At 47.2% G+C, this 115343-nt stretch carries 103 protein-coding genes, 1 tRNA gene and 1 other RNA gene (2 of these 105 running past the window's edge); 44 read left to right on the forward strand and 61 right to left on the reverse strand.

Going from position 1 to position 115343, the window contains the following annotated elements:
- From ftsW to rsmI, 10 genes are all read right to left on the reverse strand, one after another.
- On the reverse strand, positions 1–997 hold the 5' portion of the coding sequence (gene ftsW, locus PQQ36_RS12030; protein ID WP_013572432.1) for a cell division protein FtsW. The gene continues 197 nt to the left of window position 1, outside the view; the window shows 997 of its 1194 coding nt (coding positions 1–997); its start codon is at positions 995–997; the stop codon falls past the left edge of the window.
- 50 nt (positions 998–1047) lie between these two features.
- Entirely contained in the window at positions 1048–2376 is a 1329-nt protein-coding gene (murD, locus tag PQQ36_RS12035) for a UDP-N-acetylmuramoyl-L-alanine--D-glutamate ligase (RefSeq protein ID WP_273661307.1), read from the reverse strand.
- A gap of 32 nt (positions 2377–2408) precedes the next feature.
- Positions 2409–3491: a phospho-N-acetylmuramoyl-pentapeptide-transferase gene (gene mraY / locus PQQ36_RS12040; RefSeq protein WP_011149501.1), complete on the reverse strand. Its 1083-nt coding sequence runs from the start codon at positions 3489–3491 to the stop codon at positions 2409–2411.
- Entirely contained in the window at positions 3488–4849 is a 1362-nt protein-coding gene (locus PQQ36_RS12045; RefSeq protein ID WP_273661311.1) for a UDP-N-acetylmuramoyl-tripeptide--D-alanyl-D-alanine ligase, read from the reverse strand. The genes mraY and PQQ36_RS12045 overlap by 4 nt, the downstream gene beginning before the upstream one ends.
- Positions 4846–6327: a UDP-N-acetylmuramoyl-L-alanyl-D-glutamate--2,6-diaminopimelate ligase gene (murE, locus tag PQQ36_RS12050; protein ID WP_072604324.1), complete on the reverse strand. Its 1482-nt coding sequence runs from the start codon at positions 6325–6327 to the stop codon at positions 4846–4848. The genes PQQ36_RS12045 and murE overlap by 4 nt, the downstream gene beginning before the upstream one ends.
- Positions 6328–6358: 31 nt before the next feature.
- The gene (locus tag PQQ36_RS12055; protein WP_273661315.1) at positions 6359–8089 is read right to left on the reverse strand and encodes a penicillin-binding transpeptidase domain-containing protein; all 1731 of its coding nucleotides are present in this window, start codon (positions 8087–8089) and stop codon (positions 6359–6361) included.
- Positions 8086–8403 (reverse strand): cell division protein FtsL, encoded by a 318-nt coding sequence (gene ftsL, locus PQQ36_RS12060; protein WP_011078670.1) that lies wholly within the window; start codon positions 8401–8403, stop codon positions 8086–8088. The genes PQQ36_RS12055 and ftsL overlap by 4 nt, the downstream gene beginning before the upstream one ends.
- A 9-nt stretch (positions 8404–8412) precedes the next feature.
- On the reverse strand, positions 8413–9363 hold the full coding sequence (gene rsmH / locus PQQ36_RS12065) for a 16S rRNA (cytosine(1402)-N(4))-methyltransferase RsmH (RefSeq protein WP_011078671.1): 951 nt from the start codon (positions 9361–9363) through the stop codon (positions 8413–8415).
- Positions 9364–9544: 181 nt separating this feature from the next.
- An RNA gene (gene rnpB / locus PQQ36_RS12070) (RNase P RNA component class A) lies at positions 9545–9986 on the reverse strand.
- Between the two features lie 99 nt (positions 9987–10085).
- Entirely contained in the window at positions 10086–10949 is an 864-nt protein-coding gene (gene rsmI, locus PQQ36_RS12075; protein ID WP_130267693.1) for a 16S rRNA (cytidine(1402)-2'-O)-methyltransferase, read from the reverse strand.
- Between the two features lie 68 nt (positions 10950–11017).
- Between rsmI and PQQ36_RS12080 the strand changes: the two genes are divergently transcribed.
- The 4 genes from PQQ36_RS12080 to PQQ36_RS12095 are packed head-to-tail and all read left to right on the forward strand — an operon-like array spanning position 11018 to position 14374.
- Positions 11018–12829 (forward strand): penicillin-binding protein activator, encoded by a 1812-nt coding sequence (locus PQQ36_RS12080; RefSeq protein ID WP_130267692.1) that lies wholly within the window; start codon positions 11018–11020, stop codon positions 12827–12829.
- Complete coding sequence (locus tag PQQ36_RS12085; protein ID WP_273661325.1) at positions 12816–13184, forward strand: YraN family protein; 369 nt, start codon at positions 12816–12818, stop codon at positions 13182–13184. Before PQQ36_RS12080 ends, PQQ36_RS12085 begins: the two co-directional genes overlap by 14 nt.
- A 3-nt stretch (positions 13185–13187) precedes the next feature.
- On the forward strand, positions 13188–13778 hold the full coding sequence (locus tag PQQ36_RS12090) for a phosphoheptose isomerase (protein WP_011078676.1): 591 nt from the start codon (positions 13188–13190) through the stop codon (positions 13776–13778).
- A 2-nt stretch (positions 13779–13780) separates the two neighbouring features.
- Positions 13781–14374: a BON domain-containing protein gene (locus PQQ36_RS12095; protein ID WP_263158585.1), complete on the forward strand. Its 594-nt coding sequence runs from the start codon at positions 13781–13783 to the stop codon at positions 14372–14374.
- A gap of 76 nt (positions 14375–14450) precedes the next feature.
- Here the strand turns inward: PQQ36_RS12095 and sspB are convergent, their stop codons facing one another.
- The 8 genes from sspB to zapE form a co-directional block, all read right to left on the reverse strand.
- Positions 14451–14927, reverse strand: coding sequence for a ClpXP protease specificity-enhancing factor (gene sspB, locus PQQ36_RS12100; protein WP_072604151.1), 477 nt, complete (start codon positions 14925–14927; stop codon positions 14451–14453).
- A gap of 3 nt (positions 14928–14930) precedes the next feature.
- Complete coding sequence (gene sspA, locus PQQ36_RS12105; protein WP_011078679.1) at positions 14931–15566, reverse strand: stringent starvation protein SspA; 636 nt, start codon at positions 15564–15566, stop codon at positions 14931–14933.
- A 97-nt stretch (positions 15567–15663) separates the two neighbouring features.
- Positions 15664–16401, reverse strand: coding sequence for a cytochrome c1 (locus PQQ36_RS12110; protein ID WP_039552659.1), 738 nt, complete (start codon positions 16399–16401; stop codon positions 15664–15666).
- Positions 16398–17663 (reverse strand): cytochrome b, encoded by a 1266-nt coding sequence (locus PQQ36_RS12115; protein WP_011078681.1) that lies wholly within the window; start codon positions 17661–17663, stop codon positions 16398–16400. The genes PQQ36_RS12110 and PQQ36_RS12115 overlap by 4 nt, the downstream gene beginning before the upstream one ends.
- Positions 17663–18253 (reverse strand): ubiquinol-cytochrome c reductase iron-sulfur subunit, encoded by a 591-nt coding sequence (gene petA, locus PQQ36_RS12120; protein ID WP_011078682.1) that lies wholly within the window; start codon positions 18251–18253, stop codon positions 17663–17665. The genes PQQ36_RS12115 and petA overlap by 1 nt, the downstream gene beginning before the upstream one ends.
- Before the next feature lie 330 nt (positions 18254–18583).
- Entirely contained in the window at positions 18584–18976 is a 393-nt protein-coding gene (gene rpsI / locus PQQ36_RS12125) for a 30S ribosomal protein S9 (RefSeq protein ID WP_011078683.1), read from the reverse strand.
- A gap of 15 nt (positions 18977–18991) precedes the next feature.
- Complete coding sequence (gene rplM / locus PQQ36_RS12130; protein WP_011078684.1) at positions 18992–19420, reverse strand: 50S ribosomal protein L13; 429 nt, start codon at positions 19418–19420, stop codon at positions 18992–18994.
- A 251-nt stretch (positions 19421–19671) separates the two neighbouring features.
- Complete coding sequence (gene zapE, locus PQQ36_RS12135; protein WP_225471575.1) at positions 19672–20775, reverse strand: cell division protein ZapE; 1104 nt, start codon at positions 20773–20775, stop codon at positions 19672–19674.
- A 159-nt stretch (positions 20776–20934) separates the two neighbouring features.
- Here zapE and zapG point away from each other — a divergent pair, with 159 nt between their 5' ends.
- The 3 genes from zapG (at position 20935) to degS (ending at position 24107) form a co-directional block, all read left to right on the forward strand.
- Entirely contained in the window at positions 20935–21384 is a 450-nt protein-coding gene (gene zapG, locus PQQ36_RS12140) for a Z-ring associated protein ZapG (RefSeq protein ID WP_011078686.1), read from the forward strand.
- A gap of 156 nt (positions 21385–21540) precedes the next feature.
- Positions 21541–22908: a DegQ family serine endoprotease gene (locus PQQ36_RS12145; RefSeq protein WP_045618417.1), complete on the forward strand. Its 1368-nt coding sequence runs from the start codon at positions 21541–21543 to the stop codon at positions 22906–22908.
- A 131-nt stretch (positions 22909–23039) separates the two neighbouring features.
- A complete protein-coding gene (degS, locus tag PQQ36_RS12150; RefSeq protein WP_011149493.1) occupies positions 23040–24107 on the forward strand; it encodes an outer membrane-stress sensor serine endopeptidase DegS in 1068 nt (355 codons plus the stop codon).
- A 76-nt stretch (positions 24108–24183) separates the two neighbouring features.
- On the opposite strand, the gene parC is transcribed toward degS, so the two are convergent.
- The 6 genes from parC to nudF all read right to left on the reverse strand — a co-directional run bounded on the left by parC (position 24184) and on the right by nudF (position 31109).
- A complete protein-coding gene (gene parC, locus PQQ36_RS12155; protein WP_011078689.1) occupies positions 24184–26469 on the reverse strand; it encodes a DNA topoisomerase IV subunit A in 2286 nt (761 codons plus the stop codon).
- Between the two features lie 3 nt (positions 26470–26472).
- The gene (gene parE / locus PQQ36_RS12160; protein ID WP_011078690.1) at positions 26473–28353 is read right to left on the reverse strand and encodes a DNA topoisomerase IV subunit B; all 1881 of its coding nucleotides are present in this window, start codon (positions 28351–28353) and stop codon (positions 26473–26475) included.
- Positions 28354–28589: 236 nt separating this feature from the next.
- Positions 28590–29180 (reverse strand): esterase YqiA, encoded by a 591-nt coding sequence (gene yqiA, locus PQQ36_RS12165; RefSeq protein WP_011078691.1) that lies wholly within the window; start codon positions 29178–29180, stop codon positions 28590–28592.
- 1 nt (position 29181) lies between these two features.
- Positions 29182–30006, reverse strand: coding sequence for a 3',5'-cyclic-AMP phosphodiesterase (gene cpdA, locus PQQ36_RS12170; protein ID WP_011149490.1), 825 nt, complete (start codon positions 30004–30006; stop codon positions 29182–29184).
- Between the two features lie 18 nt (positions 30007–30024).
- Positions 30025–30474: a DUF1249 family protein gene (locus tag PQQ36_RS12175; RefSeq protein WP_011078693.1), complete on the reverse strand. Its 450-nt coding sequence runs from the start codon at positions 30472–30474 to the stop codon at positions 30025–30027.
- Positions 30474–31109, reverse strand: coding sequence for an ADP-ribose diphosphatase (gene nudF / locus PQQ36_RS12180; RefSeq protein WP_011078694.1), 636 nt, complete (start codon positions 31107–31109; stop codon positions 30474–30476). Before nudF ends, PQQ36_RS12175 begins: the two co-directional genes overlap by 1 nt.
- A gap of 228 nt (positions 31110–31337) precedes the next feature.
- Between nudF and tolC the strand changes: the two genes are divergently transcribed.
- Positions 31338–32663, forward strand: coding sequence for an outer membrane channel protein TolC (gene tolC / locus PQQ36_RS12185; protein ID WP_011149488.1), 1326 nt, complete (start codon positions 31338–31340; stop codon positions 32661–32663).
- Positions 32664–32775: 112 nt separating this feature from the next.
- On the opposite strand, the gene hldE is transcribed toward tolC, so the two are convergent.
- The 3 genes from hldE to PQQ36_RS12200 form a co-directional block, all read right to left on the reverse strand.
- On the reverse strand, positions 32776–34206 hold the full coding sequence (gene hldE / locus PQQ36_RS12190) for a bifunctional D-glycero-beta-D-manno-heptose-7-phosphate kinase/D-glycero-beta-D-manno-heptose 1-phosphate adenylyltransferase HldE (RefSeq protein WP_045624156.1): 1431 nt from the start codon (positions 34204–34206) through the stop codon (positions 32776–32778).
- 53 nt (positions 34207–34259) lie between these two features.
- A complete protein-coding gene (gene glnE, locus PQQ36_RS12195; RefSeq protein WP_273661351.1) occupies positions 34260–37112 on the reverse strand; it encodes a bifunctional [glutamate--ammonia ligase]-adenylyl-L-tyrosine phosphorylase/[glutamate--ammonia-ligase] adenylyltransferase in 2853 nt (950 codons plus the stop codon).
- A gap of 105 nt (positions 37113–37217) precedes the next feature.
- Positions 37218–38474: a methyl-accepting chemotaxis protein gene (locus PQQ36_RS12200; RefSeq protein WP_011078698.1), complete on the reverse strand. Its 1257-nt coding sequence runs from the start codon at positions 38472–38474 to the stop codon at positions 37218–37220.
- A gap of 116 nt (positions 38475–38590) precedes the next feature.
- Between PQQ36_RS12200 and PQQ36_RS12205 the strand changes: the two genes are divergently transcribed.
- Entirely contained in the window at positions 38591–39343 is a 753-nt protein-coding gene (locus PQQ36_RS12205; RefSeq protein ID WP_085760728.1) for a potassium channel family protein, read from the forward strand.
- Between the two features lie 33 nt (positions 39344–39376).
- Here PQQ36_RS12205 and PQQ36_RS12210 read toward each other — a convergent pair whose 3' ends face one another.
- Positions 39377–40894 (reverse strand): CYTH and CHAD domain-containing protein, encoded by a 1518-nt coding sequence (locus tag PQQ36_RS12210; RefSeq protein ID WP_011078700.1) that lies wholly within the window; start codon positions 40892–40894, stop codon positions 39377–39379.
- Positions 40895–41099: 205 nt separating this feature from the next.
- On the opposite strand from PQQ36_RS12210, the gene PQQ36_RS12215 reads away from it, so the two are divergent.
- From PQQ36_RS12215 to PQQ36_RS12225, 3 genes are all read left to right on the forward strand, one after another.
- Positions 41100–41780 carry a TIGR00153 family protein gene (locus PQQ36_RS12215; RefSeq protein ID WP_026050476.1) on the forward strand — a complete coding sequence of 227 codons (681 nt, stop codon included), beginning with the start codon at positions 41100–41102 and terminating at the stop codon, positions 41778–41780.
- A 134-nt stretch (positions 41781–41914) separates the two neighbouring features.
- Positions 41915–43174, forward strand: a complete 1260-nt coding sequence (locus PQQ36_RS12220) for an inorganic phosphate transporter (protein ID WP_011078702.1) — start codon at positions 41915–41917, stop codon at positions 43172–43174.
- Between the two features lie 183 nt (positions 43175–43357).
- On the forward strand, positions 43358–43969 hold the full coding sequence (locus PQQ36_RS12225) for a TIGR04211 family SH3 domain-containing protein (protein ID WP_011078703.1): 612 nt from the start codon (positions 43358–43360) through the stop codon (positions 43967–43969).
- 73 nt (positions 43970–44042) lie between these two features.
- Here PQQ36_RS12225 and PQQ36_RS12230 read toward each other — a convergent pair whose 3' ends face one another.
- Complete coding sequence (locus PQQ36_RS12230) at positions 44043–46199, reverse strand: AAA family ATPase (RefSeq protein WP_045596237.1); 2157 nt, start codon at positions 46197–46199, stop codon at positions 44043–44045.
- A gap of 98 nt (positions 46200–46297) precedes the next feature.
- Here PQQ36_RS12230 and PQQ36_RS12235 point away from each other — a divergent pair, with 98 nt between their 5' ends.
- Positions 46298–47521: a multifunctional CCA addition/repair protein gene (locus PQQ36_RS12235; RefSeq protein ID WP_045623882.1), complete on the forward strand. Its 1224-nt coding sequence runs from the start codon at positions 46298–46300 to the stop codon at positions 47519–47521.
- Between the two features lie 63 nt (positions 47522–47584).
- On the opposite strand, the gene PQQ36_RS12240 is transcribed toward PQQ36_RS12235, so the two are convergent.
- Genes PQQ36_RS12240 through folB form a run of 3 tightly spaced genes read right to left on the reverse strand, consistent with a single transcriptional unit; the run spans position 47585 to position 49242 of the window.
- Positions 47585–48388 (reverse strand): undecaprenyl-diphosphate phosphatase, encoded by an 804-nt coding sequence (locus tag PQQ36_RS12240; protein ID WP_011078706.1) that lies wholly within the window; start codon positions 48386–48388, stop codon positions 47585–47587.
- 15 nt (positions 48389–48403) lie between these two features.
- A complete protein-coding gene (gene folK, locus PQQ36_RS12245; protein ID WP_011078707.1) occupies positions 48404–48886 on the reverse strand; it encodes a 2-amino-4-hydroxy-6-hydroxymethyldihydropteridine diphosphokinase in 483 nt (160 codons plus the stop codon).
- Entirely contained in the window at positions 48883–49242 is a 360-nt protein-coding gene (folB, locus tag PQQ36_RS12250; protein WP_017421271.1) for a bifunctional dihydroneopterin aldolase/7,8-dihydroneopterin epimerase, read from the reverse strand. Before folB ends, folK begins: the two co-directional genes overlap by 4 nt.
- Positions 49243–49365: 123 nt before the next feature.
- Here folB and plsY point away from each other — a divergent pair, with 123 nt between their 5' ends.
- Entirely contained in the window at positions 49366–49977 is a 612-nt protein-coding gene (gene plsY, locus PQQ36_RS12255; protein WP_017421270.1) for a glycerol-3-phosphate 1-O-acyltransferase PlsY, read from the forward strand.
- A 71-nt stretch (positions 49978–50048) separates the two neighbouring features.
- Here the strand turns inward: plsY and PQQ36_RS12260 are convergent, their stop codons facing one another.
- Together PQQ36_RS12260 and tsaD are read right to left on the reverse strand one after the other, a co-directional pair.
- On the reverse strand, positions 50049–50867 hold the full coding sequence (locus PQQ36_RS12260) for an alpha/beta fold hydrolase (RefSeq protein ID WP_045623878.1): 819 nt from the start codon (positions 50865–50867) through the stop codon (positions 50049–50051).
- Positions 50868–50988: 121 nt separating this feature from the next.
- Positions 50989–52008, reverse strand: coding sequence for a tRNA (adenosine(37)-N6)-threonylcarbamoyltransferase complex transferase subunit TsaD (tsaD, locus tag PQQ36_RS12265; RefSeq protein WP_011078711.1), 1020 nt, complete (start codon positions 52006–52008; stop codon positions 50989–50991).
- 228 nt (positions 52009–52236) lie between these two features.
- On the opposite strand from tsaD, the gene rpsU reads away from it, so the two are divergent.
- The 5 genes from rpsU (at position 52237) to PQQ36_RS12290 (ending at position 56969) form a co-directional block, all read left to right on the forward strand.
- The gene (gene rpsU / locus PQQ36_RS12270) at positions 52237–52452 is read left to right on the forward strand and encodes a 30S ribosomal protein S21 (RefSeq protein WP_001145625.1); all 216 of its coding nucleotides are present in this window, start codon (positions 52237–52239) and stop codon (positions 52450–52452) included.
- Between the two features lie 28 nt (positions 52453–52480).
- Positions 52481–52924, forward strand: coding sequence for a GatB/YqeY domain-containing protein (locus PQQ36_RS12275; RefSeq protein ID WP_011078712.1), 444 nt, complete (start codon positions 52481–52483; stop codon positions 52922–52924).
- 86 nt (positions 52925–53010) lie between these two features.
- Complete coding sequence (gene dnaG / locus PQQ36_RS12280) at positions 53011–54774, forward strand: DNA primase (RefSeq protein WP_039552634.1); 1764 nt, start codon at positions 53011–53013, stop codon at positions 54772–54774.
- Between the two features lie 99 nt (positions 54775–54873).
- On the forward strand, positions 54874–56748 hold the full coding sequence (rpoD, locus tag PQQ36_RS12285; RefSeq protein WP_011078714.1) for an RNA polymerase sigma factor RpoD: 1875 nt from the start codon (positions 54874–54876) through the stop codon (positions 56746–56748).
- 145 nt (positions 56749–56893) lie between these two features.
- Positions 56894–56969: transfer RNA gene (locus tag PQQ36_RS12290), tRNA-Ile, on the forward strand.
- A gap of 112 nt (positions 56970–57081) precedes the next feature.
- Here the strand turns inward: PQQ36_RS12290 and PQQ36_RS12295 are convergent.
- Positions 57082–57798, reverse strand: a complete 717-nt coding sequence (locus PQQ36_RS12295; protein WP_072604197.1) for an SIMPL domain-containing protein — start codon at positions 57796–57798, stop codon at positions 57082–57084.
- 400 nt (positions 57799–58198) lie between these two features.
- Here PQQ36_RS12295 and PQQ36_RS12300 point away from each other — a divergent pair, with 400 nt between their 5' ends.
- From PQQ36_RS12300 to PQQ36_RS12320, 5 genes are all read left to right on the forward strand, one after another.
- Positions 58199–59956, forward strand: coding sequence for a lysophospholipid acyltransferase family protein (locus PQQ36_RS12300; protein ID WP_273661577.1), 1758 nt, complete (start codon positions 58199–58201; stop codon positions 59954–59956).
- A gap of 262 nt (positions 59957–60218) precedes the next feature.
- A complete protein-coding gene (locus PQQ36_RS12305) occupies positions 60219–61301 on the forward strand; it encodes a TRAP transporter substrate-binding protein (RefSeq protein ID WP_273661578.1) in 1083 nt (360 codons plus the stop codon).
- Between the two features lie 478 nt (positions 61302–61779).
- Positions 61780–63732 carry a PTS mannitol transporter subunit IICBA gene (locus PQQ36_RS12310; RefSeq protein WP_273661579.1) on the forward strand — a complete coding sequence of 651 codons (1953 nt, stop codon included), beginning with the start codon at positions 61780–61782 and terminating at the stop codon, positions 63730–63732.
- A gap of 106 nt (positions 63733–63838) precedes the next feature.
- On the forward strand, positions 63839–64987 hold the full coding sequence (locus PQQ36_RS12315) for a mannitol-1-phosphate 5-dehydrogenase (protein WP_225470773.1): 1149 nt from the start codon (positions 63839–63841) through the stop codon (positions 64985–64987).
- A 55-nt stretch (positions 64988–65042) separates the two neighbouring features.
- A complete protein-coding gene (locus PQQ36_RS12320) occupies positions 65043–65573 on the forward strand; it encodes an MltR family transcriptional regulator (RefSeq protein WP_013572455.1) in 531 nt (176 codons plus the stop codon).
- A 102-nt stretch (positions 65574–65675) separates the two neighbouring features.
- Here the strand turns inward: PQQ36_RS12320 and glmS are convergent, their stop codons facing one another.
- Both glmS and PQQ36_RS12330 read right to left on the reverse strand, forming a co-directional pair.
- Positions 65676–67508, reverse strand: coding sequence for a glutamine--fructose-6-phosphate transaminase (isomerizing) (gene glmS, locus PQQ36_RS12325; protein WP_039552562.1), 1833 nt, complete (start codon positions 67506–67508; stop codon positions 65676–65678).
- 68 nt (positions 67509–67576) lie between these two features.
- Complete coding sequence (locus PQQ36_RS12330; RefSeq protein ID WP_011078722.1) at positions 67577–68338, reverse strand: DeoR/GlpR family DNA-binding transcription regulator; 762 nt, start codon at positions 68336–68338, stop codon at positions 67577–67579.
- A 430-nt stretch (positions 68339–68768) separates the two neighbouring features.
- Here PQQ36_RS12330 and pykF point away from each other — a divergent pair, with 430 nt between their 5' ends.
- Together pykF and PQQ36_RS12340 are read left to right on the forward strand one after the other, a co-directional pair.
- Positions 68769–70181: a pyruvate kinase PykF gene (pykF, locus tag PQQ36_RS12335; protein WP_039552559.1), complete on the forward strand. Its 1413-nt coding sequence runs from the start codon at positions 68769–68771 to the stop codon at positions 70179–70181.
- Positions 70182–70348: 167 nt separating this feature from the next.
- Complete coding sequence (locus PQQ36_RS12340) at positions 70349–71011, forward strand: GntR family transcriptional regulator (RefSeq protein ID WP_011149413.1); 663 nt, start codon at positions 70349–70351, stop codon at positions 71009–71011.
- A gap of 480 nt (positions 71012–71491) precedes the next feature.
- Here the strand turns inward: PQQ36_RS12340 and PQQ36_RS12345 are convergent, their stop codons facing one another.
- From PQQ36_RS12345 to PQQ36_RS12380, 8 genes are all read right to left on the reverse strand, one after another.
- Positions 71492–73372 carry a sensor domain-containing diguanylate cyclase gene (locus tag PQQ36_RS12345; RefSeq protein ID WP_039552556.1) on the reverse strand — a complete coding sequence of 627 codons (1881 nt, stop codon included), beginning with the start codon at positions 73370–73372 and terminating at the stop codon, positions 71492–71494.
- A 152-nt stretch (positions 73373–73524) separates the two neighbouring features.
- Positions 73525–74019 (reverse strand): acetolactate synthase small subunit, encoded by a 495-nt coding sequence (gene ilvN / locus PQQ36_RS12350; RefSeq protein ID WP_011078726.1) that lies wholly within the window; start codon positions 74017–74019, stop codon positions 73525–73527.
- Position 74020: 1 nt separating this feature from the next.
- The gene (locus PQQ36_RS12355; RefSeq protein WP_011078727.1) at positions 74021–75745 is read right to left on the reverse strand and encodes an acetolactate synthase 3 large subunit; all 1725 of its coding nucleotides are present in this window, start codon (positions 75743–75745) and stop codon (positions 74021–74023) included.
- A 458-nt stretch (positions 75746–76203) separates the two neighbouring features.
- On the reverse strand, positions 76204–78009 hold the full coding sequence (locus PQQ36_RS12360; RefSeq protein WP_039552554.1) for an AMP-dependent synthetase/ligase: 1806 nt from the start codon (positions 78007–78009) through the stop codon (positions 76204–76206).
- Positions 78010–78196: 187 nt separating this feature from the next.
- Positions 78197–79156: a transcriptional regulator LeuO gene (gene leuO, locus PQQ36_RS12365; RefSeq protein WP_103169987.1), complete on the reverse strand. Its 960-nt coding sequence runs from the start codon at positions 79154–79156 to the stop codon at positions 78197–78199.
- A 352-nt stretch (positions 79157–79508) separates the two neighbouring features.
- Positions 79509–80555 carry an MJ1255/VC2487 family glycosyltransferase gene (locus PQQ36_RS12370; protein ID WP_017421251.1) on the reverse strand — a complete coding sequence of 349 codons (1047 nt, stop codon included), beginning with the start codon at positions 80553–80555 and terminating at the stop codon, positions 79509–79511.
- A 4-nt stretch (positions 80556–80559) separates the two neighbouring features.
- Complete coding sequence (locus PQQ36_RS12375; RefSeq protein ID WP_170861649.1) at positions 80560–81108, reverse strand: phosphatase PAP2 family protein; 549 nt, start codon at positions 81106–81108, stop codon at positions 80560–80562.
- 225 nt (positions 81109–81333) lie between these two features.
- Positions 81334–82101 (reverse strand): SH3 domain-containing protein, encoded by a 768-nt coding sequence (locus PQQ36_RS12380; RefSeq protein ID WP_061059103.1) that lies wholly within the window; start codon positions 82099–82101, stop codon positions 81334–81336.
- Positions 82102–82701: 600 nt separating this feature from the next.
- Here PQQ36_RS12380 and leuA point away from each other — a divergent pair.
- The 5 genes from leuA (at position 82702) to PQQ36_RS12405 (ending at position 88377) form a co-directional block, all read left to right on the forward strand.
- Positions 82702–84249 (forward strand): 2-isopropylmalate synthase, encoded by a 1548-nt coding sequence (gene leuA / locus PQQ36_RS12385; protein ID WP_011078733.1) that lies wholly within the window; start codon positions 82702–82704, stop codon positions 84247–84249.
- Positions 84250–84335: 86 nt separating this feature from the next.
- Positions 84336–85427: a 3-isopropylmalate dehydrogenase gene (gene leuB, locus PQQ36_RS12390; RefSeq protein ID WP_011149404.1), complete on the forward strand. Its 1092-nt coding sequence runs from the start codon at positions 84336–84338 to the stop codon at positions 85425–85427.
- Positions 85428–85446: 19 nt separating this feature from the next.
- The gene (gene leuC / locus PQQ36_RS12395) at positions 85447–86847 is read left to right on the forward strand and encodes a 3-isopropylmalate dehydratase large subunit (protein ID WP_011078735.1); all 1401 of its coding nucleotides are present in this window, start codon (positions 85447–85449) and stop codon (positions 86845–86847) included.
- A gap of 11 nt (positions 86848–86858) precedes the next feature.
- Complete coding sequence (gene leuD / locus PQQ36_RS12400) at positions 86859–87461, forward strand: 3-isopropylmalate dehydratase small subunit (protein WP_011149402.1); 603 nt, start codon at positions 86859–86861, stop codon at positions 87459–87461.
- 133 nt (positions 87462–87594) lie between these two features.
- A complete protein-coding gene (locus PQQ36_RS12405) occupies positions 87595–88377 on the forward strand; it encodes a DUF547 domain-containing protein (RefSeq protein WP_273661580.1) in 783 nt (260 codons plus the stop codon).
- Between the two features lie 84 nt (positions 88378–88461).
- Here PQQ36_RS12405 and djlA read toward each other — a convergent pair whose 3' ends face one another.
- Positions 88462–89325 (reverse strand): co-chaperone DjlA, encoded by an 864-nt coding sequence (gene djlA / locus PQQ36_RS12410; RefSeq protein WP_011078738.1) that lies wholly within the window; start codon positions 89323–89325, stop codon positions 88462–88464.
- A 147-nt stretch (positions 89326–89472) separates the two neighbouring features.
- Between djlA and lptD the strand changes: the two genes are divergently transcribed.
- From lptD to apaH, 6 genes are read left to right on the forward strand one after another with little or no spacing between them, the layout of a single operon-like run.
- On the forward strand, positions 89473–91803 hold the full coding sequence (gene lptD / locus PQQ36_RS12415) for an LPS assembly protein LptD (RefSeq protein WP_011078739.1): 2331 nt from the start codon (positions 89473–89475) through the stop codon (positions 91801–91803).
- 50 nt (positions 91804–91853) lie between these two features.
- The gene (surA, locus tag PQQ36_RS12420) at positions 91854–93140 is read left to right on the forward strand and encodes a peptidylprolyl isomerase SurA (RefSeq protein WP_011078740.1); all 1287 of its coding nucleotides are present in this window, start codon (positions 91854–91856) and stop codon (positions 93138–93140) included.
- Positions 93133–94119: a 4-hydroxythreonine-4-phosphate dehydrogenase PdxA gene (gene pdxA / locus PQQ36_RS12425; RefSeq protein ID WP_072604211.1), complete on the forward strand. Its 987-nt coding sequence runs from the start codon at positions 93133–93135 to the stop codon at positions 94117–94119. Before surA ends, pdxA begins: the two co-directional genes overlap by 8 nt.
- The gene (gene rsmA, locus PQQ36_RS12430; RefSeq protein WP_011078742.1) at positions 94116–94922 is read left to right on the forward strand and encodes a 16S rRNA (adenine(1518)-N(6)/adenine(1519)-N(6))-dimethyltransferase RsmA; all 807 of its coding nucleotides are present in this window, start codon (positions 94116–94118) and stop codon (positions 94920–94922) included. Before pdxA ends, rsmA begins: the two co-directional genes overlap by 4 nt.
- Positions 94923–94982: 60 nt before the next feature.
- Positions 94983–95363, forward strand: a complete 381-nt coding sequence (apaG, locus tag PQQ36_RS12435; RefSeq protein WP_011078743.1) for a Co2+/Mg2+ efflux protein ApaG — start codon at positions 94983–94985, stop codon at positions 95361–95363.
- Between the two features lie 14 nt (positions 95364–95377).
- Positions 95378–96187, forward strand: coding sequence for a bis(5'-nucleosyl)-tetraphosphatase (symmetrical) ApaH (apaH, locus tag PQQ36_RS12440; protein ID WP_061059100.1), 810 nt, complete (start codon positions 95378–95380; stop codon positions 96185–96187).
- Here the strand turns inward: apaH and folA are convergent.
- From folA to rplU, 6 genes are all read right to left on the reverse strand, one after another.
- Positions 96184–96672 (reverse strand): type 3 dihydrofolate reductase, encoded by a 489-nt coding sequence (gene folA / locus PQQ36_RS12445; protein ID WP_072604214.1) that lies wholly within the window; start codon positions 96670–96672, stop codon positions 96184–96186. The genes apaH and folA overlap by 4 nt on opposite strands.
- Before the next feature lie 9 nt (positions 96673–96681).
- Complete coding sequence (locus PQQ36_RS12450; RefSeq protein WP_011149394.1) at positions 96682–97158, reverse strand: threonine/serine exporter family protein; 477 nt, start codon at positions 97156–97158, stop codon at positions 96682–96684.
- Entirely contained in the window at positions 97146–97913 is a 768-nt protein-coding gene (locus PQQ36_RS12455; protein WP_045618435.1) for a threonine/serine exporter family protein, read from the reverse strand. Before PQQ36_RS12455 ends, PQQ36_RS12450 begins: the two co-directional genes overlap by 13 nt.
- Positions 97914–98072: 159 nt before the next feature.
- Complete coding sequence (cgtA, locus tag PQQ36_RS12460; RefSeq protein ID WP_011149392.1) at positions 98073–99239, reverse strand: Obg family GTPase CgtA; 1167 nt, start codon at positions 99237–99239, stop codon at positions 98073–98075.
- Positions 99240–99394: 155 nt separating this feature from the next.
- Positions 99395–99652 (reverse strand): 50S ribosomal protein L27, encoded by a 258-nt coding sequence (gene rpmA / locus PQQ36_RS12465; protein ID WP_011078749.1) that lies wholly within the window; start codon positions 99650–99652, stop codon positions 99395–99397.
- A 20-nt stretch (positions 99653–99672) separates the two neighbouring features.
- Positions 99673–99984, reverse strand: coding sequence for a 50S ribosomal protein L21 (gene rplU / locus PQQ36_RS12470; RefSeq protein ID WP_000271393.1), 312 nt, complete (start codon positions 99982–99984; stop codon positions 99673–99675).
- Between the two features lie 271 nt (positions 99985–100255).
- Between rplU and ispB the strand changes: the two genes are divergently transcribed.
- Positions 100256–101227 (forward strand): octaprenyl diphosphate synthase, encoded by a 972-nt coding sequence (ispB, locus tag PQQ36_RS12475; protein WP_045618437.1) that lies wholly within the window; start codon positions 100256–100258, stop codon positions 101225–101227.
- Positions 101228–101349: 122 nt separating this feature from the next.
- On the opposite strand, the gene mdh is transcribed toward ispB, so the two are convergent.
- Positions 101350–102282, reverse strand: a complete 933-nt coding sequence (mdh, locus tag PQQ36_RS12480) for a malate dehydrogenase (RefSeq protein WP_011149389.1) — start codon at positions 102280–102282, stop codon at positions 101350–101352.
- Positions 102283–102654: 372 nt separating this feature from the next.
- Here mdh and argR point away from each other — a divergent pair, with 372 nt between their 5' ends.
- From argR to PQQ36_RS12500, 4 genes are all read left to right on the forward strand, one after another.
- Positions 102655–103125: a transcriptional regulator ArgR gene (argR, locus tag PQQ36_RS12485; RefSeq protein ID WP_011078752.1), complete on the forward strand. Its 471-nt coding sequence runs from the start codon at positions 102655–102657 to the stop codon at positions 103123–103125.
- A 365-nt stretch (positions 103126–103490) separates the two neighbouring features.
- Positions 103491–104459 (forward strand): TAXI family TRAP transporter solute-binding subunit, encoded by a 969-nt coding sequence (locus tag PQQ36_RS12490; RefSeq protein ID WP_011078753.1) that lies wholly within the window; start codon positions 103491–103493, stop codon positions 104457–104459.
- Between the two features lie 195 nt (positions 104460–104654).
- Positions 104655–107234 (forward strand): TRAP transporter permease, encoded by a 2580-nt coding sequence (locus tag PQQ36_RS12495; RefSeq protein ID WP_273661584.1) that lies wholly within the window; start codon positions 104655–104657, stop codon positions 107232–107234.
- A gap of 78 nt (positions 107235–107312) precedes the next feature.
- A complete protein-coding gene (locus PQQ36_RS12500; protein ID WP_011078755.1) occupies positions 107313–107750 on the forward strand; it encodes a universal stress protein in 438 nt (145 codons plus the stop codon).
- Between the two features lie 86 nt (positions 107751–107836).
- On the opposite strand, the gene PQQ36_RS12505 is transcribed toward PQQ36_RS12500, so the two are convergent.
- The 8 genes from PQQ36_RS12505 to mlaF form a co-directional block, all read right to left on the reverse strand.
- Positions 107837–108562 (reverse strand): 1-acylglycerol-3-phosphate O-acyltransferase, encoded by a 726-nt coding sequence (locus PQQ36_RS12505; RefSeq protein ID WP_011149387.1) that lies wholly within the window; start codon positions 108560–108562, stop codon positions 107837–107839.
- A 139-nt stretch (positions 108563–108701) separates the two neighbouring features.
- Positions 108702–109967 (reverse strand): UDP-N-acetylglucosamine 1-carboxyvinyltransferase, encoded by a 1266-nt coding sequence (gene murA, locus PQQ36_RS12510; protein WP_011149386.1) that lies wholly within the window; start codon positions 109965–109967, stop codon positions 108702–108704.
- A 9-nt stretch (positions 109968–109976) separates the two neighbouring features.
- Positions 109977–110231 (reverse strand): BolA family iron metabolism protein IbaG, encoded by a 255-nt coding sequence (gene ibaG / locus PQQ36_RS12515; RefSeq protein ID WP_011078758.1) that lies wholly within the window; start codon positions 110229–110231, stop codon positions 109977–109979.
- Between the two features lie 3 nt (positions 110232–110234).
- Positions 110235–110552, reverse strand: a complete 318-nt coding sequence (locus tag PQQ36_RS12520; RefSeq protein WP_011078759.1) for an STAS domain-containing protein — start codon at positions 110550–110552, stop codon at positions 110235–110237.
- On the reverse strand, positions 110552–111151 hold the full coding sequence (locus PQQ36_RS12525) for an ABC transporter substrate-binding protein (RefSeq protein ID WP_443098525.1): 600 nt from the start codon (positions 111149–111151) through the stop codon (positions 110552–110554). Before PQQ36_RS12525 ends, PQQ36_RS12520 begins: the two co-directional genes overlap by 1 nt.
- Positions 111152–111191: 40 nt before the next feature.
- On the reverse strand, positions 111192–111680 hold the full coding sequence (gene mlaD, locus PQQ36_RS12530) for an outer membrane lipid asymmetry maintenance protein MlaD (protein ID WP_011078761.1): 489 nt from the start codon (positions 111678–111680) through the stop codon (positions 111192–111194).
- Between the two features lie 2 nt (positions 111681–111682).
- Positions 111683–112471, reverse strand: coding sequence for a lipid asymmetry maintenance ABC transporter permease subunit MlaE (gene mlaE / locus PQQ36_RS12535; RefSeq protein ID WP_011078762.1), 789 nt, complete (start codon positions 112469–112471; stop codon positions 111683–111685).
- Positions 112464–113267 carry a phospholipid ABC transporter ATP-binding protein MlaF gene (gene mlaF, locus PQQ36_RS12540; RefSeq protein WP_011078763.1) on the reverse strand — a complete coding sequence of 268 codons (804 nt, stop codon included), beginning with the start codon at positions 113265–113267 and terminating at the stop codon, positions 112464–112466. The genes mlaE and mlaF overlap by 8 nt, the downstream gene beginning before the upstream one ends.
- 346 nt (positions 113268–113613) lie before the next feature.
- Between mlaF and PQQ36_RS12545 the strand changes: the two genes are divergently transcribed.
- A complete protein-coding gene (locus PQQ36_RS12545; RefSeq protein WP_013572480.1) occupies positions 113614–114579 on the forward strand; it encodes a calcium/sodium antiporter in 966 nt (321 codons plus the stop codon).
- 21 nt (positions 114580–114600) lie between these two features.
- Positions 114601–115343: the 5' portion of an arabinose-5-phosphate isomerase KdsD gene (gene kdsD / locus PQQ36_RS12550; protein ID WP_263130515.1), read on the forward strand. 229 nt of this gene lie beyond the right edge of the window; only the first 743 of its 972 coding nucleotides appear in the window; it begins with the start codon at positions 114601–114603; the stop codon falls past the right edge of the window.

Genomic DNA, 115343 nt, shown 5'->3' on the forward strand with positions numbered 1-115343 from the left:
AAGCGAACCAGATACCAATACCAAAAGCGAGATATCCACCAAATTGCAATTGATGTTCAAACGCCTTTTTACCGATAAACACCGCTTTGATCACTAGGCTAAAAATGAGTGCTAATATCAGCACCACACCAATGAAACCAAGCTCTTCTGCCATAACAGCAAACACGAAGTCGGTGTGAGCTTCCGGCAAATACTCTAATTTTTGAATCGAGTTACCCAAACCTTGGCCAAACCATTCACCGCGACCAAACGCCATTAATGATTGAGTCAACTGATAGCCGCTACCAAATGGGTCTTCCCAAGGATCTAAGAAAGACGTCACACGTCTTACACGATACGGTTCGATGAGAATCAATCCTACAACCGCGGTAATCCCAGCAACCATCAACGCCAGAAACTGGCTCAATTTGGCTCCGGCGATAAAAAGCATGCCAAACAAGGTGACCAGCATAACAACGACCGTCCCCAAGTCTGGTTGCCCAAGTAGCAATAGCGCTAACGCGCCAAAAACCATAATGGGTTTCATGAAGCCACCAAAAAAGGTCGCTCTTACTTCATCCTGTTTACGAACCAAATAACCGGACATGAAGATAAACAGTGCAAGCTTGGCCACTTCCGCTGGCTGTAGGTTAAAAAGCCCTAGAGGGATCCAGCGTGACGCGCCATTCACCGATTTACCCGCAATTAAAACCACGACGAGCAACGCAAATGCGATGCCCAACAAATAGTGGCTATGGCTTTGCCATTTCTGTAGTGGGATTTGCAACACTACTGCGGAGGTGCCCAACGCCAAGCACAAAAAAGTGGCATGGCGGAACATAAAGTGAAAAGGCTGATCCGTCAGACGAGAGCTGATAGGAAAGGACGCCGATGTCACCATCACCAGCCCCGTCAGCATTAAACACAATGCAATCCAAACCAACTGCCGATCAAACAAGGCGTCTGGTGGTGAGTGGCGAAACCAGCCGAACAAATTGTTTTTGATATTACCTACCATCACCAAACATCGTGCCTTGTTAAAAATACGCGTTAGAGGTTGCGCTAGCGCTATGCATACTGGCGAGCCAATTCGGCGAATCGATCGCCTCGCGCCATAAAATTACTGAATTGGTCAAAACTAGCACATGCAGGGGAAAGCATCACCATATCTCCGGATTGTAATTGTGGAGATATATGTTCAATCACATCTTCCATCCGCTCAAAACGCGTAGCCGATGCGTGCAATGGCATAAATTGATCACCATCAGCACCAAAACAACATAGTTGGAGGTTTAGCTGCGCCAAAATCGGCTTCAATGGCGAGAAGTCAGCCCCTTTGCCATCTCCACCCACCAGCAGGTAGAGTTTGCCAGCACAGTTAAGCCCCGATAAGGCAGCCTGTGTACTAGCAAGATTTGTCGCTTTTGAATCATTGACCCACTTGATGCCACGATTATCGGCGACAACCTGACATCGGTGTGTCAAACCGGTGTAAGACTTCAAAGCGCTCAAGCCTTTACGGTAATCAATACCAGCGCACGTCAGCAGCGCCAAAACCACCAATACGTTTGCCACGTTGTGCTGACCGACTAATTTGAGTTCTCGGCTTGCCAAAATAGGTTGCTGGTTATATGACAACCAAGATTCCCCCTGATGACTCATGACACCAAACTCTTTGTCATCGGAGCCAAAAGTCACCAAAGCAAGTGATTGCTGGCCATGGGAAGTTTCAGGATAAGTCTGACGATCATCGCGATTCACGACACCATGTTTTGCATGCTGAAAGATGCGCAGTTTAGCTTGGCGATAGTCATCCATGCCTTGGTAGCGATCCATGTGATCTTCAGAAAGGTTCAAAAATGCCGCTGCAACCAAATGGAGACTGGTAGTCGTCTCTAATTGAAAACTCGAGAGTTCAAGTACATAAAGCTCAACCTCTTGCTCCAACAAATCGAGTGCAGGAACACCAATGTTACCGCCAATCGCGCATTTCACCCCACAGGCGTTAGCCATCACTCCGGTTAAATCCGTGACGGTGCTTTTGCCATTTGAGCCAGTAATCGCGATGACGGGTTTATCTGCCGCCCAAGCGAACAACTCGATATCACCCACCACAGCAACGCCGCGTGCTAACACCGTTTGAATTTGAGGCGTCGCTAAGGCGATACCTGGGTTTGTGACGACCAAATCAGCCTCAGCTAACCAAGCGTCATTCCAACTGCCAACATGCAGCGCAATGTCTGGAGGCAATTGTTCCACACCAGGTGGGGTTGGACGCGTATCAATCACTTTCACTTGCAACTGCGGCTGTGTTTTTCGCAAATGTCTAACGACGGAGAGCCCAGTAATACCGAGCCCTACCACCACAACCTGTTTGATGTCTTGCCAACGATCCATATTCATTACACCGTAAAAAGAGTGTCCGTCGATTAACGCACTTTCAGTGTCGCTAGACCGATCAGAACCAACACCATAGAAATAATCCAGAAACGCACAATAACACGTGGCTCAGGCCAACCTTTCAACTCGTAGTGGTGGTGAATGGGTGCCATGCGGAAAATACGTTGGCCGCGCAACTTGTATGAACCGACCTGCAAAATCACTGACAAGGTTTCCATGACAAAGACGCCACCCATGATGACCAAAACCAACTCTTGGCGTACAAGTACGGCAATCGTCCCCAATGCGCCACCCAGCGCGAGAGAACCGACATCGCCCATAAAGACTTGTGCTGGGTAAGTGTTAAACCATAAGAAGCCCAAACCAGCACCGACGATGGCAGTACATACCACCACCAGTTCAGAGGCGTGAGGTAGATACGGGATGTGAAGATACTGAGAAAAATTGACGTTGCCGGTTGCCCAAGCAATCACGGCAAACCCTGCAGCCACCAAAACCGTCGGCATGATCGCCAAACCATCTAGACCATCGGTTAGGTTCACCGCATTACTGGTGCCGACAATCACAAAATAGGTCAGTACGATGTACATCAGACCAAGTTGTGGCATAACGTCTTTAAAGAAAGGCACAACCAACTGAGTCGCGGCAGTATCCTTGCCATATGCGTATAGAGCAAAAGCCACGACCAACGCAATGGCTGACTGCCAAAAGTACTTCCAACGTGCGATCAAACCATCGGTATTCTTGCGCACCACTTTGCGATAATCATCAACAAACCCGACCGCACCATAGCCCATCAAGACGGCCAGTACTGCCCAAACGTAAGGGTTGGATAAGTTGGCCCACAGCAAAATGGTAATGGAAATAGCCGCGAGGATCATGACGCCACCCATGGTTGGCGTGCCACGTTTACTAAAATGAGACTCCGGGCCTTCGTTACGCACCACTTGACCAATTTGCAGCAACTGTAAGCGCTTAATGAGGCGTGGCCCCATCCAAAGCGATAGCCCCAACGCGGTTAGCACACTTAAGATCGCGCGAAACGACAGGTATTCAAACAGTCGGAAAAAGGAAAAGTATGGCTGTAGCAGCTCGGCAAGCCAAATAATCATTGATAGTTCTCCTTCAAAGCAGCAGCCACTTTACTCATGCCAGCTGAGTTTGCGCCTTTGACCAACACGGTGTGACAGGCTTCATTTTCGTTGGCTAAATTCTGCTTGATGTATTCGATCAGTTCACCATGGTTTGAAAAATGTTTTCCACCACACAACTGGCTAATGATCCTTGTATCCTCGCCATAGGTAAGGACGTGTTCAAAATTTAATGGGGCAGCATGTTCACCGACTTGACGATGAAGTGCAAGACTTTCATTGCCCAATTCCGCCATATAACCTAAAACTAACCAACGCTGTCCGGTAAAACTACCTAATAGGTCCACCGCCGCCTTCATAGCTGGCACACTGGCATTATAACTGTCATCAATCAGTTTGATGTTGTCGGATAATTGTTGAACATCAACACGCCCTTTGACAGGCATCAAATTGAGCAATCCCGATTGGATTTGCGCTAAGCTGGCACCAAACTGCAAAGCAATGATGCTAGCGGCAATCGCATTGGCGACGTTATGTTGGCCAATGATACCAAGAGAAAGTGAAATGCGTTCTTCAGGCGTATGCAATACGAATGACGCTTTCCCTTGCGTATCCAGTACGATGTCTGTTGCGTAGAAATCGGCCTGCTCGGAGCTTGCCGAAAACGTCGTGACCTGTTTATCGGCCAGTACCTGTGTCCAGTACTCACCGCCATGACTGTCTAGATTGACGATGGCCACGCCACCAGCAGACAAACCTTGGTAGATCTCCCCTTTCGCTTGTTTCACGCCATCAATCGAGCCAAACCCTTCAAGATGCGCCGCAGCCACGTTGTTCACCAACGCCACATCAGGCCGAACAAGCTGGGTGGTATAGGCAATTTCACCAATATGATTGGCGCCCAGTTCAATCACCGCAAAATCATCTTCTGGCTCAGAGCGTAGCAACGTCAGAGGCGCGCCAATGTCATTGTTAAAATTACCTGCCGTGAACAGCACTTTGCCTTTTTGCTGCAGAATACTGGCCACCATCTCTTTCACCGTGGTTTTGCCGCAACTGCCCGTGATCGCCACAGTTGGAGTTTGGCAGCGCTGATGCACATTCGCTCCGAGCTGACCGAGTGCCATTTTCGTATCTTTGACCACTACTTGTGCAACGGGAAGATCCAGCGCTCGCTCCACCAACAATGCAATAGCACCTGCGTCCACCGCTTGCTGGCAAAAATCATGCGCATCAAAACGTTCACCGACGAGCGCAATAAACAACGATTGCTGAGGGATATGACGCGTATCCGTTGAAACGCTACAAAAGATGGCGTCATCGCCAATCAGTTGTCCTTGCGTCAATTGCGCCAAATGACTCAGAGAGGTCTCAATCATGATGAAATTCCTAGCAGTTGCTGCGCCGATTCACGATCCGAGTAGTGAACCGTCTGGTGCTTGAGTACTTGATAATCTTCGTGGCCTTTGCCTGCCAACAAAATGATGTCATCCGCTTGTGCATTGTCGAGCGCGTATTGAAGCGCACTGAAGCGATCGTGCTCAACCACCGCACTGTCCGCACGGGTTAAGCCCGCCAGCATATCTTGCACAATCATGGTGGGGTCTTCACTGCGTGGGTTGTCGTCGGTAAGCACGACGTGATCGGCCAGACGCTCTGCAATCTCAGCCATCATTGGTCGCTTGCCTTTATCGCGATCACCACCACAGCCGAAAATCGCCCACAAATGACCGGTACAGTGAACACGCAGTGCTTGCAGCGCTTTCTCCAGCGCATCTGGAGTATGGGCATAATCGACCACCACTTTTGCTTTGCTGTTCACTTGAAACAGTTCCATACGTCCAAGTACTGGGCGCAGGCTTGCGGCCGAATCCAATAAAGCTTGCTTATCAACGCCTAAGGCTAGCAGTGTTGCCAACGCGAGCAGTAAGTTGGTGGCATTAAATTCACCAATCAATGGCGCGTGCAGACGCCCTTGGCCAAAGCAGCCATCAAACTCAATCGTAATACCGCTTTCTGCGTAAGCTACCGAGCTGGCCCACAGTGCTTTTACACTTGCATCTTGTGGAAACAATGAAACGCCGACCCCTTGTTGTAGCTCTTGAAACCACTGCGCACCGACTTCGTCATCCAGATTGATGATTGCATGCTGGCACTGGTGTTCAGTAAACAGCGTCATTTTGGCTTTGGCATAGGCTTCCATCGTGCCGTGATAATCCAAATGATCACGACTCAGATTGGTAAACACGCCAGCAGCAAACTGCAGCGCCTTAACGCGCCCCTGAACTAAGCCATGAGAAGAGACTTCCAACGCAGTTGCTTTTGCCCCTTGCTGCTGTAAGTCTGCCAACGTTTTTTGAATCTCAACCGCATTGCCCGTGGTATTGGTCGCTGGCTGTAAGGCATTGAGAAAACCGTTGCCTGTGGTCCCCATCACCGCGGCTTTTTGCCCAGCTAACTCTAGCCATTGCGCAATCAATTGAGTGATGGTGGTTTTGCCATTGGTTCCTGTCACACCAATTAATGACATCTCAGGATGTTGGTACAGGCGTCCCGCTAATTGCGACAGTTTTTCGTCCAGCTTCTCAAGATAGACAATCACCACGTTTTGCTGATAGCGCACCAAGCCGGGAGGGTATTGCTGACAAGATTGAGCAATGACGGCATTTGCGCCCTGTTCTATTGCTTTCTCAATATACTGGCGGCCATCCACCACGTGACCAACGATAGCGACAAAAGTATCGCCTTGTTTCACCTGACGACTGTCTAACTCCAGCGATTGGACGGTAATGTCCGCAAGCTCAGGACAATCTAGCCACGGCGCTAATAAATTTGTCAGATTCATGGTATTTCGCATTTTGTTCTCCGAGCCACGCTCAGCCATAAAACTAGTTCTGGAATGCATTTTCATCGGGTGCCACATTCAAAATTTGCAGCGCACCTTTCATAATTTCTGAAAAAACAGGGGAAGCGACGGAACCGCCATAGTAATCATCCCCTTGTGGTTCATTGACCACCACGACCAAAGCAATTCTCGGATCGCTAACTGGCGCCACGCCCGCCGTGTAGGTGATGTATTCATCGCTATACCCACCAGCCGTTGCTTTACGTGATGTCCCCGTTTTCGCCCCAACCCGGTAACCCGGAACGGCCGCTCGTCTGGCTGAGCCGCCTTTTTGCGTCACGGTTTCAAGCATATTGAGCACTTCACGAGCGTGTTGTTTGGACACCACTTGCTTCGCCATATCACGATCGTTGCTTTTAATGATGTGGATCGGCTCGTACATACCTTCATTGCCTAAGGTTGCGTAGGCATGAGCCAATTGAATCGGAGTGATCGACAGACCGTACCCAAACGACAGCGTCGCTCTCTCAATCGGAGACCAACGCGAACGAGTAGGGAAAATACCGGTCACTTCGCCAACAAGATTTAACCCAGAAGGCTCTCCAAGCCCAACCGAGTTATACATGCCGAGAATCGCTTCCACGGGCATTTCCATCGACAGTTTTGTCACGCCGATATTACTGGATTTTTTGAGGATTTCGGTCAGATCCGCTTTACCGACCTTACTCGTATCTCGAACTCGACTGCCACCGACTTGGAGAATGCCGTTGCCCGTGTCAATCACCGTGTCTTTGGTGGCAACGCCGTTTTCCAGCGCGGCAAGAATCACAAAAGGCTTCACCGTAGAGCCTGGCTCCAACGAATCGGTGATGATACGGTTACGCATCTTGTAGCTTTGCCAATCACTGCGATTGTTTGGGTTGTAAGAAGGCGCGTTGACCATCGCCAACACGGCGCCGGTTTTCACATCCAACATCACTGCCGAACCAGAAGTCGCACGGTGATCGGCCACCGCCTGTTTGATGGCGCGATAAGCAATGGCTTGGAGACGCTGATCAATGGTGAGTTCAAGTGACTTGCCTTCTTGCCTGTCTTCATAGGCAATGTTTTCCACCACGCGGCCATAACGGTCTTTACGAATCGTCTGTTTACCCGCTTCACCAGTCAACCAGTTATCGTAACTGCGTTCCACCCCTTCAAGGCCGTGACCATCGATACCCGTTACGCCTACTAAATGAGCACTCACTTCACCAGCGGGATAATAGCGGCGCGATTCTGATTTCAGCCCCACGCCTGGAATTTTAAGCTCGCGTATGTAGTTCGCCATCGCGGGGCTCACTTGGCGCTGCAAGTAGATGAAGCGGCGGTTTTCATTGCGCTCGATACGTTCAATCAATTCTTCACGCTGCAACCCCAACACATCGGCTAACGCATACCAACGCTGTGTGTTATCCAGCGCCTTTTCTTTGAAAATCGTCACCGGATCGGCCCAGACCGCTTCAACAGGAACACTCACCGCTAAAGGTTCACCATTGCGATCGGAGATGATACCTCGCGCGGACGGAAGGGCTTTCACACGGATAGAACGCAGATCCCCTTCACGAATAAGGTTGTCAGGCTCAATGACTTGAATAAATGCAAGACGAACAACAAGCGCAGCAAACGCGAGGAAAACAAATCCTAGGACTAAATGGAAACGCCAGCGGATAAGCAAAGATGTCCCTTGCTCACTCTCTTTGGGTTTGACGGTGGTTTTGCTCTTTTTACCCATCATTTCAGATTAATCACCACTTCTTTGTCGCCATCTGGCCGTTTCATTTCGAGCTCTTTTTTCGCCATCTCTTGCACGCGACTGTGCTCAGCCAGTGCGGTCTCTTCCAACATCAGATTGCGCCACTCGTTATCCAAATGCTCACGCTCTTGCAGTGCTTCATCTTTTTGGGTGATCGCTTGACGGGTATGGTGGGTGGCAAAAACCACCGCCATCGCTGAGGCAAAGATCAGGACAAGCAAGATCAAAGGCGTTCGACCTACCGTCAGTAGGTCAAAGAAAATTTCTTTGGCGAGATTTGGCTTGGCTTGACGCATAGGTTTAAATTAAAGCTTTTCAGCAATTCTCAACACAGAGCTACGTGAACGAGGATTCAGTTCAATTTCTTGCGCTGTTGGCATGATCGCTTTACCCACCGTTTTCATATTAGCACTGCCTAACGCTTTGATTTGCGCCTCGGTCAGAGGGATACCGTGAGGCACTTCAGGCCCTTTACTTTCTTTGCGCATAAAGCGTTTCACCATGCGGTCTTCCAAAGAGTGGAAGCTGATCACCGATAAGCGCCCTTCTGGTGCCAGAATACTCGCCGCTCCTTTCAGTGCTGTATCGATCTCTTCAAGCTCACTGTTGATGTAGATACGAAATGCTTGAAACGCACGAGTCGCTGGGTGTTTTTTCTCTTTAAAGCTTTTTGGCGCCGCTTCCGAAATCAGTTTTGCCAGTTGACTCGTGCGAGTCAGTGGCTCTTTGGTTTCATCTTCGCGATGCGCAACAATCGCTTTGGCAATGCGGCGGGCATGTTTGTCTTCACCGAACTCACGAATCACCCACGTAATGTCGTCCAAATCCGCTTCCATCAGCCACTGAGAAACTGGAATACCCGAGGTTGGGTCCATACGCATGTCCAACGGGCCGTCTTTCATAAAGCTAAAGCCACGCTCAGCGTCATCGAGTTGTGGCGAGGAGACGCCGAGATCCAACAACACACCATCCACTTTACCGACTAAATCATATTGCTCGGCATAATTCGCCATTCCTGAAAAAGGACCATGAATGATAGTAAAACGTGGATCATCAATTTTACCCGCTTCCGCGATAGCTTGCGGATCTCGGTCAATACTGTACAGACGACCGTGTTCGCCAAGTTTAGAAAGAATCGTACGGCTGTGACCACCACGACCAAATGTTCCATCAATGTAAATACCATCCGGCTTGATGGCGAGACCATCAATAGATTCATGAAGTAGTACGGAAATGTGCTGGAATGTGTCGGTCATGGTTTTCTCGTTGAATATTCAAAGCCTGTGCGGCGAATCATTAGTGTACTGATTTCCTTGTTCAGTGCCACTATTTGACAAAGTTCAGGCGTGATATAGCGCCAAGTTTATTGGTTCACATAATCATTGCGTCAGTAAAATGCAAAAAACCCATCATTACTAGGTAATGATGGGCTTAAAAGGGTGGAGCCGACATATAAGCCGGGTTCTGTTCCGCTTGCGCGGCGGTAGCCATTCCTCTAGGCCAGCAATCGCTCACTGGCTCAAGCAACCTACCCGCCTCCTAACGCGAGCAACGCTATGTGGAGGCCTATTTGGTCTTGCTCCGGGTGGAGTTTACCCTGCTACGAACTGTTGCCAGTCGTCCGGTGCGCTCTTACCGCACCCTTTCACCCTTACCTGATCCTCTCATCTTGCGAATCAAGGCCATCGGCGGTCTTCTCTCTGTTGCACTTGTCGTAGGCTTGCGCCCCCCAGGCGTTACCTGGCACCCTGCTCTATGGAGCCCGGACTTTCCTCCCCTTTGTCAGTCTCCCGAAGGACGTCAACGTCAGTCTCCCAAAGGACTTCAACGTCAGTCTCCCGAAGGACATCAACAAAGCAGCGACTACCCAGTCAACTCCGAGGGCGGATTGTATAGACTTCTCCACTGAGTGTCTAGTGAGATCACATTATTGGCGCAAATAGAGACGATTTTGCAAACCAACCAAACCGGAGAACCGTTATTCGAGGTTCTCAAGGCCCCACTTGTAGAGCGCATTTTTCTTCAAGTTATAGATTTCCGCAGCTAACGCAGCGGCTTTTTTCAATGGTAATTCTTTGGTCAGAATGGCCAAACTCCGTAATGCCTCTTCCGGTAGCGACTCCTCCGAAGAATCACGGTAACCGTGGATCAACAGCACCATCTCACCTTTTTGCTGATTATCGTCCGACTGAACCCACTCAACCAACTCAGACAAACGCATGCCCTGAATCGTTTCAAAGGTCTTGGTGAGTTCACGCGCCAACACAACTTCGCGATCTGGACCGAGGATTTCAAGCATATCGTGCAAAGAATCGACAATTCGATGTGGTGACTCATAAAAAATACAGGTACGCTCTACCTTTGCAATTTCGAGGAACTTATCCTTACGACCTTTGCTTTTTGGCGGCAAGAAACCTTCGAAACTAAAGCGATCAGAGGGCAAACCTGACGCACTTAATGCAGTGATCACCGCACAAGCACCAGGAAGTGGCACAACTTTAACGCCCGCCTGACGACACTGTGTAACCAAGTGATACCCTGGATCACTGATAAGTGGCGTTCCCGCATCAGACACTAAAGCGATGTTCTGCCCGGAAAGCAATTTATCCACTAAAACTTGCGCTTTTTGCTGCTCATTGTGGTCATGCAAAGCAAAAGTTTTAGTTTGAATGTTGAAGTGAGACAATAACTTACCTGTATGTCGGGTATCTTCTGCAGCGATCATATCCACGCTGGATAGCACCTCAATGGCACGCTGGGTAATATCCCCTAAATTGCCAATCGGTGTCGGCACGATATAGAGGGTTGCGCCTTCTGTTGGGAAGTTATTTTTATCTGTCATTTGTTTAGCATCACTTCAACGATTAATATAGAGACAATTTTGTACGGACTTTAAGAGAACTCACGGCAATGATGAACCCTAAGAGACTCAGTGTACCACGCTTACTCACTCCAGTTGCACTGGCAATTACGCTAGCGGCTTGTTCTTCAGGCCCTAAAACGCCAACCAGTGTTGATATTACACTTGAGCCCACCCTGTCAGTTCAAAACTACATGATAAATGCAGACAGCAGTGAGGGTAGCCTACAAGCAGATTGGCTGATTATGGCAGCCAAAGCAGCGCTGCAAAATGGCGATCTTGCTCAAGCTGACTTACTGATCAAACGCTTAGCAAGAATGCCGCTCTCCGAAGTGCAGCAGGCGGAATGGCAGTTAACACGTGCTGCTTACCATCTCAAACTCAACCAAGCTGACAACGTGATCGAGCTATTGAATTTCAAAGCTTGGTGGAAACTACCAAACGAACAGTGGAAAGATTATTACACGTTGCGTGCCGAAGCTTACACCGCATTACAGCAGCCGCTTGAAGCCAACCGACAACTGGTCACTCTAAGCCAATACGTGGACGAATCTCAGCAAGCTGAAATCGCGCAGCAAATTTGGGCGAACTTTACCGGTTACTCTCAGTATGAGATCACGCAACTTCATCCCGATGCCAGCGAAGAAGTGCTCGATGGCTGGTTACAATTGGCGATATACATGAAAACCATGTCTGCCAATGTGCCACAGCTAAAAAACACGCTTGAACATTGGTTTGCAGAAAATACCGCGCACCCTGCTGCTTTGTATACCCCGGCTGAAATTCAAAGCATTCTCGACTTAGAGATTGTTCAACCGGTGCACACTGCGTTATTGCTCCCTCTCAGTGGCAAATATGCTAAGCAAGCACAATTGATTCGTGATGGTTTCATCTTTGCCATGATGAACGACAAAGATCGCGATCCTGAAGCGACCCTCAAGGTCATTGATACCAATCTCTATCAACCACATCAGTTGAAACAGCAACTGACCGATGAGCAAATTGATTTCATTGTCGGACCGCTACGTAAAGATGTCATCGAAGTGCTACAAGGCGAGTTAAGTGACGACAGCGGCCAAGTGTCCATCCCGTCACTGGCACTCAACATTCCCGATGAGCTACAAACAGGGACGGGGATCTGCTACCTGACCCTTTCTCCCGAACAAGAAGTCGCCCAAGCGGCGAAGCACTTGTTTGCTAATGGCTACAAGTATCCACTCATCTTCGCCCCTCAAGGTAACTTAGGGCAACGAGTGGTCAGCGCCTTTGAAGCCGAATGGAAGAAATACAGCACCAATAAAGTGGCCGTAAGCTACTTTGGTGATAAGCGTCAGCTACAACGTGATGTAAACTCGGTATTTGGCTTACAAGAAAGCCAGCAGCGAATCGCGCAAATGGAAGGGCTAATGAAGTTGCCAATGGAAACGCAGCCTCGCAGTCGTCGTGACATAGACTCCGTCTACATCGCTGCTCGCAGCTCAGAGCTCACTCTCATCAAGCCATTTATTGAAGTGGCTGTAAACCCAGATGCAAAACCACCGAAGCTCTTCTCCAACTCCATGAGCAATAGTGGTGAGAAGCAATACGAAGACCTCACAGGCATTGTTTACAGCGACATTCCAATGTTGCTTGAAGTGAACCCTGCACTGGATAGCCAAATGGAACAACTTTGGCCAGATCAGTCAAACTTCCAAAAGCGCTTACAAGCGTTGGGGATGGATGCCTACAAACTGATGGCGGAACTACCACAAATGAAAGTGGTCCCAAATCATGCCGTCAACGGTCAAACGGGCGTGCTGACGATTGATGATCAATGCGTCGTTCATCGCGAAATCAGCTGGAAAGAGCATGGGGCTCTTTAGCCGACGCGCCATTGGTAACCAATATGAGTCCTTGGCGAAGGAATACTTACAATGCCAAGGACTGAGGTTTATTGAAGCCAACTTTACGACCAAGGTTGGCGAAATCGACCTGATTTTCAAAGAAGCACAAACCATTGTGTTTGTTGAAGTTAAGTATCGAAAAAATAGCTGTTATGGCGACGCCGCAGAGATGGTGAATCCTGCCAAAGCCAACAAGCTTATTAAAACCGCTTATTTATGGTTAAACAAACACGGATATAATGCTTGTAACACTGCGATGCGGTTTGATGTTGTGGCCATTCACTCCAATGGCCATGATATTAACTGGATCGCCAATGCAATTACTCAAGGATAATCGATGCTCGACAGCATTAAAGACAGCTTTACCGAAAGTATTCAAATTCAAATCGCCGCTGCAGAAGCGCTGCCAGATGCCATCACCCATGCCGCACAGGCGATGGTGGCAACTCTGCTGAATGGTCACAAGATTCTGTGTTGTGGCAATGGCGGATCAGCTGCGAACGTTCAACAGTTTGTTTCATGTCTACTCAACCGTTTCGAGACTGAGCGACCAAGCTTACCAGCCATGGCGCTAACCGCCGACAACACCACCCTGACGGCAGTGGCAAATGACTACCACTATCAAGAGATTTTCTCGAAACAGGTGCGTGCCTTTGGTCAACCTGGCGATATTTTGTTGGCGATTTCCACCAGTGGCAATAGCAAAAACATCATAAAAGCGATGGAAGCGGCGGTAACTCGAGACATGACGATCATTGCTCTCACTGGCAAAGATGGTGGCGAGATGGCAGGCTTACTCGGTGAAAACGATGTTGAGATTCGAATTCCATCTCACCGCACCGCACGTATTCACGAAGTACACATGGTGACACTGCACTGTTTGTGCGATCTCATTGATCAAGTGCTTTTCCCTGCTCACGAGGAATAAAGATGCTACGTTACGTTTTGCTTTTCATCACAACTTGGGCCTTATCAGGTTGTGCCGGGCTTTTCATCGCTGGAGCAGCAACCACCGCAAATCTTGTGACGGATACACGAACAACCAAAGAGATCTGGCAAGATAACAATATCGAGTTTGAAATTGCGGCTATTGGCAATAAAGCACCTTATCGTGGCAAAGTGCGAATCGTCGCGAGCTCTTACAATGGCACGGTGGTGTTGATGGGACAAGCCTCCACTGCTGAGGAAAGGTCGGGATTTGAACAGCAAGCTCGTAGTGTTAAAGGTGTTCAAGTGCTTCACAATCAAGTTAAAGTGAAAGCCCCACTCAGCGTGTCACAAATCAGTAATGACAGTTGGATCACAACTAAAGTGAAATCTGCCTTGCTTACCGATGAATCCTTAAACAGCGTAAAAATCAAAGTCATCACCGAAGATGGTGATGTGTTTCTGTTTGGCTATGTAAACAGCGAACAAGCGGAGAAAGCGACTGAGATTGCACGCAATATATCTGGAGTTAAGCAGGTTGTTCGCGCATTCCAGTATGGCGAGAACGCAACACAAGTGAATAATGCCAGCCAATGATCAATATCGGCATGGCTCAACTCTCAGGCACAAAAAAAGCAGCTTTCGCTGCTTTTTTATTATTTGACGTTCATCGTTATTTAACGACTCTCAAGCTAGGTCGACCTTTGGGTCTCGGTGGCTCTGGTTCATCATCAAAATCGATGCTAGGTTGAGGCGCTGAATGCTCCTCTTCCAACCAAATACCATCGTCCTCTTCCTGCTCAGCCCCAGGGATACTGGTATACGCTTCTTCAGGTTCGAACATGGTGCCAGCACCATTTTCGCGAGCATAAATCGCCAGCACCGCGTACAACGGAACAATCACAGAATGTGGACGACCACCAAAACGAGCATTAAAGCTGATGATGTCGTTACCTAATTCAAGATTACCAACCGCACGCGGGGCAATGTTCAGAATAATCTGACCATCTTGAATAAACTCTTGAGGTACGCGTACTCCAGCCAATGTTGCTTGCACAACGAGGTGAGGAGTTAAATCATTATCCACTAGCCAATCGTAAAATGCTCTTAGCATGTACGGTCGGCGAGCGGTCATTTGAGCAATTTCCATATCTTAACGAACCAAACGCATCTCGCGTTCTGCTTCAGTTAAAGAAGCTAGGAATGAATCACGCTCAAACACTTTGTTCATGTAAGCTTTGATCTCTTTTGAACCAGGACCAATCAGATCGATACCCAGTAGAGGCAAACGCCACAATAAAGGCGCTAAGTAGCAGTCAATTAGGCTAAATTCTTCACTCATGAAGTATTCAAATTCAGCGAAGATTGGCGATAGAGTCAGCAAATCATTGCGCAGTTTGTTACGCGCTTTTTCTGATTCTTCTGCATTGCCTTTAACAATTTTCTCAGCCAATGAGTACCAGTTACGTTCGATACGGTACATCATTAGACGGCTATTACCACGGGCTACCGGATAAACAGGCATCAACGGCGGATGAGGAAAACGCTCATCTAGGTACTCCATGATGATCTTCGAGTCATAGAGTGCTAGCTCACGATCCACCAGTGTTGGTACTGATTTATAAGGATTTAGCTCGATCAGCTCTGCTGGTAGGTTAGTTTCATCAACCAACTCAACCTCAACACTTACACCCTTCTCTGCGAGAACGATACGCACTTGATGGCTGTACAAGTCTGATGCACTTGAGAATAGAGTCATTACAGAACGTTTATTGGCAGCTAAAGCCATGGGCCCTCCAGTACACTTACAATAATAAAAACAATGGAGGCTAAGCCTCCATTGTTTATTCAATAAAATTGGGAATTAGCGCGGTATGATAGCACAATTAATGCACATCACGCCAATACTCTTTCTTCAGCAGCACAACCACGATAGTGAATAGTACTAAGAAAGCCATGACCCACCAACCTAGAGCATGACGCTCAGCCTTGACTGGATCACCGGAGTAAACCAAGAAGCTGACTAAGTCGAGCACGGCTTTGTCGTACTCACCCTTGCTTAGTTCACCAGTGCCGTCGCTTTCAACACCAACCACAACTTGGATTTCCTTACCATCAACCACTTTCGTGCCGTAAACAGGGTTAGGAATACCTTGCAGCTCTTCCAATACATGTGGCATACCAACGCTTGGGAAAACTAAGTTGTTCACGCCAAATGGACGTGATGGATCAACATAGAAAGTACGCAAGTAAGTGTACAACCAATCAGCACCACGAACACGAGCAACAAGCGTCAAATCTGGTGGCGGTGCACCAAACCAAGCCGCAGCTTGTTTTGGTGGCATAGCGTTTACCATCAGATCGCCAATTTTGCTCTCTGGGTTAAACATCAGATTTTCTTTCATGAGATCGGCAGGGATACCAAGATCATCCGCCACACGCTCGTAACGTTGATACTGTGTCGAGTGACAAGCAAAACAGTAGTTCATGAACAACTTGGCACCATTTTGTAGTGATGCTTTGTCTGACAAATCAACATTTGCTTTGTCCAACGGAACACCCGCTCCCGCCGCCATCGCCAGTGATGGCAACATAGCAAATAGAATTACAATCCATTTCTTCATTTGAATGTCACCCTCTCTGGTAGTGGCTTCGTTGCTTCATTCTTGCTGTATACGTACAGAAGAATAAAGAACATGAAATAACCCAAGCTAAAGATCTGAGCTAGTAGCGTGTAAGTTGGTGTTGCTGGAAGCGCACCAAGAATACCCAATGCAATAAAGCTGATCGTAAACTGGATAATGTTAATCAAATGAATTTTGCTACGGTAACGGTAAGAGCGAACTTTACAACGGTCAAACCATGGCAGTAGGAATAGGAACACAATCGATAGTCCCATCGCTACAACACCCAACAGCTTATCTGGAACAGCACGCAAAATGGCATAGAAAGGCGTAAAGTACCAAACTGGTGCAATGTGCTCAGGCGTTTTCAGCGGGTTTGCAGCTTCAAAGTTAGGCGGCTCTAGGAAGTACCCACCCATCTCTGGGTTAAAGAACAAGACATAGCAGAACAAGAACAGGAAGCCCGCTACCCCCACCATATCTTTTACCGTTCCATAAGGGTGGAAAGGAATCGAATCAATGATGTCGTATTTGTTTGAGTAGTACTCGTGGAACTTAAACTGTGTCTTGTAATCTGGTCCCATTGAACCTTTCGGCAGCTTCGTTTCAATGCCGTCTGGGTTGTTAGAACCCACTTCATGCAACGCCAGAATGTGCAACACGATCAACAGCAGCAGCACGATAGGTAAGGCAATGACGTGCAGAGCAAAGAAACGGTTCAGCGTTGCACCCGAGATGATGTAGTCACCACGGATCCACAAGGTTAAATCATCACCGATGACCGGAATGGCACCAAACAAGGAAATGATGACCTGTGCACCCCAGTAAGACATCTGACCCCATGGAAGTAGATATCCCATGAACGCTTCTGCCATCAACACTAGGAAGATCAACATACCGAAGATCCACAGTAGCTCACGAGGCTTTTGGTAAGAACCGTAGATCAAACCACGGAACATATGCAAATAAACCACCACGAAGAATGCAGAAGCGCCTGTAGAGTGCATGTAACGCAACAACCAGCCATATTCCACATCACGCATGATGTATTCGATAGAAGCAAATGCACCTTCACCAGAAGGAACATAGTTCATGGTTAACCAAATACCCGTTAGGATCTGGTTTACCAGTACGAGCATTGCTAAAGAACCAAAAAGGTACCAAAAGTTGAAGTTCTTTGGCATTGGGTATTCGGACAAATGCTTTTTGTAAGCATTCATCGCAGGGATACGTTTTTCAACCCAGTCTAATAGTGCTTGCATTAGGCATCCCCCTCGTCAACACCGATAAGGATCGTGGTATCGCTTAAATACATGTGCTTAGGTACCACTAGGTTCAAAGGTGCAGGAACGCCTTGGAACACGCGGCCTGCCATATCAAACTTAGAGCCGTGACATGGGCAGAAGAAGCCCGATTTCACGCCTTGCACTTGTTCTGCGAAAGAATCTGGCAGATAGGTTGGCGAACAACCTAGGTGTGTACAGAAACCGACCGCAACAAAAAACTCAGGTTTAATTGAGCGAAACTCGTTTTGAGCATAAGTTGGCTGTTGTTCCATCTCAGATTGAGGATCGCGTAGCTGACCACCAATCGTTTTGAGGTTGTCGATAACTTCTTGGGTACGGCGTACAACCCATACAGGTTTACCTTGCCATTCCACACGAATCATCTGTCCGGCTTCAATTTTACTAACATCCACTTCCACCGGCGCACCTGCTGCTTTCGCTTTGGCACTCGGATTCCATGATTTGATAAAAGGAACGGCGACGGCAGCTGCCCCTAACCCACCTACAACTGCTGTTGTGGCGGTTAGAAAACGCCTGCGACCGTTATTTAAAGGCGCGTTGCTCATCCAAACATTCTCCCATTTGCTCCTTTTGGATCGTGATTATTCCGCTTATAGAGCATGGCTAACAAAATATGAATCTAGTTCTATTTATTGACGAGAAATGATAAATAAAACCCTACTTTTTGACAAGATAAAGCTACCTTTTTGTAACATTTGTGAGGTAAATCGCTCACGACGTCACAAAAGCGGCAAAATTCTAAATATTTGGTGTGAGATGTAACAAAGAAAGGAAATAAGTAGCTATAAATAAACAAAAAGCTCGGCATATAGCCGAGCTTTGAACCACAACTTCCAGAAATAATTCTGGAGCGTAAATTTTTCGAAAACGAAAAATTAACGCTTAGAGAATTGTGGACGACGACGTGCTTTACGTAGACCAACTTTCTTACGTTCAACGCAACGAGCGTCGCGAGTAACGTAGCCAGCTGCACGTAGAGCAGGACGTAGAGATTCATCGTATTCCATAAGAGCACGAGTGATGCCGTGACGGATTGCGCCAGCTTGACCAGAAATACCACCACCTTTAACAGTGATGTATAGGTCTAGCTTCTCAACCATGTCTACCAATTCAAGAGGTTGTTTAACAACCATGCAAGAAGTTGGACGACCGAAGTACTCTTCAAGCGCACGCTTGTTGATTACGATGTTGCCGCTGCCTGGTTTGATGAAAACACGAGCAGCTGAGCTTTTGCGACGGCCAGTGCCGTAGTATTGATTCTCTGCCATTTCCGATATCCCCAATTAGATGTCTAGTACTTTTGGTTGTTGAGCAACATGGTTGTGCTCAGCGCCAGCGTAAACTTTTAGCTTACGGTACATAGCACGGCCTAGAGGACCACGTGGTAGCATACCTTTAACCGCTAGCTCAATGACCATTTCTGGTTTACGAACAATCAGCTTGTCAAAAGTGATTGACTTAATACCACCAGGGAATTCAGTGTGACGGTAGTAAGTTTTTGCTGCAGCTTTGTTACCAGTTACAGTAACTTTCTCCGCGTTGATAACGATGATGTAATCACCAGTGTCAACGTGTGGAGTGTACTCAGCTTTGTGTTTGCCACGTAGGCGAGATGCAATTTCACTTGCTAGACGGCCAAGAGTTTTACCTTCAGCGTCTACAACGTACCAGTCGCGTTTTACAGTTTCTGGTTTAGCAACGAAAGTTTTCATGCTAATAATAACCCGTTAATTCAAATTTAAACTTTAAAGGAACACACCGCTGTGCTCCCACACTGTCTAAGAGCCCAGTCATCACCCCTTCGAGCGGTTGGCACTCTCGACCTTATATCTCGAATAACTTCGATAAATTAGGTCTGCAGTAACGGTGGGTCGCAGGATTATAGAGAAGAGCGAAGAAAAAATCACCTTTTTTTGCACTCAATCACTAATTTTTTCGTCACGTCTTTCTCCCAATAAACAATCTAAGCCAGATGTTCTCTCGCTAAGTACTCATGACTTTGCATTTCCACTAAACGAGATTGACAACGCTTAAACTCAAACTCCAATTGCCCTTGCCGATAGAGTTGTTCTAGTGCGACTTCCGCCGAAATAATCAATTTAACGTGTCGCTCGTAAAACTCATCCACGAGGGCGATAAATCGCCGCGCGGCATCATCGATCTTATTGTCCATTTGTGGCACATCCGCCAACAACACCGTGTGATAGATTTTGGACAGTTCAATATAGTCATTTTGACTGCGTGCGGTTTGGCATAGCTGGGCGAACGTAGCATGCAGTACCCCATCACTGGCCTCTATAACGGCTATTTGGCGATGATTGATGTCAACACTGTGTAATTTGGCTTTGCCCTCTCCAACTAACTGCTGATAGTAGAGATTTAGATTGAGATTTGCCTGCTCATCCAATGGATAATGATAGATCTCTGCTTGCTCTAACGTTCGTAGGCGATAGTCAATGCCACTATCCACATTGAGCACTTCACAGTGTTGCTCAATCAAAGCGATAGCAGGCAAAAAGCGCGCTCTCTGTAATCCATTACGATATAGCTCTTGAGGTACAATGTTCGACGTCGCCACCAGTATCATTTGACGCCTAAACATCGCCTGCATCAGCGTGCCGAGAATCATCGCATCGGTAATATCCGAAACAAAAAACTCATCAAAGCAGACAATATCCGCCTCTTTCTTAAACACATCAGCCACTTTTTCCAGTGGATTTTCTACATCACCTAACCGTTTCAGTTCATCGTGAACTCGATACATAAAGCGATGAAAATGGACGCGCATTTTGCGTTGAGTTGGCAAAGCCTCAAAAAAAGTATCCATGAGATACGTTTTTCCACGCCCAACACCACCCCAAAAATAGAGTCCTTGAGGTGGTAATTTGGCTGGCGGCTGTTTGCCTAATAATTTTTGCCAACGCGTTTGTTGCGGTTGAGGCTGGGCACAATAATCGAGATATTGATGAAAAAGCCTATCTAGTGCTCGCACTGCATTGTACTGAGCAGCGTCTTTCTGGAATCCGTTGTGCGCGAGGTCGTGTTCGTATTTTTCTAATGGGCTCATTGTTCTCATACCAAAACAGGGCATAAAATCCCGTTATCAAACTTGAGATTGTGTCGTTGCTATTTTGCTTTATTGACTACTGCTCCCATAGTAACATGGTGGCGCAATACGTGTAACTAAGCAGTAAATAACATGTTAAAACCATTATAAGGAGCTGTTATGCCTTGGATGTATGCCATTGTGGGCTTGCTTGTCGGAGCAATTGTTGGTGTTGTCGTATCACGACTTACCACGCCAGAATATAAAAAACAGAAGAACATCAAAAAAGAGCTCGATGTAGCAAAATATGAACTAGAGCAACAACGCCAAGAGCTGATTGATCACTTCTCCCAAACCGCTGAGCTACTCGAAACACTCGGTAAAGATTACAGCAAGCTATATCAGCATATGGCGAAGACTTCGGCAGAGCTTCTACCGAACCTGCCAGCGCAAGACAATCCATTTGATAAAGTGGCACTGTCGGCGAAAGAAGATAACACCGAAGAAAATGTAACGGATGAAGTCACTGAACAGCCAAAAGATTACGCAAACGGCGCAACTGGGCTATTCAATGATCAGAAAAAAGTCATCCTGGATGCACCAGAAGCCATCACTGCAAAAGCATCCTAATTTTTCTCATTGATGAACTTTTCAAAGGTTTTTGAGTCCTAACTCACATCACTGTCTATTGAAAACTGTTTAAGACGACAATATTGATAGGAAGTAAACCTATTTTGTTTGAGTCTCTGTCCTTTGCAATAGACTGGTATTTATAGGAGTTATTGGATGAAAAAACCTTTGCTTGTTTTGACTGCATTGTCTTTGAGCTTAAGCTCAGCCCTTGCCCCTCTTCCAGCAACCGCCGCACTGCCTTTTAGCGTCAGCGGACAGGAGTTGCCGAGCTTAGCGCCAATGCTCGAACGTGTTACCCCAGCGGTCGTCAGTATCGCGGTTGAAGGTAAACAGGTAGAACGCTCGCGTATTCCCGATCAATTTCAGTTCTTTTTTGGCCCTGATTTCCCAACAGAACAAGTTCGTGAACGTCCATTCCGTGGTTTAGGTTCTGGGGTCATCATTAATGCCAATAAAGGCTATATCGTGACGAACTACCACGTCATCAAAGGGGCGGATGAGATACGAATTCAGCTTCACGATGGTCGTGAATACGATGCCGAGTTAATTGGTGGCGATGAGATGTCCGATGTCGCTCTGCTCAAAGTCGATGGCGCTAAAGACTTAACCGAGATTAAGCTCGCCGATTCCGACAAGTTACGTGTGGGTGATTTCAGCGTCGCCATTGGTAACCCATTTGGTTTAGGACAGACAGTGACGTCCGGCATTGTTTCAGCCTTAGGTCGCAGTGGTTTGAACATTGAAAACTTCGAAAACTTTATTCAAACCGACGCGGCAATTAACAGCGGCAACTCCGGTGGTGCACTCGTCAACCTCAATGGCGAGCTCATCGGCATCAATACGGCGATTCTCGGCCCTAATGGCGGCAACGTCGGTATTGGCTTCGCCATTCCATCGAATATGATGAAGAACTTAACTGACCAAATTTTGGAATTTGGTGAAGTCAAACGTGGCATGTTAGGCGTTCAAGGTGGCGAAATCACCTCTGAGCTGGCTGAGGCGCTGGGCTATAACTCGAGCAAAGGTGCATTTGTCAGCCAAGTGGTTCCTGACTCCGCCGCAGATAAAGCTGGCATCAAGGCGGGCGACATCATTGTGTCTCTCAATGGTAAGAAAGTCGATACCTTCTCTGAGCTAAGAGCCAAAATTGCAACACTCGGAGCTGGCAAAGAAATCGAGCTTGGCGTGGTGCGTGATGGTAAGGATAAGCGCTTTGATGTCACTTTGGGTGAGTCGCAACAAACCAAGGCCAAAGCCGATAAAATGCACGAAGGCCTTGCTGGTGCTGAGTTGGCGAATACCACGTCAGACGATCGCATTGCTGGGGTTAAAGTGATCAACGTGGCAGATAACTCGCCAGCGGCACAATACCAGTTACAAAAAGACGACATCATTATCGGTGTCAACCGTCAGCGAGTGAAAAATCTCGCCGATTTCCGTGCCATTGTTGAAAAACAAACTGGTGTGCTTGCGCTCAATATCCAACGTGGTGAGCGCACTATCTATTTAGTCATTCGCTAAGTAAACATATCGCCTCAATGATGATCGAGCATACAAAGGGCAGTCCTAAAGTGGGCTGCCCTTTTATTATTCAATCAGGTAATGCTATTCTCTGCTTTCTGTTCTAACTTTGTGACTTCTGTGGAGAGGGCATGCTCAACTTTCTTATGCGTTCCGTCGTTTTAGGGCTGGTGACAGCTTTGCTGGTGTTACTCGCTGTTCCCTCTCTTCGTAGTAATGTGATTACAACCACGCTGGATGTATCACCACAAGATGCCAGTTCTCTGCAAATCTCATTTAATCAGGCGGTGAGAAATGCCGCGCCTGCGGTGGTCAACATTTACAGCCGAAAATACGTTGAAAACGACCGTAGTAAGCTGTCAACACAGGGGCTGGGTTCTGGTGTCATCGTCAGTGAAAAAGGCTATATCATCACCAACTACCATGTGGTCGCTCAAGCCGATCAAATCGTTGTGGCGTTGCAAGATGGCCGAGTCGCCGCCGCGCAATTGGTGGGCAAAGATCGTCGCACTGACATCGCCATTTTGCGCATCGAAGGCAGCAACTTACCTGTCATTCCATTAAATTCAAACTACAAAGCCAAAGTTGGCGATGTGGTGTTGGCGATAGGTAATCCCTATAACCTCGGGCAAACCACCACCTTTGGCATTATTTCGGCCACTGGCCGCTCTTCCATCAGTGCCGATGGCAGACAAGCTTTTATTCAGACCGATGCCGCGATCAACGAAGGCAACTCAGGTGGTGCTTTAGTCAATACCAAAGGCGAGCTGGTTGGTATCAACACCGCCTCTTTTCAGCAAGCCACCGATCTGGAAACTTATGGTATTTCTTTCGCCATCCCTTTCCCTCTGGCAAATAAAATCATGGAAAAGATCATTGCCGATGGCCGAGTGATCCGAGGTTATATTGGCATTGATGGGCAAGACATTAATGCGGTGACTGCACGTTTGCTTGGCAATGAACATATTGGTGGTATCGTCGTATTGGGCGTCGATCCCAACGGCCCGGCAGCAAACGCCGGTTTTGAAGCACAAGACATTATCTTAAGCATTGATGACAAGAAGATCCAAGGTCGTCAGAGTGTGATGGATATTGTGACCGACCTACGTCCGGGGACAACCGTCGATGTCGGTATCATCCGCAAAGGACAAGAGATGACTCTAAAAGTGACGATTGCGGAAGATAACCGAGAAATCTAATCTCAGTTCAAACAATCTAATCCAAGTGATAAAAAGAACCCCAAGCCTAGGCTTGGGGTTCTTTTTTCTGCTTCTATTACGCGTCGGTGGCCGTTTCTGAACCATCCGATGAGTCACTTTGCTCGAGCTCAATACGAGTGACTCGCTGCAAGCCACGTGGCAATAAACCACCTCGACGGCCTCGCTCTCCACGGAAGTTATCCAAATCGGCGGGCTTCAAGCCCAACTTACGTTTGCCTGCGTACAGCGTCAGTGAAGCGCCTTTTGGCAAAGCAATCAAATGCGACAGGATCTCTTCTTTCGCTTTGGCTTTCGCCGCTGGAATATTGATGATCTTATTACCTTTACCTTTACCAAGTTGCGGCAAGTCTTTAATTGGGAACATCAACATACGGCCTTGGTTGGTAATGGCAAGAATATCGTCATTGTCCAGATCCAATACCGCCGATGGTGTCATCACTTCTGCGTTTTCAGGCAACGACACCAGCGCTTTACCACTGCGGTTTTTCGACAACAAATCACTGCCTTTACACACGAAGCCGTAACCCGCATCAGAGCCAATCAGCCACAGCTGTTCTTCTTCACCCATGATCACTTGGCGAATACTGCTTCCTGGCGTGATGTTGAGGCGGCCAGTAATCGGCTCACCTTGACCGCGAGCCGAAGGCAGTGTGTGCGATTCTAATGAGTAACTGCGGCCATCTGAACCAAGCAGTACCGCTTGCTGGTTACTCTTACCACACGCATGCGCCAGATAGCTGTCACCCGCTTTGTAGCTCAGCCCCTGACAATCCACTTCATGACCTTTGGCGTGACGAATCCAACCTTTCTCTGACAAGACAACCGTAATAGCTTCATTCGGCATCAGGTCACGTTCAGTCAGTGCTTTCGCTTCTTCACGAACCACTAGCGGAGAACGGCGATCATCACCAAATTTCTCGGCATCGGCACGGATCTCTTTTTTCAGCAAGGTATTCAGACGACGCTCAGAACCCAGTAACTCTTCCAGTTTCTTACGTTCTTTTTCCAGCTCATCTTGTTCACCGCGGATCTTCATCTCTTCCAATTTGGCTAAGTGACGAAGTTTGGTATCCAGAATCGCATCGGCTTGAATATCGGTAATGCCAAATCTGGCCATCAATACCGCTTTAGGATCGTCTTCAGTACGAATGATCTCAATCACCTCATCGATGTTGAGATACGCGATCAACAAACCTTCCAAGATGTGCAAGCGAGCCAGCACTTTATCAAGACGGTATTGCAAGCGTGAACGTACCGTTTCGCGACGGAAAGTGATCCATTCCGTCAAAATCTGCACCAAGCCTTTCACTTGTGGGCGGTTGTCGAGACCAATCATGTTTAAGTTAACACGATAGCTCTTCTCCAAATCAGTGGACGCAAACAAGTGGTTCATTAACTGGTCGCAATCAACGCGATTTGAGCGCGGTACAATCACAATACGAGTTGGGTTTTCGTGGTCAGACTCATCACGCAAGTCTTCCACCATTGGCAATTTTTTCGCGCGCATTTGCGCCGCAATTTGCTCAAGCAGCTTGGCCCCTGAGACTTGATGCGGGAGTGCCGTGATAACGATGTCACTGCCCTCTTTGCACCAAACCGCGCGCATTTTTACGCTGCCACGGCCACTGCGGTACATTTTTTCCAGATCGCTACTTGGGGTAATGATCTCCGCTTCTGTCGGGAAATCAGGCCCTTTGACGTACTGCATTAAATCCATCAGCGGCGCAGCTGGATTATCAATCAAATGAATGGTGGCATCCGCAACTTCACGTACGTTATGAGGGGGAATATCGGTCGCCATACCCACCGCAATCCCTGTCACGCCATTGAGAAGAATGTGAGGCAAACGTGCGGGCAGCATTTTTGGCTCTTTCATCGTGCCATCAAAGTTAGGCTGCCACTCGACCGTGCCTTGACCAAGCTCTCCCAGAAGCACATCGGCAAATTTCGACAATTTGGCTTCGGTATAACGCATCGCAGCGAAGGATTTCGGATCATCCGGCGCACCCCAGTTACCTTGACCGTCCACCAACGGATAGCGGTATGAGAATGGCTGTGCCATCAGAACCATCGCTTCATAACACGCAGAGTCGCCATGCGGATGGTACTTACCCAACACGTCACCCACGGTACGCGCTGATTTTTTATATTTTGCCGCCGCCGAAAGCCCAAGCTCCGACATCGCGTAGATAATACGTCGTTGAACCGGTTTCAGACCGTCACCAATATAAGGCAACGCACGATCCATAATGACGTACATCGAATAGTTTAGATAAGCATCTTCGGTGAACTTGCGCATTGGCAATTGTTCGACGCCATCATAAGTAATTTCTGTAGACATCTATTAAACCTCTGCCATATCGCCGTTGTTTTGTAACCAGCTACGACGGTCATCTGCGCGTTTCTTACCCAGCAGCATGTCCATCATTTCCATGGTCGCATCGGAGTCATCAATGGTCAGTTGCACCAGACGACGCGTGTTCGGATCCATCGTGGTTTCACGCAACTGCAGTGGGTTCATCTCACCCAGACCTTTGAATCGTTGCACGTTGATTTTGGCGCGCTTCTGGCTTAGGCGCTCTAATACGCCATCTTTTTCTGCATCATCCAGCGCATAGAACACCTCTTTGCCACAGTCGATACGATACAGTGGTGGCATTGCTACGTAGATATGACCTGCTTCAACTAGCGCGCGGAAATGACGTGTGAATAGCGCACACAAGAGTGTCGCGATGTGCAGACCATCCGAGTCCGCATCGGCAAGGATACAGATTTTGCCGTAACGCAGCCCTTCAAGATTATCGCTATCTGGATCAATCCCTAGTGCAACAGAAATATCGTGCACTTCTTGAGACGCCAATACTTGATCGGCAGAGACTTCCCAAGTATTTAAGATTTTACCACGCAGAGGCATCACGGCTTGGAACTCACGATCACGCGCTTGCTTGGCACTGCCGCCTGCTGAATCCCCTTCCACGAAGAAGATTTCAGTACGAGCTAAGTCTTGCACGGAACAATCGGTCAACTTACCTGGCAAAGCAGGGCCTGATGCAATCTTTTTACGCACGACCTTCTTGCTCGCACGCATACGACGATGGGCGTTCGCAATACACACTTCTGCGAGTTGCTCAGCAAGTTGTGGCTTTTCATTTAACCACAAGCTAAAGGTGTCTTTTACCACCCCAGAGACAAACGCCGCGGTTTGACGAGAAGAAAGGCGCTCTTTGGTTTGGCCGGCAAACTGCGGATCTTGCATCTTCACCGACAGTACGTAAGAACAGCGGTCGAAAACGTCTTCGCCCGTTAACTTCACGCCACGGGGCAGTAAGTTGCGGAACTCACAAAACTCTCTCATCGCATCCAACAAACCTTGGCGCAAACCGTTCACATGCGTACCGCCTTGTGCGGTTGGGATCAGGTTAACATAGCTTTCGGTGATCATCTCACCGCCTTCTGGCTGCCAGATCACCGCCCAATCCGCAGCTTCTGTTTCTGCCGAGAATTGGCCTGTAAATGGTTCTTCAGGGAGTAAGGTGTAGCCCTTCACCCCTTCAATCAAATAGTCTTTCAAGCCATCTTGGTAGAGCCACTGATGCTCTTTACCATTCACACGGTCACTGAAAGTAATTTCCAAACCAGGGCAAAGAACCGCCTTCGCGCGCAAGTTATTCACTAAACGTGTGACCGAGAAATTTGGCGAATCAAAGTATTTGGTGTCTGGCCAGAAGTGCACGCTTGTACCGCGATTACGACGACCACACGTTCCCGTCACGGTGAGATCCGACACTTTGTCACCATGTTCAAAAGCGATTTCGTAAACCTGACCATCTCGACGTACTGTCACTTCAACCCTTTTAGACAGGGCGTTCACCACCGAAATACCCACCCCGTGCAAACCACCAGAAAACTGATAGTTTTTGTTGGAGAATTTACCACCAGCGTGCAGCTTACATAGGATCAGCTCAACGCCCGAGACTTTCTCTTCTGGGTGGATATCGACTGGCATGCCTCGACCATCATCGATCACTTCCAGTGATTGGTCTGCATGTAGGATGACTTGTACTTTGGAGGCATGTCCGGCCAGCGCTTCATCGACACTGTTATCGATAACTTCTTGGCCCAAATGGTTCGGGCGCGCTGTATCCGTATACATACCTGGTCGGCGACGTACTGGCTCTAAACCATTCAGTACTTCAATGGCACCAGCATTATATTGTTCAGTCATAATACGGAATCGTTCTCAATGTTTACCTGTTGTCTGAGCCTAGTTGGTCACACTTTTGCACCAACTGACGACAACGAAAAAGCTACCCTGTTACTCACAGAGCGTGACTCTGTGCGTTTCACGGTAGCTGTATTCGGAGAAACATAGTCGGAAAGCAGTGCGACTATGTCAAGAAACGGTTGGATATCAGAGGTAAAATTATGAGCCCCTCCTAATCCTGTCTCTGAGTGGTAGCGTTACAAACCAAGAAAGTGAATGATTCGCTCTGGATAGCGTTCAAAGCCAACAAAACTATGATCGCCTCCCTCTTCTACCGTTTGTGCAGAACCTGCGTACTTTTCCACTGCCTGACGGTAGTCCAGCACTTCATCTTCGGTTTGCTGCAATAGCCAGAAAGATTCTGGATTCGCGACCTCTTTTACCTCAAGCGCTTTCAATTCGTCAATATGACGCGCTTCGAGTGTATAGCTTTCATGCGTATATGGGTTAGTTTGTGGCCCTAGATAGTCAGCCAGCAGCTCATATGGCTTCACCGCTGGGTTGACAACCACAGCGCGAAAACCAAACTCGGCATTGAGCCAAGTCGACAAATAACCACCGAGCGAGCTCCCCACCAAACCAATACGATGAGTGGTTTTATGTTGCTGAACGATTTCTAGCAAACACTCTGCAGCCGCTTGCGGAAAACTCGGTAACTGTGGCACCACAACCTTGATGTCGGGTCGGTGTTGCTCACAATATTCACGCATCAGATTGGCTTTCATCGATAACGGCGAACTGTTAAAACCATGAATGTACAGCAGCAATGAAGGCTTAGGATGGCTCATATTAGTAACCACTTGAGGTAAAGTCAGGTAAAAAACTGCCTGAAGCTAGGCGTTGCACTTGAGTGGTGATCTCACCATTGGCATGCAGTGTTAATTCGCGCCATCCGGGTGAAACCGTGTCGAGCGCAAAATCGTCAGATTGCGGTTTGAACTGAACACATGTCGATGGGGTTGCCATCACACGGATGCCTTTATGCATCACATTCATATCCTGATGAACATGACCACACACAATGCCTTTCACCATAGGAAAACGTTCAACAATTTGCCAAAACGCCTCTGCATCTTTCAAGGTATGCTGATCTAACCAAGCACTGCCGACCAGCAGTGGATGGTGGTGAAGTAAAATTAAGGTGTTTTTCTCTGGCGACGCTTGCAAATGATGCTCCAGCATCGACAACTGTTGATCACTGAGGCGACCATGTGGCACACCCACGACTTGGGAATCCAGCAAAATCAGTTGCCAATGAGCATTGAGCTCCACCTGCTCCGGCGTAGTAATTTGGGGGGAAGGTAAAACACTCGACATATTGGGTTTATAGTCGTGGTTACCTGGCAACCAAAAACAGGCTTTCTCTAGTGGCGCAATTCCGTCAGCAAAACGCTGGTAGGAGGCCGCACTATGGTCTTGAGAAATGTCACCGGTTGCTAATAGATAGTCAAACTCAACATGGCGCGCCATCACTTGCTCGACAACGGCCTGAAAACTTTGGAGTGTTTTAACACTCAGCAAACTGCCCTCATCCGATGCAAAGAGATGAGTATCCGTAATCTGTAACAGCTTAATACTGTTCTCGCTGAGCGTATCACTGGATGTATGTTGCAAAATGAAAACCTGACTCTGTTATTCTTCTTTAAATGTTATTGGGGTTCGGCTAATACCGCTTTTTAAACAAAACGTCAGCCACTCGCCAAGAAACGCATTCAATTGATGCTTTTCATCTTTCTGCATCAACTTTTCATTTGGGTAGTCGTATTTCGCTTTGAATCGAACATGCTCACCACTCGAGAGCACTTCCGCGACTCTGGCATCGTGATAAAGCCTGACAGACATCGTAGGTAAAGGAAATAACGGTATGTCATCACTCTGACATATCTCCACTATGGTGGTGTATTTTGTGACCTCTTTCACTGTCATTTGGTAGATCATGTTTACAACTTGATAACAGCGAACATCACCCACTTCAGCGTTGAACGGCAGCAAAGCATTTAATTTGGCATAATTGGTTTCATAGGTTCTCATTAACCCTGCCAAATCAACATAATAAGGTTGTTTTGCTGCTGCTAAACCCATCACTCAATCTCCAACCACTGTGACTTTAACTGCAAGTGATTTAACTCTAACCATTGTAAGGCGATAATTGAGGCACCATTCTCGATTTTGCCTTGTTTGACCAAATCGTAGGCTTGCTCACGTGTCATCACATGCACACGGATATCTTCATCTTCATAGTCTAAACCATGAATGCCATGCGCTTTAGAGGCATCCACTTCACCGATAAAAACATCCAGCTTTTCTGAACACCCACCCGCTGAAGGATAATACGAAACCACCGAAACAAGTTGTCCGACTTCTAGGCCAGCTTCTTCTTGCGCCTCTCGACGCACGACATCATCCGCCGATTCATCACGATCGATCATGCCTGCGACAATTTCCAACTGCCAAGGATGCTGATGCTCCAGTGCTCCGACACGAATTTGTTCAATTAACACCACTTGATCACGAATAGGATCGTAAGGAAGCATTGCAGCAGCATGACCACGTTCAAACATTTCGCGTTCGATCACATTGCTCCACCCACCGGCAAATAACTTATGACGGAAGCGGTACTTGATCATCTTGAAGAATCCCTGAAAGAGTGGCTCTTTTGAGAGAACCTCTACATCTTCTGGAGTAAAAACAGCGTGTTGTTTGTCATCCTGTTGCATTTCGCACCTCACTGAGTGAATCTTGTAGTTTACTCACTGTTTAAACATGACTCAAAGGACATTGCTCAACTTTTTATATAATTGTTCTAAAAATTTTTAGGTTTAAACAATTCATTTATTGCACAACTGGACAGTTAAAAATAAAAAGTGCAGAATTTAGGGCAAATATCCAGCAACTTGAGTTAAACTCTTGAGAATTAATCAAACTATACATGGCGAGAATGGAAAATGAAAAAACTGCTTCCACTACTTATTGGTGCAGCGCTAGGTAGCCTGAGTTCTTCAGTGTGGGCTGATTCCTTGGCAGAAATCTATGATCTGGCAAAGCAAAACGATCCACAGTTATTGAGCGTACAAGCTAAACGTGACGCCGCATTTGAAGCGGTCACTTCTAGCCGTAGTACCTTATTACCGCAAATTAATTTAACCGCAGGTTATAACCTAAAACGCGGTGATACGGATCTTGATGCTGGGGCGACGATCGACAACGACCAAAATGCATTAACTGCTGGGATTAATTTCTCTCAGGAACTGTATCAGCGTTCGTCTTGGATCACGCTAGACAACGCAGAGAAAAGCGCTCGTCAAGCAGATGCAGCATACGCAGCGACGCAACAGGGTTTGATCTTAAGAACCGCGCAAGCGTACTTTGAGGTGCTAAAAGCGCAAGACAACTTAGAATTTGTCCGTGCAGAAAAAGCGGCGGTTGCTCGTCAGCTAGAGCAAACCAAACAACGTTTTGAAGTGGGTCTCTCGGCCATTACAGACGTGCATGACGCCCAAGCGCAATACGATGGCGTATTAGCTGACGAAGTTCTGGCCGAAAACAGCCTAACCAACAGTTATGAAGCGTTGCGTGAAATCACAGGTCAAGAGCATAAAAACCTGAACGTGTTAGATACCAAGCGTTTCTCAGCAAGCCGCTCAAATGCTTCAGCTGAAACCTTGATCGAAGAAGCGCAAGAGAAAAACTTAAGCTTACTGTCAGCGCGTATCACAAAAGACATCGCCAAAGACAATATTTCTCTAGCGAGCTCTGGCCACCTTCCATCTCTGACTCTAGACGGTGGCTACAACTACGCAGACGTTAGTAACAGTGCACAAAGTGATGGTACAACCAATAATTTCAATGTGGGTGTAAATCTCGTTGTTCCACTCTATACCGGTGGTAATACAACGTCGCAAACCAAACAAGCTGAGTTTAATTACGTCTCTGCGAGCCAAGATCTTGAAGCCACTTATCGCGGTGTCGTGAAAGAAGTGCGAGCGCAAAACAACAACATCAATGCCTCAATCGGTGCACTTCGTGCGTATGAGCAATCTGTTGTTTCTGCGCGTTCAGCATTAGAAGCAACCGAAGCGGGCTTTGATGTTGGTACTCGTACTATTGTGGATGTACTTGATGCCACTCGTCGCCTTTACGATGCCAACAAAAACCTATCGAATGCACGCTACAACTACATCTTGAGTGTACTGCAACTTCGTCAGGCGGTGGGTACACTGAGCGAGCAAGATGTACTGGATGTTGATGCTGGTTTGATTGCGAAAAAGTAATCGAAGCCACAAACGCATAAAGAGACACACGCATAAAGAAAAGGGTGACAGCAATGTCACCCTTTTTTGTCTCATATTGATGATGTGTACCGCTCATTGAAAAGCGATGTGGTTAGCCGCGTCCGCCTTTGATTGCATCAATGATCTCTGTGGTTGAACAGCCATCTTCAAAGTTCAGTACTTTAACTTCACCGCCCGCAGCAATCACTTCTTTGCCACCAGCGATATCTTCTGGCTTGTAATCGCCGCCTTTAACCAACAGATCCGGTAGCACTTCTGAAATCAAACGTTGTGGCGTGTCTTCACTAAACGGCACCACCCAATCAACAGCACCGAGCCCGGCGAGCACGGCCATACGACGATCGGTTGGATTCACAGGACGGCCAGGACCTTTCAGGCGTTTCACCGACTCATCGGTATTCACGGCAACAATCAGGCGGTCACCCAATTTTGCTGCGTTATTTAGGTAAGAAACATGGCCTGCATGAAGGATGTCGAAGCAGCCATTAGTCATGACCACTTTCTCGCCTTTAGCTTGCGCCGCTTTCACCGCATCAATCAGTGCCGCTTCGGCAATCACACCGAAATCGGTATCACGGCTGCCATGAATGGCTTCTGCTAATTCGATGGTCGATAACGTTGAAGTACCTAGCTTACCGACTACGACACCCGCCGCCGCATTAGCCAATGCACATGCTTCATCAAGCGGTTTACCTGCTGCAACTGAGGCCGCTAAGACAGAAATCACCGTATCGCCTGCACCTGTCACGTCGTACACTTCTTTGGCTTGGGTTGGCAAGTGGAATGGCTTCTGATCTGGACGAACCAATGTCATGCCATGCTCACTGCGCGTCACCAGCAGCGCTCCAAGTTCAAACTTTTCAATCAAGCCTAATGCTTTTTCCACCAAGTCATCGTCGGATGTCACTTTGCCGACCACCGCCTCAAACTCAGACATGTTTGGCGTTAGCAGAGTAGCGCCACGATAAGGTTCAAAGTTGGTGCCTTTCGGATCGATAAACACGGGAACATTGGCCGCACGGGCTTTCGCGATCAAAGCTTCAACGTGCTCTAACGCCCCTTTTGCATAATCAGACAGAATCACCGCCTGCACGTGAGGCAGAGCGCGCTCCATGCGTGTTAGGACCAGATCAGGATCGGTGCCTTCAAACTTGTCTTCAAAATCTAAGCGAATCAATTGCTGACCACGGCTCATCACACGCAGTTTGGTGATGGTTGGGTATTCAGGAAGCGCAACAAAATCGCATTTTACTTTTAACGAATTCAGGGTTTCGGTCAGCACTTTCGCTGGCTCATCCATCCCGGTTAAACCCACAATGCGCGCATGACCACCAAGCGAGGCAATGTTCATTGCGACGTTTGCCGCTCCGCCTGGGCGCTCTTCATTGTTCTCTACTTTTACAACAGGTACAGGGGCTTCTGGTGAAATACGACTTGTTGGGCCATACCAGTAACGGTCTAGCATCACATCGCCAATGATCAGTACACCTGCATTGTTGTAATCAGGTAGGATTGGTTTCATTCTCGGTCTCCAATTTTTTTGCTGTGCTGAGTGTAACACAGCCTTTATCGGGTCTAAATAGTTGAGGATTCAAGCCACTCTTGCCAAGCTTTGCTGACTCCTTGGCGCAACGCAACAAACTTATCGAGAGCGACATCGGCATCTAAGTTAAGCAAATTGCGTCGGTGAATCTCATCGCGCATCGTCGTGTAAGCTTGAGTGAGTAGCATCGCCTGCGCTTCTTCCATCACCCCTTGAGCAATCAAGGTTTCAAAGATGCGCACGTTATCGCACCAACGTGTCAACTTAGGCTTTTCAGCACTGTAGTTCAACACCATGTATTGAGCCAAAAACTCGATATCGGTGATCCCACCCTGATCTTGCTTCAACATAAAGCGATCGGATTTTTTCCCGCCCAGATGATCACGCATTTTCGCACGCATATCGGCGACCTCTTTTTGCAGCTTGGCTTGCTCACGCGGTTTGGCCAGCACTTGGTGGCGCACTCGGTGAAACTCACTGGCAAGGTGTTCATCGCCATAAATCATACGAGCGCGCACTAATGCTTGGTGCTCCCACGTCCAGGCATCATTATGCTGATATTCTTCAAAGGCATCGACAGGGCAAACCAACAAGCCAGAAGCGCCGGAAGGGCGTAAGCGCGTATCGACTTCATACAAAATGCCCGACGCCGTTCGCGTTGAGAAAATATGGATAATGCGCTGCGCTAAGCGCAGATAAAACTGACGCCCATCGATCTCTTTCTTACCATCGGTATAAACGTTCACCGGGCAATCATGCAGGAAAACAACATCGAGATCCGAATTGTAGCCTAACTCCCAACCACCCACTTTGCCGTAGCCGACGACCGCAAAGCCTTTACCCTCACGATCTTTAAGATGCGTTGGTTCGCCATATTTCTCCGCGACCTGTTGCCAAGCTTGATGTACCACCGCTTCAACAATCGCTTCTGCCAAGTAGGTTAAGTGATCACTCACTTTCATGACGGGCAAGACACCCGCAATGTCTGCCGCGGCAATGCGTAAGCTACAAATCTGTTTGAACTGACGCAGCGCGTCCATCTGCTGTTCAACGTCGTCCTCTGGGATTCGCGCCAGAAAATCACGCAGTTCGGTGCGATAGGCATCAAGTGCAATCGGGTTGTACAACTGCTGTGGGTCGATCAATTCATCCAACAAAATAGGGTAACGTGCGAGCTGCTCAGAAATCATCGGGCTGGCCGTACACAGACGCACCAACTGCGTTAATGCCGCAGGGTGCTCATCGAGCAGCTCAAGGTAAGTGGTACGAGTGGCGATGTTGTGCAGCAAATGCAAAACGCGTGGTAAGCCAAATTGCGCATCGGCATCGGCAAAGATGGCTGAAAAAAGTTTTGGCATCAGTCGATTGAGCACTTCTCGCCCGCGAGGCCCTAAGGTTTTCTTGGCCAAATCCGCCTTGAATTGAATGATTTGCTCTGACATCGTGGCGGCATTTTGGCAAGCCAAGTCATTTTGTAGAATCTGCTCAATCACCTCTGGGTTATGGGCCATATCCCACAACTCATTAAAATGACGTTCCACCGGGCTCACTTCATCTTCTTCATCACCGATCAGGGTAACAAACACAGCATGCACTTTTGCCATGTGTTGCTGCACATCATTTTGCAACGCTTGCCACTGCGAATAGCCCATCGCCACCGCTAAAGCGAGCTGTTCTAATTCGTTATCAGGTAAGGTTTGCGTCTGTTTGTCTGCCATCGCTTGCAATAAGTTTTCTAAGCGTCGTAAATACTTGTAAGCCTCAACCAGATGACACACTTGCGCCTCTTCCAGCAATTGCAGTTGCTTAATTGCCTCTAGTGTCACCAATAGGCCTCGCTGGCGCAAAGCAGGTTCACGCCCACCACGAATCAGTTGGAACACTTGGGCGATAAACTCAATTTCACGAATGCCCCCCGCTCCCAGTTTGATGTTGTTGCTTAAGCCGCGACGACGTACTTCACTGCTGATCATTGATTTCATCCGACGCAGCGATTGAATGGCACTGAAGTCGATATAGCGACGGAAAACAAACGGTCTGAGCATTTGGCGCAGCTCTTGGTATTCAGGGTACATTTCTCGCCCCATCACCCGCGCTTTGATCATCGCGTAGCGTTCCCAATCTCGCCCCTGCTCTTGGTAGTAATCTTCCAAAGCCGCATAACTCATCACTAATGGGCCACTTTCGCCAAACGGGCGTAAGCGCATGTCGACTCGATAACAGAAACCATCGAAGGTCTGCTGATCCAGCGCTTTAATGAGACGTTGCCCCAAACGAGTGAAAAACTGTGCGTTGGCGATGCTACGACGTGCACCTTGTGTTTCGCCATTTTCAGGGTAAGTAAAAATCAAATCGATGTCGGAGGAAAAGTTAAGTTCGCCGCCTCCCAGTTTCCCCATCCCAATGATCAGCATCGGTTGCGCTTCGCCTTGCGCATTGGTCGGGGTCCCCCACTCTTGGCAGCACAACTGATATTGCCACTGGTATGTTTCAAAGATCATCGCCTCGGCCAACTCCGAAAGATGACTTAAGGATGCCTCAAGACTCCAAGCCTGAGTAAAATCTTTCCAAGCGATGTAGACCATTTCTCGGTTACGAAATTGACGCAATACTCGGTGGCCCGCCACTTCATCGTGACACGCTTGTAACTGCTCAGCCAAACGAGTTCGATAAGCTTCTTGTCGGCTTTCTTGCGCCAACATCTCTGGAAGACTCTCGGCCAATTGAGCATCACGCTGAACCGTTTCCACCACAAACTTGCTCAGTCCTGAAATAAACTGAAACTGTGTGATGAGCGCTTGCGGCCAGTGTTCAAGATAACCAGACTGCTGGGCATTTTGCATTGCCAGTTCAGCGACGGGGAGCAAAGGGGATGGCAGCGACATTTTTCTTCCTTGTTCTTGTTGAGCGGTTGTTCTTATTTATATCAGACTTACTGCAATAAAAAACGCCCACATGAGTAATGTGGGCGTTTCATTGTGACTAAAAGCTTAGACTTTGAAAGATTTGATTTTCTTATCTAACTCTTCCGCGTTGCCTTGCATCATTTCCGAGGTTTCCAGCAGCTCACTGACCACCACAACCGATGCTTCCACTAGCTCACGCACATTGGAAAGATTTTGGTCCATTTCCGCGGCAACACTGCTCTGCTGGCCAGCTGCCGTCGCGATTTGTAAGTTCATGTCATTGATGCTGGTTACCTGACCAACAATGCCATCCAATTCCGTCCCGGCATTGGACACCAACTCAACGCCTTCCGCCGCTTGCACCACACTCTTCTCCATGAGGTCAACGGCACTGCTGGCACTGGTTTGCAGCTGAGTGATCATGTCTTGAATTTCTACCGTTGCCGTTTGAGTGCGCTGAGCTAGGTTGCGAACTTCGTCGGCAACAACGGCAAAGCCACGACCCGCTTCACCAGCACGAGCAGCTTCAATCGCGGCGTTCAGTGCCAACAAGTTGGTTTGTTCTGAAATGCCTTGAATGGTGCCAACCACACTACCAATGGCACCGACTCGCTCTTCCACTTGGTTCACGGCTTGAGCTGAAGAAGCAATGTCTGACGACAATTGACTCATTTTCGACACTGTGCCTTGCAAGAATTGCTGGCCCTTTTTCGCCTGTTGCGAGGCTTGCTCGGTCAAACTCGACGCATTGTTGGCGTGATCGGCCACAGTTTGTACCGTCGAGGTCATTTCGCTCATCGCGGTCGCCAGTTGATCAATTTCATTGAACTCTTCTTGTGCCGACTCTTTAGTTTCCGACATGCTCAGCGTCATCACTTCCGTCAAGCCAGCCAGCTCATCAGAGGCGTTGATCTGCATTTTGATCATGTCATGCAATTGCTGACGGGTTTTCTCCAGCTCACGCGCCACATCGCCATATTCATCTTTACAAGCCATGCCAAACGGAACCGAAAGGTTTCTTTGCGCCATTAATTTGATCGCATCATTTAAATAGCGAGTTTGACGCAGCATCACGCTGGCAGCCGCCATCAAAAGAACCACAAACACAACAATCAATAAGCCAGTTTGCCAAGCCACTTGAACCATGTATTCATCGTAATGTTGTTGCGCGAGTTGCTCATTTTGCGTTGCCGCCAACAAAGCTTGATAGAAGGTGCTTGCATCCCAAAGCTGTTTGCCAACAATCAAAACGGTACTGAACACCATCAGCAAAATCATTTTGGGAACGAGGCGAATGTCAGAGATCACCCTTTCCCAGGGCTTAAAAGCCAGCTTTTCCATTGTTGTTTCTCCACCAGTTCTTTTATAGTCGTATCAAGAAGATGTTGCCTTTGGGCACTTTGCTTAAATACTTTGCGCGTTAAAAACGCCACCTTGCTATTTATTTCGAGCCCCGTATGAAAAGTAATGATATCAAAGAGAACACCAAACCGATGAGTCTGTTATCACTAATCTTGTCTTTTATGGCGCTATTTGTGATCTCTGGCTTACTGTTTTTTCCTTTGGATGCAGAGACCCGACAAGTTCTTATCGGTCTCGATTTCATAATCTGTAGTATTTTTCTTCTTCAGCTCAGCGTAGATTTGATCCGCGCCGCAGATAAACGCCAATACCTCAAAACACACTGGATCGATATTCTTGCCAGTTTACCCATGATTGAGCCGCTGCGATTTGCCCGCTTGTTCCATATCTTGCGCGTCATCCTCGTACTGCGTTCTTCTCGCTTTATTCTCAATCAGCTCAAAGAAAATCGAAAAGAGACCACCATTGCGACGATTTTACTTTTACTTGTGGTCTTGGTGACCGTTGGCTCTGGCATGATGCTGTTTATTGAAGGGAAAAATCCGGCGTCGAATATTCAAACCGGAACGGATGCCCTTTGGTGGGCGTTTGTGACGATTTCGACCGTAGGTTACGGTGATCATTATCCAGTAACAGATGGGGGTAAATTGCTGGCGGTGGTGATCATCATGAGCGGCGTTGGCTTATTTGGTATGATTTCCGGTTTGATCACCTCGATACTGACCACTCCGAGCAAACAGCAAACCAATCGAGCCATCAACAAGGAGAAGATGCTAGAAACCCTCCTCGAGCAACAGCATGAAATTTTAGAGCGGCTGAAACGGCTCGAAGAGGAGCAAAAAAAATAGGGCGCATCGCCCTATTCTTATCTCGCTTCACCATTAATGACGCCAGTATGGCTCTGCTTCCACACCAATGGCGCGAGTTTGATCCATCGCATGCAGCATCGAGCGCTCCTGACGAACCAACCAGCGTTCCAGTTGCTCTTTCTCTTCGCCTTCGAGTTTCTCCACCAGTGGGAGTAAATGACGCAGCATTAAGAGATCATCAATACCATGGATCAAATCGGCCCAAGGCATACGGAAGCTATTACGCTCTTCTGCATCATACAAACTGGCAAAGCCCACACCAGTATAGAGATTGCGCATCAAACGATAACGTTGATCGATGTACTCTTGTGCCGACATACTTCTTTCCGCCGGAAACGCTTCCATCAACTCAGCCCAAGTGCGATCAAGTTGCTTAACTGAAAAGTCACGGATCGCGCTGGCCATCTTTTCTCTTGCTTTGTCATCAAGGAATGGCTGCCAACCACGCGTTAAAATCCAACGGCTCAAATCGAGCAGTAATCCGGTATAACGCGCACTGGTGAGCAAGGTCAACACCTCTTCTCGATCAGGCAACTCTTCAAATTGCTGGGTTAACTCCGCCACTAAGAACTTACGCGCATCCAATTTACGCAGCACATTGCCTTTGTCATCAAGAAGTTCCGTTAAATGTGCGTGCTCTGACAACCACGCTAGCTCTTCTTCTAGCCATTTAAGCTCTTGACGCAGAATCGCACTGGCGCGTCGTGGCACAACTCCGCCATAAATGGTCAAGGTTTGGCGAATAAAGCTGATGGCGTGGCTGATTTCATGTAACGCTTCCACCGATTCGCGTTCCACATAAATTTGCTCGTGATAGTGCCAATGGGAAAGAGCATGCTCGAGTGAGTTGATCAAACAATATTCCACATTGTCCATCTTGCCCGTATCCACTAGGCTCAATGGTTTCACTTCGTCGCCTTGGTAACCTAAAGCCAAGCGATAACCTTTCGCCGCTTTACTTAAATTGCCTAAACGCATACCGCCAGACTCACACAAATGGCGAGCAAGGGTAAATAAGGCTTCGGTTTGACCTGATTTCAGTTCTAACTCCACCTCACAGATGGGATCTTGCTTATCCTCTGCGCTCACCATTCCTTGGTCAAACGCCACTTCAACTTGGCTACCATCGGGCATACCAATCAGCCATTGTTCGCGGGTAAAGTTCGTAGAGAACAGCGCCATCAATTCCGATTGCAAGGTATCAACATCTTTACCTTGTGGCCAAATATCACCAGGATGTAAATGAAGATTTGGCGTATTGCAGGTATGTTCTGCGTTGTATTCAGGGCGTTGATGTAAGCCTGCAACAACGCGTCCTGCCGTCTTGACGGTTTGCACGAAAACATCATCAAAGCGGCGTATCCGTAAGCCTGTATCGTGTTGGCGAAGCCAGTTGTCTGGCGTATCAAAATAGGTGTTTCCTAAATCGCGACAACTGTGCTGAAGTACTTTGGTTTCGGCGATTTTCTCGCGCAAAGTTTCTGAAAATTCAGGAGAAACAAAAAACTTCAGTTCTATCTCGGTTTCCATAGTTATACCTTCTCAAGCAGACTGGGACAGGATATTGCCTAAATTCTCGAGGGGCAAGAAAGAAATATCGCACTAATGATGATCTAAAACAGTTTTAATGATGGATTTAATGCGTTAACATGCGCGCCTTTATAGCCATCGCTCAACATTTCACCACGAAATGGTGTATGTTCTTTTAAGGTTATATTTATTAGGTTGAATGACCATGCCAATGAATACAATTATGGGGTTATTTGCAAAGTCCCCTATCAAGCCTTTGCAGCGTCACGTAGTTTGTGTCAACGAATGTTGCGGACACCTAATCAATTTCTTTGAAGTTTGTTCAGAGGGTGATTGGGAAAAAGCAGCAGAAATCCGTGCTCAGATCTCACATCTAGAGAAAGAAGCGGATGTTCTAAAACGTGAAATTCGTCTGAAACTTCCTCGCGGTTTGTTCCTGCCAGTCGATCGTACTGACATGCTTGAGCTACTGACTCAGCAAGACAAACTCGCCAACTTAGCAAAGGACATTGCAGGCCGTGTTTACGGTCGTAAGCTGATGATTCCTGAAGCACTCCAACCAAATTTCATTGCTTATGTTCAACGTTGTCTTGATGCGGCTAACCAAGCGCAAAACGTGATCAATGAGCTTGATGAGCTTCTTGAAACTGGATTCAAAGGGCGTGAAGTCACGCTGGTTGCAGAAATGATTAATCAATTGGATGTCATTGAAGATGACACTGATGCGATGCAAATCGGCCTGCGTCAGCAACTGATGACCATTGAGTCAGAGATGAACCCTATCGATGTCATGTTCTTGTACAAGATTCTTGAATGGGTAGGCGGCATTGCAGACCAGGCTCAGCGTGTAGGCGCGCGTCTGGAATTGATGCTATCTCGATCTTAATTTTTTAAGTCAACGAAACATAACGAAGAGCATTATCGACCCATCCTGTTTTGGCCAATAACAGTTTTCTGGCTAAGGCAGGATAACGTCTGTTTGATATTGCTCCGCTTGTTATAAATCAACTAGGTATTACGATGGATATCCTTGCGAACTACGGCACTGTCCTGATTATTGTTGCAGCTGTTTTTGGTTTTATGATGGCAATTGGTATTGGCGCGAACGACGTTGCCAATGCGATGGGCACATCGGTAGGCTCAAAAGCACTTACCGTAAAACAAGCGATCATCATTGCGATGATCTTCGAATTTGCGGGGGCATATCTTGCAGGCGGTGAAGTAACCGACACTATCCGTAAAGGTGTTATCGAAACATCTCTCTTTGCTCACCAACCAGATGTTCTTGTCTTCGGTATGATGTCTGCGCTCCTAGCAGCAGGTACATGGCTACTGTTGGCTTCTTACATGGGTTGGCCAGTATCGACCACGCACTCTATTATCGGTGCGATCATCGGTTTCGCCTGCGTTTCAGTCGGCACTGAAGCGGTAGACTGGAGCAGCGTACAAGGCATCGTGGGAAGCTGGATCATTACACCACTTATCTCTGGTTTCTTCGCTTACGTCATTTTCGTCAGCGCACAACGCCTGATTTTCGATACAGAAAAACCATTGATGAACGCCAAGCGTTTCGTACCTGTGTACATGTTTATTACCACCATGGTGATTGCACTGGTTACCATCAAGAAAGGGCTAAAACACGTTGGTCTGCACCTGAGCAGCACCGAAGCGTGGTTCTGGTCTGCCGGTGTTTCTGGCCTTGTTATGCTAGGCGGCTACCTCTACATCCAGAAGAAATTCGCTAACCGCGAAGACGATCATGGTTTCGCTGGCGTAGAAAGCATCTTCAGCGTTCTTATGGTCATCACCGCTTGTGCAATGGCATTCGCACACGGCTCAAACGACGTAGCAAACGCGATCGGTCCACTGTCTGCCGTTGTATCAACCATTGAGCACATGGGCGAAGTAACCGCGAAAAGCACTATCGCTTGGTGGATTCTTCCTCTTGGTGGTTTTGGTATTGTTGTGGGTCTTGCGACCATGGGCCACAAAGTAATGGCAACGGTGGGTACAGGTATCACTGAACTGACTCCAAGCCGTGGTTTTGCTGCTCAGCTTGCCACTGCCTCAACCGTTGTACTGGCTTCTGGTACTGGTTTACCAATTTCGACCACACAAACACTTGTGGGTGCGGTATTGGGTGTTGGTTTTGCACGCGGTATCGCAGCACTCAACCTAGGCGTGGTTCGTAATATCGTTGCTTCTTGGGTTGTAACACTACCTGCAGGTGCACTGCTTGCCGTAGTGTTCTACTACGCAATGCAAGCGATCTTCGGTTAATTTTCTCGTCATGAGAATGTAAGGCGCGCCGCGATTGTGTAAGCGCCTTGTCATATTTGACTCAAACGCACATTAAGGGAGGCTTTGCCTCCCTTCTTTGTTGCATGCGTCAGGGAAAGTTTTTACTATTCGTTAATCCGAATTTTTATCGCCGACTCTGATTAAATCGTTAAGGGATTTATTGTGAAAAAACTCATCGTCACGGTGTTACTGACTATTCTGGCTGTACCATCCGTTTTCGCCCAAGACCGCTACATCGCAGATGAACTGTTTACCTACATGCACTCTGGCCCAAATAACACGTTTCGTATTATTGGTAGCGTTGATGCGGGTAGCAAAGTAAAACTCCTTCAAACCAACAGCGAAACTGGCTATAGCGAAGTGGTCGATGAGCGAGGCCGCAAGGGCTGGGTTCAAGCAAAATTCATCACACGCCAAGAAAGTATGGCTGTGCGCCTTCCTCGTCTTGAGAAAGAGCTGAAAGAAGTAAAATCTCAATTGGCGAATGCGCGCCAAAATGCCGATACCGAAAAGGCAGGCTTGGTGGACTCCCTTGACACTCGCAACCAACAAATTTCAGATCTAGAGAAGAAATACAGCGAAATCAGTGATCAACTTGCTTCTGTACAAACAGAAAATCGCCAACTGCGTGCAAAACTCGACACACAAAAAGACGACCTACTGTTGAAATACTTCATGTACGGTGGTGGTGTGGCTGGCATTGGTCTTCTGTTCGGCTTGATTCTGCCTTACATGATCCCACGTCGTAAGAAGTCAAACTCAGGCTGGGCATAAACATCAAAACGGGCCGCATTCGCGGCCCGATTTCTTTCTCACTCTTCGGCTGATGAACCCTTGCAGTTCCTCTTTAGCCTTTCCATTCATAGAGCGCTGGAATTTCGATCTGCTCTCCTTGGAACTCAACAATCACCGACTGCGCTGAAATCTCCACCAGTTGAATCTGGTTATCGATCCACTCACCTTGATGGAACTCCGCACCATTAATCTTCAACCAGCGACGTTTCGGATCGCTCGAATACATGTGTGTCTGCAAATTGAGTGGCGGCAAGCGCCCATGCCATTTTTCCGCGCTCAGATCGAGCCTTGAAACCGTTGACTCTGCTTGCGGAGAGTTGTCAGTTTGTGTCTCCACCAGCAAGGCATTTTCGACTTTTTGCGCCAGCTCTGGCGATAAGCCTGACAGGTCGAGGTTTTCAAACAGTCGCTCGTCCTCTGTTTTCTTTTCTTCACTCGGAATTGATGGGCTCGCCACCAAAGTGGGGCTTGTTTGATCGGCCACGTTGATAACGTCGCCAGTTTCCGCCAACGGATATGTTCTGAGAAGGGGCGCGAGCGAGGGAAACTCAGGATAGCGCATCACCTGCTCTTCGCCTTGTTTCTCAGCCTGAGAGAGTTCTCGCCACGGCTCGGACAATGAGACCATGTGCTGCAAACGCGCCAAGGTACGCTGACCGGCGATGCCATCCTCGGTCATCGCTTGCCAACGTTGAAACCATTCCACTCGCTGCATCAGCTCTGCATTAAACTGCGTCGTCATTAACGGTTCATCATTGAGTGCTTTAGCGAGCAATTGGTCCAAAACTTCAATGGCCTCACCGTGCATACCCAGGCGCAATGTCTCTCTCAGAGGCATAGGCCATAGATCGGTGACTTCGCCCCGCCATAATGACATCAACTGTGGAACCGTGAAGGTGAGGCGTTGCTCGCCTGTAAGCAGAACGACGCGCTCTGAGTTGACTTCCAGCAAGACAACGTAAGCCCGTTGCCCTTCATGCTGCAGTGTCAGCAACAAAGGGTGTGGCGTTTGCTGCAACTCTTGCCAATTAAGCTGCCGAACTTGGCACTGGAAAATCGACGTGGATGGCTGTTCACATAAGGTATCGATGCGCGTTGCTCGATATCCCCATAATTTGTAAAGCTCTTCTAATCCTTGCGCTCGAGTGGTCATCCGCGCGACAGCTGACTCGCCGAGCCATTGTTCATCATTCACCAAGATTGCTGGCACTGAAGCTGGTACAGGCAACTCGGTTGCAGGCCTGTCTAGCTCGACCTGAGGCGCAGTGGAAACGACATTGTCAGTGGGGATCAAAGGCCAATAAGCGGCCATGGCCAACACTCCGGCAACGCAAACGGCCACTACAGAGACTTTCCCCCAAGGGAAAGACAAACGGTTTGAGGTTTGCTGATAGATCTCAGCCTGAAATGCCATCACATTTTGGCAAGCACGCTCGACCGTCGCTTTAGTGATTTTTTTGTCGCCTTGGTGATAGCTCAATTGCAACGCTTTATCGCAAATCAAGTTAATCAGGCGGGGAATACCATGACTATACTGAGCAATCACTTTGGCGCTGGCGTGATCAAACAGGGTACGATTTCCCCCAGCGGTATGAATACGAAACGCAATGTAGTCTGCGGTTTCTTGAGGATTCAGTGGCAATAGGTGGTAACGGCCTGTAATGCGCTGAGCAAGTTGCCGCAATTGTGTGGTCTGCAGTAATTGTTGCAGTTCAGGTTGCCCCACCAACAACACTTTTAACAGCTTGCGTGTTTCCGTTTCCAGATTGGTCAATAAACGCAACTGCTCCAATACATCCGCCGCCAAATGTTGTGCTTCATCAATCACCAACAAAGTTTGGATATTTTGCTGATGATTTTCCAACAAAAACTGGTAAATGCGTTGGTTGAGCTGTTTAAGGGAAGCGTTGGCCGCGTAGCTCAAGCCAAACTCATCACAAATGGCTTCAAGCAGTTCGACACTGGAAAAGGTTGGGTTGAGCAGCAAAGCGGCACAGGTTTGGCCGTCAAGGTTGGCCAACATTGATTTTGCGACTGTGGTTTTCCCCGTCCCCACTTCCCCAGTCAGCATGGCAAAACCACCACCATCACCGAGGCCAGCCTGTAAATGTGTGATGGCTTCACGATGGCGCTGACTTAAATAGAGATAGCGGGAGTTGGGCACTATCGAGAAAGGCAGCTCAGAGAAACCAAAAAAATCCTTATACATACACAGACCAAATGCAAATACGTCAATTGAATAGAGAGCAAAGTACCATTGCTTGCTACAATGTCCAGTCAGATAAGCAAATATTCGAGGTCACACGCGTGGAAGTTTACTTAGTGGGTGGAGCGGTAAGAGACAAGTTATTGGGCATTCCCGTCTACGATCAAGATTGGGTTGTCGTCGGTGCAACTGCGGAACAAATGCTCAATGCTGGATACTCTCCTGTCGGGAAAGATTTTCCAGTTTTCTTACACCCCAAAACCAAACAAGAGTACGCGCTGGCTCGCACTGAGCGAAAAACAGGCCAAGGCTACAAAGGCTTTGAGTGCTTTTTCTCCCCAGATGTGACTTTAGAAGAGGATCTCCTCAGACGCGACCTGACCATCAACGCCATTGCCATGGATAGCCAGGGCGTGCTTTATGACCCGTATGGTGGACAGCAAGATATGCAGGATCGTATTTTACGCCATGTGTCAGAGGCCTTTGTCGAAGATCCTCTGCGCGTACTGCGAGTGGCTCGCTTTGCGGCCAAACTGGCACCACTCGGGTTTCGCGTGGCCGATGAAACCTTGCAGTTGATGCAATCCATTGCCGTTTCTGGCGAGCTGTCTGCACTGACCGCCGAGCGAGTTTGGCAAGAATGGCACAAATCGCTACTCACGCCTGCGCCACAGCAGTTTCTTGCTGTCTTGCGTCAGTGTGGCGCTCTGGCCGTGGTACTTCCCGAAATCGATGCTTTGTTTGGTGTCCCTCAGCCTGAAAAATGGCACCCAGAGATCGACACTGGCATACACACCTTGTTGGTCGCAGAACAAGCGGCGAAGCTGAGCTCATCTGCTGTGGTGCGCTTTGCAGCCCAATTGCACGACTTAGGCAAAGGCGTGACACCGCCAAGCGAATGGCCAAGCCACAAAATGCATTGCCACACCGGTCTCAAGTTGATTAAACAGTTGTGTGAACGCGTGCGCGTACCGAATGAGTTTCGCGATCTGGCTTTAATGGTGTGTGAGCAGCACTCCAACATCCATCGCGCAGCCGAGCTCAAGCCGCAAACCATGGTCAAAATCTTCAACAAACTGGATGTGTGGCGCAAAGCGGAGCGGTTAAACGATATCCTCCTTTGTTGCCAAGCCGATCATGCGGGTCGCCAAGGTCTGCAAGATCACCCTTACCCTCAAGCAGAACGGATCCAGTTAGCGTATCAAGCCGCGCTCTCTGTCGAGGTGCAATCGATCATTCAGGATGGGTTTAAAGGGCCTGCCATTCGTGATGAACAGGAAAGAAGGCGCACTGAAGCGGTAAAAGCAGTGCTGCTGAACGCTTAAAATACATAACGCCCACAATTTCTTGTGGGCGTTATAGTGATTGTGCGATCAAGCAACTCGAGATTAAGCCATTAACAGGTAAGCAAATAAGCCGACACCTAAGATCAATCGGTAGATCACAAACGGCGTCATTCCCATACGTGAAATCATCTTCAAGAACAGGTGAATACACAGATAGGCACTAATAAAGGAAGTGACAATACCGGTTAGCAAAAAGCCGACATGAACGGGCTCGCCACTGGTCACTAACTTCAAGCCAAGATAAGAACCCGCCAGCGTAATGATGGGAATCGACATCAAGAAAGAAAAGCGCGCGGCCGCTTCACGAGTAAAGCCCAAGTAAAGCGCAGCGGTAATGGTCGCCCCAGAGCGAGAAGTACCGGGAATCATCGCCAATGCTTGAGCAATACCAATAAACAGGGCTTTCTTCCAACCAGCTTGGTATTCATCATCCAGCAAAGAGGCATTCTTATCGACCCACCAAAGCAACAGACCAAAAATAATGGTCGTTGTGGCAATCACATAGGCACTACGCAGATAAACTTCGATGACATCTTTCATCACCAAGCCAAAGATACAGGCTGGGATCGTCGCAATCACAATCATCCACGCCAACTTGGCTTCTTTACTTCGTTCGCCTTTAAAAATCGACGCGAACAAAGCAGCGAAGAGCGTGATCACCTCTTTACGGAAATAGATCACCACGGCGGCTAAGGTACCGACATGCACCGCCACATCAAAAGCTAACCCTTGATCTTCCCAACCAAGAATGGCGGAAGGCAGGATCAAATGCGCCGAACTGGAAATCGGCAAAAACTCGGTCAGGCCTTGAATCAAAGCCAACACAAACGCTTCAAAATAACTCATGGTTTACTCAGTTTTTTATAATGAAAAATCAACCGCTTTCAATGTGTCGAGATCGCGTGCAGTTTGCCAAATCTCTTCCACGGTACGGCCATCTCCTGGAATCACCAGATCCGGCTGCAAATCATAAAGCGGTTGTATGACAAAGGGATATTTAAAGATATCACTGCGAGGCAGTTCAGGCTTTTGGCTCGAAATGCATTCGCCGAACAGCACAATATCAAGATCCAGTGTTCGATCCTGATACTTCGCTGCATTTTCTTCTCGGCCCCATCGCAGTTCGATTTGGCGGAGCTGAGAAGCCAGTTCCTCTAACGTCATAGACGTATTGAGACGAATGACAAAATTGAAAAAGGCATGGCTGTCGAAACCAACAGCGGCACATTCATATATCGGTGAGGCTTGTAAGGCTTCGCCAAGCAAAGTGAGCTCTTGCCAAGCGGCTCGTGCGTGCTTTTCTCGCTCAATATTACTGCCTACGCCGATATAGACGGTGTTCATGCTTGGCCTCGCTCAATCACCACACCCACAGCGCGAGCTTGTGGAACGGCTCCCGGCTTAGCCAAGCGAATGCGAATCCAAGGCACTGAGAATTGAGTCATGATGAGCTCAGCCACTTCTTCCGCGACGCGTTCCACCAGCAAGAAACGACCACTTTCAATGTGATTCAATACCGCCTCGCTCACTTGCGCATAATCCAACGCATCGGCCACATCATCACTTTTGCCTGCAGGACGATTGTCGTGCGCCATTTCGATATCCAACACCAATTTTTGCTTAATTTGCTGTTCCCAGTCGTAGACACCAATGGTGGTAATCACTTCCAACTGTTCAATAAACACTTTATCCAGCGCCATAATTTGTCCTTATAGAGGTCGGATACCCGAATGGGGTAAATTCATCGTATTATTTTTGCAATCGCGCTATGATAGCAACTACGCGAAAAATGAGCATTACTTTCCAATCATTTAGGGACTCACATGGACGCAATGGCAGTGACAATGACCATCATCGCCTACCTGCTGGGATCAATTTCCAGTGCGGTGCTGATTTGTCGTGTGCTGAGATTGCCCGATCCTCGAGGTGTGGGTTCAAACAACCCTGGTGCTACCAACGTGTTGCGCATCGGTGGCAAAGGTGCCGCCGCGGCCGTGCTGCTGTGCGATATGCTCAAAGGGACCATTCCGGTTTGGAGTGGTTACTACCTCGGCATTGAACCCGTACTGCTTGGCGTGATCGCCATTGCGGCCTGCCTTGGTCATATGTACCCATTGTTCTTTCATTTCCAAGGGGGTAAAGGGGTGGCAACAGCGCTGGGAGCCATAGCCCCTATCGGTTTGGATTTGACAGGGATGATCATGGTGACATGGCTGTTGGTCGCGATACTCTTCCGCTACTCTTCATTGGCCGCTTTGGTCACCGTTTTACTTGCCCCGATGTACACTTGGATGATCAAGCCCCAGTACACCTTGCCCGTAGGCATGCTCTGCTGCTTGATTGTGTTAAGACATCACCAAAATATCCGCCGTTTATTTACTGGTGAAGAACCCAAGATCGGTGAGAAAAAACTGCAAATGCCCAAGTCACAGTAAAGCGAAATAAGAGACGACGATAAACGTCAAAGGAATAGAAAATGGCCTCTCATGAGGCCATTTTCGTTCGCTTACTTGGCGTAAACTGCCGCGAGAAACGTCTCAAGCATTTGGTTAACAAACTCAACCTGCTCTAAGTTACTGATGTGGCCAGCGTTAGGAATTTCCACCAATTGACTGCCGGTGATCACATCGTGCATCAAGTAAGATTCAAACACTGGCCGAGGTTTGTCCTGCTGACCAACGGCGATCAAGGTTGGCAAAGCGAATTTTTCCGCATCCTCAATCACATCGCGACGACCAAACACCATACGTCCAACTCTCGCCACTTCCACCGCACGTTCACCGGAAAGTGACGCTAAGCGTTGTTCGAAATCCGAAACCAATTGCGGGGTTTGCTCTTTCGCATCGTTGGCAAAAAACAGCGGCACCACCGCTTCCACAATCGGTGCTGGCACCATTTGGCTTTGCGCAATAGCATCCAACATGGCGAAATATTTCTGATGGGTCACTTCCGGCTCTAGACCAATGAAGGTGTCCATCATGACTAAAGAAGTCACTCGTGCTGGTGCTTGTGAAACCAGTTCCGCTCCCCACATCCCACCAACGGATAAACCGACAATAGAAAACGTCTCAATTTGTAGATGATCCATCAACGCGAGCAGGTGTTGAGCGTAATCCACCAATGAATTGCAGTGAGTTGGTGCGGACTCAGATTCCCCATGCGCCCATAAATCCGGCACAATACAACGATAAGACTGACTTAAAAATTCAATTTGTGGCGCCCACATCTGGCTATCCCACAAATAGCTATGACCAAATAACAAGACCGGACCTTGACCCACATCTTGATAAGCCATGCTTTTGCCATCTATGACGAATGTTTTCATTATTTTTCCTAAAATCAGCAGAACCTAACATAGGCAACACAAGATGCCATCCAGTTCCATGTTGAATACAAAGCAGCAAATTAAAAAAACGGCCGCCTAAGCGACCGTGATTATACTGAGTTTATTTCATCACTGGCGTCAATTGATCAATTGGCCAGCGAGGTCGGGCCTCTACCGCAAGATCTGACACTTCATTATTCTTCAAACGTTGCATGCCCGCATACGCGATCATTGCACCATTATCAGTACAAAACTCGGTACGTGGATAATAGACATCCCCACCCACTTTGTGCGCCAGTTTTTCTAGCTCAGCACGAAGACGACGGTTGGCACTCACCCCACCCGCAATCACAATACGTTTCATGCCCGTTTGCTCTAGTGCGCGCTTGCATTTGATCGCCAATGTGGCACACACGGCCTCTTCAAAAGCGTACGCAATATCGGCACGTGTTTGTTCATCATCACCATTCGCCGCAATGGTATTCGCGGTAAAGGTTTTCAAACCAGAGAAGCTCATGTCCAAACCGGGTACATTGGTCATCGGACGCGGAAACTTAAAGCGACCCGGCGTCCCTTTTTCGGCCAATTTAGACAGCAATGGACCACCGGGATAATCTAGCCCCATGAGTTTCGCCGTCTTATCGAATGCTTCACCCGCCGCATCATCAATGGATTCGCCTAGAATTTTGTACTCACCAATGCCTTTCACTTCCACCATCATCGAGTGACCACCCGAGACCAACACCGCCACAAATGGAAACGGCGGTGGGTTGTCTTCAAGCATAGGTGCGAGCAAGTGACCTTCCATATGATGAACCGGAACGGCTGGCACTCCCCAAGCGTAAGCGAGGCTTCGACCGATCGTTGCCCCCACCAAAAGTGCCCCCACTAAACCTGGCCCTGCTGTGTAAGCAACACCATCAATATCTTTTGCTGTTAAATTGGCTTCTTTCAACGCCTCTTTAATAAGAGGAATGGTTTTCTTCACGTGGTCACGAGAAGCGAGCTCAGGCACGACACCGCCGTAATCGGCATGCAGTTTAATTTGGCTATATAATTTATGGGCCAGTAGGCCTTTTTCATCGTCATAAATGGCGATTCCTGTTTCATCACAGGAGGTTTCAATGCCGAGAATGCGCATAGTTTTCTCTGTATGCTCAGTGCTAATAGAAAATTTGCCGACATATTACCTCGCGCAGCCCAGACAAACAAATTTTGTACAGACAATAATCGACAAAAGGCTTTACAAAGGCGCAGGGATCGGATTAAAATTCCGCACCATTTTTGATCAAGCTGGTTAGAGACCAATCGCTAGTGATTTGTCTATTTATTGCCAGCGTTAACGAATAACCCCTGAGGTGAAAGGCATATGCCAGTAGTTAAAGTACGTGAAAACGAACCGTTCGACGTTGCTCTACGTCGTTTCAAGCGCTCTTGCGAAAAAGCAGGTATCCTTTCTGAAGTGCGTCGTCGTGAGCACTACGAAAAACCAACTACAGTTCGCAAACGCGCTAAAGCAGCAGCTCAAAAGCGTCACGCTAAGAAGCTAGCTCGCGAAAACGCTCGTCGCGTTCGCCTGTACTAATAACTGAGCTCCGGAAAGGAATTTAGTTATGGCTCTTATTGAACAACTCAAAGAAGAGCAAAAACTAGCGATGAAAGCCAAGGACAAACAGCGCCTTGGCACTATTCGTTTAGCCCTGTCTGCTATCAAGCAACGTGAAGTCGACGAACAGATCACTCTGAACGATGATGACATTCTTGCTGTGCTGACAAAAATGGTTAAACAACGTCGCGACTCTGTTACGCAATTTGAAGCAGCAGGTCGTCAAGACTTAGCTGATGCGGAAAAAGCAGAAATTACGGTGCTTGAAGAATTCATGCCTCAACCGCTGAATGAAGACGAAGTAGCCGCGCTGATCGACAGTGCGATTGCCGAATCTGGTGCAGCAGGCATGCAAGACATGGGCAAAGTAATGGCTGTACTGAAACCGCAAATTCAAGGCCGTGCAGATATGGGTAAAGTAAGTGGTTTAGTTCGCGCTAAACTGGCTTAGTTCCCGCACCTGTTTGCAGCAAGCCGTGCTATCCTCTGGAACGCACGGCTTGTTTGTATCTACCCTTCTCTTTTTTATTAGGTTTTATGGCAGGACACATCCCACGCAGTTTTATTGATGATCTCCTTGCTCGACTTGATATCGTCGACATCATCGACGCACGGGTGAAACTTAAGAAAAAAGGCAAGAACTATGGGGCTTGCTGCCCATTCCACAACGAAAAAACCCCCTCTTTCAGCGTTAGCCAAGAAAAACAGTTCTACCATTGTTTCGGTTGCGGTGCACACGGCAATGCCATCGATTTTATGATGGAATTTGAACGATTGGAGTTTGTGGAAGCCATTGAGGAACTTGCCTCTTATCTTGGTCTCGACGTTCCACGCGAACAACGCTCAACCAACACTAAGTTTAGCCAAGCACCTCAAGCCAGCAGTAGCCAAAAGCGCAGCCTCTACGATTTAATGGCCAGCATTAGCCAGTTCTATCGCAATCAACTGAAGCTGTCTTCAGGCAAAATCGCGATCGATTACCTAAAAAATCGCGGCCTATCAGGCGAGATCGTACAGAAATTTGGCATTGGTTATATTGCCGATGAATGGGATTTGGTGCGTAAAAACTTTGGTCAGCATCCTGAAGCACAAGAGATGCTGGTCGCCGGTGGTATGTTGATCGAGAACGAAAAAGGTAATCGCTACGATCGCTTCCGTGGCCGTGTGATGTTCCCTATTCGCGATCGCCGTGGGCGTGTTATCGGATTTGGTGGGCGAGTGCTTGGGGATGGCACCCCAAAATATCTCAACTCACCAGAGACCCCAATCTTCCACAAAGGCAAAGAGCTTTACGGCTTGTACGAAGTCCTACAGGCATATCGAGAGCCACCTCAAATTTTAGTGGTCGAAGGCTATATGGACGTTGTCGCTCTAGCCCAATATGGCGTAGATTATTCCGTCGCTTCACTAGGAACCTCCACCACGGGTGATCATCTACAAGTGCTGTTTCGTCAAACCAGCACCGTCGTCTGTTGTTACGATGGTGACCGAGCAGGAAGAGAAGCCGCTTGGCGAGCCATGGAAAACGCATTGCCTTACTTAAATGATGGCCGACAATTGAAGTTCATGTTTTTACCTGATGGCGAAGATCCCGATTCGTATATTCGTCAATTTGGTAAAGCGCAGTTTGAGCAACAAGTGGCCAATGCCATGCCCTTGTCAGAGTTCATGTTCAGCTCGCTTGCGCAACAAGTTGACATGAGCAGCAAAGAAGGTATGGCGAAGCTCACAACCTTAGCGGTTCCTTTGATCGATAAAGTGCCAGGCGGCACTTTGCGTCTATACTTGAGGGAATTACTTGGCCGCCGTTTAGGCTTGGTGGATGAACGACAGCTACAACAACTGATCGATCGCCAAGGCCAAACCGACAAAAAGCCACAGCCCCACCGTGAGCTAAAAAGAACACCCATGCGTGAAGTGGTCGCCCTATTAATTCAGCGTCCAAGCTTCTCGCAGCTGGTGCCGGATTTAACCCCGGTCAAACATTTAACCATACCCGGCTTGAGTTTATTGATAGAAGTGCTTGAAAGATGCCAAGCACGCCCCAATATAACCACAGGCCAATTGCTAGAAAGCTGGCGTGGCAGCCAGAATGAACAACTTCTGTCTCGTTTAGCAGGTTGGGAAATCCCCCTCGACGATGACAATGAAGAAGACATATTTTTAGACTCGCTGGACAAGATTCTTGCTCAGTGTGTTGAAAAGCAAATTGAGAACCTGCAGGCAAAAGATAGAAGCATCGGCTTATCAGCCGATGAAAGAAGGGAGCTTATGGCACTCATGCTAGATTTAAAAGCGTAACCCTGTTTAATTAGTCAGCAACAGTTTTATTTGCTATAGTTAGTGGTTTGCATTTCGCATACTAATTCCTTCACCAGATTACGAAGTTGGATACCGTCTATGGATCATAATCCGCAGTCACAGCTAAAACTACTTGTCATCCGTGGCAAAGAGCAAGGCTATCTGACCTACGCCGAAGTAAATGACCACCTACCTGCTGAAATCGTAGATTCAGAACAGGTGGAAGATATCATTCAGATGATTAACGACATGGGTATCAAGGTAGTAGAAACTGCTCCTGATGCCGATGACCTAGCACTGAGTGATGAAACAAACATTACCGACGAAGATGCTGCCGAAGCAGCCGCTGCTGCGCTTTCAAGCGTAGAAAGCGAAATTGGTCGCACTACAGACCCAGTGCGCATGTACATGCGTGAAATGGGGACCGTTGAACTTCTAACTCGTGAAGGCGAAATCGACATCGCTAAACGAATTGAAGATGGTATCAACCAAGTACAGTCGTCTGTTGCTGAATACCCAGGAACCATTCCTTATATTCTTGAACAGTTCGACAAAGTACAAGCGGAAGAACTTCGCCTCACTGATCTTATCAGTGGTTTTGTTGATCCAAATGCAGATGAAACGGCAGCTCCAACCGCAACACACATCGGTTCAGAGCTTGCAGAATCTGATTTGGAAGATGAAGACAACACCGACATCGACGATGAAGACGAAGATGAAGACGAAGATGGCGATTCAAGCAGTGATTCAGAGGAAGATGTCGGCATCGACCCTGAAATGGCGCTAGAGAAGTTCACTCAGCTTCGTAACAGCTACCAGAATCTGCAACTTGCCGTGAATGAACATGGTCGAGAGAGTGCTCAAACAGCTCAAGCCCATGAACTGATGCTCGATGTGTTTAAAGAGTTTCGTCTAACACCGAAGCAGTTTGACCATTTGGTTAACGAACTTCGCACCGCCATGGATCGCGTTCGTACGCAAGAGCGCTTGATCATGAAGTCTGCGGTAGAAATCGCGAAAATGCCGAAGAAGTCGTTCATTGCACTCTTTACTGGCAACGAATCTAACGAAGAATGGTTAGATCAGATCCTCGCTTCTGACAAGCCATACGTAGAAAAGATCAAGCTGCACGAAGAAGACATTCGTCGTTCAATCGCCAAGCTAAGAGCAATTGAAGAAGAAACGTCGCTTTCAGTAAACAACATCAAAGACATCAGCCGTCGTATGTCTATCGGTGAAGCAAAAGCTCGCCGTGCGAAGAAAGAGATGGTTGAGGCGAACTTACGTCTCGTTATCTCTATCGCGAAGAAGTACACAAACCGTGGTCTACAGTTCTTGGATCTAATCCAAGAAGGTAACATCGGTCTGATGAAAGCGGTTGATAAATTTGAATACCGTCGTGGTTACAAGTTTTCGACCTACGCAACTTGGTGGATTCGTCAGGCAATCACGCGTTCAATCGCAGACCAAGCACGTACGATTCGTATTCCGGTACACATGATCGAAACGATCAACAAGCTAAACCGTATCTCTCGTCAAATGCTACAAGAGATGGGTCGAGAGCCGTTACCGGAAGAACTGGCAGAGCGTATGCAAATGCCAGAAGATAAGATCCGTAAAGTACTGAAAATTGCTAAAGAGCCAATCTCAATGGAGACGCCAATCGGTGACGATGAAGATTCGCATCTAGGTGATTTCATCGAAGATACCACGCTAGAGCTACCTCTTGATTCTGCAACGGCGACCAGCCTAAAAGCAGCGACAAAAGATGTTCTTGCTGGCCTAACACCTCGTGAAGCAAAAGTACTGCGTATGCGTTTTGGTATCGACATGAACACCGACCACACTCTAGAAGAAGTGGGCAAACAGTTCGACGTAACGCGTGAGCGTATTCGTCAGATCGAAGCAAAAGCACTGCGTAAACTGCGTCATCCAAGCCGCTCAGAAACTCTGCGCAGCTTCCTTGACGAGTAACGCATACTCTTCTCAAGCAAAAAGGTGAGCCATGGCTCACCTTTTTTGTCGTTTCCTTCGCTAAGTGAATAAAAACTAAGCGCAATTAGCCGTAGCTACGTCTAGACACCCTGCGCGAGTTCTCCTATAATCTTGGCTCTGATTTGGCCCCTTAGCTCAGTGGTTAGAGCAGTCGACTCATAATCGATTGGTCCCCAGTTCAAGTCTGGGAGGGGCCACCAAATTCTAGAAGGTTCGTAGAGAAATCTACGAGCCTTTGTCTTTTCTAGTCAGCTCTATACCTGGTCTGTGAGTACTTCCAGTAAGCTTTGGTTCATTAGGCACTTCCCTTAATCAATCAGAAAGATAGTATTGAACCGTCGAAACAACACGAATGCGTTTAATATGTGGTGTGTTGTGATCTCTATCCATGATAGAAAACTGGCCTTGTGATGCTGTGCGGATTTTGCCAAGTGAACTATTGGAATCTTTGGCAAACTTCTCAGCCACCTCTCTCGCGTTGTGTGTGGCTTCTTCGATCATTTCCGGCTTGATTTCGTTTAAGCGAGTGAAGCTGTAGACAATCGGGTTGTCGTAAGAATCTTGGTTGAAAACAATCCCCTTCTTGCCCAGCTGTCCAATGAGACTGATGGCCTGTCGTACCGAATCAACTTTATTGCTGTACACCGTGATGGTTTGAATGGCGAGATAGCGATATTCCGCATTTGCTTCTCCCCCATATTGCTGAGCTTTCTTATCAATCACCGCAGGGGCAGACCATTGGACACTATCAGCAAGCTCACGTTCATTAAGAAAATCGGTGATTAACGTTGATTGCGTATCCACTTTGGTGAAAAGATCTTGGATGTCATTGCTGGCAACCGTAAAACGGATCGGCCAAATGACCGTATCAGCAGGATACTCTCTCTCCGATAACCCCTTAACCGTTACAATGCGATCCAGTGCTTTGTATTGAATGGCCGTTTGCTGAACTAGATAACCCAATACGCCTAAGCCGACAATTAGGGATACACCTAGAATCAACGCGGCTTTGGTTGTCATTTCTCTCATAACCTAACCTTTAAAAATTACCAAAACTTTCGAATCCTACAACATAGCGTAGTCAGTTCTTCAGTACTGAGACATGGCACTAATTAGATAAAGAAACGGGAACCGAATTCGGTTCCCGCTTTCCAGAGCAGCATAACAAAGGTTTATTGACGTTTGCGTTATATTATTTTGTCCCGCAGTTTCAACTTAACACCCAAACTTACATTTTGATGCAAAATTAGTATATTTTGTGAGCAGCAGATAATTTATTTCCATCATTTTACTTGTTGTTGCACGCACTTCTCGACTCATCTGTTAACCAAAGCGTCACAAAAGCGTCATTAAAGGCCAATCTTGCTGAAGCCTGACTGTCATCTCTTACGATTAGCATGAGGATCAGAAACCCAGATTCGAGGTCTTTATGGCAATCAACAGTCCTTTTCGTCTTCCACGTAAAACGCCTTTTGGCATTGGAGAAAATGTTGCTGAATGGATGACGGGGCTGAGCAAATTGGATAAGTTTTATGCTCAGCGTCCACCTAACTGTGACACTCAAGCCTTTCTACGCTTTACCCTTGAGGTTCTGGGTATTGATTATCAGCTCGTTAAAGGCTCGCTTGCGAACGTCCCACAGATTGGCCCAACGGTGGTGGTGGCTAATCATCCGTTAGGCTGCGTTGAAGGGGTGATTCTTGCTGAACTCTTGCTGATGATGCGGGAGGATGTTCAGATCCTTGCCAACCAATATCTCAAAACCGTTCCTGAGTTGGATACGCTCTTTATTGGCGTGGATGTATTTGATTCCCAGCAGGCAGCAAAGTCCAACATGAAGGCGCTACGCGATGCAAACAAGCATCTCGCTCAAGGAGGGTTACTCTTAGTTTTTCCTGCCGGTGAGGTATCACAACTTGTTGATAGAAAGCAAAAACGCTTAGAAGATAAAGAGTGGAGTCGTTCTGTCAGCGCTCTGATCCGCAGACATAAAGCGCGTGCTCTGCCTGTGTTTATCGACGGGCAGAACTCACAACGCTTTTATCTTGCAGGCAAGATTCACCCTCTCTTGCGCACGCTGATGTTAGGGCGTGAATTACTCAATAAGAAGCAGCAAGCGATTCCAATTGCCATTGGTCAGCCAATCAAATTCAAAGAAGTACAACATTTGACGGATGAGCAGCTAGTCAGTTATTTGCGTTTAAACACGTATTTACTCAGCGCTGAACCACCACTTCACCCCCCAATGGATCACGACACCAATCCCCCTCTAGCCCCGATTGCTGAGCCATTAGAAAAGCAAAAGTGGTTATTGGATCTGGCGATGCTCCCTGAAGATGCTTTATTGCTTCGCCAAGGTAATTTTAGTGTCTATTGCACCACTGCCAAATACATTCCTTCGATTCTGCATGAGATCGGCCGACAACGAGAGATCAATTTTCGCGCTGTAGGGGAAGGGACGGGTTATGCGATCGACATCGATCGTTTTGATCACCATTATCATCATCTGTTTGTCTGGGATGATGAAAACCAGCACCTGGTTGGGGCTTATCGCCTCGGTTTAGTGGACAAACTGCTGGAAAAATCTGGATTGGATGGGCTCTATTCGCGCACATTATTCGACTATGACGCACCCTTTCTTACCCAGTTAAGCCAGTCGATTGAGATGGGACGCTCTGTGATCACCTCCCCCTACCAGCGCAGCATGAATGCACTTTTGCTCCTGTGGAAGGGAATTGCGACCTTTGTCTCTCAACATCCGCAATACACGCATTTGTTTGGGCCGGTCAGCATCAGCAACGATTACAGCCCCACTGCAAGACAACTGCTCGCTCAATCCATGACGCTGCACCATTATGATGCTGCCAGCGCCGAGCTCGTCAAACCACTTAATCCCATTCCCGATCATCATCCCAAATGGAACACCAGCATGCTAACGGCACTTGGTGATTTGCAACTGCTGTCTCGAGTAATTTCTCGTATTGATGAAGGTAAAGGGGTGCCCGTTTTGCTAAGACAATACTTAGGGCTGAATGGCAAATTGGTGTGCTTTAATGTCGACCCTGCGTTTAACAATGCGTTGGATGGCATGATTGTGGTGGATCTGCGTGATGTGCCCGAAAAAACGCTAGGCAAATACATGACGCCAGCTAAAGCACGGCACTATCTCTCACTTCATCAAGCATGAATTGATGGCTTTTGGTCACGTATGCATTGCCATGTCGTGACCTAAGCAGCAGTTTTACAATCAGAGTAATCCTCTTAAAGCACGAGCGCCAGGCGGCCAAAGTACTGAGCAGGACCGTTAAATCACCGATACTCCGTGCATATTTTGTTCACTATGACAGATATTCGTCTTATCACAGTCCATTAGACTGTTTTTTATTCTATTGACGAAAAAATCATCTAATTTGAATCTGTTGGCAAACAACAACACAAACGAGGACGTCATGCCGACAATCAAGCCCAACCGCTCTTTTCTGAAACGTGCGATTATCGCTTCCACTGCCCTGCTCTCTTTTTCACTTTTTGCTGCAGAAGAAGTGTATCGCTTAAAACTGGCTGAAACTTGGGGCCCGAATACGCCGATACTCGGTGACGCATCAAAAAACATGGCTAAGCTCGCTGAAGAAATGTCAAACGGTCGTTTACAGATTCGCATCGATTCAGCCAACAAGCACAAAGCACCATTGGGTGTGTTTGATATGGTCAAGTCTGGTCAATATGATCTTGGCCACTCCAGCTCTTATTATTGGAAAGGGAAGGTCCCCAACACGCTCTATTTCTCTTCGATGCCCTTTGGCATGATCACCACGGAGCAGTACGCTTGGTTCTATTACGGTGGTGGTATGGAACTGATGCAAAAAGTTTATGCTCCGCACAATTTGCTCTCATTTCCTGGCGGAAACTCAGATATCCAAATGGGTGGCTGGTTTAAGAAAGAGATCAATTCCGTTGAAGATTTGAAAGGGTTGAAAATGCGTATCCCCGGTTTTGCGGGCGAAGTGCTGGCACGAGTTGGCGCTAAACCGACCAATATTGCGCCGGGAGAACTCTACACATCACTCGAACGTGGCACAATTGACGCATTGGAGTGGGTGGGTCCTGCGTTTGACTTGCGTATGGGTTTTCACAAAATCGCGCCCTACTACTATACCGCGTGGCATGAGCCGGGCTCAGAAACACAGTTTTTAGTGAATAAAAAAACCTGGGAGGCATTACCCAAAGATCTGCAAGTGATCTTAGAAACCGCCTTCCGTGTGGCGGCGTTTGATATGTACAACAAAGCGATCGATGCCAATGCCAATAGCTGGGCAACCATGCAAAGCGAATACCCAGACATCAAGGTGCGCGACTTTCCGCCTGTTGTGTTACAAGCTATGCGACAGGCAACCAATGAGTTGTTAGAGGAAGAAGCAGCCAAAGATCCGCTCGCGAAAGAGATCATCACTTCACAAGAAAACTACCTGAAGAAAGTGCGTGCTTGGACGGCGATCTCCGCCAAAGCGTATTTGGATACTAACCCGCAGTAGTTCACTCAACCTAGCCCAAAAGAAGCACCAAGCGTGCTTCTTTTCTTCACTGCATTCTGTCAAAAAATTACAGCCCAACAAAAACAGTGATCTTCATCACCACATTCGACAAAGCCACTCAAAATTCAATTGTGATAAAAGTCACTCAAAAATCTTAATTAGAGCTCAAAAAGAAGATTTTAATGATCAGCATCACAATTTATTTTTATTTCAAATTTAACAAAACGAGACAAGCATCAATAATAAAGGGTTTGACAAATAACCAAAGCGTAATTTGTTATTAACTTACAACTCAATAAAGTGAGAAAACTCACGTAAAAAACGCTTGCGAATGGAAAAATCAGGAGGGGGATCACGAAAAACCCGCTATCAGTTCTAATAGAAAAATATGTGGTAGATTGATTGAGAACTAAGCAATCAAACGGTTTTGGCGAACCGTTACTACAACATTCATCAGAACATCAAACGGGGAATTCGTATGATATCACCAGATGCAAAGATCAAGATACAAAATTTTGGTCGCTTCTTGTCTAACATGGTTATGCCCAACATCGGGGCATTTATTGCGTGGGGCTTTATTACCGCCCTATTTATTCCGACTGGCTGGCTGCCAAATGAAACGCTGGCTGCAATGGTTGGACCAATGATCACTTATCTACTGCCACTGCTCATCGGTTATACCGGTGGTAAGCTTGTCGGCGGAGACCGAGGGGCGGTTGTCGGTGCGATTACCACAATGGGTGTGATTGTCGGCACTGACATCCCGATGTTCATGGGAGCAATGATGGTTGGCCCTATGGGTGGTTGGGCGATCAAACGATTCGACAATTACATTGATGGCAAAGTCAAAAGTGGCTTTGAGATGTTGGTGAACAACTTCTCTGCCGGCATTATTGGCATGCTGTGTGCGATTCTCGCCTTCTTCTTTATCGGGCCATTTGTCAAAGTCCTATCTGGCGGGTTAGCGGCTGGCGTCAACTTCCTGGTCTCTGCGCACCTCCTTCCTTTGACCTCTGTTTTTGTTGAGCCTGCGAAGATCTTGTTCCTCAACAATGCCATTAACCACGGTATTTTTTCTCCACTGGGCATCCAACAGGCTTCAGAAGCTGGCCAATCGATTTTCTTCCTCATTGAAGCAAACCCTGGTCCTGGACTCGGTATTCTTCTCGCCTACATAGTGTTTGGTAAAGGTACAGCACGTCAGACGGCAGGTGGTGCTTCGATCATCCATTTCTTTGGTGGGATCCACGAAATCTATTTCCCTTATATTTTGATGAATCCACGCCTGATCCTTGCCGCAATCGCGGGTGGTATGACTGGGGTGTTTATCCTGACGGTATTCAATGCTGGGATTGTTTCACCTGCCTCTCCAGGTTCTATTTTCGCGATTCTCCTAATGACGCAAAAAGCCTCTATCCTCGGCGTATTAGCGTCCATTGCTTCAGCAACCGGTGTCTCTTTTGCTGTCGCTGCATTACTGATGAAAACACAAACATCGACAGAAGAGGAAGGCGACGAAGCTGCATTGGAAAAAGCCACTTCACAGATGAAGAACATGAAATCGGCGTCAAAAGGGCGTGCTAATGTCACTAACCAAAACAAAAGTGATGTAGACCTAGCAACCGTGCACAGCATTATTGTGGCGTGCGATGCAGGAATGGGCTCCAGTGCCATGGGGGCGAGCATGCTGCGTAAAAAAATTCAGGATGCGGGGCTCAACATCCATGTGACTAACCTTGCGATTAACAGCTTACCAGAGAGCGCCGACATTGTGATTACGCATAAAGATCTTACGGATCGTGCACGTAAGCACGCACCGAATGCTTACCACATTTCACTAACCAACTTCCTAGACAGTGAAATGTACAATCAACTCGTGACCAAGCTGTTTGCAGCGCAACAGCTGTCAGCAGCAAATGATGACAACGTCGTCAAAGTATCTGTATTAGCTGCCAACGACGATACATTTGAAGCGCAACCACCCTCAGTCTTTCAAATCCAGCGTGAAAACATTCACCTAGGCCTGAAAGCGAATAGCAAAGAAGAAGCCATTCGTTTCGCTGGCAACAAACTGGTTGAGCTTGGCTACGCAGAACCTGAGTATATAGAGGCGATGTTTGAACGCGAAGCCCTCGTCCCTACCTATCTTGGCGAATCCATTGCCGTGCCACATGGCACTGTGGAAGCGAAAGATCGCGTGAAAAAAACAGGCATTGTCATTTGCCAATACCCATCGGGTATCCAATTTACTGACGACAAAGACGATGTGGCCAAACTTGTGATTGGTATTGCAGCCAAGAACGATGAACACATCCAAGTGATTACCACTATTACCAGCGCCCTTGATGAACCAGAAGCGATTGAGAGGCTCACCAGCACTGATGATATCGAAGAAATTCTAGACATCCTCGGTGGAAAACAAGCCGCTTAATTCGTTCAACTTTTTTGCTCCTGAGCAAAATCGAGGTCAACTGCTCCCCTATACGGTTGGCCTCACCCTAAGTTCATCATGCATTTTAAATTGGTAGGTAAGTATTATGAAAAACGCAGTACATTTTGGTGCCGGTAACATTGGTCGTGGCTTTATTGGTAAATTGTTGGCTGATGCCAATGTTGCAGTGACGTTCGCTGATGTCGATGCTCCTTTGGTTGATCAGTTGAGCCACAGGCAAGAGTACAAAGTCAAAGTGGTCGGCAGTGAATGCCAAATTGATACCGTTACCCATGTCACCGCTGTTAATTCGGCCAGTGAAGAGGTGATTGATCGCATCGTCCAGACGGATTTAGTCACCACCGCAGTGGGACCGAATGTGTTGGATATCATAGCCAAAACCATTGCCCAAGGGATTGCAAAACGCTTTGCCGCTGGCAATCTGGCACCACTTAATATTATTGCTTGCGAGAATATGGTTCGTGGCACAACTCACTTAAAAGGGGAAGTGTACAAACATCTCGATGCATCCTTACACACCCAAGCTGACGAGCTTGTTGGCTTTGTTGACTCAGCAGTAGATCGCATTGTGCCCCCAGCAGAAGCCGCTAACGATGATCCTCTGGAAGTCACCGTTGAAAGCTTCAGTGAATGGATTGTCGATGAGCAGCAATTTAAAGGCGAAGTGCCTTCCATTGCCGGGATGGAAAAGACCCATAACCTCATGGCTTTTGTTGAACGCAAACTGTTTACCTTAAATACTGGCCATTGCATTACTGCGTACTTAGGTTGCTTACAAGGCCACCGAACTATTCGAGAAGCGATTGAAAACCCAGCCATTCGTGACCAAGTCAAACAGGCGATGATGGAAAGTGGTGAAGTGCTGATTCGTCGCTACGGTTTTGATCGTGAGATGCACCAAGCCTACATCGAGAAGATCTTGGCGCGTTTTGCCAATCCATTCTTAGTGGATGAAGTGGACCGCGTTGGTCGCCAACCTATTCGCAAACTTGGTATGAATGATAGATTAATCAAACCATTACTGGGTACAATTGAGTTCGGCACGGCAAATCAGCATCTCTTAAAAGGCATCGCTGCCGCGTTAAAATATCAAAATGACAGTGATCCACAGGCCGTGGAATTACAGCGCTCACTGCAGCAAGTTGGCGTGAAAAAAACGTTAGCAAAATACACAAGCCTTGCAGAGGACAGTGTTGAGGTTGCAAAGATTGAAACTCTTTACAACCAACTTTAATCAGTAGGGGAGCTATGCTCCCCTCAAATATAAAAACGATATATTGATTCAGTTTATGGCAGAGCATACAAACGAAAGTGACATCATTGAACGATTAAATCACGCCCCCAGTGTACGCGGTTTTTTTGTTGAGACCGTCGACATCCTTACCGAGGCCGTCGATGGCTTGGTACAACGAATTTTTCGCAAAGATAATTTTGCCGTGCAATCTGTCGTTGGGCCGCTTTTGCAGGACTCTGGTCCATTAGGTGATGTTTCTGTACGCTTAAAACTGCTCTTTGGTTTAGGCGTGCTATCAGATCATCACTACCACGATATTGAAGACATCATTAAGCTCAAAAACAAACTCAACAGCGATAGCACAGAATACGAGTTTACCGATCCCCAAATACTCGAACCGATTAAGAAACTTCATCTCGTGCAGAAAATGAGCATGGTGCAACTTGAAGTCGATGACCCGGATGGCGATATCGAGCTGAGTTTTTATCAGCTTCAACTGCAAAGAAAGCAACAAATCATCCGCTCTGGTCTCTCACTCGCCATTGTCGAAATCTGTCATGAATTGGGCAAGGACAGCCCATTTTAGTCTTATCTCTTTTAAACCGACTTCCCTTTCCTCTGCACCTCTGCGTTCAAACAAAAAAGCCGAGGTGACAACACCTCGGCTCATCGCATTCTTTCAAAACGATTATTCTACCGTGACCGCTTTCGCTAGGTTGCGAGGTTGGTCAACGTCCGTTCCTTTGATCAACGCCACGTAGTACGAGAGCAATTGCATTGGAATGGTGTAGTAGATTGCTGCGGTGATTTCACTCACGTGAGGCATAGTGATGATCTTCATGGTTTCATCGCCCTCGAACCCTGCGTCCGCATCCGCAAATACATACAAAAGACCACCGCGTGCACGCACTTCTTCAACGTTAGATTTTAACTTCTCGAGAAGATCGTTACTTGGCGCGACTACCACCACAGGCATGTCTGCATCAATCAACGCAAGAGGACCGTGTTTAAGCTCACCCGCCGCGTACGCTTCAGCGTGAATGTAAGAGATTTCTTTCAGCTTCAAAGACGCTTCCATTGCAATGGGATAGAACTCACCACGACCAAGGAACAAGGTGTGGTGCTTATCTGCAAAATCTGTCGCCAAGGCTTCAATGTCTTTTTCAAAAGAGAGTGCTGCGTTGATTTGCTTAGGTAACGCGTGCAACGCTTCTACGATCTCTTTTTCCTTTTCTTTACTGATACGGCCTTGTTGTTTACCCAGCGCCGTCACCAGCATAAGTAGAGCGGCCAATTGGGTTGTAAACGCCTTGGTAGAAGCGACACCAATCTCCACCCCTGCACGAGTCATAAAGGCAAAGTCAGATTCACGGACCAAAGATGACCCCGCCACGTTACAGATGGTCATGGCCGCCATATACCCTTTTTCTTTTGCTAGTCGCAAAGCTGCAAGAGTATCCGCCGTTTCACCCGATTGAGATAACGTAATAAGCAGGCTGTTTGGACGAGTCACAAACTTGCGGTAGCGAAATTCCGAAGCAATTTCCACATCACAGCTCACACCAGCAATGTCTTCGAACCAGTAACGCGCTGTCATGCCCGCATTGTAAGAGGTGCCACATGCGACAATCTGAACGTGCTCAACTTTGCTTAGGATCTCAGCTGCATTAACACCAATGGCTTCGGTCACCACGGAATCTGCGGTAATACGCCCTTCCATGGTGTTGATCAGTGCCGTCGGCTGCTCGTAAATTTCTTTTTGCATGAAGTGACGGTATTGACCTTTATCACCCGCATCATGCTCAGCGTTTGATTCGGCAATCTCACGCTCAACACGCTCACCCGATGCGTCATATACCGCAACCTCACGGCGCGTAATTTCTGCAACGTCCCCTTCTTCTAGGTACATAAAGCGGCGAGTTACGTTAAGCAGTGCCAGTTGGTCGGAAGCAAGGAAGTTTTCACCCACACCAAAACCAATCACAATCGGACTACCAGAACGAGCCACCACGATGCGCGAAGGATCGTTACGATCCAAGACAACCGTGCCGTAAGCACCTTCCAATTGTTTAACGGTTTTTTGTACGGCTTCAAGTAATGACGCTGCTGTACGCAACTCCCACTCGACCAAGTGAGCGATCACTTCTGTATCCGTTTGAGATTCAAACACATAGCCACGAGATTGCAACAACTCACGTAGCGTTTCATGGTTTTCAATAATGCCGTTATGTACCACGCTGATGTCGCCCGACTGATGTGGGTGCGCGTTGATCTCAGAAGGCTCACCATGAGTCGCCCAACGCGTGTGCGCGATCCCCGTCCCACCAACGACATCGGCTTGATCCACAGCATCCGCCAATTCTTGTACTTTACCCAAGCGACGAATTCGGGTCAGATTGGATTGGCTATCAACCACTGCGACACCCGCAGAGTCATAACCGCGGTATTCTAAACGACGTAGACCTTCAACCAAGATCTCTGCGACATCACGCTGTGCAACGGCACCAACGATTCCACACATGTTTTATCTCCATTTTTATTTTTTGCTTCCTCGTACTTCGCAAGCAAAAGTCGTTACGAGGAAAAAGATTAGGCACAGATGACGCGCACGCCATTGGCTTCCATTTCGGCTTTGTGTTCTGGCAGCAAGTCATTGTTGGTGATCAGAATATCGATCATCTCCCACGCCAGTTCGAGATTCGGGATTTTGCGCCCCACCTTGTCGGACTCAACCATGACGATCACTTCTCGCGAGACTTCCGCCATCACTTTACTCAGGCCGACAAGTTCATTAAATGTGGTGGTCCCACGGGTCAGGTCAACACCATCTGCGCCGATAAAGAGCTGGTCAAAGTCGTACGATCGCAACACCGATTCGGCCACTTTGCCTTGAAAGGATTCAGAATGGTTGTCCCAAGTTCCGCCAGTCATTAAAAGCGTAGGTTCACTTTCCAACTCGTTCAACGCGTTGGCTACGTGCAATGAGTTGGTCATCACCACCAAACCACGTTTGCTGTTGAGTTGCTGGATAAGCGCCCCGGTTGTGCTACCGCTGTCGATCACGATACGGTTGTGGTCTCGAATCAGCTCCGCCGCTTTCTCTGCGAGTTTTAGCTTTCGATCCGAAACGTTTTGACTCATTTCTTCATGAATCACTTCTTTGGGGATCGCAATCGCGCCACCGTAGCGGCGCAACAATTGGCCATTCTTTTCTAATGACGCCAAATCCTTTCGAATCGTGACTTCTGAGGTATCAAATTTATGAGCGAGTTCGTCAACACTGACCTCTCCTTTCTCATTAACCAGTTTAGAAATACTGTGTCTTCTCAGCTGAGTGTTTCGTTTCGACATTTAACTTTTAACTTTAAGTTTCGAATTGAAAGAAATTATAGTTGAAGTGAAACTTTTTAGTCCATTTATTTCGATCCAAAAAATTAATAAATAGCGCTGAAACCTTGTCCTAAGACAATTCTTAGACAGTGATATTGACTGAATTCAGTGGTAGAATTCGCCTCCGAAAAGAAAATTTATTACAGAATTGACCGTTATTTTTTTGCAACTTTCTTCATATAAAGTGGAGAAAGTCACAAAAATAGAGAATTTTGAATTATTGAGTTGGTCATAAAATGACTAAACTTGATGAAAGACTTTCAACCCTGATGTCATTAAGTTTTTTGTAGATAGACCCGCTGAGAAGCTAAAAAAAGTGGGACATGTAAAGGCATTAGGCTACAAACACCGACTTTCAAATTGTAACTATATTGACCGGAGAGTATCTTCCATGAAAAAGACCAAAATCGTATGTACGATTGGCCCAAAAACTGAGTCTGTAGAGAAACTGACTGAACTAGTCAACTCAGGTATGAACGTAATGCGCCTGAACTTTTCTCACGGTGACTACGTAGAGCACGGCACTCGTATCGCGAACTTCCGCCAAGTAATGGAAAACACAGGTAAGCAACTTGCTATCTTACTAGACACTAAAGGTCCTGAAATCCGCACTATCAAACTAGAAAACGGCGACGACGTTGATCTAGTAGCTGGTCAAGAGTTCACTTTCACGACTGATACTTCTGTTGTTGGTAATAAAGACATCGTAGCAGTAACTTACCCTGGTTTTGCTGCGGATCTATCTGCTGGTAACACTATCCTAGTTGACGATGGTCTAATCGAGATGGAAGTTATCGCAACGACTGCGACTGAAGTTAAGTGTAAAGTACTGAACAACGGTGCTCTAGGCGAAAACAAAGGTGTTAACCTACCAGGCGTTTCTGTAAACCTACCTGCACTATCTGAAAAAGACAAAAACGACCTTAAATTTGGTTGTGAGCAAGGCGTTGACTTCGTTGCAGCATCTTTCATCCGTAAAGCATCTGACGTGAAAGAAATCCGTGAAGTTCTAGCAGCAAACGGCGGCGCGAACATTCAGATCATTTCTAAGATTGAAAACCAAGAAGGTGTTGATAACTTCGACGAAATCCTAGAGCTTTCTGACGGTATCATGGTTGCTCGTGGTGACCTAGGTGTAGAAATCCCTGCAGAAGAAGTTATCTTCGCACAGAAGATGATGATCGAAAAATGTAACCGCGCACGTAAAGTGGTTATCACTGCAACTCAAATGCTAGATTCTATGATCAAGAACCCACGTCCAACTCGTGCTGAAGCGGGTGACGTTGCAAACGCAATCATGGATGGTACTGATGCAGTCATGCTTTCTGGCGAAACAGCGAAAGGTAAATACCCTGTTGAAGCGGTAACTATCATGGCGCAAATCGCTAACCGTACTGATTCTGTACTAAAAGCAGAGCTAGGCTCTCGTCTAGACAGCCCACGCCTACGTATCACTGAAGCGGTATGTAAAGGTGCAGTAGACACAGCTGAGAAACTAGCAGCACCACTGATCATCGTTGCCACTGAAGGTGGTAAGTCTGCACGTTCTGTACGTAAGTACTTCCCAACTGCAAACATTCTTGCGCTAACGACTAACAAGAAGACAGCTGCTCAACTTGTACTGACTAAAGGTGTTACACCTGTTGTTGTTGATTCAATCGACAACACGGATGCGTTCTACGTAGCCGGTAAAGAGCTTGCTCTTGAATCTGGCCTAGGTAGCAAAGGCGACATCGTTGTGATGGTATCTGGTGCTCTTGTTGCATCTGGTACAACGAATACTGCGTCAGTACACGTACTATAAGAATTCGTTACAATTTGTAAAAAATAAAAAGAGGGCCTCGGCCCTCTTTTTTTATGAAACGGCTTGCGATAACAATCAGTACGCTATATTATCAACCAGAATTGCGTACCGTTAAAATAATCACATTCTTACTAAATAAAATATATTGTTATCAATGAGGTTTTCTTGTGTCTAGCCCGACCCTAACTGACAAAGTATCAAAAATGATCTGCCAGGATATTCTTCATGGCGAGCTGAAACCAGGACAAAAATTAGTCGTTGCGGATCTAAAAGACAAGTACAACGTTGGGGCATCACCAATCCGCGAAGCACTCGTGCAGCTCTCTTGGAGCAAATACGTCAAACTTGAACCACAAAAAGGCTGTTGGGTTGCCCCAGTCTGCGAAAACGAACTGCGCGATCTTTATGAAAGCCTACGCGTCGTGGCTCCTGTTTTGCTGAAAAAAGCAATCGCTTGCGGAAATGAAAACTGGGAACTTGAAGTACTAACGGCTTATCACAAACTTTCCCGTGCTCAGAATTTAGACACCACACCAGATTGGACAGAATGGGAAGAGCGCCACAACCATTTCCACACCACGTTACTTGCAGGCGCTGAAGCAAGAAACATGTTTGATTTCTTTAGAGATCTCGCCAATCAGATTAAACGCTACCGCTATTTTGCTCTCTCTCAACATCAAGGTAATAAGCACTCTCTGTTTGATATTGAAGAGCATGAGATGATCATGAAACTTGCTTTGGCAAAAAATTCCGAAGAAGCGGCACGCCTTTTAGACAGCCATCTTGATAGTTCGATGAAAATGATTGAATCCGCTATCCAAGCCGCTTAATTTCATTTTGCAGAAACAAAAAAATCGGGGATATTCCCCGATTTTTTATTTGAGTGATACCCAAACGACTTGAAGTGACAGCTTCAAGCTGCTGCGTTTGCATCTACCAACCAAAAAACTCTTTGTGATGTGTGTTGAGCAAAAGGATCAACAATAAGAAGTAAATTGCGCTCAATTTAAATCCAAGTACCACTAGGGTTCCAATGGTCAATCTAACTAAAAAATGGTTTAACATACTCTGCCTCTAGCGCCCGAACTGAATATTTCCTTATAAACACGCAACGCGCGACGTTTCCGTTCAAGACAAGGGCAAACTGCACTGGACCGATCTTACTGTTTATCACCACCAAATATGACAGTAATCACAGCAAACTCACTTAGGGGTGACAGTTTACTTAATAACCATTTTAGTTCAATTTTGCTCACATATTAGACTTTAGTCTAACTGTATATATCTCGTTACAATTCCATCGTAGCGGATTAAGCGAGATCTTCATCGTTGTAGCAGAGGGAGACTTTGTTGCGACCAGAGCTTTTAGAGTCGTACAAGGCAATATCAGCACACTTATAACTGAGGGTGCTGTTGGAGGTGAGTTCGGTATAGCCCACGCTAATCGTGACATCGACTTGTTTGGAAATCGACACTGCGACACGCAGACGATTTAACACCACTTCCGCGGCGGAAACGGTGGTATGTGGCATGATGATGGCAAACTCTTCACCACCAACGCGTGCTAAGACATCGGTGTTTCTCAAGCCATTTTGAAGAATCTTAGCCACTTCGCGTATCACACGATCACCTTCATCATGGCCTTGCTCATCATTCACTCGCTTAAAATAATCGATATCGACTAAGGCTAAACATGCCATAGGCGTCGCTGGATAGCGCTCGATCAAGCTGGTATGTTGAGCAAGCTGCTGTTCAAATTTACGTCGGTTCCAGATTTGTGTCAGTTCATCACGCTCACTTAAGTTTCTCAAACGTTCCTCAAGTTCTTTGCGCGCACTGATATCCACCAGCGAAGTAATGTAGTAGCTCACTTGATTGAGAGAGTTTTTCACCGCCTGAATACGCATGATCACTGTGATGATGTGGTTGAGCTTGGTTTGGCAACGGATCTCGCCTTCCCATACCTCGTTCTTTTGTAACTCGCTCCATGCTTTGATCACGGTTTCTAATTCGTCATTCAAAAAGATCAGTTGTTGAGCGCTTTTCCCTTCAATCTTATCTCCCTGATGACCAAACATCACTTCGAATTCATGATTCACAAGAATGATGCGGTGAGAAGTGTCTGAAATCATCACGGCGGTCATGCCATTCAAAGCCGCCCTGGCCAATTTACTTTCTAAATTGCGCTGGCGATAGTGCAGTACAATCGTCAGAGAAGGCAGTGCGACAACCAGGATCAAACACAACACAAAGAGTGCTTCACGCGTAAGATCATTCACGGCAATTTTCGAGCGTTCCATTAACTGCTGCTGATCCATATCGATCAGCAAGTAGAGATCCCTGTCTTGGCCAAAGCTAACACTGTTATGAACCACTAAATCCTGCTCATCGTAGCTGTAACCCGCTTTCTGGTGTCTAAACTGCAGCCAAGCTTGCGGATATTGATCACTGAAACGAAAGGCCGCTCGCTCTGGCAGCAAGTCACCAAACTGCTTTTCTTCTTCCTCACTGATGACGAAGTAGCCACGATCATTGACGATCTCAATGTCAAAATCTTTTACGGGTGAGTAATTCAACCGATCGGCGATGTAATCCACATTCAGATTTAGCGCCAAATACCCTTTGCGCTCACCGCGTATCGTAACTGGAGTAAAAATAGAAATAACCGGCACATAAGGTTTAATTAATTGCTCATCTCGCGTGTCTAACGTGATTCCCCATGCCCCGATCTCGCTATTTTCGAGTGTCTTGGCATAGACAAAATAGGCTTCGCTTGCATCGTTTTGCATCTTCGCCGCAGGGAAAAAGTAATTACGGCTGACGTCGTAATTGAGGCGCAACTGCTCCATCCCTTCCGTGTCCAACAAGCGGATTTCGGTATACCACTTTTGATTGACCACCACAGATTCCCACAAAGACATTAACGCCCTTTCCGATTGAGGATTGGGATCAACGACGAAATCCGTCAAGGTTTGGTTATAAGTCAGTAGTTGTAATACCGAGGCAACTTGATCATACAGGTTGTTGTATTCGCGCTCGGTGTAGGAGAGCTGATTGAGAGCTTCTTTCGCGGTGTTTTCAATATTGGCGTTGAGCAGATCTTGGTATTTATCCTGATAGTAGATAGCAATGAGTGCAGCGAAAAAAGCGCTGGTCAAAATAAGAATGCCGAGTAACTTTCTGATTTTCACTCGTAAATTTTACCTATCAGGGAGAAGAATACCGCGGGAGTATAGCATAGATAGTAGTCAATTTAATCGCCATCAGGCACTACAGATTGATTATGGAATCACAATAATAATGACCACCTATCGGTGGCCATTACATCATGATGAGAGATAGCTTACGCTTTTAGCGCTCTTTCTCCACGAGCAATGCCGACCACACCGCTGCGCGCAACTTCAATCACTTCCGTGACTTCAGAAATGGCCTGAATGAAAGCATCCAACTTTTCGCTGGTACCTGCAAGTTGCACCGTGTACTGCGAGGCCGTAACGTCGACAATCTGACCTCGGAAAATATCCGCAGTACGTTTCACTTCTGCACGAGCAAAACCACTGGCTTTCACTTTCACCATCATCAGTTCACGTTCGATATGATCGAACTCCGTCACCTCTTGGACTTTCAGCACATCAATCAGTTTATGTAACTGCTTTTGAATCTGCTCTAACTGCATCTCGTCGGTCATCGTGGTAATGTTCAAACGAGACAAGGTTTCATCGTCCGTGGGTGAAACGGTCAACGATTCAATGTTATAGCCACGCTGAGAGAACAGCCCTACCACACGAGACAAGGCACCCGGTTGGTTTTCCATTAACAACGAAATAATGTGTCTCATATTAAGTTCTCTCCGTTTTGCTTAGCCACATTTTGTCCATGCCTTCGCCTTTGATTTGCATTGGGTAGACGTGCTCAGTTTCATCCACATTGATATCGACAAACACCAAGCGATCTTTCATGTCGAGGGCGCGTTTAAGCTCTGACTCGAGTTGATCGGGGGTTTCAATGCGAATACCTACATGGCCATAAGCTTCTGCAATGGCTGCAAAATCAGGAACAGAACTCATGTATGAGTTAGAGTGGCGACCTTGATAGATAATGTCTTGCCACTGTTTCACCATCCCTAGGAAACGATTATTCAAGTTGATAATTTTGACCGGAATATCATATTGCATGGCAGTCGACAGTTCTTGAATGTTCATTTGGATACTGCCATCCCCCGTCACCACCACCACTTCTTCTTCTGGCATGGCGAATTTCACCCCCATACCAGCGGGCAGACCAAAGCCCATCGTGCCTAGACCACCAGAATTGATCCAACGGCGCGGTTTGTTGAACGGGTAGTAAAGCGCAGCAAACATTTGATGCTGGCCAACATCTGATGCAACGTAAGCATCCCCATTGGTCAGCTTATGCAGTGTCTCGATCACTTGCTGTGGCTTAATGCGCTCCGAAGAGGTGTCGTAGGCGAGGCAATCTCGTGCTTTCCAGCCTTCAATTTCATCCCACCAGCTCGCTAAGGCTTGCGTATCGTTTTCAGCGCCTTGCTCTTCAAGAAGTGTCACCATGGTCTCAAGCACTTGCTCCGCTGACCCCACGATGGGTAGGTCAACTTTGACATTCTTCGAGATCGAAGAAGGGTCGATATCGATGTGCATGATCTTCGCATTAGGGCAGTATTTTTCTAAGTTGTTGGTGGTACGGTCATCAAAACGTACCCCAACACCAAAAATAAGATCGGCGTTATGCATCGCCATATTGGCTTCATATTTACCATGCATGCCGAGCATGCCTAGAGCGTTTTTGTGGGTCCCCGGGAAAGCACCGAGCCCCATTAGTGTGCTTACAACGGGCAAATTTAATGTTTCAGCCAGCTTGAGGATCGACTCATGCGCACCTGAGATAATCGCACCACCACCGATATAAAGAACGGGCTTCTTCGCTTCAAGTAATGCCTTTAGCGCTTTCTTGATTTGACCTTTATGGCCCGAAGTGGTCGGTTTGTATGACCGCATGCTGATTGACTTAGGATATTCATAAGGCAATTTGATCAGCGGGTTCATCACATCTTTTGGTAAGTCAATCACCACAGGGCCAGGGCGGCCTGTCGTGGCAATGTAAAATGCTTTCTTGATGGTCTCAGGAATGTCTTCCGCACGCTTAACGAGGAAACTATGTTTAACCACAGGGCGAGAAACACCAACGATATCGCACTCTTGGAAAGCATCATTACCAATTAAGCTATTGGGTACGTTTCCTGAAATAACGATCATCGGGATGGAATCCATGTAAGCCGTGGCAATTCCGGTGATGGTGTTCGTTGCGCCTGGTCCTGAACAAACTAGGACAACGCCAGGTTTGCCCGTGGCACGAGCATAACCATCAGCCATGTGGGTCGCGGCTTGTTCATGACGAACTAATACATGCTTGATTTGTTCAGTTTTGGCGTGAAGAGCATCATAAATATCCAGTACTGAACCACCGGGATAACCAAAAATTTGCTCTACGTTTTCTTCGATCAGAGATTGAACAACCATCTCTGCGCCTGACAACATTGCTGTCATAGTGCTTCTCCTTAGCCAGTTTCCATTAAATAAGGTCAATCTAATGGGCTGGTTTTACATAGTTTAGGGCTTATTTGTAGCCTAATTCGAAAAAACTTCATTTTTGCTATGTCCTGCCTTTGTCATAACAAAGAGCAAGGTAACGCAACAAATGTAACTTTTTATTATCAGCAGGTCTAATGAGAGATAGATCGAAATTTAAACAAGATGCTATTTATTAGCACTTAATAAGGAATAGATCGCGGCCAAAGGCCATTAAACAGGATGAAAACCATATTTCTTCGTTAAAAAAGAACAAAAATTCACACCTCACTCAGTTCTGACGGCGAGAATGCTATTTTAGACAATACAAGGCAACGCCTGCCTACAGGCGTCAAAGACGAAAAAACCTCACTGGCGTTTCACACTCAGTGAGGTTCATCAAGGATCAATGTGACGTCAATGTTCGACAGAAAAGCTTATTTCTCTTTCTTTTCTGAATACATTTCTTCGATTTCGTCTTGATACTTGTCGTTAATCACCTTACGGCGCAATTTCTGCGTTGGCGTCAACTCACCTTCATCCATAGAAAATGCTTTTGGTAGCAACTTGAACTTCTTCACTTGTTCAAATTTCGCCAGCTCTTTCTGCAGATCGTTAACGCGCTTCTCCAGCATTTCAACAACTTGGTGATGCTTAATCAATTCAACGCGATCGTGATACTTAATATTGAGCTCTTTGGCGTACTCTTCCAAAGAGTCAAAACAAGGCACTATCAACGCTGAAACGAATTTGCGTGTATCCGCAATCACCGCGATTTGCTCAATGAAATGATCTTTACCAATCGCACCTTCAATCATCTGCGGGGCAATGTATTTGCCTCCAGACGTTTTCATCAGCTCTTTGATACGATCGGTAATGAACAGGTTGCCGTGCTCATCAATGTGACCCGCGTCGCCCGTTTTAAGGAAACCGTGTTCATCAAACGTTTTCTCCGTTTCTTCTGGGAGCTTGTAGTAACCACGCATCACCATCGGACCACGAACCAAAATTTCGTTGTTTTCGCCAATCTTTACTTGTGCGCCCGGCATCGCCATGCCGATAGAGTCGGGGTTAAAGCACTTGTCATCCCAACATGAAATCGTTGCTGTGGTTTCGGTCATGCCGTAGCCCAGCTTCACGTTGATACCAATCGCATGGAAGAAACGGCCAATGGTTTCATCCAGTTTTGCACCACCACATGGCATAAAGTTGATGTTGCCCCCCAGCAGGGCACGCAGTTTTGACAACACCAGCTTATCCGCCAACGCATGGGCTTTTTTCAGCATCAATGAAGGCTGGCGACCTTCTTGGTGACACACGGACATCTTCGCGCCCATGTTCACCGCCCAGGTAAACATGATTTTGCGCATCAGCGGCGCACGAGAGACTTTCTCATGGATGGCAGAGAAGATCTTCTCGTAAAAGCGCGGCACGGCGCACATCACTGTTGGCTTGATATCACTCAGAGCGTCACGAACTTGCATGGTATCTTGCAAATAACAGTTCGTACCGCCTTTATAAAGAACGTAAAAGGTCCAAGCGCGCTCAAAAACGTGTGATAACGGCAAGAAACAAAGCGAAACGTCGTTTTCTGTCAGGCTTAAGCGTCGATCATGTCCCTCTAATTGAGCGGCAATGTTGGCATAATCTAACATCACCCCTTTCGGCTGCCCCGTGGTGCCAGAGGTATAGATTAGCGTCAGCAAATCCTCAAAATTTGCCTGTTCTAAACGTCGTTCGAGCTCAGCACGGGCCTCTTGTTGACCTTGTTGAATGAATGCTTTCCAATGGATCGCAAAGTGATGTTCGCCTAAATCAATATCGTCTGACATGGCGACAATCAGGTTCAGTTGCTCACACTCATCGAAGATTTTCACTGCGGCGTCAAATTGTGGCTGTTCACCCACAAACAGAACTTTAACGTCGGCATTTTGCAGAATATAAGCCGCTTGAGCTGCCGTATTGGTTGGATAAATCGGGACCGTGACAGCACGTAATTGTAGGGCCGCAAAATCGGCCACCGTCCACTGCGGCATGTTATTAGAAAAGATAGCGATCTTATCTTGGACTTCAATGCCCTGCGCAAGCAACGCTAGGGATAATTCATCAATTTGCTGACCAAATTGCTTCCAGCTAATACCTTGCCAAACTGCACCAACTTTATGCTTGAGCGCAACTCGCTCCGCACCTTGTGCAATCTGCTTACGAATTCGTTTTACGATGTGAAAATCTAAATTGGCCATGTCTCTTACCTTTGGCTTACACATGTAAGCTCTATTTGCGGGCACAGTGTAGCGGTGGGAACAAAAAACGCAACTGATGAGGGTCAAACTTATGCTCAATTAGAGAGAATCATCAATAACAAGATAAAAAAATGCCCTCATGGCCAAGGCTCAATGAGGGCATCCAATTTGTAACAGGCCGTGTCGGTTATACCGCAGCAACCACTTCGCCACATGTCACCATCAGCAGATCACGCAGCCAAATGTGGCCTTTGTCTTTTTCTGATGACTCGTGCCAGCTTAAGAAACCGCTGATTTCACGATTTTCAAATGGGAAGTCAAGAATCTGTAGCTGCGCGTTGTTTGCCGCATTTTCCACAATCCAGCGAGGCGCGATCGTCACAAGCTCAGATTGACCAACCACATACAGAACGTTGCTCAAGCTTGTGCCTTCAAAATACGCTGCCACATCCAGATCGCGATACGCTTGCTCAGAGAAGCTGCGTTGGCCGTGAATGCGAGACAGTTTCGCGTGACGCTCTTGCATCAACTGCGCTTCTGTCACTTTACCTTGAATACGAGGATGCTGCTTAGACGTCACAACCACGAGTTCATCTTTGAAGATCTCTGTGCTTGAGAAGCCTTGCTCGTCAAAACGTGCGTAATCAATCACAAAGTCGATTTCTTGATAGCGCATACGCTCAGAGAGCATGCGATCAAACTCTGCATCCAAATGCAATTGTACATTAGGCGCTTTGTTATGAATGTCTGCCATAATGCGTGGTGCAAAACGCATATCACATGGGCTGCAAATCACCAGTTTGAACAGACGAGTTGAAGACTCAGGCTGGAATACAGAACTTGGTAATTCATTGCGGATCAATTGCAGCGCTTGGCGGACTGGACCAAATAATTGACGAGCACGCTGGGTCGGTTGAATACCACGGCCTTGACGCATGAAAAGCTCATCATTAAACATCACTTTTAAGCGAGCAACCGCGTTGCTCACTGCAGGCTGTGACATGCCTAAATTATGTGCTGCGCGAGTAATATTTTGCTCTTGCATAACGGCATCAAATACCGTCAGTAGGTTGAGATCCACTCCGCGTAAAGTACTTTCCATTCGATAGCTGGCAATCGCGCTCATCGCATCTTTTTTATCTAACATCTAGTGCGCCTCTCGTGTAACGGTCAACAAATTTGAATTTGATAGTCAGGAATAGATAACCTGTATTTCTTATATTTATCGCCCTCATCACTCTCAGGGCGCAGCTCACTATCATTGAATTCATTGATGTTTAGCAACTAGATTGATAATTAATCACAATATTTTAGCCAATTATCATTTTTGTTGATTAAAAACATATATTTAAGTAAAACCTAAAAAACTATAAAAAACAGAAATACCCTCATAAGTAGCAATTATTGAGCTAAGTGATGTCTCATCACTTAACCCCCTTAAAGCATTTGCTGCAACTATTGTTTGACCACCAAACCCAACAATCTCGTCAATATTAGCGTTATGAAATTGACACGTAACTGGGAAAGTCGACTTGTTGCCATAGTTGCTCACACAGCGTTTGATGACATGACCACTCACCTTTGAGTATCCATTCGACAATCGCTGGCGCCACTTGAGGATAAATGACTTTTTCCGCCAACGCGTCTTGCAACCAACGCCGCACAACCTGACTGTCCAAGGTGTCCATCACCGTCGCTAAGCCAAGAGTTTCTAAGGTCGCCACGTTGCTTTGTTGCTCAAATTGCCCTTCAAGTGGTTTCACTAATAATTTTTTACCTAAGGTCAACGCTTCTGAAGGAAGCTCAAAACCACCATTCGCGATCACCCCTTTACAACGATGTAAATCTAATTGAAATGAATGATGATCGAGCGCACGGAGTGAAATATTGCCTTCCATTTCTTCCGCGAGCACATCTGGGTGATAACAGATGAATGACTGCGATTTAAAACGCCACAACAACTCGCAAATGGATTCCAACTGTTCAAAGGGTAAATAAACCAGAATCGCATCGCTTTGCTCGGTTTGGTAACAAAGCGTGTGAACAATCGGCGGTAAGATCGGTTGATCAAAATGGTACCAATGCAAACCTAAATGAATGTTAGCAGGAGCAAAATGACGCAGTACTTGCTTATCGAGCCATGATGCCCCCCGCAATGGCACAGAATAACGAAACGCATTTTGATGACTAAGCCCAATGCAGGGCTTGTTTTGTCGTTTAGCAGCCCACGCCGAAACGGGCTCAAAGTCACTGATCACCAAATCATACTGACTAAGATCTTGCTGCTGCACTTCTTGCTTCAGAGTCAATAAACTGTTTTCGAGCGCAGTTTGCCAATAATCCACACGGCCATTTTTCGTCGCAAAGGTGAGCCCTCGACACGTTTTGTACTGGCCAAAGGCTTCCATGGAGAAATAGCGCTTCGGGTCTCGACCAGAAAAAAGAAAATCCACTTGGCAATGCTGCGCCGCAAAAGCGTTTGCCATTGCCCGAGCACGGGCGATATGACCATTCCCCGTGCCTTGTACGCCATACAGAATTTTCATAGGCTCACTCCATCACAAGAATCAAGGCCAAAGTGGCACAGGCATGACCGAGCAGAGCACCAATCACAATGTCACTAAAAAAATGCACGCCCAGTAAAATGCGTGACAACCCGATCAGGGTCGCCCAGCTAAACGCAAACCATGTCAACTCTGGGAAGAAGTAACTTGTGATGGTGGCCATGACAAACCCTGCGGCGGTGTGACCAGAGGGCAAGCTGTAGCGATCTGAAGGGGTGATAAAAGCGGGCAAATAGGCACTGTACTCTTCTGGGCGACGGCGCTTGAAGCTGTTTTTGAGCCCCCAATAAATGGGCAACTCAATGATAAAGGCCAGCAAACCACAGAGCAAAAACCACGTTCCTAGTGAAGGAATAGCCAGCCATGCGGCCAGTCCAATCAAGGCGTAAAGGTGCCCATCGCCACTGTGGGAAATCGCTTTGCTGATGGTTGCCACTTGGTAATTGAATCTATGTTTTAAGCAAAAGCTAGAAAGCGCAAAGTCAAAGTCTGCAATACGTTGTATCGGCAGACGCAGCGTGTTGATCGATTTCATTGTTGCCATCCTGAATGTCGTTCTCCTGCTACTAAGCTAGGAAACCAGAGTGACAATCCCATGAAAGGAATTTGGCGATTTAGTGACAACGCCCAGAATCCTTGATAAGGCTTGGGCGATCAAGAAGATAGCGAGAGGGACAAAGGAAGAGGAGAAGAACGAAGAGAGCACGAACAGAGTGCTCTCTTTGCGATCAATAAAGAGAAGAAATCGCCATCGCGAAAATTAACTGGGATCAATTGACTGTATATACCAAATGTTTTTGTCTTTTCGACATGCCATCAAATTGCCTGAGCGAGCCTGATTGGCACCATTGAGCTGATACTGTAAATCACGACATTGATAACTGCCTGTCCACAATATTTTTTGGCTTGCTGATCGGGTTTTCGGCGTTAACGCTGCATTGGGCTTCACCGATAAAATGTCACGCGGTTCGATACGGCTTTGCACATAACCTTGATGTACATAGCCTTCAATCATTCCCTGTCTCTCGACTAACAACCAAGGTGCGCCGGGGACTTTTGCCAACGCGATGAAGACATCTCCCGTTTGCAGCTGCCCTACTTTATTTGATTTCGCAGATGGAGCTGAGCGTAGGTTAACCACCGTGGTGGCACTGAATGGCAAATCCAGTAGAGACAGTTCCCCTTTTAATGTTACTCCGGGGTAAACGTCAGTCCCGACAAGAAACGTTTTGGTTTTAGGATCAGAAGAAGCAATACGCCATTGTGACGCCTTCAACCCTTCTTTCTCCTCCCCACCAGCCATTTCAGAACTCTCGCTTTCCAACAAAGTCGCCATTGCGGTTAGGAAGGTTTTCTGTTCCTGAGAGCTCAACGTCAACTCAAGCTGCTGTTGTAATACTTCTGCATTTTTAGATAATTGTGCCGAAGAGACACTGCTTACTTTTCTTTCGGTACTGGTTGATTGACAGCCAAGTAACGTCAAGCAGCTCAATGTTAACACTGCATACCAAGCCGATTTATTAGACATTATCTTCTCCCTTCTCTTCATCACTTAAACTCTTGTTCCATCGAGCGCTAAGCGCCAGCCAACCCGGAATAATCGGTACACCTTCATTTTCTTAGTGCCCAATAGTGCTAGGCGAACACCGTTTCGGGCAAGTATTAGAAAAGTATGAAAGCAAACGCTTTAGCAGTGATGTCACATTACGTAGCGACAACTCGTTAACTCTCTCACTTAATCTTTGCTATCCAATAATCGCCGAGAGCAGAAATGCCACAGACAACGACGTCACTAGAGGGCTCTGACGTTGTTTTTTCCAACAAATCGTATTTTTATCGCTCAACTGATCGGATATGAATAAAAAATCAACTTTAGGGTTGACGCGCCACACTGAGTGCGGTACTAATCTGTTAACTTAATTTTGTGGAATGCTTAACAAGATGACAGCACATTTTTCTTTCCTACTGAACCTCCTCCTCATCGTGACAAGATCGCGCGGGTAGGCTGTGGAAGAAAAATAAACCACACAGAATAACAACTAGCCCGCACATCGATGCGGGCTTTTTTATATCCAAACACAACATTGACCAGAAGAAATCGATTAACTATCGAGAAAAGGAAGCGAACATGAACGATCAGGTAATTATATTCGACACCACGTTACGTGATGGCGAACAAGCGTTATCAGCGAGCCTAACGGTAAAAGAGAAGTTGCAGATTGCTTATGCGCTTGAACGACTTGGCGTTGATGTGATCGAAGCAGGCTTCCCGGTTTCTTCTCCTGGTGATTTTGAGTCCGTACAAACCATCGCTCGTAATATTAAAAACAGCCGCGTATGTGCCCTTTCTCGCGCCGTAGAAAAAGACATTGATGCCGCCGCTGAAGCCTTGAAAGTGGCAGAAGCATTTCGTATCCACACTTTTATTTCCACCTCGACCATTCACGTGCAAGACAAATTACGTCGTAGCTACGATGATGTCGTTGAAATGGGCGTTAGAGCAGTAAAACATGCTCGCAAATACACGGACGATGTGGAATTTTCTTGCGAAGATGCCGGACGTACGCCTATCGACAATCTTTGCCGCATGGTAGAAGCCGCGATAAATGCGGGCGCGCGTACCATCAATATCCCAGACACCGTGGGCTACACCGTACCAAGCGAATTTGGCGGCATTATCCAAACCCTATTTAACCGCGTACCGAACATCGACAAAGCGATCATTTCAGTTCACTGTCACGATGATTTAGGCATGTCTGTCGCCAACTCCATTGCTGCTGTTCAAGCTGGAGCTCGTCAGGTCGAAGGGACAATCAATGGCATTGGTGAACGAGCGGGTAACTGCTCTCTAGAAGAGATCGCCATGATCATCAAAACTCGTCAAGAGTTACTAGGGGTTCGAACAGGCATCAACCACGAAGAAATCCATCGTACCAGTAAGTTGGTCAGCCAACTTTGCAACATGCCAATCCAAGCCAATAAAGCCATTGTCGGTGCCAATGCCTTTAGCCACTCTTCCGGTATCCACCAAGATGGCATGCTAAAGAATAAGAACACTTACGAAATCATGACGCCTGAGTCGATTGGCCTGAAGAACCAAGCGCTGAACCTAACCAGTCGCAGTGGCCGTGCTGCGGTGAAGAGCCACATGGATGCCATGGGCTATAAGGAAGATGAGTACAACTTAGATGCGCTATACCAAGATTTCCTAAAACTAGCGGATCGCAAAGGACAAGTCTTCGACTATGACCTAGAAGCACTGATGCACTTCTCTAACCTGCGCGAAGAAGATGATTATTACAAGCTGAACTACCTAAGCGTGCAATCAGGCAGCGTGATGGCGACCACCAGCATTAAACTGTTGTGTGGCGATGAAGAGAAATGCGAAGCAGCCGTTGGTAATGGTCCTGTCGATGCGTTATACCAATGTATCTACCGTCTGACGGGCTACGACATCGTATTGGACAAGTTCGATCTCACTGCCAAAGGGGAAGGTGAAGACGGCTTAGGCCAAGCAGACATTATCGCCAATTACAAAGGCCGTAAGTACCACGGTACGGGTATCTCAACGGATATCGTTGAAGCATCAGGTCAGGCATTGCTGCACGTTATCAACAGCATTCATCGTGCCGACGAAATTGCCGAAATGAAACAGAAAAAAATCGCAACCGTATAACTGTATTCCGAGCACTTCATTGTGCTCGGAACGCCCATAATTCGCTGCAACACAGCACAATAAAATTCAATAATTAAAGGATTAACATGACAGACAAAACTTACAAAATCGCCGTTTTACCTGGCGATGGTATTGGCCCAGAAGTAATGGCTCAAGCACACAAAGTGCTGGATGCGATTGAGAAAAAACACGCGATTCACTTCGAACGTGAAGAGCACGACGTTGGCGGTATTGCGATTGATAATCATGGCTGTCCACTCCCCCAAAGCACGGTAACCGCATGTGAAGAGTCAGACGCGGTGCTGTTTGGTTCAGTAGGCGGCCCTAAGTGGGAACATTTGCCACCTAACGACCAACCAGAGCGTGGCGCGCTCCTACCGCTACGTAAGCACTTCCAGCTGTTTTGCAACCTTCGCCCTGCTCAAATTCACAGTGGCTTAGAAGCATTTTCACCATTGCGTGCCGACATCTCGGGCCGTGGTTTTGATATTGTCGTCGTGCGTGAGCTAACTGGTGGTATCTATTTCGGTCAACCCAAAGGCCGTGAAGGTGAAGGCGCCAACGAAAAAGCGTACGACACAGAAATTTATCACCGCTTTGAAATTGAACGCATTGCGAAGATTGCCTTCGAGTCGGCTCGCCTACGCCGCAAGAAAGTGTGCTCTATCGACAAAGCCAATGTACTGCAAAGTTCTATCTTATGGCGTGAAGTCGTCGAAGAGATCGCTAAAGACTACCCAGATGTTGAGCTATCGCATATGTACATCGACAACGCAACGATGCAGTTGATCAAAGATCCTGCGCAGTTTGACGTCATGCTTTGTTCTAACATCTTTGGCGACATTATTTCGGACGAGTGTGCAATGATCACGGGTTCCATGGGCATGTTGCCATCAGCAAGCCTAAACGAAAGCAAATTCGGCCTGTATGAACCTGCAGGTGGCAGTGCGCCTGACATCGCAGGGAAAAACATCGCTAACCCGGTCGCGCAAATCCTTTCAGCCGCTCTCATGCTACGTTATAGCCTTGGTGAAGAGGCCGCAGCACAAGACATTGAAAACGCGGTTTCTCAAGCGCTAGCCGCCGGTGAACTGACTGCCGATCTTGCCGGTGACAAACCAGCACTATCGACCGCTGAAATGGGCGATAAGATCGCACAATACATTCTAAATTCATAAAAACACGGAAGTTCGAGCAATGGGCAAAACACTATACGAAAAAGTTTATGAAGCACACGTCGCGGTTGCCGCAGAAGGTGAGACGCCGATCCTATATATCGACCGTCATTTAGTGCATGAAGTGACTTCTCCACAAGCGTTTGATGGCTTACGTGAAAAGGGGCGCCAAGTGCGTCAAGTGAGCAAAACGTTCGCGACCATGGATCATAACGTATCCACCACCACCAAAGACATAAATGCGTCTGGTGAAATGGCCCGTATTCAGATGGAAACCCTGATCAAAAACTGTCAGGAATTCGGCGTCACCTTGTACGACATCAACCATAAATATCAAGGCATTGTGCATGTTATGGGGCCAGAATTGGGCATCACTTTACCAGGCATGACCATTGTCTGTGGTGATTCTCACACCGCAACACACGGTGCGTTTGGTTCGCTGGCATTTGGTATTGGTACTTCTGAAGTCGAGCACGTGCTGGCAACACAAACCCTTAAGCAAGCGCGCGCCAAAACCATGAAAATAGAAGTTCAAGGCAAAGTCGCTGACGGTATCACCGCCAAGGACATCGTCCTTGCCATCATTGGCAAAACCACCGCAGCGGGTGGAACGGGCTATGTGGTGGAGTTCTGTGGTGAAGCAATTACAGACCTTTCCATGGAAGGCCGCATGACCGTGTGCAATATGGCAATTGAGTTGGGTGCCAAAGCAGGCTTGATCGCACCAGACCAGACCACCTTCGACTACATCAAAGGTCGTAAATTCGCGCCAACTGGCGCAGATTGGGATGCGGCGGTTGAATACTGGAAAACACTCAAAACCGATGAAGACGCTAAGTTTGATGCTGTGGTGACGTTAAACGCTGCCGATATCAAACCTCAAGTGACGTGGGGCACGAACCCAGGCCAGGTGATTGCCGTAGATGAGCCCATTCCAGCACCAGAAAGCTTCAGCGATCCCGTTGAAAAAGCGTCCGCCGAAAAAGCACTGGCGTACATGGGACTGGAAGCGGGTAAATCGCTGTCCGAATACAAAGTCGACAAAGTCTTTGTCGGCTCTTGCACAAACTCACGTATCGAAGATATGCGCGCCGCCGCTGTCGTTGCCAAAGGGCGCAAAGTAGCATCACACGTTCAAGCGCTGATTGTTCCAGGGTCTGAGCAAGTCAAAGCGCAAGCCGAAGCCGAAGGTTTGGATGTCATTTTCAAAGAAGCGGGTTTTGAATGGCGCCTACCTGGTTGCTCTATGTGCCTGGCAATGAACAATGATCGTCTAGGGCCACATGAGCGCTGTGCGTCAACGTCAAACCGTAACTTTGAAGGCCGCCAAGGTCGTGATGGTCGTACACATCTAGTGAGCCCAGCCATGGCTGCCGCGGCGGCAATTGCTGGTCATTTTGTTGATATTCGAGATTGGAAATAAGGGGAACACACATGCAAGGTTTTAAACAACACACCGGTTTGGTGGTTCCTCTTGATGCGGCGAACGTGGATACCGATGCGATCATTCCCAAGCAGTTTCTACAAAAAGTCTCTCGCTTAGGTTTTGGCAAACACCTCTTCCATGATTGGCGTTTTCTTGATGATGCGGGCGAACAACCCAATCCAGAATTTGTCATGAACCACGCGCGTTACCAAGGTGCCTCTATCCTGCTGGCACGAGAGAACTTCGGTTGTGGCTCTTCACGTGAGCACGCCCCTTGGGCACTGGCTGACTATGGCATTCGTGCGATGATTGCACCGAGTTTTGCCGATATTTTCTACGGCAACTCGATCAATAACCAAATGGTGCCTGTTCGTTTAACTGAACAAGAAGTCGATGAACTGTTCCAATATGTGCAAGCGACGGAAGGGGCACAAATCGAAGTAGATCTTGAAGCGTTGAAAGTGCGCGCAAATGGCAAAGAATACTCATTTGAGATCGATGACTTTCGTCGTCACTGCTTGTTGAATGGTTTAGACCACATTGGTTTGACCCTACAACATGAGGACAAGATCGCCGCTTTTGAAGCAGATATTCCTGCGTTTCTGCGCTAATTTCTGCATTGAGTTAGATAACAATGGGAATAGCATGCTATTCCCATTTTGTTTGCTGGCGATGAAATTGATCGTCGTTTGTCACGGTCCTATATCAAACTAAAACACTATGCTTTGTAGAGGATATTTCCCGATGCGACGATATTTACTGCTGATTTTCACCTTATTTTCTGTTGCGAGTTACGCGGCACCAAAGTCGGATCTTTGGCCATATTGGCAACCATCCGACGAGCAGAGCACCATCAAAGTGTCTCATCAAGCTTGGCAAACACTGCTCGATCGCTATTTGATTCGCCAAGGCGAAAATACACTTTTTCACTATGCCCAAGTGTCGACACAAGACCACCAGGCTCTTAAACAATACCTTGCTACGCTGGCTAAGCAAAATCCGCTGATACTCAACCGCGCAGAGCAATATGCCTATTGGGTGAATCTCTACAATGCGATTACCGTTGATCTTATCCTCGACAATTATCCGCTCACGTCTATTACCAAGTTAGGTGGCTTGTTTAGCTTTGGACCGTGGAATGAAGAAGTCATCACCATCAATAGCAAGCCATTAACGCTCAACGACATCGAACATCGTATTTTGCGCCCGATCTGGAATGATCCTCGCACCCATTATGCGGTCAATTGCGCCAGCCTAGGTTGTCCTAACCTGCAACCGCAAGCCTTTACAGCCGATAACACGCCGGCTTTGCTCGATGCGGCAGCGAAAGAGTTTATCAATAGTGCCAAAGGCGTATCACGACAAGGTAATAAAGCGCAGCTCTCTTCAATATACGATTGGTTTGCGGATGATTTTGGTGGAAAAGCGGGATTATTTTCCCACATTGGCCGCTATGCGCCACAGTATCAAGATTTTTCTGGTCAAATCGAGTACGACTATGACTGGAATCTCAACCAAGCCCAATAAACGCAGAAAGGCCGAAATACGGCCTTTCTCTCTTTACATGAATGAGAAAAAACAGGCGATCTCATCGTCCTGTTTTTTTGTTGGTTACTTGAAGCCTTTTTCTTTCTTAATAAGATCGTAAGCACTTTGAATTTCTTGCGATTTTTCTTTCGCCATATTCATCATTTCTGGCGGTAGACCTTTTGCCATCAATTTATCAGGGTGGTGCTCATTCATTAACTTACGATATGCGCGCTTCACCTCTTTGCCATCGGCATTGGCGTCAATGCCCAAGATCTTATAGGCATCCGCGAGACGGTCAGTTTGCGACGCTTGCTGCCAGCCACCGTGAGAAGATGAGTGATGAGATTGATGCTGTTGTCCCCCAAATCCGCCCTGACGTTGGAAACGAAATGCCGCTTCTTGCATCTGCAAACGACGCTCGAGCTGTTCAGACGAAAATCCTAAACCTCGCGCAATCTTGTGCAATACATTTCGTTCACTTGGATGCACATCGCCATCGGCAAAAGCCGCAGAGATCTGTAATTCCAAAAAGAACTGCAATAAATCAAAACGGCCACTAGTGGCAATTTTAACTCTCTCTAAGACTTGTTCCAGAGGGAAATCACGTTCTTTACCTTCACGAAACGCATCTTGCGCTGCTCTGCGCTGTTCGCCATGCAAGCTCATTCGATCCATCATTGCACTGGCAAGTTGGATCTCTTCCTTGGTGACTTGGCCTTTTGCTTTAGCTACATGCCCCATAACAGCAAAAGCGGACTTAAAAAACTCCTCTTGTCGCTGAGCTTGACTTGGTCCTTGGCCAAAACCTGCGGTTTTAAAGCCCGCTTGACTCAAGCGTCGTGCTTTGTCGAACTGGTGACCAATAAATAAACCGAACAGCGCCCCAAACACCCCGCCGAACAAAAAACCAAAAAAGGCACCAAGAATTTTGCCAAAAATCTGCATTTGTGAGTTCTCTATCTATGAATTTTTCCCGTCATTGACGGTCATATAGTGCTGGAAGCACGGATTTCCTTTATGATAAGGCAATCATTTTTTCACCATGGCCATCATAGAGCCATCGAGCAGCAGTGACATAGGATAGTTCCTTTAATGCAACATTTCTCCCGGACATTTTTAGCGGCTTCAATTGCCACCGCTCTGTTTGCCCCCTACGCTCAAGCTGAAGCGATATTAAACAACAGTGTGCAGGAAATGCCCACTACAGATCAATGCTTGGTCGACGCTGAAAAAAATGATGCGAATGCTGAAATCGTGATTCAAGCGGATAACCTGCAAGCCATCAATGGTGACAAAGCCATTTACTCGGGCGATGTTGAAGTCACTCAAGGCAACAAAAAAATTACGGCAGAATCGGTCACCTTGCATCAACAAGAAAACATTGTTGTGGCAGAAGGTAATGTCACTTTCAATGATGGCGAAGTCAAAGCAAGCTCTAGCAAAGTCACCAATAATATGACGTCAGAGACCTTCTCGCTAGAAAATACTGAATATCAGTTTCTTTGCCAGCAAGGACGAGGCCAAGCTGCCTACATCGCAAAAACAGGCCAAGCGGTTTACGAATTAGAAGATGGCTCTATCACCTCTTGTCCTGCGGATGACAACGCATGGCGTTTGGTCGCATCCAGTATTGAAGTTGATCAAAATGAAGAAACCGCAACGTTCTACCACCCACGGTTTGAAGTGCTCGACGTACCGGTTTTTTATGCTCCCTACCTTACTCTACCGATCGGCAATACTCGTAAAACGGGTTTTCTTTTCCCATCAGTGAACTATGGTTCTAGCGATGGTTTAGAAATCGAAGTTCCTTTCTACTGGAACATTGCACCTAACTACGATTTAACGCTCACTACACTCTACATGCAACAGCGTGGGGTGAAGCAAGATGCTGACTTCCGCTATCTAAGCGATGGCTGGGGGGCTGGTGAACTCAAAGGTGAATACTTACCTGGGGATGAAAAATACAACGATGAAGATCGTTGGGGTTATCAGTACAAACATGATGGCATCATCAATAAGCAGTGGTTGGTTTCTCTCGACTACTCTCAAGTCAGTGATATCGATTACTTCCGGGACTTGAGCTCCGATCTAGGTAACCGAGAAGACGGTCAACTGATGCAACAAGGCAAAGTGGCTTACCGCTCAGACTTTTGGGATATGTCGCTGCAAGTGCGAGATTTCCAAATCTTATTGCAAGATAACAATCAACCTTATCGACTGCTGCCGCAGGTGAAGTTCAACTTTTACACTCCACTGCTTGGCAATTATCTCAACTTTGACGTTAAAAGTGAGTTAACGCAATTTGACATTCAAGATGCCTCGAAACCGAATGCACTGCGTGCGCACGTAGAGCCAGGTTTAACCATTCCCCTCTCGACCAGTTGGGCAACATGGACGACCGAAGCACGTCTTTTAGCCACCTACTATCAGCAAGATCTTGATAGATTAACCGACCCAACGCTGAAGTCTCAGTTGGATGAAACCGTTGCGCGTGTCATTCCTGAATACCGCTCTCATGCTCGTATTTATCTTGAGCGTGAAGCGAAACTCTTTGAAGGCTACACGCAAAGTTTGGAGCCACAAATTCAGTACCTCTATGTACCGGAAGAAGAACAGGGCAATATCTACAACTACGATACGACGCTGCTACAAACCGATTATTACGGCCTCTTCCGCAGTCGTAAGTACAGTAGTATCGACAAAATCGCCGCAGCAAACCAACTGAGTTATGGTGCCAGTACTCGCTTCTTTGACGATGAGTACAAAGAGCGTTTGAACATCTCTTTCGGTCAAATTTACTACATTGACAAGAAAACCAAATTGACTGGTAACCAAGAAGAAACGTCAAACTATTCCTCTTGGGCCGTAGAGACCGATTTCAACTACGAAGACTTTTTGTTCTATCACGGAGGCATCCAATACGACATCGATCTCAATGCGATGCAGTTGGCCAACAGCACCTTGGAATACCAGTTTACCGATGGCTTTATTCAAGGTAATTATCGCTATGTCACCAAAGATTACATCGAAGATACCATCAGCTTTGATGAGTTAGACAAGATTACCCGCAAAGGCATTTCACAAGCGGGGATTGTTGGGGCCTACAATATTAATCGCCATTGGTCTGCGAGCGGTCAGTATTATTACGATTTGACCGAAGAGATCGACTTGGAATGGATGGCTAGTTTGCGTTACCAATCAGATTGTTGGTATATCGGTTTTACTTACACCAACCAATTAGTGAAATGGCGCAATGATGTGGTCGGCGGCGATAGTAACAATCCGGTCTACGATACCAACATTAGCGTAAACTTTGGTATTCAAGGTTTTGCTACTAAGAACAAAGCAGAAACTGCTGCAAAAGAATTGGATAGCACAGATAACGCGATTACCTACGGTCGCCCTTTCTATCTGAATAATTAGTACTTTTGATGACCTTATCGAAAGAGACAAAACGTTATATGGATTACAAAATGAACATTTGGAAAACCCTTTTACTTGGCATGCTGGTCACTGGCAGCGCCGTTTCTGCTCCTGTTGAGCTAGATAAGGTCGCCGTGATCGTCAACGATGGTGTGATCTTACAAAGTGATATTGATACCGCGACCAAAACCTTGCGCGCTAACGCGAAAAAAAGCGGACAAGCCCTACCCGATGCTGACGTGCTAAACGAACAAATCGTCGATAAATTGATCATCGATACACTGCAAACACAAGAAGCCGACCGCATTGGCGTGCGCATTGATGATACACGTCTCAATCAAGCAATTGAGGAAATCGCACGCAACAATAATCAAACCATCGACGAACTCTCGGCGGCCATTGCCAGCGAAGGAGTGAGTTACGCAGAGTTTCGCGAACAAATTCGTAAAGAGATGGCGGCATCTGAAGCACGAAATGCCTTGGTGAGACGTCGTATCAATATTTTGCCGGCAGAAGTGGATAACCTCGCTGAACTGCTATCGAAAGAAACCAACGCTAGCGTTGAGTATCGTATTGGTCACATTCAGTTGCGTTTTACTGATGGGCAAGACAAATCGGCCTTGGAAGCACAAGCGAAAGAGCTAGTTGAAAAGCTCAAGCAAGGGGCTGATTTCAGCACCATGGCTTACACTTATTCCAAAGGACCAAAAGCACTGCAAGGCGGTGATTGGGGTTGGATGCGTAAAGAAGAGATGCCAACCATTTTTGCTGACCAAATCAAGATGCAAAATAAAGGCAGCATCATTGGTCCATTCCGCAGTGGTGTTGGTTTTCATATTTTAAAAATTGAAGACGTAAAAGGGTTGGAAACCGTTGCGGTCACTGAGGTGAATGCACGACATATTCTGTTAAAACCAACGGTTATTTTGAGCGATGAAGGTGCTCAGCGCGAACTGAATGAGTTCATCCGTCGAATTCGCGCAGGCGAAGCAACCTTTGGTGAGTTGGCGCAGCAATACAGCCAAGACCCAGGTTCCGCAGCACAAGACGGTGAACTGGGCTATCAAACACCCGACCTCTATGTGCCCGAGTTTAAGCACCAAGTTGAAACATTGCCGGTAGGAACCATCAGTGAACCCTTTAAGACCGTGCATGGCTGGCATATTGTTGAAGTGCTTGACCGCCGTGAAGTCGACCGCACCGACTCTGCGATGAAAAATAAGGCCTATCGCATCCTCTTTAATCGTAAATTCAACGAGGAAGTCGGCGCTTGGATGCAAGAGCTTCGAGCAGGTGCGTTTGTCGAAATCATCAACGAGGAAGAAAACGATGGTTAAACGCTTAGTGGTGACAGCTGGAGAACCCGCTGGCATTGGTCCCGATCTTGTTCTCGCTTTATCAAAAGAGCATTGGCCACACCAGTTAGTGGTGTGTGCAGATAAAAAAATGCTCGCCCAACGTGCAGAGCAATTGGGGATTAACGTTACCCTGCTTAATTATGATGCTTCAACTGCCCCCTCCCCCCAACAAGCGGGGACATTAGTGGTCGAGCATATCGATATGCCGAGCACTTGTGTGGCAGGGCAGCTCAATGAAGAGAATGGTCATTATGTATTAAAAACGCTGGAAAGAGCCGCTTTAGGCTGTATGAAAAGCGAATTTGATGCTATTGTCACCGGCCCTGTTCACAAGGGGGTGATTAACCGAGCTGGGGTTGCTTTTAGCGGCCATACCGAGTTTTTTGCCGAGCTATCAAACACGCCTCTTGTGGTCATGATGTTAGCCACCGAAGGCTTAAGAGTAGCGCTTGTCACGACACATATTCCATTGGCGTATGTGTCGAAAGCGGTCACTGCAGAGCGATTGCAGAAGATCATCGATATTTTGCATCGCGACTTAGTAGAAAAATTCGCCATTGCCGAGCCTAAGATTTACGTGTGTGGACTAAACCCGCACGCAGGAGAGGACGGATGCTTAGGCCGTGAAGAGATTGAAACCATCACGCCGACGCTGGAAAAAATTCGTCAAGAAAAAGGAATCCATCTGCTAGGCCCATTGCCAGCAGACACCATTTTCAATGAAAAATATTTAAACGATGCCGATGCTGTTCTAGGAATGTATCACGACCAAGTCTTGCCTGTGTTGAAATACAAGGGATTTGGTCAGTCGGTCAACATTACTCTTGGTCTACCCTTTATAAGAACATCGGTAGATCACGGAACTGCACTCGATTTAGCCGGGACTGGCCAAGCGGATACAGGGAGCTTCCGAACAGCACTTCAGCATGCGATAGAACTGGTAGAGAAAAAACAATGAGAAATGATGTCCATATGGGGCACAAAGCGCGTAAACGCTTTGGTCAGAACTTCCTTAACGATCCATACATTATTGATGGTATCGTCTCGGCCATTAACCCAAGACCGGGACAAAACCTGGTTGAAATCGGTCCTGGTTTAGGCGCGATTACCGAGCCAGTTGGCCGCGAAGTGGACAAATTCACCGTTATCGAGCTCGACCGAGATTTGGCGGAGCGCCTTCGTACCCATCCCGAATTGGCAGACAAACTGACGATTCATGAGGGCGATGCGATGCGTTTTGATTTCACTCAATTAGTGAAACCAAACAATAAATTACGTATTTTTGGTAACCTGCCGTACAACATCTCAACGCCGCTGATGTTCCACCTATTTGAATTTCATAAAGACATTCAAGATATGCACTTTATGTTGCAAAAAGAAGTGGTGAACCGCCTTGCTGCAGGTCCGGGTAGCAAAGCCTATGGTCGTCTAACGGTGATGGCACAATACTACTGTAAAGTGGTGCCCGTGTTGGAAGTGCCACCAACGGCATTCGTTCCACCACCAAAAGTCGACTCAGCGGTGGTTCGCCTCGTTCCTTACGAGACCTTACCTCATCCAGCGAATAACCTGCAATGGCTAGAACGCGTCTGTCGCGAAGGCTTTAACCAACGCCGCAAAACCGTGCGTAACTGTTATAAGTCGCTGATGAGTGAGCAAGTTCTTGAAGAACTCGGGGTAAACCCTGGCATGCGTCCAGAGAATCTGACGCTGCAGCAATTTGTGGCGATGGCAAACTGGCTGGATGCTAACCATAAATAAATCTATCGGTATGAGAGTGAGCATAGACTCACTCTCTGCTTTTCCAAACACGGAGTCAGCATGGACGTATCTCAACCCCGTATTCAAATTCAAGTTCACACCAAATACGTCGAAGAACAATCCAATCCTGAACTTGCTCGCTATATCTTCGCTTACATCATTACCATTAAAAACCACAGTTCTGAGAGCGTACAACTGCTTAGTCGACGCTGGTTGATCACCGATGCCAATGGCAAACAGATCTCTGTCGAAGGCGATGGCGTCGTCGGCCAACAACCGTTTATCGACGCTGGTGATGAGTACACTTACAGCAGTGGCACCGCATTAGACACCCCAGTTGGCGTCATGCAAGGTCAATACATCATGCACGACGCTCAAGGCAAAGAATTTGTCGTCGAAATTGAACCTTTCCGCCTCGCGGTTCCCAACATTCTTAACTGATTTGAGGCAATAATTTGGCAAACTATATTGTTGGAGACATCCAAGGCTGTTTTGATGAATTGATGCTGCTATTAGCGCAGTGCCAGTTCGATAAAAACCAGGATACACTCTGGGTCGCTGGTGATTTGGTCGCGCGCGGACCAAAATCATTAGAAACACTGAGATTTATCAAATCACTCGGCAACAGTGCCAAAGTAGTTCTGGGTAACCACGATCTCCATCTCATTGCCGTATCTCTGGGGATTCGCAATAACAAAGCCAAAGACAAAACAGCGCCAATTTTTGCAAGTGAAGATGGTAATGAACTCCTCCACTGGCTGCGCCAGCAACCGCTTCTTGCAGAACATCCCGAATTTGTCGTTTGCCACGCAGGCATCTCGCCTCAATGGGATCTTGCGACAGCACGTTTGTGTGCCGAGGAAGTAGAAAGCCTGCTGCGCAGCGAAAATTACCGCTGGCTGATTGAGAACATGTACTGTAACCAACCTGATCTCTGGCAGGACAATCTCTCCGGCTTGGATCGCTACCGTTACATCATCAATGCCTTTACACGCATGCGCTTTTGCTTCACCGATGGGCGTTTGGATATGGATTGCAAACTGCCACCATCAGAAGTAAAAGAAAGCGAACTGATGCCCTGGTTTAAATTGCCACAGCGTCGATCACTTGAGAAACCCGTTTTATTTGGTCATTGGGCGGCTTTAGAAGGTTATATTAGCGAAGAAGTGATTGGATTGGATACAGGCTGCGTTTGGGACGGCAGCCTGACTATGATCCGCTGGGAAGACAAACAAGTATTTAGTCAGAAGGCACTAGCAAACTAGCAATTATCTCTTTCTAAAATAACAAAATCCATCGCGTAGCCATTTTTCTCATCAGCAGAATAATGTTCGCGATGGCTCTCATACCATTGCTCCCCCCAATCAGGAAACTGAGTATCACCATCAATAGTGGCATCGATAAACGTCAGATAAAGTTTGTCTGCTTTTGGTAAACACTCAGCGTAAATTGAACCGCCACCGATGATCATCACTTCATCCACATTCCCCGCTAACGCTAAGGCATGCGCAATCGAGTTGGCCATAGTGACCCCCTCAATAACCAAGCTTTCGTCACGACTAATCACTATATTCAATCGCCCTGGCAACGGACGTCCGATCGAATCATACGTTTTACGCCCCATCACGACCGGTTTCCCCATCGTGCAGCGTTTGAACCAAGCAAAATCTGCGGGAAGATGCCAAGGCATCTGGTTATCTTTACCAATGATTCTTTGCTTTGCCATCGCGGCAATCATACTGATGATCATCTCTCTTCCTTACACTATTGGTCTGCGGCGGTAGAATAACAGCCCAGGAACGGCAAGGCCAACCGCCAGTCCCGCAATGATGAACATCGCTTTTAAAAAGTTTTCCATACAAACCGCCACCAACTCTGGGGTATAGCCAAGATGATTGATCTCCACCATTGCGATCATGGCTTTAAAAGTGAATACGCCGGGAACCATTGGAATCAATGCAGCGACAGTAAACACCTTCGGGTGCGCCAACAAACGCCGTGACCAGTACACCCCAATCATCCCGACTAAGGTAGCTGCAAAAAACGTCGCCCATTCAATCGGAATGCCAAATTTCATCATTAAATATCGACTGCCATGACCAATGGCTCCGCCGAGCGCACAATAAATTAACGCTCTCGGTGGCACATTGAACACCAATGCAAACCCAACCGCAGGAATCGCGGCAAAAAACATATCGTTGAGTAAACCGACTAGCAATTCCATTAGCTCGACCATCCCCAAATACCCGTTACACTCATCGCCGCGACAATCCCTAAGCTGGTCGCCAACGTCAGTAAACTCGCCATAACGAAGCGAGCAATACCCATATTGATATGGCCTTTCAGCATATCCGCAACCGAATTAATCAATGGGAAGCCAGGAACCAGCATTAACACAGAAGACGCCATCACCACCGTCGGCAAGTTGCCAATTTCAAGAATGACCGCTTGTGCAGAGATAAGGGTGGTCACGAACGCCGTTGCAGCAAAGTTCAAAAGTGGGTTGAAATGACGATGTCCAATTTCTTGACGAACGATCATGCCGCAAGCCGAAGCCAAAAATGTCATAGCAAACACGGCCCAATCTCCCCCTGCTAAACGAGCAAAAGAGGCGCAAGAGATGCCGATCATAAACACCACCAACCAGCGGTTGTAACGCTCTGGACTGATATTATTCAGTTTTCTCTGAGCCATCATCGGATCAAGCACCCCTTTTTCCATCATGATGCAAATCCGCTGAATCTCGGTGACCGCTTTCATATTGATACCACGATCGACGCAGCTCCGCGTGGTGGTAATGCAGTGACCATCCATCACAGTGGTGACAACCAATGCGTTGGCAGAGAGCGCCACTTCGACTTCACTGACGCCAGATGCAATACCAATGCGGCGCATAATATCGCCCACCAAGGTACTTTCCGCTCCATGCGCTAATAACATCTGCCCCGCTTGTGCGACCAGCCGAGAGATGGCTCGCTGTGTTGATGCCATAACAACTTCCTAATTCCTTTTAATCGGACCTGTTAATTGAAACAAAAGGCAAAAGCGCCTCGAAAAACAAATATTCTGCCCGAAAAAAATCGGACTAAACATGATTTAGATGCAAAAAAGCCGCAAATAATATTGCGGCTTTTAATGGTAATATCTCGATTACTCACGAACGTAGATAACGTGACCGTCATCTTCTTCATCGTCCCAGTCATCCCAGTCGTCATCATCTTCAGTGATAACTTCGCCTTGATTTGCATCTGGGTGGTAATCCCACATGAAGTTCACTTTCTCTTCTTCAGAGACTTCTTGCTCTTCACGTGGCAACTGTTCCATAAAGTCAGCGAGTTTGTAACAAAGCTCTTTAGTACCCTGGCGATTTACCGCAGAGATCTTGAAGTATTGCTCTTCCCAGCCTAGCGCATCAATCACTTCTTGAATGATCTCATCCGCTTGCTCTTCGCTAACAAGATCCACCTTGTTAAATACTAACCAACGAGGTTTATTGGCCAATTTCTCGCTGTATTGCTCTAACTCATCAATGATGGTCAGCGCATTTTGTACAGGATCCGATTGATCAATTGGGAAAATATCGATCATATGCAGCAGTACACGACAACGTTCTAAGTGTTTAAGGAAACGAATCCCCAAACCAGCGCCATCAGCCGCACCTTCAATCAACCCTGGAATATCAGCAACAACAAAGCTTTTCTCAGGAACAACACTCACAACACCGAGACTTGGGATCAAGGTAGTAAACGGGTAATCCGCGACTTTCGGTTTCGCTGCAGAGACAGCGCGGATGAAGGTTGATTTACCAGCATTCGGCAAACCTAACATACCCACATCAGCCAATAGCAATAGCTCCAAACGCAATTCGCGAATCTCACCTTTTGTACCCATGGTTTTCTGACGTGGCGCGCGGTTCACTGACGATTTAAAACGCGTGTTACCTAAACCATGCCAGCCGCCTTTGGCGACCATGACTTTCTTTCCGTGCTCAGCGACTTCCGCCACAATTTCATTAGTATGAATATCGACTGCACGTGTACCAACTGGCACGCGTAAAGTAATGTCTTTACCACGTTTACCGGTACAGTTACCACCACTACCGTTTTGGCCACGCTCCGCTTCATAGAAGCGTTGAAAACGGTAGTCAATCAGCGTATTTAAGTTTTCGTCAGCTTGGATGTATACATCACCACCGTCACCACCGTCGCCGCCATCTGGGCCACCTTTGGTCACGAATTTTTCACGCCAGAAACTTACAACACCGTTTCCGCCGTCGCCAGCTTGAACTTTAATTACCGCTTCATCAACGAATTTCATTTCTTACTCCGGCTACTTTCGCCCGTAAATCAATATCACTACATTTTAGCAGATGACAGATCGAAGACACCATGAGAGGGTGTTTTGAATATGTCGACTGCAATAAAAAACCCCACCATTACGGCAGGGTTTTTCGATTCTGCTAGAAACCTAAATTACTCAGCTTCGATGCTTACGAATTTACGGTTTTTAGGACCTTTCACTTCGAACTTAACTTTACCGTCAGTTAGAGCGAATAGAGTGTGGTCTTTACCTAGGCCAACGTTGTTACCAGCGTGGAACTGAGTACCGCGTTGACGAACGATGATGTTACCTGCAAGAACAGATTCACCACCAAAACGTTTTACACCCAGACGTTTGCTTTCTGAGTCGCGGCCGTTACGAGTAGAACCACCAGCTTTTTTGTGTGCCATTGTTAAACTCTCCTAATAGATTACGCGTTGATACCAGTGATTTTCACTTCCGTGAACCACTGACGGTGACCTTGTTGCTTACGAGAGTGCTTACGACGACGGAACTTAACGATTTTAACTTTATCGCCACGACCGTGTTGTACAACTTCAGCAACTACTTTACCGCCCTCTACTAGAGGAGCACCAACTTTGATGTCTTCGCCGTTAGCAACAAGAAGAACTTTATCAAATTCAACAGTTGCACCAGTTTCAACGTCTAATTTCTCTAAACGAAGAGTTTGACCTTCGCTTACACGGTGTTGTTTACCACCAGATTGGAAAACAGCGTACATATTTTACTCCGCTCTTTCCGCACAGCCTATGCCTATATTTTGTGCAATAAGGGTGTGCGCTAAACTAATCATCAATAGGGCGCAGATTCTACAGAAAGGATCTCCCTATGACAAGCCATATTTTGAAAAAATTGGCGAAAAGCTAATCGCCAAATAAAAGTGCGGCAATCATGCCCTTTAGTAATGTATTAATCAATGTTTTTTAGTGTATTATTCGACAATTATACAAATCGATTAAGCCTTGCAGGGTCTAACTTCAGCCGGATATACGATGGATTTTAAAACTATCCAAGCGCTTACTGCCGATGACATGGCAAAAGTGAATGAAACAATTCAAGCCCAACTCAATTCTGATGTCTCTTTAATCAATCAACTTGGTTTTTATATCATCAGTGGTGGTGGCAAACGTCTTCGCCCTCTTTTGGCCGTGCTTTCAGCGCGAGCGTTAGGCTATCAGGGTAATGCTCACACAACCGCAGCCGCTTTCATCGAGTTTATTCATACCGCAACCTTGCTGCACGATGATGTGGTGGATGAGTCGGATATGCGTCGTGGCAAAGCCACCGCTAACGCTGCCTTTGGCAACGCTGCCAGCGTTTTGGTTGGTGACTTCATCTACACGCGCTCTTTTCAGATGATGACAGAGCTAGGATCCATGAAGATCCTGAAGCTCATGAGCGATGCCGTTAACATCATTGCGGAAGGGGAAGTATTGCAGTTAATGAACTGTAACGATCCCGATACCACTGAAGAAAGCTACATGCAGGTGATCTACTCTAAGACCGCACGCCTGTTTGAAGCCGCAACACAGATTGGTGCCATACTCAATGATGCTCCGGCGGAAGTCGAAACCGCACTGCAAAATTATGGCAAGTATCTCGGTACCGCATTTCAGTTGATCGATGATGTGATGGATTACACTTCAGATGGCGAAGAAATGGGCAAAAACGTTGGGGATGATCTCGCTGAAGGCAAACCTACTCTGCCCTTGTTACATGCCATGCGTCATACCAATGCAGAAAACGCGCAGATGATCCGCGAAGCGATCGAGAATGCCAATGGGATGGAACGTCTAGATGACATTCTGGCCGTAATGCAACAAGCAGGTTCGTTGACCTATACTGAAACAAAAGCAATGGAAGAAGCCGATAAGGCCATTGCAGAATTACAGGTATTACCTGAGTCTGAATACAAGCAAGCATTGATTGCACTTGCACATATGGCGGTCAAGCGCAGCAAATAGTAAGAGCAAAGAAAGGGAGCAATTGCTCCCTTTCTTCTTTGTTGAGTCGAATACTATCAACCACAAACAAAAAAGCCGATCCAACGATCGGCTTTGTTTTTCTAACACTCACATTCGCTGACTTACTTTACGAAGTCCACGCCAATTTGAATGTCACCGTTAAGCGTTTCTAGCATGCCATCGAGAGCTGCTTTTTCGAAATCACTTAGCTCGCCATAAGGTAGGATTTCTTCAACACCCTCTTTGCCAAGTTTCACTGGCTGTGCAAAGAAGCTAGCATGCTCGCCGTTACCTTCAACGTAAGCGTATTCGATCACTTCTTCACCTTGCAGTGCTTTCACGAGCGCAAGACCAAAACGACACGCAGCCTGACCCATTGAAAGTGTTGCACTACCGCCACCCGCTTTCGCTTCAACCACTTCAGTACCTGCATTTTGGATACGTTTGGTTAGGGCTGCGATTTCTTCGTCGCTGAACTCGACACCTTCCACTTGAGAAAGAAGAGGCAGAATCGTCACACCAGAGTGACCGCCGATCACTGGTACACGAACTTCACCTGGATCTTGACCTTTCAGCTCAGCAACAAACGTTTCTGAACGGATCACATCCAACGTCGTCACACCAAAAAGTTTACGCTTGTCATAAACGCCCGCTTTTTTCAGAACTTCTGCTGCAATTGGCACAGTGGTGTTCACAGGGTTGGTGATGATACCAATACAAGCATTCGGACAAACCACGGCAATGCGCTCAGCAAGTGATTTGACGATACCAGCATTGACATTAAATAGATCCGCACGATCCATACCTGGCTTACGCGCAACACCGGCAGAAATAAGAACCACATCAGCACCTTCTAGTGCTGGCGTTGGATCTTCACCGGCATAACCTTTGATCGAAACGGGGGTTGGGATGTGGCTTAGGTCTGCAGCAACACCCGGAGTAACCGGAGCAATATCATATAGGGCTAAATCAGAACCCGCTGGAAGGCGGTTTTTCAGTAAAAGAGCTAGGGCTTGACCGATGCCACCTGCGGCACCAATAACAGCTACTTTCATTGTAGTTCTCCTTGAGAGCGATCTCTTATAGACGTTTTAGTAGGGTATTTTGTAAACAACTGTGTAGAACGCTATAGCAATTACAACTTGATTACAATCAATTAACGCTCGCTTTGCGACCTTGCGCAACTCGATTATCGCGTGCCACATTCACTTCGGTCATTATCCACATAAATTGTAGGTATGACAAAGGCTTAAGCATGAAAGAAATTGACTACATTTCTTGCTTTGTTCGCTATTCACTGCACTAATCGGACAGTAATCTGTTTAAAATTTACAGTGATACAACTAACAGATTGCAATCAGCTTTTGGCACTGAGTGAATATCTATGCGAAAATATGCAAAACGTTAAGAAATGGAATGTGGATTTTATGCGCCCATCAGAAAAACAAGACAACCTAGTACGCGCTTTTAAAGCTTTATTGAAAGAAGAACGCTTTGGTTCTCAAGGTGAAATTGTTGAAGCCCTGAAACAAGAAGGCTTTGAAAACATTAACCAATCTAAAGTTTCTCGCATGCTGACCAAGTTTGGTGCCGTTCGTACCCGCAATGCGAAAATGGAAATGGTTTACTGCCTACCCACCGAACTGGGCGTTCCGACCGTCAGCAGTTCTTTGCGTGAATTGGTTTTAGATGTTGACCATAACCAAGCATTAGTGGTCATCCATACTGGCCCAGGAGCGGCACAGCTTATTGCCCGTATGCTCGATTCTCTTGGTAAATCAGAAGGCATCCTTGGCGTAGTGGCGGGTGATGACACCATCTTCATTACCCCTACCCTAACAATCACGACAGAACAACTGTTCAAATCGGTCTGCGAATTGTTTGAATACGCGGGCTAACTAACGGCAAACAATGCTCACTTTAGCGATGCTATGGTGAGCATTTTCTTTGAAATGCATTCAAATACGCGTTAATTGTTCGTGATCTAATTCACGCATTCAACCAAATCTCTACAAAGATAAGCATCAATTTAACTCATTGATCTAAAAGAACCTAACACTAAAAAAACGTCACTCCTATTCTCTTTTCTTAGATTTTTTCGCTATAAGTTTTAACAATTGTATAATTATCTGCCAATTATTTGTTATTATTCCGCCACTTTTCCAAACGATTGGATTGGAAAAGATGCCGTTTCCAAACAGGAAACCCCTGAAGATAATTTGTTATGCTTCTGGGTTAATAATGGATAAAGGAAGGAACATTCATGGCATTAAATACGCTGATTAAAGTGGGTGCAATTGCTGCTGCCGTTATGGGCGCAGGTGCGGTTCACGCTCAAGAATTTATTACGATTGGTACAGGTTCAGTGACGGGTGTTTACTACCCTACGGGTGGCGCCATCTGTAAACTGGTCAACAAAGATCGTAAAGATCACAACATCCGTTGTTCTGTTGAATCAACGGGTGGTTCGATCTACAACGTCAATACCATCCGCTCTGGCGAGTTGGACTTTGGTATCGTTCAGTCTGACTGGCAATACCATGGCTACAAAGGCACTAGTAAATTTGAAGAGCAAGGCCCTTACACTAAGCTGCGTGCCATGTTCTCTCTTCATACCGAACCTTTTAACATCATTGCACGTTCTGACGCAGGTATCGACAAGCTTGAAGATCTGAAAGGCAAGCGCGTCAACATCGGTAACCCTGGTTCGGGCGACCACGCAACGATGAGCGTGGTGATGGATGCAATGGGTTGGAACAACGACAGCTTCAAGCTAGCGTCAGAGCTAAAAGGTTCTGAGCGTTCACAAGCTCTATGTGACAACAAGATCGACGCGTTCATTTACATGGTTGGGCACCCAAACGGCTCAATCAAAGAAGCGACTACCTCTTGTGACGCCAAACTGGTGTCCGCAACAGGTCCACAGATCGACAAAATTGTTGCTGACAACCCATACTATGCTTACAGCACCGTGCCTGCTGGTATGTACCGTGGCACTGATAAAGACGTGAAGAGCTTTGGTGTAGCGGCAACGCTTGTCACCACTGCCGATGTGTCTGACGACGTGGCTTACAACGTGGCGAAAGCAGTATTCGAGAACTTCGATACTTTCAAACGTCTACACCCTGCGTTTGCTACCCTTAAGAAAGAGGATATGGTGAGCGCTGGTATTTCTATCCCACTACACCCAGGTGCAGTGAAATACTACAAAGAAGTGGGTCTGCTGAAATAAGCACCCCCACGGTTCAGGCAGGAAGGCCATCTTCCTGCCTGCGATTCAATCCTGCTCCCGACTTCAATCATTCTGTTGTCTGATTTGCCGTTACAATCTCATTAATTCAGACAGCATTGAGTTCACTGCCCTCTCCGAGTTCAGAATCGGAAGGGTGACAGCATCAACTAGACCATCAATAACAAGGAAACGTACATGACGACGAATACCACTCCGTCACAAGATGTGCAAGAAATGGTGGCTCAAGCCGATACTGGCGCACGTAACCCGGCAGGGTTACAGGGACGAATCCTTTGGTTTGTTCCTCTTTGCTGGTCATTGTTTCAATTATGGTACGCTTCACCGCTGCCGTTTATTTTCGATTTCGCCGTTCTTAATGACACGCAGGCACGAGCTGTACATTTAACCTTTGCTATCTTTCTTGCTTTCACTGCTTACCCTGCGCTGAAAAGCTCACCTAGAGAGCACATCCCTGCCCTCGATTGGGTATTGGCTTTGCTCGGCAGTTTCTCTGCTTCTTACATCTACATCTTCTACACCGAGCTTGCTGGCCGTTCAGGCGCTCCAACGACGATGGATGTTGTGATAGCAGTCACTGGCATGGTGCTGTTGCTTGAAGCCACTCGCAGAGCATTAGGCCCTCCTTTAATGCTCGTGGCCGCTCTTTTTCTCTTTTATACCTTTGCCGGTCCCTACATGCCGGATGTCATTGCCCATAAAGGGGCAAGCATCAACAAAGCGATGTCCCATTTATGGTTGACCACGGAAGGCGTGTTCGGCGTTGCTCTTGGCGTATCCACCTCGTTTGTGTTCTTGTTTGTACTCTTTGGTGCCATGCTGGAACGCGCAGGTGCGGGGGCATACTTTATTAAAGTCGCCTTCTCATTGCTCGGTCACATGCGTGGTGGCCCAGCCAAAGCAGCCGTCGTCGCCTCCGGTTTATCAGGGCTTGTTTCTGGTTCTTCCATCGCAAACGTAGTGACGACAGGGACATTTACGATTCCCTTAATGAAGCGGGTTGGGTTTCCAGGCACCAAAGCGGGGGCTGTTGAAGTTGCGGCATCAACCAATGGGCAATTAACGCCGCCGATCATGGGAGCTGCAGCTTTCTTGATGGTGGAATATGTCGGTATTTCTTACGTTGAAGTCATTAAAGCGGCCATTCTGCCGGCCTTAATTTCTTATATTGCGCTGATTTATATTGTTCACTTAGAAGCCTGCAAAGCGGGCATGACAGGCTTACCTCGCCGCCACAATCCAACCATGCTGCAAAGCTTGCTCTCCTTTACGGGAACGATTTTAGGATTGTGTGTCGTCAGTGCGGTGGTTTACTACGGCATCGGTTGGACCAAGGATGTCTTTGGCGATGCCGCGACACCAATGGTGACCATTGCCTTACTGGTTGCCTACGTAGGCTTAGTCAAAATTTCCGCCAATCATGCGCAAGATGGCGCCTTGGAGATCGATGCAGAACTGACTGAAGTGCCCGATCCAGGACCGACGATCAAATCAGGTTTGCACTTTTTGCTCCCGATTGTTGTGCTTGTTTGGTGTCTCACCGTTGAACGCTTTTCTCCTGGCCTTTCAGCGTTTTGGGCGACGGTGTTCATGATCTTTATTCTTCTCACTCAACGTCCTTTGATGGCGTTGATGAACAAGAGTGGCGACATTGCACAGCAAACCAAGGCTGGTTGGACCGATCTGTTAGAGAGCTTAGTATCGGGCGCTCGCAATATGATTGGCATCGGTGTCGCAACCGCCGCTGCGGGTACCGTCGTCGGCGTGGTGACCCTAACCGGGATCGGTTTGGTCATGACCGATTTTGTTGAGTTCATTTCCGGCGGCAGCGTGATCATGATGCTGATCTTCACCGCAGTGATCAGCTTGATCCTTGGTATGGGACTCCCTACAACCGCGAACTACATTGTGGTGTCGACCTTGATGGCGCCAGTGATCGTCACGCTAGGCGCTCAGCACGGCTTGATCATTCCACTTATCGCCGTCCACCTGTTTGTGTTCTATTTCGGCATTTTGGCCGATGACACCCCTCCAGTTGGCTTAGCCGCGTTTGCCGCTGCCGCGATTGCGAAATCCGACCCGATCCGTACGGGTATCCAAGGGTTTGCTTACGACATTCGTACCGCTATCTTGCCATTCATGTTTGTCTTCAATACTCAGCTCTTGTTGATGGGCATTGATACTTGGTGGCACTTGCTGTTAACGATACTCTCCTCGATTATCGCCATGCTGATCTTCTCCGCGGCCACACAAGGCTGGTGGTTGACCAAAAACAAATGGTGGGAAACGCTGTTACTGCTAATACTTACGTTCTCGTTCTTCCGTCCAGGCTTCTGGTGGGACATGATTTACCCAGCCAAAGTTCTTTCACCAGGTATTGAGATAGAGCAAATCACTCAGAAGCTAGATGTAGGACAATCACTGGAGCTTCGTGTAGCTGGTACCAATCTAGAAGGTGATTTCACCGAAAAGACGGTCCGTTTACCTTTTGATGATAATGCAACAACCGCACTTGAACGTCTTCAGTCGATGGGGCTTTCCCTCGTTGAAGATCAAGGCAAGATGCTGGTTGATATGGTTGAATTTGACAGCCCTGCTGAAGCCTCCGGTATCGATTTCGATTGGGAAATCAAATGGGTGGTAGAAGAAGCAGATCGACCAATGAAAGAATGGGTGTTTGTCCCTTGTTTGCTGATCCTTATTTTCATGGCAGCAAATCAGAAACGCCGAATTCGATCTCAACTCATTCAAGCGTAAACATCAATAGCCCCGTGAAATCGGGGCTATATTTATCTCAAAACAGTATGCTGAAATAACAACAATAGAGATCATACCATGTACAAACAGATTCTTGTTCCCGTCGATCTGAACGATAAAGGTTTTTCAGATAGAGCCGTTGAGCTCGCGGTGTGGCACGCGCGCCAAGCCAATGCTCAATTACATTTGCTCAACGTATTGCCCGGCATTCACATGTCGATGGTGGCGAGCTACTTCCCTAAAGATGCGGCACAGAAAATGAAGCAAGATGTGGTGCAACAACTTAAGAACTTTGCGGATCAACACATTGCCGATGAAATTGTCTACAAAGTCCATGTTGCCGAAGGCAAACCTTACGCGACTATCTTAGAGTACGCTGAAAAGCTGGGGGCGGATTTGATTATCATGCCAAGCCACAAACGTTCAAAAATCGATAAAGTGGTGCTCGGTTCTGTTGCCAGTAAAGTGGTTGAGAACTCACCCATTAACGTATTGGTGGTCAAACCGCAAGCTTAGTCCCGAATTCTACTCAGTTAAGCCGGAACAAAAAAAAGGATGTCATATGACATCCTTTTTATTTTAACCATCGATTTTTAAGTGAATCATTGCTGATTACGTAACTTCACTTCTTCATCCAAACTTTCTAATTTGGCTTTCATCTTTTCGCGACAGATTTCTGCAAGCTCGCGAATATGCTCTTTGCCATAACCTTCGGTGCTAATGGGATCCAACATTTCGACAATCACGTGGCCATTATTCCAACGATTCAATTTCAGTTGATCTGTTGAACTACATACGATCGGGATAATCGGCACGCCAGCGCCAATCGCAGCGTGAAAAGCGCCCGTTTTGAAAGGCATGAGACCACGACCGCGTGAGCGTGTGCCTTCAGGAAACATCCATACCGAAACTTCACTTGCTTTCATGCTTGCCACTACCTGATCAATCGTCCCTTTGGCTTTGGTCTTATTCGCACGGTCAATCAAGATGTTACCCGTCAGCCAGTAAAGCTGTCCAAACAGCGGTAACCACGCTAGGCTCTTTTTGCCTACCGTTACAACTTTGGGTGTCACTGCCGCAGAAACGGTAAAGAGGTCCCAGTTATTTTGGTGGTTGGCAATGTAGATATGTTGACCACGTTGGTAGGCATCTTCAGGAAGACGCAGTTCCAGCTTTATGCCAAATACACGCGACATTTTGGCAAACAGACGGCCAAAGGTGAACACATGCTTAGGATTTCGAGGGCTAAGTAAACAGTAGCCACAACCAAAGACGAACATCACAACAGCAAACAACGCCGTTGCTAACAAACGCACTAGAGCAATCATTTATAACTCCGGTATTCATTCAGATAGGCATTGCACTCCCAAGATATTGAAAGCAACGCTCTACTTCTCTGACAAAAACAGCTTCTAAAATATAAAAAAGCCGAAACCTGTGTTTCGGCTATATTGGTATCAACGTAGTTTAGTTTGACTCACGAAAACGCTCAATCTTTGCACCCAGTGCATTAAGCTTGTTCTCGATTTTGTCGTAGCCACGGTCAATGTGGTAAATGCGATCAACGATGGTTTCACCCTTAGCGATACAACCTGCAATCACTAAGCTGGCTGACGCTCGTAGATCGGTCGCCATAACTTGTGCTGCGCTCAAACGCTCCACGTCACCACAGATGACAGTGTTACCTTCAATCTCCGCTTTTGCACCCATACGTTTTAGCTCTGGAACATGCATGAAACGGTTTTCAAAGATGGTTTCAGTGATCACGCCACCGCCTTTCGCCATCATATTCAGCAAGGTAAACTGTGCTTGCATATCGGTCGGGAAACCCGGGTGAGGCGCCGTGCGGATATTGACCGCTTTGAGCTCTCGACCTGTCATATCGACAGAAATCCAATCTTCACCAGTTTCAACCAAGGCGCCCGCTTCTTCCAACTTCGCCAACACGGCTTCAAGTAAATGCGCTTGCGTATTGTGGCAAACGACTTTACCGCCAGACACCGCTGCAGCAACAAGGAAAGTCCCCGTTTCGATGCGGTCTGCCACCACGGCATGCTTACCACCACCCAGACGTTCAACGCCCTCAATGGTGATGGTGTCAGTGCCTGCACCGCTGATTTTAGCCCCAAGCGTGTTGAGGAATTTCGCGGTATCGACAATTTCTGGCTCACGCGCTGCGTTATCTAAAACCGTCGTGCCTTCGGCAAGCGTGGCTGCACACATGATGGTGATCGTGGCACCTACGCTCACTTTGTCCATGACAATGTGTGCGCCTTGTAAACGGCCGTCGACATGCGCTTTAACGTAACCATCTTCTAATGTGATGGTGGCACCTAGTTGCTCAAGGCCAGTGATGTGTAAATCCACGGGACGAGCACCGATCGCACAACCACCCGGCAGAGACACTTGTCCTTGACCGAAACGAGCAACAAGCGGCCCTAATGCCCAGATCGATGCACGCATGGTTTTCACCAAATCATAAGGCGCACAATATTCATCGATAGAGCTAGGGTCAACATGAACGGAACCATTGCGTTCCACTTTGGCACCAAGGCGCTTTAGCAGCTCCATGGTGGTATCAATATCTCGAAGATGCGGCACATTGGCCACTTCAACTGGCTCTTCAGCCAGAATCGACGCAAATAAAATCGGCAGTGCAGCGTTTTTGGCACCTGAAATAGTCACCTCACCCATCAATGGCTGAGTCGACCCAATTACACGGAACTTTTCCATTATAAAACCTTAAAGAGACATCAGTTTCTTGTCACGTGCCCATTCGGCGGGCGTGTATGCTTTGATCGACAAGGCATGAATATCATTGCGTTGGATGTAGTCCATGAGTGGTTTGTAGATCAGCTGTTGCTTCTTAACGCGGCTCATTCCTTCGAAACAAGCATCAACAGCGACCACTTCATAGTGGCTACCTTCACCTTTTACATGCAACTCTTCAAGGTTGAGTGCTTCTTCTAGTAACTGTTGTACTTTTGCGCTATCCACAATTTACCCCTGATAACTTTGAATATGTTTGGCAACCACGGCTTCAACGTTGCTTAACTGAAACAGTGTGCGCAGTTGCGCTGGCACAAAACTCAGCATTATATGACAGTTTTGCTTTTTTGCATGCTCTAATAAGTGAATTAGCATCACCATTCCGGCAGAATCCACCCGTTGTACGGTTTTTAGTGAGAATTCCACCTGACTATTTCTTGGCTTCCAAGTCTGAGCAAAACGCCACAGTGATGGCACCTGTTCACGATCCAAATTACCACTTAAGCTAACTTTCTCGTCTGTCGATTGCTGCCATTGCGGGTGTGACATCAGTTTTTCGCCTCAAAACGAATCGGTTGTTTCGCTAATGCTTCCAGCTCGTTGGCGACGGCAAGAATACCATCTTGACGAATTTTACCATTCCACTCCGACTGCTTGCTGGAGAGTAAGCTGATCCCTTCGGCAACCATATCAAAAGCCAGCCAATCGCCGTTATTCTCACGACGCAATTTGAACTCTAGCTTAATGTTTGGACGGGGGGTATCAATGATATCAACTTTCACACTGGTGATGCGCTGGCCGTCTTCTACCTTAGGTTCCGGGCCAAAGAGAATTCTCTGATCCGTGTATTGCGTCAACACCTGCGCATAAGAGCTCACTAAGTACGCGCGAAACGCGTCAATAAACGCGGTGACGTCTTCACGCTTTGCCCCTTTGAGATTTGTACCCAATAACTTAAGTGCCGCGTACTTTTCATTCACGTATGGCATCAGCTCTTCTTCTACCACCACTTTGAGGTAGTCCGGATCTTGCTGAATTTTAGGTTGCTCTGCCTTTAAACGCGCAAAAGCCTGCTCTGAAACCTGCTTCATCATTTGATACGGCTCGGCTTTGTCCACTGCCGTGCTCGCCAATACATTAAGCGACATCAACAGCGAGAGACAGGTCAAAAAGAATCTTTTCATCGAATTAGTCCTTCTTAGTTTCATCTTTGTTGCCGACGCTATACAGCACTTGGCCAATCAAATCTTCCAATACCAATGCCGATTTGGTGTCTTCAATAAAGTCACCATCTTTAAGCATCTGCTCGTCTTCAAAAACGAATCCTGGCACTAAGCCAATATACTGCTCACCAATCAAGCCGGATGTCAGTATCTGCACACTCGAGGTTTCCGGAAACTGGTTGTAGAGACTGTTGATCGACAGCGATACGACAGGCACCAAAGTTTCAGGATTCAACGAAATGTCGGATACGCGTCCAATCACCACCCCTCCCACCTTCACAGGCGAGCGCACTTTGAGACTACCGATGTTGTCAAACTGTGCTTTGAGCGTGTAAGTATTGCCCGAGCCTAGCCCCTTTACGTCAGCGACTTGAAAAATCATGACCAGAATTGCGCAAATTCCCGCCAAGACAAAGCTGCCAACCCATAATTCTGTTTTACGTGTTTGTTGCATGTTTAATTCCCAAACATCAACGCAGTGAGGACAAAATCCAGCCCCAACACCGCTAAAGAAGAGTGAACCACCGTGCGAGTCGTCGCACGGCTGATGCCTTCCGAAGTTGGAATAGCATCGTAACCATTAAAGAGCGCAATCCAAGTCACGGTAATGGCAAAGACCACGCATTTGATCATGCTGTTACCAATATCTTGCCCTAACTCCACCGAAGCTTGCATGGCTGACCAAAAACTGCCGTGGTCGATGCCTTTCCAGTCAACACCCACCAATTGGCCGCCCCAAATACCCACGGCCATGAAGATCATCGCCAACAGCGGCATCGAGATAATGCCTGCCCACAACCTTGGCGCTATGATTCTTTTTAGGGGGTCAACCGCCATCATCTCCATACTAGAAAGTTGCTCTGTCGCTTTCATCAGGCCAATTTCAGCCGTGAGCGCAGAGCCCGCTCGCCCAGCAAACAACAAAGCCGTCACAACTGGCCCTAGCTCACGCAATAACGACAGCGCGACCATTTGCCCTAGGCTGCCTTCTGCGCCGTAATCCACCAAAATCACGTAGCCTTGTAGACTCAACACCATACCAATGAAGAGTCCAGAGACCACGATGATGGCTAAAGACTGCACCCCCACGTTATAGATTTGCTTTACCAATAGTGGCAGCGTTTTTCGCGGTTGTGGTCTCCCCGCAAGTGCACCGGCAAGCATTAAACTCGCCTTACCAAATGATTGACATAAGCTAAGGAAGCGACGCCCGAGCGCTGAAATCATGTCGACTAAGTTAGGCATCGTGAAATAAATCCTTTTCTATGGGTTGCGCGGGAAAACGAAACGGCACAGGACCATCCGCTTCACCCAATAAAAATTGTTGAACACGAGGATCGCTGTTGTTGCGCAGCTCCTCTGGTGTGCCTTTCGCGATCACTTTGCCATCCGCCAGCAGATACACCCAATCGGCAATGCTCATCACCTCCGGGACATCATGAGAAACGACAACGGCCGTGACCCCTAAGGCACTGTTCAAATTACGAATCAACTCAACCAGCACCCCCATGGTGATCGGATCCTGACCAACAAAAGGTTCGTCATACATGATCAGTTCTGGGTCGAGCGCAATGGCTCTTGCTAGGGCAGCTCGACGAGCCATACCGCCGGATAACTCACTTGGCATCAGTTCAGCAGCCCCTCTCAGGCCAACCGCTTCAAGCTTCAATAACACTAAAGTGCGAATGAGTGAGTCACTCAGTTGAGTGTGTTCACGTAAAGGAAAGGCGACGTTATCGAAGACATTGAGATCAGTAAACAGCGCGCCGGATTGAAACAGCATGCTCATTTTTTTTCTGGCGTGATAAAGCTTAGAGCGAGACAAACTAGGAATATTGACACCATCAAACCAAATCTCACCACTTTCCGGCAAGATTTGCCCACCAATCAGGCGAAGCAATGTGGTCTTTCCAATTCCAGATGGCCCCATGATGGCCGTCACCTTTCCTTTGGGAATACGCAAATCGATGTTGTCGAAAATCTTACGTTGGCCACGGGAAAACGTCAGTCCATGAATCGTTACTAAATCGTTGTGTGACATACTCTCTCTTTATTTACTCAGGTATTCCCCTGCGTTTTTTCATCGCGATTGTGTCGATTGGCGACAAATTCGGCAAGCCATGATAAGCAGATTATTTCAGAATTAAAAGCAGTGTTCGATTAATTCCTTTGAACCATCACTCAATTCAATAGACTTTCTTTCTGCACTCTTTATCAATCCTACCGAAAAATAACACCTTATCGGCTCATCTCTCATTTTCCTTACATATTAGCCTTTACCGCTTACGAGGATGTAATTTGTTACCACTTTGGCTTCCATTTTTGTCGGCAAAAGGTCAAAATTAGCGGTTAATCATTCAACTTATCATTACTTTCTGGAACTTATCATGCTCGAAGCCGTCGCGCTGCTTATCGTTGGTCTCATTTTGTTAGTCTGGAGTGCCGACAAACTTGTTTTTGGTTCAGCCGCCCTCGCTCGCAATATCGGTATTTCTCCATTGGTCATCGGTATGACCATCCTCGCAATGGGCTCCTCCGCACCAGAAATGATGGTTTCAGCCACCGCTGCACTTGACGGTAAAACCGATACCGCAGTGGGTAATGTTTTAGGTTCGAATATCGCCAACATCGCCCTGATTCTTGGTATTACCGCGTTAGTTCGCCCACTGTCGATCAACTCTGCCGTAGTACGTCGTGAGTTGCCGCTCATGATTGGTGTGACTGTCTTGGCTGGCATCCTGCTTTGGGATAGTCACCTTGGTTTCTATGAAGGCGTGCTGCTGTTTGTTTTATTTACCTTATTCCTAGTCGCGATGCTGCAAATCAGCCGTCGTGAACAAAAAACCGGAGATGCCTTCTTAGAAGAGCAAGAGTCGGAAATTCCTCAAGGCGTCAGCAATCCAAAAGCCGCAATGTGGATCGTCATTGGTCTGATCCTTTTACCACTCGCGGCCGATATGCTAGTGGATAATGCGGTCATCATTGCCAAATACTTTGGCATGAGTGACTTGGTGATTGGTTTAACCATTATTGCCGTGGGCACCAGCTTGCCAGAGCTGGCCGCGTCTTTGGCGGGCGCTCTGAAAGGTGAAGATGACATGGCGGTCGGTAACATCATCGGCTCCAACGTTTTCAATATTCTTGCCGTGATGGGGATCCCCGGTATTCTCAACCCATCATTTATTAGTGAATACGCAATGGGACGTGATTTTTGGGTAATGCTGGCGATTTCCTTACTTTTGGTTGTCATGGCATTGGGCAAATCTCGCAGAATTAGTCGTACCGAAGGTGGTATCCTACTGACCTGCTTTATCGGTTATCAGGCCTATCTGTTAATGAACATGGCAGCGTAAGCTGTTTCGCTAGGAGTACACATGACCCTGTCCTTTGATTATCGTGCGGTAGCAAAACAAGTTTTAGCCACGGAAATACGCGGTCTTGAGCAGTTATCGCAATATTTTGATGAGCAATTTGAGCAAGCGTGCGAATTAATCCTGAATAACGCTGGAAAAGTGGTTGTTATGGGGATGGGGAAATCAGGCCATATCGGGAAAAAGATCGCCGCCTCGTTAGCCAGCACCGGCACTTCCTCGTTCTTTGTCCATCCAGGGGAAGCTTCGCACGGTGATTTAGGAATGATCGAACGTGGTGACATCGTCCTTGCCATTTCCAACTCCGGTGAATCCTCAGAAATTCTCGCGCTCTTTCCGGTGTTAAAGCGATTGGGTATCCGCATCATCAGCATGACTGGCAAACCCAGCTCAACCATGGCAAAACTGGCCGATTACCATTTACAGATCACCGTTCCTGAAGAAGCGTGCCCGTTGGGTTTGGCTCCAACCACCAGCACAACGGCTACTTTAGTGATGGGTGATGCCATGGCTGTGGCCTTGCTGCAAGCTCGCGGCTTTACCGCTGAGGATTTCGCACTGTCCCATCCTGGTGGCGCGCTGGGAAGAAAGCTATTATTGAAACTCAACGACATCATGCATACGGGCGAACAGTTACCACGCGTATCTCCGGATGCTTTAGTGCGTGATGCGTTATTGGAGATCTCCCAAAAAGGCCTTGGCATGACGGCCATTGTGGATAAAGACAATCTGTTGCTCGGCATTTT

This window comes from Vibrio sp. CCUG 15886 (assembly GCF_028570825.1).
GTDB lineage: Bacteria > Pseudomonadota > Gammaproteobacteria > Enterobacterales > Vibrionaceae > Vibrio > Vibrio vulnificus_B.

Excerpts from the sequence above, each read along its gene's own strand:
- murD (WP_273661307.1), bottom strand. The coding sequence starts at position 2,376 with ATGGATCGTTGGCAAGACATCAAACAGGTTGTGGTGGTAGGGCTCGGT.
- mraY (WP_011149501.1), bottom strand. The coding sequence starts at position 3,491 with ATGATTATTTGGCTTGCCGAGCTGCTACAGCCATACTTTTCCTTTTTC.
- PQQ36_RS12045 (WP_273661311.1), bottom strand. The coding sequence starts at position 4,849 with ATGATTGAGACCTCTCTGAGTCATTTGGCGCAATTGACGCAAGGACAA.
- murE (WP_072604324.1), bottom strand. The coding sequence starts at position 6,327 with ATGCGAAATACCATGAATCTGACAAATTTATTAGCGCCGTGGCTAGAT.
- PQQ36_RS12055 (WP_273661315.1), bottom strand. The coding sequence starts at position 8,089 with ATGATGGGTAAAAAGAGCAAAACCACCGTCAAACCCAAAGAGAGTGAG.
- ftsL (WP_011078670.1), bottom strand. The coding sequence starts at position 8,403 with ATGCGTCAAGCCAAGCCAAATCTCGCCAAAGAAATTTTCTTTGACCTA.
- rsmH (WP_011078671.1), bottom strand. The coding sequence starts at position 9,363 with ATGACCGACACATTCCAGCACATTTCCGTACTACTTCATGAATCTATT.
- rsmI (WP_130267693.1), bottom strand. The coding sequence starts at position 10,949 with ATGACAGATAAAAATAACTTCCCAACAGAAGGCGCAACCCTCTATATC.
- PQQ36_RS12080 (WP_130267692.1), top strand. The coding sequence starts at position 11,018 with ATGATGAACCCTAAGAGACTCAGTGTACCACGCTTACTCACTCCAGTT.
- PQQ36_RS12085 (WP_273661325.1), top strand. The coding sequence starts at position 12,816 with ATGGGGCTCTTTAGCCGACGCGCCATTGGTAACCAATATGAGTCCTTG.
- PQQ36_RS12090 (WP_011078676.1), top strand. The coding sequence starts at position 13,188 with ATGCTCGACAGCATTAAAGACAGCTTTACCGAAAGTATTCAAATTCAA.
- PQQ36_RS12095 (WP_263158585.1), top strand. The coding sequence starts at position 13,781 with ATGCTACGTTACGTTTTGCTTTTCATCACAACTTGGGCCTTATCAGGT.
- sspB (WP_072604151.1), bottom strand. The coding sequence starts at position 14,927 with ATGGAAATTGCTCAAATGACCGCTCGCCGACCGTACATGCTAAGAGCA.
- sspA (WP_011078679.1), bottom strand. The coding sequence starts at position 15,566 with ATGGCTTTAGCTGCCAATAAACGTTCTGTAATGACTCTATTCTCAAGT.
- PQQ36_RS12110 (WP_039552659.1), bottom strand. The coding sequence starts at position 16,401 with ATGAAGAAATGGATTGTAATTCTATTTGCTATGTTGCCATCACTGGCG.
- PQQ36_RS12115 (WP_011078681.1), bottom strand. The coding sequence starts at position 17,663 with ATGCAAGCACTATTAGACTGGGTTGAAAAACGTATCCCTGCGATGAAT.
- petA (WP_011078682.1), bottom strand. The coding sequence starts at position 18,253 with ATGAGCAACGCGCCTTTAAATAACGGTCGCAGGCGTTTTCTAACCGCC.
- rpsI (WP_011078683.1), bottom strand. The coding sequence starts at position 18,976 with ATGGCAGAGAATCAATACTACGGCACTGGCCGTCGCAAAAGCTCAGCT.
- rplM (WP_011078684.1), bottom strand. The coding sequence starts at position 19,420 with ATGAAAACTTTCGTTGCTAAACCAGAAACTGTAAAACGCGACTGGTAC.
- zapE (WP_225471575.1), bottom strand. The coding sequence starts at position 20,775 with ATGAGCCCATTAGAAAAATACGAACACGACCTCGCGCACAACGGATTC.
- zapG (WP_011078686.1), top strand. The coding sequence starts at position 20,935 with ATGCCTTGGATGTATGCCATTGTGGGCTTGCTTGTCGGAGCAATTGTT.
- PQQ36_RS12145 (WP_045618417.1), top strand. The coding sequence starts at position 21,541 with ATGAAAAAACCTTTGCTTGTTTTGACTGCATTGTCTTTGAGCTTAAGC.
- degS (WP_011149493.1), top strand. The coding sequence starts at position 23,040 with ATGCTCAACTTTCTTATGCGTTCCGTCGTTTTAGGGCTGGTGACAGCT.
- parC (WP_011078689.1), bottom strand. The coding sequence starts at position 26,469 with ATGTCTACAGAAATTACTTATGATGGCGTCGAACAATTGCCAATGCGC.
- parE (WP_011078690.1), bottom strand. The coding sequence starts at position 28,353 with ATGACTGAACAATATAATGCTGGTGCCATTGAAGTACTGAATGGTTTA.
- yqiA (WP_011078691.1), bottom strand. The coding sequence starts at position 29,180 with ATGAGCCATCCTAAGCCTTCATTGCTGCTGTACATTCATGGTTTTAAC.
- PQQ36_RS12175 (WP_011078693.1), bottom strand. The coding sequence starts at position 30,474 with ATGGGTTTAGCAGCAGCAAAACAACCTTATTATGTTGATTTGGCAGGG.
- nudF (WP_011078694.1), bottom strand. The coding sequence starts at position 31,109 with ATGCAACAGGATGACAAACAACACGCTGTTTTTACTCCAGAAGATGTA.
- tolC (WP_011149488.1), top strand. The coding sequence starts at position 31,338 with ATGAAAAAACTGCTTCCACTACTTATTGGTGCAGCGCTAGGTAGCCTG.
- hldE (WP_045624156.1), bottom strand. The coding sequence starts at position 34,206 with ATGAAACCAATCCTACCTGATTACAACAATGCAGGTGTACTGATCATT.
- glnE (WP_273661351.1), bottom strand. The coding sequence starts at position 37,112 with ATGTCGCTGCCATCCCCTTTGCTCCCCGTCGCTGAACTGGCAATGCAA.
- PQQ36_RS12200 (WP_011078698.1), bottom strand. The coding sequence starts at position 38,474 with ATGGAAAAGCTGGCTTTTAAGCCCTGGGAAAGGGTGATCTCTGACATT.
- PQQ36_RS12205 (WP_085760728.1), top strand. The coding sequence starts at position 38,591 with ATGAAAAGTAATGATATCAAAGAGAACACCAAACCGATGAGTCTGTTA.
- PQQ36_RS12210 (WP_011078700.1), bottom strand. The coding sequence starts at position 40,894 with ATGGAAACCGAGATAGAACTGAAGTTTTTTGTTTCTCCTGAATTTTCA.
- PQQ36_RS12215 (WP_026050476.1), top strand. The coding sequence starts at position 41,100 with ATGCCAATGAATACAATTATGGGGTTATTTGCAAAGTCCCCTATCAAG.
- PQQ36_RS12220 (WP_011078702.1), top strand. The coding sequence starts at position 41,915 with ATGGATATCCTTGCGAACTACGGCACTGTCCTGATTATTGTTGCAGCT.
- PQQ36_RS12230 (WP_045596237.1), bottom strand. The coding sequence starts at position 46,199 with ATGTATAAGGATTTTTTTGGTTTCTCTGAGCTGCCTTTCTCGATAGTG.
- PQQ36_RS12240 (WP_011078706.1), bottom strand. The coding sequence starts at position 48,388 with ATGAGTTATTTTGAAGCGTTTGTGTTGGCTTTGATTCAAGGCCTGACC.
- folK (WP_011078707.1), bottom strand. The coding sequence starts at position 48,886 with ATGAACACCGTCTATATCGGCGTAGGCAGTAATATTGAGCGAGAAAAG.
- folB (WP_017421271.1), bottom strand. The coding sequence starts at position 49,242 with ATGGCGCTGGATAAAGTGTTTATTGAACAGTTGGAAGTGATTACCACC.
- plsY (WP_017421270.1), top strand. The coding sequence starts at position 49,366 with ATGGACGCAATGGCAGTGACAATGACCATCATCGCCTACCTGCTGGGA.
- PQQ36_RS12260 (WP_045623878.1), bottom strand. The coding sequence starts at position 50,867 with ATGAAAACATTCGTCATAGATGGCAAAAGCATGGCTTATCAAGATGTG.
- tsaD (WP_011078711.1), bottom strand. The coding sequence starts at position 52,008 with ATGCGCATTCTCGGCATTGAAACCTCCTGTGATGAAACAGGAATCGCC.
- rpsU (WP_001145625.1), top strand. The coding sequence starts at position 52,237 with ATGCCAGTAGTTAAAGTACGTGAAAACGAACCGTTCGACGTTGCTCTA.
- PQQ36_RS12275 (WP_011078712.1), top strand. The coding sequence starts at position 52,481 with ATGGCTCTTATTGAACAACTCAAAGAAGAGCAAAAACTAGCGATGAAA.
- dnaG (WP_039552634.1), top strand. The coding sequence starts at position 53,011 with ATGGCAGGACACATCCCACGCAGTTTTATTGATGATCTCCTTGCTCGA.
- rpoD (WP_011078714.1), top strand. The coding sequence starts at position 54,874 with ATGGATCATAATCCGCAGTCACAGCTAAAACTACTTGTCATCCGTGGC.
- PQQ36_RS12295 (WP_072604197.1), bottom strand. The coding sequence starts at position 57,798 with ATGAGAGAAATGACAACCAAAGCCGCGTTGATTCTAGGTGTATCCCTA.
- PQQ36_RS12300 (WP_273661577.1), top strand. The coding sequence starts at position 58,199 with ATGGCAATCAACAGTCCTTTTCGTCTTCCACGTAAAACGCCTTTTGGC.
- PQQ36_RS12305 (WP_273661578.1), top strand. The coding sequence starts at position 60,219 with ATGCCGACAATCAAGCCCAACCGCTCTTTTCTGAAACGTGCGATTATC.
- PQQ36_RS12310 (WP_273661579.1), top strand. The coding sequence starts at position 61,780 with ATGATATCACCAGATGCAAAGATCAAGATACAAAATTTTGGTCGCTTC.
- PQQ36_RS12315 (WP_225470773.1), top strand. The coding sequence starts at position 63,839 with ATGAAAAACGCAGTACATTTTGGTGCCGGTAACATTGGTCGTGGCTTT.
- PQQ36_RS12320 (WP_013572455.1), top strand. The coding sequence starts at position 65,043 with ATGGCAGAGCATACAAACGAAAGTGACATCATTGAACGATTAAATCAC.
- glmS (WP_039552562.1), bottom strand. The coding sequence starts at position 67,508 with ATGTGTGGAATCGTTGGTGCCGTTGCACAGCGTGATGTCGCAGAGATC.
- PQQ36_RS12330 (WP_011078722.1), bottom strand. The coding sequence starts at position 68,338 with ATGTCGAAACGAAACACTCAGCTGAGAAGACACAGTATTTCTAAACTG.
- pykF (WP_039552559.1), top strand. The coding sequence starts at position 68,769 with ATGAAAAAGACCAAAATCGTATGTACGATTGGCCCAAAAACTGAGTCT.
- ilvN (WP_011078726.1), bottom strand. The coding sequence starts at position 74,019 with ATGAGACACATTATTTCGTTGTTAATGGAAAACCAACCGGGTGCCTTG.
- PQQ36_RS12355 (WP_011078727.1), bottom strand. The coding sequence starts at position 75,745 with ATGACAGCAATGTTGTCAGGCGCAGAGATGGTTGTTCAATCTCTGATC.
- PQQ36_RS12360 (WP_039552554.1), bottom strand. The coding sequence starts at position 78,009 with ATGGCCAATTTAGATTTTCACATCGTAAAACGAATTCGTAAGCAGATT.
- leuO (WP_103169987.1), bottom strand. The coding sequence starts at position 79,156 with ATGTTAGATAAAAAAGATGCGATGAGCGCGATTGCCAGCTATCGAATG.
- PQQ36_RS12370 (WP_017421251.1), bottom strand. The coding sequence starts at position 80,555 with ATGAAAATTCTGTATGGCGTACAAGGCACGGGGAATGGTCATATCGCC.
- PQQ36_RS12375 (WP_170861649.1), bottom strand. The coding sequence starts at position 81,108 with ATGAAATCGATCAACACGCTGCGTCTGCCGATACAACGTATTGCAGAC.
- PQQ36_RS12380 (WP_061059103.1), bottom strand. The coding sequence starts at position 82,101 with ATGTCTAATAAATCGGCTTGGTATGCAGTGTTAACATTGAGCTGCTTG.
- leuA (WP_011078733.1), top strand. The coding sequence starts at position 82,702 with ATGAACGATCAGGTAATTATATTCGACACCACGTTACGTGATGGCGAA.
- leuB (WP_011149404.1), top strand. The coding sequence starts at position 84,336 with ATGACAGACAAAACTTACAAAATCGCCGTTTTACCTGGCGATGGTATT.
- leuC (WP_011078735.1), top strand. The coding sequence starts at position 85,447 with ATGGGCAAAACACTATACGAAAAAGTTTATGAAGCACACGTCGCGGTT.
- leuD (WP_011149402.1), top strand. The coding sequence starts at position 86,859 with ATGCAAGGTTTTAAACAACACACCGGTTTGGTGGTTCCTCTTGATGCG.
- PQQ36_RS12405 (WP_273661580.1), top strand. The coding sequence starts at position 87,595 with ATGCGACGATATTTACTGCTGATTTTCACCTTATTTTCTGTTGCGAGT.
- djlA (WP_011078738.1), bottom strand. The coding sequence starts at position 89,325 with ATGCAGATTTTTGGCAAAATTCTTGGTGCCTTTTTTGGTTTTTTGTTC.
- lptD (WP_011078739.1), top strand. The coding sequence starts at position 89,473 with ATGCAACATTTCTCCCGGACATTTTTAGCGGCTTCAATTGCCACCGCT.
- surA (WP_011078740.1), top strand. The coding sequence starts at position 91,854 with ATGAACATTTGGAAAACCCTTTTACTTGGCATGCTGGTCACTGGCAGC.
- pdxA (WP_072604211.1), top strand. The coding sequence starts at position 93,133 with ATGGTTAAACGCTTAGTGGTGACAGCTGGAGAACCCGCTGGCATTGGT.
- rsmA (WP_011078742.1), top strand. The coding sequence starts at position 94,116 with ATGAGAAATGATGTCCATATGGGGCACAAAGCGCGTAAACGCTTTGGT.
- apaG (WP_011078743.1), top strand. The coding sequence starts at position 94,983 with ATGGACGTATCTCAACCCCGTATTCAAATTCAAGTTCACACCAAATAC.
- folA (WP_072604214.1), bottom strand. The coding sequence starts at position 96,672 with ATGATCATCAGTATGATTGCCGCGATGGCAAAGCAAAGAATCATTGGT.
- PQQ36_RS12450 (WP_011149394.1), bottom strand. The coding sequence starts at position 97,158 with ATGGTCGAGCTAATGGAATTGCTAGTCGGTTTACTCAACGATATGTTT.
- PQQ36_RS12455 (WP_045618435.1), bottom strand. The coding sequence starts at position 97,913 with ATGGCATCAACACAGCGAGCCATCTCTCGGCTGGTCGCACAAGCGGGG.
- cgtA (WP_011149392.1), bottom strand. The coding sequence starts at position 99,239 with ATGAAATTCGTTGATGAAGCGGTAATTAAAGTTCAAGCTGGCGACGGC.
- rpmA (WP_011078749.1), bottom strand. The coding sequence starts at position 99,652 with ATGGCACACAAAAAAGCTGGTGGTTCTACTCGTAACGGCCGCGACTCA.
- rplU (WP_000271393.1), bottom strand. The coding sequence starts at position 99,984 with ATGTACGCTGTTTTCCAATCTGGTGGTAAACAACACCGTGTAAGCGAA.
- ispB (WP_045618437.1), top strand. The coding sequence starts at position 100,256 with ATGGATTTTAAAACTATCCAAGCGCTTACTGCCGATGACATGGCAAAA.
- mdh (WP_011149389.1), bottom strand. The coding sequence starts at position 102,282 with ATGAAAGTAGCTGTTATTGGTGCCGCAGGTGGCATCGGTCAAGCCCTA.
- argR (WP_011078752.1), top strand. The coding sequence starts at position 102,655 with ATGCGCCCATCAGAAAAACAAGACAACCTAGTACGCGCTTTTAAAGCT.
- PQQ36_RS12490 (WP_011078753.1), top strand. The coding sequence starts at position 103,491 with ATGGCATTAAATACGCTGATTAAAGTGGGTGCAATTGCTGCTGCCGTT.
- PQQ36_RS12495 (WP_273661584.1), top strand. The coding sequence starts at position 104,655 with ATGACGACGAATACCACTCCGTCACAAGATGTGCAAGAAATGGTGGCT.
- PQQ36_RS12500 (WP_011078755.1), top strand. The coding sequence starts at position 107,313 with ATGTACAAACAGATTCTTGTTCCCGTCGATCTGAACGATAAAGGTTTT.
- PQQ36_RS12505 (WP_011149387.1), bottom strand. The coding sequence starts at position 108,562 with ATGATTGCTCTAGTGCGTTTGTTAGCAACGGCGTTGTTTGCTGTTGTG.
- murA (WP_011149386.1), bottom strand. The coding sequence starts at position 109,967 with ATGGAAAAGTTCCGTGTAATTGGGTCGACTCAGCCATTGATGGGTGAG.
- PQQ36_RS12520 (WP_011078759.1), bottom strand. The coding sequence starts at position 110,552 with ATGTCACACCCGCAATGGCAGCAATCGACAGACGAGAAAGTTAGCTTA.
- PQQ36_RS12525 (WP_443098525.1), bottom strand. The coding sequence starts at position 111,151 with ATGTCGCTTAATGTATTGGCGAGCACGGCAGTGGACAAAGCCGAGCCG.
- mlaD (WP_011078761.1), bottom strand. The coding sequence starts at position 111,680 with ATGCAACAAACACGTAAAACAGAATTATGGGTTGGCAGCTTTGTCTTG.
- mlaE (WP_011078762.1), bottom strand. The coding sequence starts at position 112,471 with ATGCCTAACTTAGTCGACATGATTTCAGCGCTCGGGCGTCGCTTCCTT.
- mlaF (WP_011078763.1), bottom strand. The coding sequence starts at position 113,267 with ATGTCACACAACGATTTAGTAACGATTCATGGACTGACGTTTTCCCGT.
- PQQ36_RS12545 (WP_013572480.1), top strand. The coding sequence starts at position 113,614 with ATGCTCGAAGCCGTCGCGCTGCTTATCGTTGGTCTCATTTTGTTAGTC.